The following is a 111,452-nucleotide window of genomic DNA, read 5'->3' as shown; positions in this document are numbered from 1 at the left end:
CGAACATGGTCGGCCTTCGCCTCAGCGAACATGGTCGGCCTTCGCCTCAGCGAACATGGTCGGCCTTCGCCTCAGCGAACATGGTCGGCCTTCGCCTCAGCGAACATGGTCGGCCTTCGCCTCCAGGTAGCGGCGCTCGGGAAGGCTGGCGGTACGGCGCGCGGCCGTCCGGTAGGACTCGCGGGCGGCCTCGGCCTCGCCCGCCATCTCCAGCAGATGCCCCCGGACGGCGTCCAGCCGGTGATGCCGCGCCAGCCGCTCGTCCGACCGCAACCCCTCCAGCAGGCCGAGCCCGGCCCGCGGCCCCTTCACCATCGCCACCGCCACCGCGTGGTTGAGGGAGACCATCGGATTGGGCGCGACCTTGGCCAGCAGCCCGTACAGGCCGAGGATCTGCGTCCAGTCGGTGTCCTCGGCCCGCTCCGCCTCGGCGTGCACGGCCGCGATCGCCGCCTGCAGCTGGTACGGCCCCACCGGCCCCTGCGGGAGGGCCTCCGACACCAGCGCCACGCCCTCGGCGATCGCGGCCCGGTCCCAGCGCCCGCGGTCCTGCTCGGCGAGCGGGACCAGCTCCCCGCCCGGCCCCGTGCGGGCGGGACGGCGCGCGTCGGTCAGCAGCATCAGCGCCAGCAGCCCGGCGACCTCCCCGTCGTCCGGCAGCATCGCCCGCACCGCCCGGGCCAGCCGGATCGCCTCCCCGCTCAGCTCCCCGCGCGCCAGATCGGGACCGGCCGTGGCCGTGTAGCCCTCGTTGAAGATCAGATACAGCACGTGCAGGACCGCGGCCAGCCGCTCGCCCCGCTCGGCCCGCGGCGGCGGCGCGAACACCGCCCCGGCCGCCTTGATCTTCTGCTTGGCCCGGCTGATCCGCTGCGCCATGGTCGCCTCCGGCACCAGGAACGCGTGCGCGATCTGCGCCGTCGTCAGGCCGCCCACAGCGCGCAGCGTCAGCGCCACCTGCGAGGCCCCCGACAGCGCCGGATGGCAGCACAGGAACAGCAGGGTCAGCGTGTCGTCCCGCTCGGCCGCGGCCGGAGCGGCGTCGGCGGCCGGTGCCAGCAGGTCGTCGGCGGGGCGGGCGACGGCGTCGGCCACCTCGCGCCGCCGCCGCGCCTGCTCGCTGCGCACCTGGTCGGCCATCCGGCGGGCGGCGACGGTGACCAGCCAGCCGCGCGGGTTGTCCGGCACGCCCTCCCGGGGCCACTGCACGGCGGCGGCCAGCAGCGCCTCCTGCACCGCGTCCTCGGCGGCGCCGAAGTCGCCGTGGCGCCGGGCCAGGACGCCCAGGACCCCCGGGGCCAGCGCCCGCAGCAGCTCCTCGACACCGGCGTCCGGCCCGGCGTCCGTCCGGGAGGGCGTGCCGTCCACGCTCACATCTCCATCCCCGCGCTGTACATGATCGGCCGCACCTCCACGCCCAGGAACCGGGACTCGGGCATGTGCGCCGCGATCTCCAGCGCCCGCTCCCGGCTCTCGCAGTCGACCACGTAGTAGCCCGCCAGGTACTCCTTGGCCTCGGCGAACGGCCCGTCGGTCACCGCCGGCACGCCGTCCTTGACCCGGACGATCGCGCTGGTGGACGGATTGGCCAGCGCGTGGGTGACGACCATCTCGCCGGACTCGCGGAGCATCTTCTGGAACCCCTCGTGCGCATTCATGATCTCGTTGCGCTCGGCCTCCGACAGGCGCTCCCAGGCCTCGTCGTTCATGTGGATCATCAGCAGGTACTTCATCGGGTGCTCCTCACCTCACGGCCCCCCTCGCGGGGGCCTCTCACCTGCAGGTCGAAGCGCCCCGCCCGTTCTCGACATCCTTTCGCGAAAAGATCTCGGCCCGCTCGCCCGGCCCCGTTTCAACCGGGGTCGGGGGCCAGTTCCCTGAGGGCGGCGGCCAGGCCGTCGAGACGGTGCGCGTCGGCCGACTCGGTCAGGGCGGCCCACAGGGACCGGCCCGCCTCGCCCGGCCGGCCGCGCTCGATCCAGTACCAGGCCAGCGCCCGCGTCAGCCGCAGCGCCAGGTCGCCTTGGCCGCGCCGGGTCGCGCTCTCCAGCGCGGCGCGCAGGTTGGCGGTGTCGGCGTCCAGCCGCGCCAGCCAGCGCCGCCGGGCGTGCCCCTCCCGGAACGCCTCGGCGCACTCGGCGACCAGGGTGTAGTACACGTCGTGGCGGTGCTGGACGCGCTCGCGCTCGCCCGCCTCGCCGAGCCGCTCCAGGGCGTAGGCCGCCACCGACTCCAGGAGCCGGTACCGGGGCCCGCCGGGGCCGTCGGCCATGACGACCAGCGAGCGGTCCACCAGCCGGGCGATCGCGTCCACCACCTCGGCCTGCTCGACGCCGTCGCCCGAGCAGGTCTCCTCGGCGGCCTCCAGTGTGCAGCCGGCCGCGTGCACCGACAGCCGGCGCAGCACGGCGCGCTCGACGCCGTCCAGCGGCTCCCAGCTCCAGTCGATCGCGGCGCGCAGCGTCCGCTGCCGCTCCGGGACGCCGCGCCGGCCCGTGCCCAGCAACCGGAACCGGTCGTCCAGGCGGGCGGCCAGCTGCACGGCGCCCAGGGCCCGCACCCGCGCGGCCGCCAGCTCCAGGGCCAGCGGGATCCCGTCCAGGCGGCGGCAGATGGCGGCGACGGCCGCCGCGTTCCCGAGGTCAAGGGCGAAACCGGGCGCGGCCGCCGAGGCGCGCGCCTCGAACAGGCGCACCGAGGCGGCACGGCGCAGCGCCTCCGGATCGCGGTCGCCGCCCGCGGGCGCCTCCAGCGGCGGGACGACCCGCAGCAACTCGCCCGACAACCCCAGCGGCTCGCGCGCCGTGGCCAGGATCCGCACGCCCGGCGCCGACCGCAGCAGCCCGTCGGCCAGCTTGGCCACCGGCTCGATCACATGCTCGCAATTGTCCAGGACCAGCAGCGCCCGCCGCCCGGCCAGCTCCTCCAGGGCGCGGCCGGCGTCGTCGTCGCGGACGCCCATCGCGGCGGCCACCGCCTCGGCGACGCCCTCGGGGGAGGCGGTGTCGCGGGGCAGGCCGGACAGCTCCACCCAGAAGGTCCCGTCGGGGAAGGAGTCGCGCGCACGGGCCGCGGCCTCCAGCGCGAGCCGCGTCTTGCCCACCCCGCCCGGACCGGTGAGCGTCACCAGCCGGAACGCGCCCGCCAGCGCCTCGACGACCTCGCCCGCCTCCGCGTCCCGCCCGATCAGGTCGTCGGGAGGAACGGGCAGGTTCGCGGGCGGCCGGACGGGCGGGACGGCGGGCGCCCGCAGCGCCGGGTCCTGCCGCAGGATCGCCTGATGGAGGGCGTCCAGCTCGGGGCTGGGATCCAAGCCGAGCTCGTCCCGCAGCCGGACGCGCAGGCGGCGGTACCCCTCCAGGGCGTCGTGCTGCCGCCCGGCCCGGTACAGCGCCCGCATCAGGCCCGCCTGGGTGCGTTCGCGCAGCGGATGGCGTTCGGCCAGCGCGCTGAGCTCGGCGATGAGCGCGTGGTGCTCGCCCAGCGCCAGGCGCGCCTCGGCCAGCTCCTCCAGCGCGGTCAGGCGCTCCTCTTCCAGGCGGGTGACGGCGGCGCGGGCGAAAGCGTCCTCGCCGAAGTCGGCGAACGCGGGGCCGCGCCACAGGGCGAGGGCGTCGTTCAGGAGGGCCGCCCTGGCGGCAGGGTCACCGGCGCGGCGCGCCCTGGCCGTGAGGTCCTGGAAGCTTCGCGCGTCGACGTCCCCGGCCTTGAGCAGGTAGCCCGCAGGACCCGACTCCACCAGCCCGCGCCCGCCCGGCTCGGCCTCCTCCATCGCCCGCCGCAGCTGCGAGACCTTCACCCGCAGCGCACCGGCCGGCTTGCCCGGAGGCTCCGCGGCCCACAGGTCCTCGATCAGCCGGCCGGGGGAGACCGGCCGGCCCTCGGCCGCCAGCAGCGCCGCCAGCAGCATCCGGACCTTCAGCTCGGGGACGCGGACCGCGCGCCCGCAACCGGTCCACACCTCCAGCGGGCCGAGCACCCCGAAACGCATGCCCCAACACTAGCCCGGCCATAACCGCGTCCGAATCCCGTCATAACACCCCCGCCCCAGGGTGGTCATGCGGCGGACGGGACGTCCCGGCCGCCGCATGACCGACCCTTTGGAGAGAGGCGAACCCACGATGTCCGCAACCGTCGCGCCCCAACCGGGCCACGGCCCCGGCTCCGGGCCGGCCTCGGGGAAGGCCGCGCGGGCCGGGGCCCGGGAATGGGCGGGCCTGGCCGTGCTGGCCCTGCCCACCCTGCTGCTGTCCCTGGACAACACCGTGCTCTTCCTGGCCCTGCCGCACCTGGGCGAGGACCTGAGACCGGGCCCCACCCAACTGCTGTGGATCATGGACGTGTACGGGTTCATGATGGCCGGGTTCCTGGTGACCATGGGCACCCTCGGCGACCGGATCGGCCGCCGCCGGCTGCTGGTGACCGGCGCCGCCGCCTTCGGCGCGGCCTCCGCGCTGGCCGCCTACGCCCCCACCGCCGAGGCCCTGATCGCCGCGCGGGTGCTGCTGGGCGTCACCGGCGCCACCCTGATGCCCTCCGCCCTCGCCCTGATCAGCACCATGTTCCGCGACGAGCGCCAGCGCACCCTGGCCATCGGCGTGTTCACCGGCTGCTTCATGGGCGGCGCGGCGCTGGGCCCGATCGTCGGCGGCGCGCTGCTGGAGAGCTTCTGGTGGGGCTCGGTCTTCCTCATCGGCGTGCCCGTCATGCTGCTCCTGCTGATCACCGCGCCGCTGCTGCTGCCCGAGAGCCGCGACCCCGGCGCCGGCCGCGTCGACCCGCCCGGCGTCGCGCTGTCCCTGCTGGCCATCCTCCCGTTCATCTACGGGCTCAAGGAGATCGCCAAGGACCCCGCCCAGCCCCTCGCCTACGCCGCGCTCGCCGCCGGGGCCCTGTTCGGGACGCTGTTCGTCCGGCGCCAGCGGACCGTGCCCCACCCGCTGCTGGACCTGCGCCTGTTCCGGCGGCGCTCGTTCAGCGCCGCGCTCGTGATCGTCCTGTTCGGAATGGTCGTCCAAGGCGGCGTCTACCTGTTCGCCAGCCAGTACCTGCAGTCGGTCGAGGGCCTGTCACCGCTGCGCTCCGGGCTGTGGCTGGCCCTGCCCACGCTGGCGCTGGTCGCCGGATCCCTGCTGAGCCCGCTGGCGGCGCGGCGGATCCGTCCCGGCACGCTGATCGCCGCCGGACTGGTGACCGCCGCCGCCGGGTTCCTGCTGATGGCCGCGGCCGACGGGCCCGCCGCGCTCATCAGCGGGATGACCGTCGGCTTCCTCGGCACCGCCCCCGTCGGCGCGCTGGGCATCGGCCTGATCGTCGGATCGGCGCCCCAGGAGAAGGCCGGAGCGGCGTCGGCCGTCGCCGAGACCTCCGGCGAGTTCGGCATCGCGCTGGGCGTCGCCGTGCTGGGCAGCGCCGGGACAGCCGCCTACCGGGCCCTGCTCGACGTCCCGGCGGAGGCACCGCCCGAGGCGGAGACGGCCGCGCGCGAATCGGTCGGCGGCGCCGTGACCGCCGCCGAAGGGCTCCCCTCCCCGCTGGCCGGGCAACTGCTGGACAACGCCAAGGAGGCGTTCATGAGCGGGCTGGGCGTCACGGCCCTGATCAGCACCGTCCTGGTCCTGGCCCTGGCGGCGCTCGCCGCGGCCCTGCTGCGCCACCAGCCCCCCATCGGCCGCTGACCACCGTCCGGGGCGGCCGCCCTCTGTCCGCGGCGGCCGCCCCGCGACCAATAGGGCCTTGGTGATGTACTCTCGCGCCATGGCCTTCCCACAGAGCCTTCTTCTTCTCGAGCCGCGTTGACACGCTGAACAGCTGTCAGCGCGGCCGCCCCTCATGCACTGAGGGGCTTTTTCATTTCCCGGCCCAGGCGAACCCGCGGTGACGAGGATGATGAACGAGAAGACCGACACTGGAAACGACCGGCCGCCCTTCCGCTACGACGCGCGGACGGCGAACGAGATCGAACTGAACTGGCAGGAACACTGGGAACGCGAGGGCACCTTCGGCTCGCCCAACCCCGCCGGGCCGCTCGCCCGCGGATTCGACCGGATGGCGGGCCGGCGCCCGTTCTACGTCCTCGACATGTTCCCCTATCCCAGCGGCGCCGGGCTGCACGTCGGCCATCCGCTCGGCTACATCGGCACCGACGTGTACGCCCGCTACCGGCGCATGGCCGGCGACCACGTCCTGCACACCTTCGGGTACGACGCGTTCGGGCTGCCCGCCGAGCAGTACGCCATCGACACCGGCCGCCACCCGCGCGAGACGACCGCGGCCAACATCGCCGCCATGCGCCGCCAGCTGCGGCGGCTGGGCCTGGGCCACGACCGGCGCCGCGGGATCGCCACCAGCGACGTCCCGTTCTACCGCTGGACCCAGTGGATCTTCCTGCGGCTCTTCGGCGCCTGGGTGGACGAGCGCACCGGCCGCGCCCGCCCGATCGAGGACCTGGTCGCCGAGTTCGAGAGCGGCGCCCGGCCCGTCCCCGGCGGCCGGAGCTGGGGGGAGCTGACCGCGGTGGAGCGCCGCCGCGCCGTGGACGCCCGCCGGCTGGCCTACGTCGCCGAGGAGCCGGTCAACTGGTGCCCCGGCCTGGGCACCGTCCTGGCCAACGAGGAGGTCACCGCCGAGGGCCGCAGCGACGTCGGCAACCACCCCGTCTACCGCAGGCCGCTGCGCCAGTGGATGCTGCGGATCACCGCGCTCGCCCAGCGGCTGATCGACGACCTGGACGACCTCGACTGGCCCGCCTCGCTCAAGCGGATGCAGCGCAACTGGATCGGCGCCAGCGACGGGGCGCACATCACCCTGGCGGTCGCCGGCGACGCGTCCGGACCGGGCATCGAGGTCTTCACCACCCGCCCCGACACCCTGCCCGCCGCCACCTACGTGGTCCTGGCCCCCGAGCACCCCATGGTGGAACGGCTCGTCGCCGGGCCCTGGCCCGAGGGCACCCCGGAGGCGTGGCGCCACCCACGGGGCCGCGCCGGAAAAAGGGAATGGACGCCGCGTGATGCCGTCGCCGCGTACCGGGAAACGGTGGAGCGTCTCAGCGACCGGCAGCGCACGTCCGACAGCACGGACAAGACCGGAGTGTTCACCGGCGCCCACGCCGTCAACCCCGTCACCGGAACCCCGATGCCGGTCTTCCTGGCCGACTACGTGCTCCCGGGATACGGAACGGGCGCGATCATGGCCGTCCCCGACCATGACCAGCGCGACCGGGAGTTCGCCGACGAGTTCGGCCTGCCCGTCCGCCTCGAATCAGGGCCCACGGCCGAATGGCAAGGCGTCACCGACGCCATCGCATGGCTGGAACGGCACGGCATAGGCGAAGGAGTCCGCTCCTACCGTCTGCGCGACTGGCTGTTCTCGCGCCAGCGGTACTGGGGCGAGCCGTTCCCGATCGTGTACGACGAGCACGGAATGCCCATCGCCCTGCCCGAGAGCATGCTGCCCCTGCAACTCCCCGAGATGACCGACTTCCGCCCTGAACCGCAGCAGGACGACTCCAGTCCGCCCGTACCACCCCTGGCCCGTGCCAAGGAATGGGCGACCGTCGAACTCGACCTGGGCGAAGGCCCCAAGCGGTACCGCCGCGAGCTGAACACCATGCCGCAGTGGGCGGGATCCTGCTGGTACTACCTGCGCTACCTCGACCCCACCAACGACACGGCGTTCGTGGACCCCGAGGTGGAGGGCTACTGGATGTCCCCGCTCGACCCCGCAGGCCCCGGGGGAGTGGACCTGTACGTGGGGGGCGCGGAGCACGCGGTCCTGCACCTGCTCTACGCGCGGTTCTGGCACAAGGTCCTGTTCGACCTCGGCCACGTCTCCACCAAGGAACCGTTCGCGCGCATTTTCAACCAGGGGTACGTCCTGGCCGACGCCTTCACCGACGATCGCGGCATGTACATCCCCGCCGCCGAGGTCGTCCAGGCGGACGACGGCTCGTGCACCCACCAGGGACGCCCGGTGACCCGCCGCGCGGGCCGGATGGGCAAGAGCCGCAAGAACGGCGTCAGCCCAGACGAGCTGTACGAGCGCTACGGCGCAGACACCCTCCGCCTGCACGAGATGGCGATGGGCCCGCTGGACACCGACCGGCCGTGGCGCACCGACGACATCATGGGCGTCCACCGCTTCCTGCAGCGGCTGTGGCGCAACGTCGTCGACGAGCACACCGGCCTGCCGCGCGTCGCCGACACGCCGCCCGACGCCGACACGCTCCGCAGGCTGCACCAGACCATCGCCGCCGTCCGCGAGCACTTCGACGAGCTGCGCTACAACACCGCCATCACGCGGCTGATGGAGCTGAACACCCACGCCGCCAGGCTGGAGAGAGTGCCGCGCGAGCTCGCCGAGGCCCTCGTGCTGATGGCGGCGCCGCTGGTCCCGCACATTGCCGAGGAGCTGTGGAGCCGTCTCGGCCACCGGGAGTCGCTCGCCTGGGCGCCGTTCCCGGAGGCCGAGGCGTCCCTGGCCGCCGAGCGGGTCGTCACGATCCCGGTCCAGATCAACGGCCGGACCCGCTTCACCCTGGAGGTCCCCGCCGACGCGGAACGCGAGCAGATCGAACGCCTCCTGACCGGGCACGCCGACTTCGCCGCGCACACCGACGGCCGCGCCGTCCGCCGCCTGGTCATCGTCCCCGGCCGGATCGCCAACATCGTCCTCTGAGCCCGCGGGCGGCCACCCGCTGAGATCGGCGGGTGACATCTCGGGTCGCCCCGGCGCTGTAACGGATGTCGGTCACAGTGCTCTTGGCCGCCGTCTGGTACACCCGCCTCCGGGCCGGTCCCCAACCCGGCCCGGCGGCGGGGCCCGGGGTTCTCGCGCCTCAGCGCATACGGCTCCACCGGCCACGGCCTCACCGGTCATGGCCTCACTGCGACGGCCTTGAAGAAGGTGTAGTGGAAGGTGCCGTCGCCTTCGGCCGTCCGGTGCAGGTCGGCGATGCCCTGGTCCCAGTCGGCGCGGGTGGTGAGACCGGCCGCGACGGCCTTCTCGCCCACGGCCTCGACCATGGCGGTGAAGGTGGCGCGGGTGAAGCCCTCGGCCAGCGCGGGCCGGGTGCGGTCGGCGTAGACGGTCCTGGGGCGCACGGTGACGTGGCCGTAGCCGGCGGCGTCCAGGAGCGGATGCAGCCGCCGGCCGATCAGCGCGTCCCCGCCCGCGCCCGCCTGCAGCCGCACCAGATGCCCGATCGCGGCGCGGGCGCGGGCGCTGTCGGGGTGGAAGAACGCCGAACCGTGGTCGCCCTCGATCACCGTGATCGTCCCGCCCGGTCTCAGGACCCGCCGCAGTGCGGTGAGCGCCTTCAGCGGGTCCCGCAGGTGCTCCAGCACGAAGCACACGAAGAGGTGGTTGAACGAGGCGTCCGCGAACGGCAGGTCGAACAGGTCGGCGCGGTGCCACTGCACGTCGGCACCGGGGGACTGGGCCCGCACCCGTTCGCGGGCCTGCGCGAGCGACGCGCCGGAGACGTCCACCGACACCAGGCGGGCGCCCGGACTCGACGCCACCAGGTGCACCGTCTGGGCGCCCACCCCGCATCCGGCCTCCAGCACGCGGCTCCCGGCCGGGTAGCCGGTGCCCGCGTGCAGCAGTTCCGCCAGCGTGTCGGCCTGGTCGCCGAGGCGCCGCGCCTCGTGCTCGGAGTAGCCGTGGACGTAGGGAGCCGGGGACGTCGTCGCGTTCATGCGTTTCACGGTGCCGCCACAATGGACCGCGTGAACAGGTCCAATCAGGCCATGCCCGACCAGTCCATAACGCCGCCGGCCGGTTTTCCTCGGCGGGTTCGGACTTCCTCCAGCTCGACATCGGCGAGGCTCCGCCGGGCGGGCTGTCGGACTGGCTGGCCGAGCGGTTGCGCGCGGCCGTGTCCGACGGCCGCCTGCCGGTCGGCAGCAGGCTCCCGGCGACCCGCGTCCTGGCCGCGGAGCTGCGGGTCTCGCGCGGCGTGGTCACCGAGGCGTACCAGCGCCTCATCGAGGACGGACACGCCGCCGGGCAGGGCCGCCGCGGAACCATCATCGTGGCCGCCCCAGTCACCGCCTCCCCGCCGCCGTCCGCGCCGGGCCGTCTCCTCGCGCGCACCCGGAGCTCTGTTCGACGCCGAGCCCGGGGCCGACGTCTACGACGCGCTCCGCGAGGCACCCGCCCGGATCGACCTGTCGCCCGGACTGCCCGACCTGGGCGCCTTCCCCCGCGCGGCCTGGCTGCGCGCCGAACGCGCCGTCATCGGCGACCTGGCCGCCTCCGGCTTCGGCTACGGCGACCCGCGCGGCACCCTGGAACTGCGCCGGGCCGTCTCCGGCTGGCTGGCCCGCAACCGCGGCATCACCGCCGACCCGGGCGAGATCCTGGTCGTCTCCGGCACCGCCCAGGCGCTCGGCCTGTTCGCGCAGGTCTTCCGCGACGCGGGCATCCACGAGGTGGCCATGGAGGACCCGGGCTCGCTCGGCGCCCGCCAGCACCTCGAGCACTGGGGCCTGCGCACCCCGCCCGTGCCCGTCGACGGCGACGGCGTACGCGTCGACGAGCTGCGCGCCCAGGGCGCCCCCGCCGTGCTCGTCACCCCCGCCCACCAGTTCCCGACCGGCGTCGTGCTCGGCGGTGAGCGGCGCCGCGAGCTGATGCGATGGGCCGCGGACGGCGGACTGGTCGTCGAGGACGACTACGACGCCGAGCACCGCTACGACCGCCCTCCCGTGCCCGCCCTGCGCGCGATGCTCCCCGAGCGCGTCTGCTACGCGGGCAGCGTCTCCAAGCTCCTGGCCCCCGCGCTGCGCGTGGGCTGGATCGTCGGGCCCCCGGCCCACCGGGACGCGCTCGTGGACGCCAAGCGCTTCGCCGACCTCGGCAACGCCGCGCTGCCCCAGCTGGTGCTGGCCCGCCTCATGGAGTCCGGCGAGCTGGAGCGCCAGCTGCGGTTCCTGCGCCGCCGCCACCGACGCCGCCGCGACGCCATGATCCGCGCGATCGGGACCCGCCTTCCCGGCGCGGTCGTGCACGGCGCCGCCGCCGGCCTGCACCTGATGATCACCTTCGACGGCGGCGGCGGCCCGGGCGGCGATCTCCGCGACACCGACCTGGCCGCGGCGGCGCTGGCCCGCGGCGTCAAGGTGCACCCGCTGTCCTGGCACAGCCGGCGGCGCGACCGGCAGGGCCTGGTCATGGGCTACGCGGCGACCCCGCCGGGCGCCATCGACGAGGCCGTCGCCACCCTGGCCGCCCTTGTCCGGGAGCGCTCCTGACACCGCTCCCGGACGCCGCACGTCCCGTGCCGGGCGGCGCTAGAGGCCGTGGCGGGCGTCGCTGAGCACGGACTCGGCCGCCTCACGCTCCGCCTGGGCGGAGAACGGCTCGCGCCGGGCCGCGACCGCCCACCGCGTCTCCTCCGCGACCAGGTCGGCGTTGATCACCGCCCCGGCCCGCACGCCCGCGGCCGCCGCCCCGATGAGCTGCTCGGTCGGCGCCACCACGTTCCCCGCCGCCCACACCCCGGGGACCTCGGTCGCCCCGGACGGATCGACCGGAACGCGGGTGCCGATCACCTGCCCGCCCATCTCCAGGTCCACCGTCGCCAGCCCCAGGCCCGCCAGGAAATCGGCGCGGACGTCGAGCCCGGTCGCCACGGCCAGGGCGCGGCGGCGGATCACCCGGCCGCTCTCCAGCCTCACCCCCTCGAGCCGGTCGTCCCTCACCTCCAGGCCGGTGACCAGCCCGTCCACCACGGCGATCCCGCGCGCCGCGAGCTGCTCGTACTCCTCGTCGCCCGGCTCGGGGCCGCTGTGCAGGAAGAGCGCGACGTCCTCGCTCCACTGCCGCCACAGCAGGGCCTGGTGCACCGCCAGCGGGCCGGTGGCCAGGACGCCGATCGGCTGGTCCCGCACCTCCCAGCCGTGGCAGTACGGGCAGTGCAGCACGTCGCGCCCCCACCGTTCGGCCAGGCCGGGGACGTCGGGCAACTCGTCCACCAGCCCGGTCGTCACCAGCAGCCGGGACGCCTCCACCGCCGCCCCGTCCCGCAGCACGACGCGGAAACCGCCGCCGTCCAGGCGCTCGGCCGACGCGACCTCACCGGAGACGACCTCCCCGCCGTAGGAGGCCACCTCCGCGCGCCCGTCGGCCAGCAGCCGTTCCGGCGGAGTGCCCTCGCGCCCCAGGTAGGCGTGCGCGTGGGCGGCGGGCGCGTTGCGGGGCCGGCCCGCGTCGACGACCAGCACCGAACGGCGCGCCCGCGCCAGCGCCAGCGCCCCGCCCAACCCGGCGGCGCCACCGCCGATGACCGCGACGTCATAGCGCTTCGACTCGTTCATGGGTCCATACCTCCGTTCACGGGAGAGAGTGCGTCCCGCGAACCTGGTATGGCAACATTCATTGCCGTTCCGGCAAAATCCGGGCGTGGGCGGGCGGTCAGGCCTCCGGGATCCCGGTGACGGCGGTCAGCTCGGCGAGGAGCTCGCAGGCGGCGATCGAGTCCAGCGCGGCGGCGCCCCCGGAGATCCACGCGCCGATGGTGACCTCCTCGGCGGGGTCGCGGTACCCGATCGCTACCGCGGGCTCGAACCCGATCACGGCGCTGGCACCTCCGGGCAGGGGACGGGACAGCCCGGCAACGATCCCCGCGTCGCCCGGCGATTCGTGCTCCCAGCCCTGCCGCTCCAGCGCCAGCAGCCGCCCGAGCGGCACCCGGACCCCCTGGAAGCGGGCGAGGTCGCCCGTCTCGCGCTCTTGGGGCGTGAGCTCGTGGACCGGACGGCCCAGCTGGGCGAACGGCTGCGCGATCTCGTAGTCGGCGAAGACCGCGGCCCATGCCTCCACCGAGCCGGTCAGGTCGAGGCGGTGGGGGATGCGGACCCACGCGCCGCCGGGCAGGACGAGGGCGTCGTCGGCGGAGTCGGCGAACGTGCCGTCCTCGGCCACCCGGAAGGCGGTGCCGTCGCCCGTCTGCCACACCAGCCTCCGGACCAGGTGCCCCAGCAGCGGATGGCCCGCCAGCAGGCGCCGGAAGTCGGCCGGCGGCCAGCGGCGGCGCTCGATCATCGCGGTCTCCAGCCGCCGGATCTGCACGGCGGCCACCGTGCGGACGTCCTTCTTCAGCGCCGCGAACCGCTTGTACGCGGCGGGCGCCAGGCCGGGGTCGTCGTTCGCGCCGGCCTTGGGCAGCGTCCGGCGCGGCCTGCCCCGCTTGTCCAGCACGTACGGCTTGAGCTGCTCGTCGAAGCCCACGGTGAAGCGGCGCGGGCCGTAGTCCAGGACCATGCTGCCGGCGGCGTCCAGCCCGAAATCGGGCACGAGACGGTCGGCCAGTTCGTCGCCCGACAGCCCCAGCTCGGCCGCGACCCGGGCGACCGTCTCCTCCGCCTGGCGCTGGAGCCCCTTGTAGCGCGGCTTCTGCGCGATCCCGTGCAGGTGCGTCAGCGCGACGTCGGTGCCGATCTCGGCGAGCACCTCCAGCCCGGCCGCGGCCCTCTTGTGCAGGCTCCGCCCCGGCCAGGCCTTGATCAGCGGGGTCAGCCGCCGGGCGGCGTCGTCGCCGCCGAACCGGCCGAGCTGGGTGAGCGCCCAGCCGTCCCCGGAGGGCGCTCCGGCACCCTGCCAGCGCTCGAAGACCGCCCAGGAGAACTCGGCCAGCGACGCCTCGTCGCAGGCTTCGCGCACCTCGTCCACGCCGGCGTACCCGACCCCGGGCCGCACCAGCGACATCAGCGTCAGCAGGTGGCGCGTCGCCGCGGCGGGCAGCGCCCGGTCACCGCCTTCCAGCAGCACCCGGGGAAGGTGGGCGGGCTCGGCCCACTCGCCGATCTTCGAGGGACGGGCCGGCGCGAGGTCGAGCGGATCGGTGCGCATGAGATCGGCGATCGCGTCCGCCGCCACCCTTCCGTGGATGCGGGCGGCCTCCACGATCGGCTCAGCGCCCTCCCGGGCGGCGATGAGCAGGAGGGCGGCCTCCGCCGCGTGCCGGTCCCGTCCCACCGGGCCCAGCGCCACCGGGATCAGGGGCAGCGCGGCGGCGAGGCGGTGGCGCTCGAACCAGGCGACCGCCGTCGGCCGCGCCGACTTCACCCGCAGCGCCCAGCGGGCCATCAGGGACGCCACCTCCGGCGTCACGAACGGCAGCAGGGCCTCCTGGCGGTCGCCGGAATGCTCGGCGGCGGCGCGGACGAGCAGCGGGACGGCATCGAGCTCGTACCGGGCCGCCAGGCGCCGCGCGCGCCACCTGATGACGTGGATCTCGCGGGGGGACCAGCGGCGGAACAGCGGACGAACCCTTTCCTCGGGGCCGTCGGCGAACAGGTCCGCCGCCCTCCGGTCCGTCAGGGTGCCCGTCTCGAAGTCGGCGATCTCCTGATCCCAGTGGCTCTCCGTCTCCCAGAGGGAGGAGACCGCCCAGGACTCGCGCTCGCCGGGCCTCCAGGTGACGGCGGTGTAGTCCAGCGCGACCGGATCGTCGATGACGACGGCGCCGGGGCGGGCGCGGTCGCGCTCCCACGGCGGATCGGCGAGCGTGCCGGGCAGATCGGAGCTCCGGGCGTCCGGGACGGCCGCCCCGCCGGGCGCGCCCGTCCCCTCGCCGCCGGGGAACAGGTCGGGGTGGGTCAGTCGGTGCTCGGCCAGCAACTCGGCGGCGATCGCGGCGGCCTTGCCGGTCCCGGCCGCGGCGGGCGGCAGCAGCCGCGCGGCCCTGGCCGGGAAACGCTTCATCGCGGCGGCCAGCGCGGGGCGCACCCGGTCTCGATCGGCCCGGTCGGCCAACGCCTGGAACGCCTCGTCGGTCGGGATGACCGCCAGCAGCTCGGACGTGTGGCGCCGGCCCGGCACGTTGCGCGCCGTGTCATAGGCGTCGGCCAGCAACGGCGCCATGGCCGCGCCCACGCCCTCCACGGCGGTGTTGGCGACATCGGCCTGCGTGCCGTACCAGCCGAGCGGGCCGAGCCCCGGCAACTGCGCCGCCGACCCGATCGAGCACCACAGCATCCAGTCGTGCATGTAGTGCAACGCGGCGCGCCGCGCGCCGCCCCTTTCGGCCAGGCACTCGTCCACCCAGTCCCGCCGGGTGGGCACCAGGTAGGCGGTGACGAGCCGCAGCAGGAAGTTGTCACGGAAGCCCGCCAGGCGGGCGACGGCCTCCTCGTACTCGGCGTCACCGGCGGCGGCCAGAACGGCGCGCATCCGGCGGAGCGCGCCGCGGGTGCCGTACCAGTGACCGTGCTCCTGCCAGGGGTCCCGCAGGGTCACCCACGCCTCCGACACCGTCCCCCGCTCGATCCACCTCCACGTGGGCTCGGCCACGCTGATCGCGGCGACCGCGGCCGCCGCGTAGGCGATCCCGTGGTCGGCGCACCAGGCGTCCACGAGCCCGGCGTGCGGATCGTCCCGCCAGTCCTCCCGGCGGATCGCGATCTGGCCGGCCACGGCGGCGCCGAGCGGGTCGTCCCCGCCGTCGAGGTGGCGGCGGCCCGCCGCGACGAGCCCGGGGTCGCTGCGCGGGTTGCCGAGCAGCTCGCCGACCTCCGCGGCCCCGGCCGCGATCTTGTCGCGGAGCGCCGCGCCCGCGCCGGGATCGAGCTTGACCGCGGGCCCCGGTGCCCCGCCGCGGCGCGGATGGAGCCGGCGCCGCCAGGGCACCGGCACGACCAAGGAGTCCTCGTCCATGCCGCCACACCGTAGGCGCCACGTCCGACAACGAACCGCGCCCCGCGCAGCCGCCGGAACAGCCGCGGACAGGGTTGTGGCGATGATCACAATGCGGCGGATTGGACAGTCGCCGGCGCCGTTCCGGACGTCTGTAGGAACAAGAGCCACGTCCAGTGAGGAGCTTCCGTGCCCAGCACCGCGCCCGACCAGACCACCGCCGGGACCGCAGTCGACGTCGTTCCGGCGGGGGACGTCAGGCCCCGGACCCGCCTGCGGCTGGCCCGCAAGATCGCCGTAGCGGTCGGCGGCGTCCTGCTGATCCTCGCGGGCATCGTGATGATGGTGCTGCCCGGTCCCGGGGTGGTGGCGATCCTCGCGGGACTCGGGCTGCTGGGCACCGAGTTCCCCGCCGCCCGCCGCGTCAGCGAACGGCTCCAGGGCTATATCCGCGCCGCCTGGCACAAGGTCCGTCCCCCCAAGAAGGCCAAGACGACCGCCTGATCGGCGCCCTCGCCGCAGGCACCGGGCGAACCGGCGTCGTCGTGCTCGTCGTCGAGCCGCAGCGGACGTCGCGTCAGGGGCGCCGCGGCTCGTAGTGCAGCGCGGTGATCCCGCACTCGAACGGCCGCGCCGACACCAGGCGAAGCGGCTGGCGGGCGTCCAGGGCGGGGAACACGGGCATCCCGGTGCCGATCGCGGCCGGGTTGACGAACAGGTGCAGCTCGTCGAGCAGCCCCGCGGCGATCAGGTTCCGCACGAAGGCGCCGCCGCCGTAGGCGATCATGTCGCCGCCCGGGCGGGCCTTGAGCCCGTTCACGGTCTCGGCGAGGTCGCCGCCCGCGACCACCGCGTTCTTCCACGGCGACTCGGTGAGCGTGTCGCTGATCACGACCTTGGGCGTGTTGTTCATCCAGTCGATGGACGCCTGGTCCTCGCCCTCCGGGCCGGACTCCCAGGCCGGGATGAAGCCCTCGGCGAGCTTGCGGCCCAGCACGATGGTGTCGACCGTCTCGGTGAGCGCGTTGATGTAGGTGCTGACGTCGTCGCTCCACGAGAGCGTCAGCCAGTCCATCTCGCCGTTCGGTCCGGCCATGTAGCCGTCGACCGTGGTCTGGACCTGAAGCTTGAACGTGCGCATGATGCTTGCCCCTCGCCGTATCCGCGGAGCAGCGGGCCTGCCCGGCCCACTGTTTCCTTGTGTTCGTAGCCTGGCGGAACCGGTTTACGGATTGTTTACGGCTTCCGCCCGGTACGACCGCTTCCGCGCCTGCGCGGCCTTGACGGTGTCCAGGACGCGATCGGCACGCCTTGGCCGCGGGGTCACCGGGCCGCGGCCTTGTAGCGGTCGGCGAGGGTGTCGAGCAGGGTGCGCAGCTCGGGCGGGTCCAGGACGGTGAAGTCGACGTTGAGCGAGCCCAGGAAGGTGGCGAGCTCGTACAGGCTGTCGCCCCCGGTTTCGAGGATCGTGGTGCCGTCGTCGACGCGGTGAAGGAGCCCTGCGGCCGGAGTGAGACGCTCGGCGAGGGCCGACTCGGGGGCGTGGAAGCGGATTCGGGCCTGGTGGCGCCAGGCCGTGGAGCCCGCGCCGCGTACGACATGGGCGGCCGCGTCACCGCCCGGGGGCTCACGCGGAGTGAAACGGGGCCCGTTGGGCGTGCGGGGGCGGAGGCGGTCGACGCGGAAGGTCCGCCAGTCGTCGCGGTCGCAGTCCCAGGCCAGCAGGTACCAGCGCCGCCCGGTGAAGACCAGGCGGTGCGGCTCGGCGGCCCGGACCACGGACTTCGCGTCCCGGCCGCCGCCCCGGTAGTCGAACCGCAACTGCTCGCTGTCGCGGATGGCCGCGGCGATGGCCGTCAGCGTGCCCGACTCCACGGCGGGCGCGCCGCTGCTCACGAACACGGTGGCAGCGCGCACGGCCTCGATGCGGTGGCCGAGCCGCGACGGGAGCATCTGCTGGAGCTTGGCGAGCGCCCGCAGCGACGCCTCCTCGATGCCGGTCACGGTGCCCCCGGCGGCGGCGTGCAGGCTGACGGCCACCGCGACGGCCTCCTCGTCGTCCAGCAGCAGCGGCGGCAGGGCGGCACCCGAACCGAGCCGGTAGCCCCCGGCGGTGCCGGTGGTCGAGTCGACCTGGTAGCCCAGCAGGCGCAGCCGTCCGATGTCGTTGCGGACGGTCCTGGAGGTCACCTGGAGCCGGTCGGCCAGCTCGGCGCCCGACCAGTCGCGCCGTCCCTGCAGCAGCGACAGCAACCGCAGGAGCCGTACCGATGTCTCCAGCATTCTTCCAGTCTCCCACCGTTGAGGAACCAGAGGTTCCACAAGGCCCCGTAACGTGCGCGGCATGAACAAGGGGATGCTCAGAGGAATGGCCACCGTCAACTACTGGGCGGACGACCTGGAGGCGGCCAGGCAGTGGTACACCGAACTGCTGGGCGTCGAGCCGTACTTCGACCGGCCCGGCCCGGACGGGCGGCCCGCGTACGTCGAGTTCCGCATCGGCGACTACCAGCACGAACTGGGCCTGATCGACAGCCGCTACGCGCCGGGCGGCGCGGCGCGCGGCCCCGCCGGCGCCGTCCTGCACTGGCATGTGGACGACGTGAAGGCCGCCCTGGACCGCCTCCTGGCGATGGGCGCCAGGCCGCACCAGCCCATCACGGAGTGGGGGACCGCGGGGTTCGTCACCGCTTCGGTGGTCGACCCGTTCGGCAACGTCCTCGGCATCATGTACAACCCCCACTACCTGGACGTTCTCGCCGGCGAACCGGCCGGATCGTAGGCGGGAGACCCCATGGAGGCACTCGACTTCGCCGCCGCCGCCCAGTGGGAGTCCTGGCTGGACGGGCACCACGAACTGGAGGCCGGAGCCTGGCTGAAGATCGCCAAGAAGGGCTCGGGCAGGACCTCGATCACGCCGGCCGAGGCCCTGGACGTCGCCCTGTGCTACGGCTGGATCGACAGCCAGCGCAAGGCCCACGACAAGGACCACTACCTGCAGCGTTACTCGCCGCGCCGATCGGGGAGCGCATGGTCCAGGGTCAACGTCGAGAAGGTCGAGGCGCTCATCGCCGACGGGCGGATGCGCGAGCCAGGCCTTGCGGCGATCCTGGCCGCCAAGGCCGACGGCCGCTGGGACGCGGCCTACGAGTCTCAGCGCAACGCCACCGTCCCACCCGACCTGGCGGCAGCCCTCGCGGACGACGAACGGGCCCGGGCCCGGTTCGGGCAACTCGGCAGGACCGAGCGGTACGCCCTGTTCCTGCGCCTCATGAAGGCCAGAACACCCGAGAACCGAGCCGTCCAACTCGACCGGATCATCGCGTCCTTGTCGAACCCCCGCCGGTGACTCGGCCGACCCGCCGCTCACCCGCACCCGGTCTGATTCTCCTCACAGGCCGCGAGGGCCCCCGCCCCGGTGATGTAGCCGAGGTATTCCTCGTGGCCGGGGGACAGCTGGGCGACTCTGATGGCCAGCGAGATCGCGATGGGCGTGATGAACGCCATGTAGACGCCGAAGGTGGCCACGACGATGAGCCAGATATAGGCGGCGCCCACCCGCGGCGGGTCGACGGTTCGGTGGCCGGGATCAAGGGGCACGCCGGCGGGTGGCTGATCAGCCGGAGTGAATGCCATGAGGACCTCGCAGGGGGATGAGCGCGGCATTCGGGAACGGACTCATCAAGACCGCCGTGACCGCGGAAGCGGCGTGGTCACGAGACAGGACCTTCGGGACGGACCTGCCGGCCGTCATGGTGCGGGCGGCCATTCCACCGAAGCGGCGTGATACCAGCCCCAGTCCGCGCGCCTCCACATTCCGGCGTGCCGGGCCAGTCCTGTGCGGTGCCGTTCCCAGCTGAAACCGCCCGGCGGTGCCCACCCCGCCTCGGCCACTCCGGGCAGCCGGGGGAGGAGCAGTTGCTCAAGGTCGTCGGCATCTTGGACGGTTTCGCACCACAGCGCCGCCTCCACCCCGACGATCACCGACGGGTCGATCCCCGGCGCGACGTCGAGCGGCTCCCAATCGGCGAAGGCCTCCAGGGATGTGGCCGGATACGACCGCAATCCGAGCCGGCCGCGCCCGGCCTCCTGGGAAGGGTCGGTGGACGGGTCGCCATGGGGCCGGTCCAGATAGGCGTGGGCGTTGGGCGACAGGAGCACGCCCGTCCTCTTCCGGGCTGCCTCGGGCAGGTCACCGGTGGCCTTGGCGAACATCGTCGCCAGGAACGCCAGGTCGGCCGGGAACTGCGACACATCACGGGCGGCGGCTTCTGCGGCGAAATCGATCCAGTACTGGACGATCTCGTCCGGGCCCAGATCGCCTCTTACGGCCTCCTGCCACCCGATGGCCTTCTTCCCCAGTTCTCGCACCAGCCGCACGGCGCCGGAGACGAACCGGGCGTGGTCGTCATCGGTCATGCCGAACGCCTCATCGCCGCCGATGTGGATGTAGGCGCCCTCGGTGAGCACCTCGCGCACGAAACGCCAGACCAGGTCGGAGCCGGGGGCCAGGCTGCCGAACGATGTCGGCGGGCCGGCCACGGGCCGGTGCGCCAGGTCCGGGTGGGCGGCCAGCGCCGCGCCGACGTGGCCGGGCACGTCGATCTCGGGCACGATGGTGACGAACCGCTCACGCGCATACGCCACCAGGTCGCGGAACTCCTCCCGGCTGTAGTAACCGCCCGGCCGGCCGTTGCGGGCACCGCGTGCGCCGATCTCGGTCAGACGAGGCCAGGAGCTGATCTCCAGCCGCCACCCCTCGTCATCGGTCAGATGCAGGTGGAGCACGTTCATCTTGTAGAGCGAGAGCATGTCGATGACGCGTTTGACCTCGTCGATCGGCAGGAACGTGCGGACCACGTCCAACGACAGCCCGCGCCAGGCGAATCGGGGCGCGTCCAGCACCCTGCCGCACGGCACGCGGCCGCCCCCGGACCCGGCCAGCTGCACCACCGACGTCAGCCCGCGGTGCACACCTTCGGCCTCCCCGGCCCGGACCCGCACCCCTTCGCGGTCGACCTCCAGCGCATAGGACTCGCATCCGGCATCGCCGTCGTCGGCACGCCGCCCGCCCGGCACCGCAAGCTCCCGGACACCGTCCGCGCCGGACTCGATCCGTACTGCGGGACGAGCGGAGACGGCCTCCTCCACACGGGGTACCGGCAATTCGATGCCGGTCAGACACCGCAGCGTGTCACGAAACCTCGTGACCAGCGGGAGCAGCGCGGCATCACCCAGCGACAGCGTGCGCGCCTCCGCCAGGACGAGCTCGCCCTCGCCCCGTCGGGCCGTCACCGGCGAAGGGATGAGACCCAGGAGCGTCTCCGCCATCACCGCACCGCCGTGGCGGCCGCCCGGCATCGAACACTCTGAGCACTCAACCTGCGGGAAGGCATGGTCACGCGCCCAACTCCCCATTCGAACACTATTTAACAGATGTTAGATAGCGGGGATACTAAGCTGGCGGACGCGTTGCTGACAAGAGCCCGCCACCCCGGCGAACCCTGGAGCTCGATGACCGACCGACTCGCCCCGGCGCTCCGGCGGCGGCACATCCTCACGACCGCGATGAAGGTCATCGCTCAGGAGGGCTACTGCGGCCTGACCCTGCGGGCCTTCGCCGGCCACTGCGGCATGACCGCGCCCGGCCTGCTCCACTACTTCAGCGGGATGCCAGAGATCCTGGTCGCGGCCTTGCGGCTGCGGGACGAGTCCGACCGGGCCGAGCTGGCGGCCATGCTGGCGTCCACGCGCACGCTGCGGGAGGCGTTGGACACCGTGGTCGGCTACAACGCCGCTCGCCCGGAGCGCGCCCGTTTCTACGCCGTCGTCCAGGCGGAAGCGATCGATCCCGAACATCCCGCCCACGACTTCTTCCGGGAACGCCCCACCGAACTCGCACGGCTACTCGCGCGAAGTGACACCACCGCCGGCGATGAAGCCCTCGTCCGCCACGTCCTCGCCGTGCTCGACGGTCTTCAGACGCACTGGCTGCTCGACCCCGACACCTTCAGCCTCACCGACGCCTGGACAACCGTGGCAGACGCGCTGCTCGGCCCGACCGCCCAAACGCCCATCCGTTCATAGGCGCAGCACCAGCCACCGCGCGACGGCATCCGGACCGGCGACCCGCAACCGCGATTCCATCAACCAGGAGCCGCGGCGATCTGCACGCGCCGGCTGTCGTTGTCGGAAAGGAACGACGCCAGCGCCTGCCCCTCCTCGGCGACGGCGGTGCGGTCGGCTCGGGAGAAGCGGCGCAGCGGGGTGACGGTCACGGTGCCGTCCGCGACGGTCCAGGTCGCCGCGACCCGGCCGTCGACCAGGACGACGCGGGCGCCGGCGACCGACAGGCCGCGGTGGGCGTCGTCGATGATCCGGCTGCGGTCGTCGTAGCCGAGGATCGCGTTGTCGAAGGCCGGCAGGAACCGCACCGGGGCGGGCGTGTCGGGGTCGGGGCGCGGTGCGTTGGGAAGGTCCAGCAGTTCCCGGCCCCGCTCGTCCCGGAAGGTGATCAGTTCCTCGCGCAGCGCCGCGACCGCCGCCGGCAGTCCGGCCAGGCCGCACCAGGCGCGCAGGTCGGCCGTGGCGGCGGGGCCGAACGCGGCCAGATACCGCCGTACCAGCACCTGGCCGACCGGATCGGAGCCGTCCGGGTCCGGCGGGTCGATCTCACGCCCGAGCCACGAGGAGAGCGGGACGTTGCGAACGCCGGCCCTCGTGCGCCACAACCCGCGCGGCGGCAGCTGCACCATCGGTACGAGGGCGGCGATCAGCATCTCGCCCAGCGCCCGCGGTCCCGGCGCCGGCCAGCGGTCGGCCAGCGCCCGCGCGAGTTCGGTCATCGAGCGGGGCTCGCCGTCGGCCATCACCGCCCGCCCGGCTGCCGCGAGCTCGTCGAGGTCCACGCCGGCGAGCTCGCGCCGGTAGGTCCCGAGTACGCGCTGGCGCAGCATGGCGTTGTGGCGGGCCCGCCAGGCCAGAACGTCGTCCGCTGAGACGAGGTGGACGGTGCGGCGCATGAGGTGGGTCCGCACCACGCTCCGCCCGATCAGCAGGTCCGAGAGCACCGCCGGGTCGAACGCGTGCAGCCGCGACCAGAGCCCGACGAACGGTTCCTGCGGCTCCTGTGCCTGCAGCCCGCACAGGTGCGCGACGGCGTCGAGAGCCGGCGTGTCGGCTCGATCGAGCAGCAACTGGCGGGCGAGTGTCGCGCGGTTGAGCGCCCGGGCATCGAGGACGGTCATCGCGCTCATGCCGCGCGGTTGACGGCCGGTGAGGAGAAGAACCCCGCGCGCGGACCGCCGTCAAGTACGCGCTCGGTGCCGCTGGCCTGGCCGGACGTGCTGGTGCCCGGACGGCGGTGGGGGCTGACCCGGACACCGGTCCGCCCCGCCTCGTGCGTCTTCACGGTGACGTTCCCTTCGATTCCGTTATGTCGTTCACCGGTCAGGTCGACGTCCGGCCGTCGAGCGCCTCGCGCAGGATGTCGGCATGCCCGGCGTGCTGGGCGGTCTCGGCGATGACGTGCATCAGCACCCGGCGCACGCTGCGTACCGCTCCCGGCTCGTGCCAGGGCGCCTCCGGCAGCGGGTGCGCCGCCGACAGGTCGGGGACGGAGGCGATGATCTCCTCGCTGCGGGCGGCGACCCGCTCGTAGCGTTCGAGGATGCCGGCCAGCGTCTCACCGGGCAGTATCCGGAACTCGTTCTGGTGATCAATCGCCCACTGCGGGATCTCGCGGGCGGTACCGGCCGCGAAGTCGGCCCAGGTGACGCCGTCCGGCAGGTCGTAGCGGATCGCCGACGGGCCCTCGACCACGAAGCGCATCCACGATTCCTCGGTGGACGCGACGTGCTTGATCAGCCCGCCCAGGCACAGCGCGCTGACCGTCGGGCGCTCCCCGGCCTGCTCGTCGCCGAGGTCGCGCGTCGCGCCGGTCAGGGTCGAGCGCGCGGCCGCGAGCACGGCGAGCAGGTCGGCCCGCTCGCCGTCGAGGGTGGAGGGAGGCGTCGCGGTGACGGTCACAGTGGTCGAACCCTTCGGGTCGTTCTCGGTGTTCGGTACGAGATCCACGGTCGCAGGAGTAGCGGTCAGGGAGTGTCCGCTTCTCAGGGCAGTATCGAAGTCATGCCGAAGACATCAGCGCGACTGCTGGCACTGCTGTCCCTGCTCCAGGCGCGCCGGGACTGGCCGGGGGCGCTCCTGGCCGAACGGCTGGAGGTCAGCCCGCGCACCGTGCGCCGCGATGTCGACCGCCTGCGCGAGCTCGGCTACCCGATCGTGACCACCAAGGGTCCCGACGGCGGGTACCGGCTCGACGCCGGCGCGGACCTGCCCCCGCTGCTGTTCGACGACGAGCAGGCCGTCGCCCTCGCCGTCGCACTCCAGATGGCCACCACCACCGGCGCCGGCATCGAGGAAGCCGCGGCACGCGCGCTGACCACCGTCCGGCAGGTCATGCCCGCACGGCTCCGCCACCGGATCGACACCCTCCAGGTCACCGCCGTCGAGCGCCCCGCGACGCGGCCCGCCCCGCAGGTCGACAGCAGCGTGCTCACGGCCCTCAGCGCCGCCATCCACGCCCGCGGGGAACTGCGGTTCGACTACGCTCCCGCATCCCCGCCAGGGGCGGACGGCGACGCCGCGCAGCCCCCGCCGCGCCGGGTGCAGCCCCATCACCTCGTCACCTGGGGCGGGCGCTGGTACCTCGTCGCCTGGGACCTCGACCGCGAGGACTGGCGCACCTTCCGCGCCGACCGGATCAGCCCGCGCATCCCCACAGGACCCCGCTTCACCCCGCGCGAACTGCCCGGAGGCGAGGTGGCCGCCTTCGTCGCCGACAAATTCCGCGGCTCCAGCGGCTCCGGCGGCTGGCCCTGCCGCGGCGAGGTCATCCTCGACCTTCCCGCCGCCGAGGTGTCCCGCTACATCCGCGACGGGGTCGTCGAGGGACTCGGCCCGAACCGCTGCCGGCTCGTCCTGGGGTCGTGGTCATGGCCCAGCCTCGCCGCCGGCATCGGCAGGTTCGACGCCGACATCGAGGTAGTAGGCCCGTCCGAGCTGAAGGACGCCTTCGCGCTCCTGGCCCGCCGCTACGCCAACGCCGCGACCGGCCCACCCGGGCAAGATCACGCCCCCGATCGTCGAACCTAGGCCCCGCAAGGGCTGAACCCCCAGGCGGGGGAGCGGGGGGCCGTCCAGAGCGGATCGGGCAGATGCCTCCGCAGGTGTCCCACGAGGAGAACCTTCAGGGACCGCCCGGTACGGCGGCCGCTGTTCGACGCTCGACTCGGCGAGCCACCGACCACGCACGGTCACGCGACCCACGACGGGACGACCTGGCCCAGCCGGGCCGGGTCGGTCAGCCCGCGGATCACGGTGACGGCACCGTCGGTGACCGTGAAGGCCATGACCGTGACCGACCGTCCGCCGACGGTGATGAGAACGCTCGGGACGCCGTCGACGAGCGCCGGATGCGCGTGGGCGTCCGGGCGCGCGAACCTTGTCGCCTGGGCCACGACCTCGTGCGCGCCGTGGACGACGGCGGTGCCCTCGGGCCCCCGTGCCCGCAGTTCGACCTCGGGGGCGAGCACGGTCAGCAGTCCGGCGACGTCGCCCCTGCCGGCCGCCGCGAGGAACGCCTCGACGACCTCCCTGGCCGCGGCATGGGCCCCCTCCGTGGACGCGCCCAGCCGCAGCCGCTCCCGGGCCCGGCTGGCGAGCATCTTGGTGGCCGCGGTACTCCGGCCGAGGATGGCCGCGATCGCGTCGAACGGGACCTCGAAGACGTCATGGAGTACGAACGACACACGTTCGGCCGGGGTGAGGGCGTCCATGACGACGTACAGCGCCAAGCCGACGGAGTCGGCGAGCACGGCCTCCTCCTCGGGATCGATCCGGGAGTCCCCGACCGCCTCCCGCGGAAGGGCGCCGACGACGAGTTCGAGCGGCTGCTCGCTCCGCACCTCGCGCCTGCGAAGCGCGTCCAGGCAGATCCGGCCGGTCACCGTGGTGAGCCAGCCGCGCAGATCCTCGATGCCGCTCCGGCCCGTCCGCGCGAGCCGCAGCCATGCCTCCTGGACGGCGTCGTCCGCGTCGGCGTGCGAGCCGAGCATGCGGAACGCGATCGAGTGAAGGTAGGAGCGCTGGATCTCCGGGAGCGGCCGGCCGCTCCCGCCGTCACAGCGACGACCACCCCATGTACAAAAGGAGTACGTTCGGGACGTAAAGGAGAACCAGGTGCCCTCCTACCTCCCAGCCGAGGCATCCAACTGAGCGCCTCGCAGGCCGCGGACGGTGCGCGCACCGCCGCCGCACTGGGGGCGGTGGCGTTGTGGGCGACCAACGCCTACGCGGCGGACCAGGCCCTCGAGCACCTCAGCGTCTACCAGTTGCTGACGCTGCAGTTCGCGGTGGCGGCCGCCGTCCTGTTCGCGGGAAACGCCATCACGAGGAGACGGACAGGGGACGCGGCCGCCGTCGCGGCCATGGGGGCTCAGCCGTTGCTGGTCGGGGTGATCGGCCTCACCGGGACGATCTTCCTCCAGTACCTGGCTTTCGCGACCGCACCGATCGTGGCGGCCAACGTCATCGCCTACGGGTGGCCGCTCATGGCGGCCTTGCTGCTGGCGCTGACACACCCCTCGGCCCAGGCGCGCCGAGGCGTACCACTGGCGCTCCTGGGCTTCTGCGGCGTCGTGCTGATCTTCGCCTCGGACGGCGTGCGGCTGGACGGAGCGGGCCTGGGTACCTGGCCGCGCTCGGCTCGGCAGGGTGCATGGCCTTCTACACCGTCGCGAGCGGGCGGCTGAAGGTCTCGTCGGTCCAACTGCTGGTACCGGCAACCGTGACCGGGGCCCTGCTGGCCGCAGGCATCACACTTCTGCAGGACGCGCCCTGGCCGCCGCCCGACGCCTGGCCGGCGGCGCTCTATGCCGGGGTCGGACCCATGGCCGCCGGGTACTCGTTGTGGACCTACGCGATGTCGCGGGGCGGCGCCGAGCGGCTCAGCCCGATCGGCTACGCCACCCCCTTGCTGTCCACCGCGCTCCTGGTCCTGATGGGACGACCATTCGGCGCCCTCACCGCCGCCGGCGCCGCGCTGATCCTGGTGAGCAGCACCGGCGTGCTCGTCAATGACCGCCTGTCCCATCGTCGCGGCCAGTGAGGTCACCCGCGTACAGAAAGAAGCCCCATCACCGCCTCGGCCAAAGGCGTCCTTGAGGTCCTGGGGCGCGGCGGGTGTCCTGGCAGGACGGCTCCAGCCGGCACATCATGGTGGGCTCGTCGACCGCGTGGATCTGGACATCGTTTCCGCTTTGCGCGGCCGGGTCAGGTGCGGCCGATGCCGCGGAGGACGGTGTCGCGCGCCAGTTCGTGCGCGCCTTCCGGGCCGAGGCGGCGCACGAGGTTCTCCGGGGTCCACACGAGCGAGAAGGCGCTGCGCGCCCGTGTGTCCGCGGGCATGTCGGTGAAGCGGAAGACGCCCGCCCGGTCGCCCGCGGCCAGGATCTCCCCGAGCTGGCGCAGTTGCGTGCCGAACGTCAGTGGAAGGTTCTCGCTCGTGGGCGGGATCTGTTTCAGCGACAGCGTCTGGATCCGGTGCTCCTCGTGGAAGCGGTCGAGCACGTTGACGTTCAGCCAGAGCAGCGCGTCGAGCTTCTCCATGGGGGACGCCGTCGCCTCGACCACCTGGGTCCATCCGTCGCTGACCGCGGTCGCGTAGTCGCCCAGGACCGAGATGAGGAGCTCCTCCTTCGAGGAGACCACTCGATAGACGGCGCGGAGGTCGACCCCGGCCGCGGCCGCCACGTCCCGGATCGTGGTGAGCTCGACGCCGCGCTTGGCGAGCTCCGTCCGCGCCGCGGCCCGGATCAGGGCGGCCCGGTCGCCACTCGCCGGCTCCGTGTGCTTCCACCCCTCGATGACCTGGTCCGCGACCCGGTGGGCGTCGCTGCCGTCGAGGGGCTCCCCGTCCTCGCGGGCCGCGAGGCCGTCCAGGATGATCCTGCACTTCAGCTCGGGAACGAGTCGTCCGCCGCGGCTGCGGTGGTAGACGCCTATGCCGACGTGGAACATGCTCTGGCAGACGCGGTCGGCGACCGCGTCCAGGTTGAGGCCGCCGCGTAGCTCGCCCTGCTCCTCCGCCACGCGGAGAAGGCCGTGCATCGCCTCGTGGACCATCGGCAGCGTCCGGCCGGCCACGTCGCGCGACTCCGGCACCGCCACCGCCGGCGCGTCGAAAAGGCTCAGGAGCAGCGCGGCGCGATGCCGCACCGCGCAGTCGGCGATCTCCTGCCCGAAGGCGACCACCGCGTCGCTCGGCGCGCTCTCGCTCCAACGTCCGGCCGAGGCGGAGGTGGCGAGCTGTTCGAGCGCCGTGTGGAACCGCTCGACGAGCTCGGCGATCAGCGCTTCCTTGGACTCGAAGTGGTAGTACAGGCTTCCGGGGCGGATGCCGCACGCGTCGGCGATGTCGTTGAGCGAGGTCCGCAGGCCCGTGCTCGCGAAAAGGGACGCCGCGACGTCGAGGATCTCGGAACGGCGAGTTGCGTTCCCCAACGAGTTTCCTCCGTAACCCGCTCCGCCGGCCGCCAGGCCGCACCCACGCGAACACGGTATCGGGTCGCTCCCCGAATCCCCCTGCTCCGGCCCCGGTGATGAGCCTCGAACCGGCTGACCTCAAAGATTTGATGACACTCCCGGGCGCGTCACGCTACCCGACGGGACGTGGCGCTGTCGAGCGACCGGCCAGGCCCGAAAGAGGACCCTTGCGGCCTCACCCAAGCGCACCTAATGTTTGTTGACATCCGACTCCGCGAGAGGGGCGTCCGGTGTCCTACGAGAGCGATGCGCAGCCCATCAAGCTCGGGGTGCTGTTCGACTTCCTGCTGCCGGGCGGCTTCTCGGACGAGATGTGGGCCGACTTCCGCGTCCCGTTCGACATGGTCTTCGAGGAGGGGCGGGAGCAGGGCCTGGTCGACCGCCCCGTCGAGCTGGTCTTCAAGCATGTCGAGGGCCTGCCCAAGGGCACCGTGAAGGCGGTGGTCGACGGCTACGGCGAGCTGGTCGACCAGGGGTGCCTGGCGGTGTTCGGGCCGAACATCGGGGACAACGCCGTCGCCGCCAAGGAGGTCATCGAGCGGCGGTTCCACGTTCCGTCGATCAGCGTGACCGGGTCGGACGACTGGCTCGGCGAGTGGACCTTCGCCATGCCCCAGGGCTCCCACACCGACGAACCGATCTTCTGGGCCGAGCTCGCGGCCAAGGGCGGCCACACCGAGGTCGCGGCACTGGTCGAGGAGTCGCTCGTCGGGGACGCCTACGTCCGCAACCTCCGCAAGGCGTGCGCGGCGCTGGGCATCCGCGTCGTCGCCGAGGAGTGGATCCCGCAGACCGCCCGCGACGTCACCGCCCAGGTCCGGCGGGTCCACGAGTCGGGGGCGACCGCGCTGATGCACTGCGGGTTCGGGTTCGGCCTGGTCTTCGTCAACCCGGCGCTCGAGGCGCTCGGCTGGGATCCGCCCCGCTACATGGGCACGGCCTGGCAGAACGGCGTGCTCACCGACGTGATGTGGAAGGCCTGCCTGGGGTGGGTCGGCCTCGACCAGTTCGACGAGGGCAACCAGGTCGGCCGGCGCTTCCTCGACCGTTTCGAGAAGCGTACGGGACGGCGGCCCGAGTACTTCCTTCCGCTGGTCAACCACGACATCGCCACCCTGTTCCTGCGCGCGTTCGCCGACGCCCACCCGCTGAGCCCGCAGGGGGTCAAGGAGGCGCTGGAGCGCGTGAAGATGCTCCCGGCCGCCAGCGGCTCTCCGGGCACCCGGCTCTCGTTCGGGAAGTGGACCCGCCGGGGCTGGATGGGGGCGGGCTACCTGGTGGCGAGGGCGGCCGAGGAGGAGTTCGGCCGCTCCCACCGCGTCGCACGGTTCGGCGAGGACTAGAGCCGGCCAGGACCGTGCCGGCAGGACGCAGGCACGCCCGCGCACAAGGAGGCACCGCCTTGCAGATGGACGACATGATCCTGGTCAGCACCGACGACCACTTCATCGAAACGAGGACGGCTTCGGCGGCAGAACGCCGTCGGAGGTCTTCAAGGAGCACATCCTCGCCTGTTACGTCACCGATCCGTCGGGCCTGGAGCTGCGGCACCGGATCGGCGTCGACAACATCGCCTGGGAGAACGCCTGCCGCTTCTTCGGCTGGGACCCCTTCGAGCACACCCCCAGGGAGCGGGCGACCGTCGGGGCGCTGCGGGCACTGGCCACCGACGTGGACACCACCCGCATGCCCAAGGAGGAATGGAAGCAGCGCAACGAGGCCGCCGGCATCGGCCTCTTCGAGGGGATGATGCTATGACCGTCGACAGCGCCACCGAGCTCTACTACGACCCGTACCGGCCGGACATCAACGCCGATCCCTACCCGGTCTTCCGCCGGCTCCGGGACGAGGCGCCGCTCTACTACAACGCACCGCACGACTTCTACGCCGTGAGCCGCTTCGAGGACGTGGAGCGCTGCTTCAAGGACCGGGAAACGTTCAGCTCTGCCAAGGGCGCGGTGCTCGAGATCATCCGCTCGGGCCTCGCGATGCCGCCGGGCGTCTTCATCTTCGAGGACCCGCCGCTGCACACCGTCCACCGCGGCCTGGTCTCGCGGGTCTTCACGCGCCGGAGGATCGCCGGGATCGAGCGCCAGGTGCGCGCCTACACCGAGCGGACGCTCGACCCGCTCGTGGGCCGGGGACGCTTCGACTTCGTCCGCGACCTGGGCGCCGAAATGCCGATGCGCGTGATCGGCATGCTCCTCGGCATCCCGGAGGAGGCCCAGGAGAGGGTCCGCGACTTCGTCGACGCTGGGCTCCAGACCGAGGAGGGCCGGCCGATGGAGACCGGTGACGGGTTCCTCAGCGGCGACTTCTTCGCCGAGTACGTCGACTGGCGCGCCGCGCACCCCTCCGACGACCTCATGACCGAGCTGCTCACCCTCGAGTTCGAGGACGAGACCGGGACGATCCGCAGGCTGGCCCGGGAGGAGATCCTCACCTTCGTCAACATCATCGCCGGGGCCGGGAACGAGACGACCACGCGGTTGATCGGGTGGGCCGGCAAGGTGCTGGCCGACCACCCCGAGCAGCGGCGCCGGCTTGCCGAGGACCCCGCCCTCATCCCCGGCGCCGTCGAGGAGCTCCTCCGGTTCGAGCCGCCCGCGCCGCACGGAGCCCGCCACGTGACCCGCGACGTGGAGATCCACGGCCGGGTCGTCCCGGCCGGGAGCGCGATGCTGCTGCTGATGGGGGCCGCCAACCGGGACGAGCGCCGCTACCCCGACCCTGACACCTTCGACGTCCACCGCCCCCCTGGCCCGCACCTCACCTTCGGGGTCGGCGCCCACTTCTGCCTGGGCGCGGCCCTGGCCCGCCTCGAAGGCCGGGTCGCGCTCGAGGAGGTGCTGAAGCGGTTCCCCGAGTGGGAGGTCGACTGGAGCGGCGCCCGCCTCGCAAGCACGTCGACGGTGCGCGGCTGGGACTCGCTGCCCGTCGTCGTCGGGGGTGCGGCCGCGTGAACGGGCTCCGTTTCGACGGCCGGGCGGTCGTCGTCACCGGCGCCGGCCGGGGCATCGGCCGTAGCCACGCACTCCTGCTGGCGGCGCGGGGAGCGGGCGTCGTCGTCGCCGATCTCGGCGGCGATCTGGCCGGCGGCGGCGCCTCGCCCGAGCCCGCCGACGAGGTCGTGGCCGAGATCCGCGCGGCCGGCGGCACCGCGGTCGCCTGCCACGCCTCGGTGGCCGACGAGGCCGGCGCGGCGTCGATCGTCGGCGCGGCGGTGGAGGAGTTCGGCCGCGTCGACGCCGTCGTCAACAACGCCGGGATCCACGATCCGGCGCCGTTCGAGCGGGTCTCCACCCGGCGGTTCCAGACGATGCTGGACGTTCACCTGTTCGGGACCGTCCTCGTCACCCGGGCCGCGTGGCCGCACTTCGTCGCCGCCGGGTACGGGCGGGTGGTCAACACCGTGAGCGAGGCGATGCTCGGCGGCATCCCCGAGCTCACGAGCTACGCCGCCGCCAAGGGCGCCGTCTTCGGTCTCACCCGGGCCCTCGCCACCGAAGGCGCCGCCCACGGGATCCGCGTGAACGCCATCGCGCCGAGGGCCGCCACCCGGATGGCGGCCTCGCACGCCGAGGAGCTGTCGTCGCTGCTGTCGATCTCCGCCGCGGAGATGGCGGCGATCAACGCGAGCATGCCGCCGGAGCTGTGCGCGCCGGCCGCCGCGTTCCTGGCCCACGAGTCGTGCCCGCTCAGCGGCGAGGTCCTCCAGGCCGGCATGGGCGGCCTGGCCAGGCTCGCCGTAGTCCACACCCCGGGCCTGGTCAAGGCCGCGCCGTCGGTCGAGGACATCGCCGCGAACCTCGACACCGTCATGGACGTCACCGGCGCCCAGGTCACCGAGAGCACCCCCATCACGCAGTAGGCCGAACCGAGCGAGGAGGTCGGTGGTCGATGTCCGGATGGAACGACGAACAAGGCGGGAACCGCGGCGCGCGGCGCCCGTGCACAGCGGTGGCTGCGCGACCGGACGAGGCCGCCGTGCGGGAGGCGCGCTTCGCAGGGCCGTGCGCGGAAGACGCTACCCGGCGGCGGGCGGCCTCTGAGCGGGGGTTCCTCCGTTGAGCGGATCCGCGAGCGTTGTCGTCACCGGTGCGTCGCGGGGCCTGGGCCTGGTCACGGCCGCGCACCTGTACCGCCGGGGCTGGCGGGTCGTCGCGGCGGTGCGCTCGCCCGACGCGGGCCTCAAGCGCCTCCGGGACCTGACGGGCGCGGTCTCGGACGATCCCCGGCTCACGGCCGTCCGGCTCGACCTCGACGAGCCCGCGCTGGTCGTCGAGGCGGCCGCGGAGATCGTCGCGGCGGTCGGGGCGCCCGACGCGATCGTCCACAACGCCGGCGTCGCCGCCGCCGGGACCGTGGAGGAACTGCCCGCCGAGGCGTGGGAGCGGCTTTTCCGGACCAACCTCTTCGGGCCGGTCCTCCTGACCAAGGAGCTGCTGCCCCCGATGCGCGCCGCCGGCCGCGGCCGCATCGTGATCCTCTCCAGCCAGGGCGGCATCCGGGGCATGGCGACGGTCAGCGCCTACGCCGGGGCCAAGGCCGCGGTGGAGCGCTGGGCCGAGGCCCTCGCCGCGGAGATCGCCCCCTTCGGACTGGGCGTCACACTGCTGGTGCCCGGTGCGTTCACGACCGAGATCCTCGAGCAGACCGTGTCCTACGCCGATCCCGAAGGCCCGTACGGTGCGCTCACCACACCGCTCGAGAAGCGCGGCCGGAGGGCGATACGGCTCGCGGCGCCGCCCGAACGGTTCGCGCCCGCCGTCGAGCGGGCGCTGCGCGAGCGTGCCCCGTTCGCGCGGCGCGCCGTCGGGCTCGACGCCCGCGTGCTCCTGCACGCCAACCGGTTGCTGCCCGCTCGGGTGATGCACCGGTTGATGGCGACGGCCATGGGCCTGCCGAGGCCGGGGTCGCTCCGCGGCACCGTCCACCCCCCGTCCGGCCGACCGAGCATCAGCGGGTGATGAGCGTGTCCGACACGACCGGCGCCGCGGTCTACTACGACCCCTGCGACGTCGAGATCGACGACGACCCCTACCCGGTGTGGAAGCGCCTGCGGGACGAGGCGCCGCTGTACCGCAACGACGAGCACGGCTTCTACGCGCTCAGCCGCTGGGACGACGTCGAACCCGCGCTCCTCGACTGGCGGACCTACCGGTCCGGGCGCGGCACGATCTTCGAGATCATCAAGGCGGACGTCGAGATCCCGCCCGGCATCATCCTCTTCGAGGATCCGCCGATCCACGACCTGCACCGTGGCGTCCTGTCCCGGGTCTTCACGCCCAGGCGCATGGCGGCCGTCGAACCGCTGGTCCGCGACTTCTGCGCGAAGGCGCTGGACCCGCTGGCGGGCGCGGGCGAACTCGACGTCATCGCCGACCTGGGCGTGCTCGTGCCGATGCGGACCATCGGCTACCTGCTCGGCATCCCCGAGGAGGCGCAGCGGACCATCCGCGACTTCTCCGACGACAACCTGGAGCTGCGGGACGGGGCGCCCGCCGAGTTCGACGCCCGCTCCTTCGACGACGCCAACGCCCTGGTGGCCGAGTACATCGACTGGCGGGCCGCACACCCCTCCGACGACCTGATGACCGAGCTGCTCAACGCCGAGGTCGAGGAGGACGGCGTGCGGCGCCGGCTCACCCGCACCGAGGTGCTCACGTACACGAACATGGTGGCCGGGGCGGGGAACGAGACCGGCACCCGCCTGATCGGCTTCGCGATGCAGTTGCTGGCCGACCATCCCGCCCAGCGCGAGGCGATCGTCGGCGACCCCGGGCTGATCCCCGCGGCGATCGAGGAGGTGCTGCGGTTCGAGGCGCCCTCCCCGGTCCAGGCGCGGCACGTGGCCCGCGACGTCGAGGTCCACGGCCGGACGGTGCCGGAGGGTTCGATCATGCTCCTGCTGAACGGGGCGGCCAACCGCGACGAGCGGCGCTTCGAGGACGCCGGCCGGTTCGACGTCCACCGGACCGCCCGCTCCCACCTCGCCTTCGGCTACGGCCCGCACTTCTGCCTCGGCGCCTCGCTCGCCCGGCTGGAGGGCCGCGTGGCGCTGGAGGAGTTCCTGAAGCGCTGGCCCGCGTGGGAGGTCGACCACGACCGCGCCGCCAAGGCGCACACCGCCAGCGTGCGCGGCTGGGAACGCCTGCCCGTGCGTGTCCGATGACCGACACATCGCCCAGGAGGCGTGTCCATGACTGATCCGTACCGCTACGACGGCAAGCGCGCCCTCGTCGTCGGAGGCGCCACCGGCATGGGCGCGGCCGCCGCGCGCCGGGTCGCCGACCTCGGCGGCGAGGTGATCGTGATGGACCTGGCACCGGTCGACCACCCGGTGGCCAGAGCCGTCAAGGTCGACCTGAGGGACCCGGCGGCGATCGACGGCGCCCTGGGGGAGCTCGACGGGCCGATCGACGCGCTGTTCGCCGCCGCGGGCGTCGCCGACGGACCCGAGCTCATGCGGGTCAACTTCATCGGCCACCGGCACATCATCGACGCGCTGCTGCGTGACGGCCTCCTCACCCGAGGCTCGGCGGTCTGCCTCATCTCCTCGGTGGCCGGCATCGGCTGGGAGTCGAACCTGCCGGCCATCCTGGACCTCCTCGCCACCGAGGACTCCGGCTCGGCCGCCGACTGGGTCGACGCGCACGAGGGGACCGACAACTACGGCTTCAGCAAGCAGGTCATCAACACCTACGTGGCCCGCCAGTCCTATCCCCTCATGGCCAAGGGAATCCGCATCAACGCCATCTGCCCGGGGCCGACCGACACCCCGCTCGCGCGGGCGAACGCCGACCTCTGGCTCGCCTTCGCGCAGGACTACCGGGACGCCGCCGGGCTCGAAGTCCACGCCCCCGAGCAGATGGGCAACGCCATGGCGTTCCTCAACAGCGGCGCCGCCGACGGGATCAGCGGAGTGACCCTGCTCGTCGACTCGGGCCACATGATGTCCTCGGCGTCCGGCTCGTGGGAGGCCGGCAAGGGACTGTACGACCTGTTCATGGGCCGCCTGTCGACGGGCTGACCCGCCGGCCCGGCACCGCCGCGTCACCTGACCACCTGTTCACCACCACGGCCCGGGAGGAGCGCGTGTTCGAGACGAGGATGCTGGTCGACGGCAAGCTGGTCGAGGGGGAGGCGGGGACCTTCGACAACATCGACCCGGCGACGGAGGAGGTGCTCGGACAGGTCGCCGACGCGTCGAAGGCCGACATGCACCGTGCGATCGACGCGGCACGGCGGGCCTTCGACGAGACGGACTGGCCGACCGACCGGGCACTGCGCAGGCGATGCCTGGAGCAGCTCCAGGCGGCACTGGAGGAGGAGCGCGAGGAACTCCGCGAGGAACTGATCCTCGAAGCCGGCTGCCCGCGGATGACCACCCACGGCCCGCAGCTCGACGTCCCGCTGGCGAGCGCCCTGACCCACCCGGCGCGGCTCATCGACGAGTACCCCTGGGAGACCGACCTCGGCGACACCGTGGTCGAGGTGACCAGAACCCTGACGTCCCGGCGGGTCTGGAAGGAGCCGGTCGGCGTCGTCGGCGCCATCGTGCCGTGGAACTACCCGGTCGACGTGACGCTCAACAAACTGGGGCAGGCGCTCGCCACCGGGAACACCGTGGTCCTCAAACCGGCTCCGAACACGCCCTGCAACGCCACCCGTCTCGCCCGGCTCATCGTCGAGCGGACCGATTTCCCGCCTGGCGTGGTGAACATCGTGACGTCCTCGGACCACTTCGTCGGGGAGGAGCTGACGCTCTCCCCGAAGGTCGACCTCATCTCGTTCACCGGCTCGACCGCCGTCGGTAAGCGGATCATGGAGAAGGGCGCGGCCACGGTGAAGCGACTCTTCCTGGAGCTGGGCGGGAAGTCGGCCACGATCGTCCTGGAGGACGCCGATCTGGAGGTGGCCACCCTGCTGGGGATGGCGGCGTGCATGCACGCCGGCCAGGGGTGCGCGGTACCGACCCGCATGCTGCTGCCGCGGTCGCGCTATGAGGAGGGCGTCGCACTCCTGGAGGCCCTGTACCGCGGGGCTCCCGTCGGCGACCCGCAGGACCCCGGCACGCTCACCGGCCCCGTGATCTCCGCCAGACAGCGCGAGCGGATCCTCGGCTACATTCGCACCGGCGTCAACGAGGGCGCCCGGCTCCTCGTCGGAGGGCTCGAGCCGCCCGCCGGGCTCGATCGGGGCTTCTTCGTCGCGCCGACGCTGTTCGCCGACGTCGACAACCGGATGACCATCGCCCAAGAGGAGATCTTCGGGCCGGTGCTGTCGGTGATCCCGTTCGAGGACGAGGACGACGCCGTCCGCATCGCCAACGAGAGCGCCTACGGCCTCGCCGGCAATGTGATGTCGGGCTCGCTCGAACGGGGCCTCGCGGTCGCCCGGCGGATCCGGGCCGGCGTGATCGGCGTCAACGGCGGCGCCGCCGTCGGCGGCGACGTTCCCTTCGGCGGCTACAAGGAGAGCGGGGTGGGCCGCCAGAACGGCCACGCCGGCTTCGACCAGTACCTCGAGACCAAGTCGGTCGCCTGGCCCGTGAGCCCGGAACCCCCGTCCCGGCGGCCATGAGGTGCCACGTGTTCACCCTCCGGTTCGGCATGCGGGCGCCGTCCTTCGGCGCACCCACCACCGACCTCTACGCCGCCGCGCTCGAGATGTGCGCGTGGGGCGAGGACCGGGGCACGGCCATGGCCGTGCTCTCCGCCGGCGGCCGTCGTGCTGCCCTTCCACGACCCGGTGCGCCTCGCGGAGGAGATGGCCGTCCTCGACAGCATCAGCGCAGGCCGCGTCGGCTACGTCTTCGGCATCGGGCACCGCCGCGAGGAGAACGAGCACTTCGGCCTCGACACCGCGGGCCGGGGCCGGCTCGCCGACGAGAAGCTGACCCTCCTGCTGGAACTCCTCCGGGGCGGCCGGTCGTCGCAGACGGTCGCCGCATCCATGTGACGCCCCCGCCGGTCAGCCCCGGCGGTCCGAGAATCATGATCGCAGGAGGCGGCGTGCCGGCGTGCGGGCTCCGCCCGAGCCGCCCGGCCCTACCTCGAAGGCACGGCGGACGCCGTCCGCCGCGCACGAACCTGACCCCCAGGAGCCCCAGATGAACGAAGCACCGATCCGCGTCGGCGTCTGGTCCACCGGCGGTATCGGCTCCCATGCCATCCGGGCGATCTCCCGCCGCCCGGACCTGGAACTGGTGGGAGTGTGGGTGCACTCTCCGGACAAGGTCGGGCGGGACGCCGGTGAGCTCAGCGGCGGCGACCCGATCGGCCTCCCGGCGACCGGCGACGCCGGCGCGCTGATCGCCCTGCGACCCGACTGCGTCGTGTACGCCGCCAGCGGCCCCGAACGCGACGCCGCCGCCGTCCCGGACTACGAACGGCTCCTGGCCGCCGGGATCGACGTCGTCTCGACCACGTCCACCCGCCTGGTCTTCCCGCCGGTCTACGACCCTGAGGCCCGCGACCGCCTCGCCGAGGCCGCCGCCAAGGGCCGTGCGTCCCTGTACGCATCCGGGATCTTCCCCGGATTCGCCTCCGACCAGCTCGCGCTCGTCGCGGCGACGCAGTCCGGCACCGTCCACACGATCCGGGCGACGGAGGTGTCGCTCAACGACCACTACCCGGTGGCCTCGGCGATGGTCGACGGGCTCGGGTTCGGACGGCCCCTCGAGTTCGAACCCGGGATCACCCGCCCGGGCTTCATCCCGGCGGCGTGGCGGGCGCCGATCGCGCTGATCGCCGCGGGCATGGGCGTCGAGCTCGACGAGGTACGGGGACGCCTCGACCGCGCCCTCACCGACCGCGAGATCGAGGTCGCGTTCGGCACGATCGCGGCGGGCACGGTGGGCGCGGTCCGCACGGTCGCCGGCGGGATCGTCGGCGGCCGCGAGGCGATCGTGATCGAGCACGTGATCCGCATGGCGCGCCATGTCGCCCCCGACTGGCCCACCTCGGACCATGACGCCACCTACCTCGTCAGCATCGAAGGAGAGCCGAACATCGACGTGCGGCTCTCGCTCGGGGAGGCCGAAGGCCACGACGCGGGCAACAGCGCCATGAAGGCGACGGCCATGCGGGTCGTCAACGCCGTGCCCTACGTCGTCGAGGCGCCGCCAGGGCTCCTCAGCTCACTCGACCTGCCGATCACACTTCCCCGCCACGCCTTCGCCTGAAAGCGCCGGGACCAGCGACTGACCCCGAAATGGAGCAACCGGCTCATGTCCGTGGGCGGGGGGCGTCGGGCCGGGGCGGGGCGGCCTGTTCGGCCAGGCGGCGCAGCAGGTCGACGAGGTGCTCGCGGTCGGGCTCGGTGAGCCCGCCGAAGATGTTCCCGCCGACCTGTTCGGCGGTCTGCCGCGCCTTCGCCAGGGTCTGCTCGCCGCGGCGTGTCAGCACGATCGAGTAGGCGCGCCGGTCCTGCGGCACCCGCTCGCGGGAGACCAGCCCCCCGTCCTCGAGTTCGTCGATGAGCCGGACCATGGTGGACTTGTCGATGCCGATGTGGCCGATGAGGTCCCGCTGGCTGACCGGGCCGTACATCGGCAGTGCGAGGAGCACGGCGAATCCGCGGACGTTGATGCCCAGCGGCCGCAACGCCTGGTTCAGCCGCTCCCGGCTCCGGTTGTGGGCCTCCGCGAGGAGCATGCCGAGCCCCACGTGATCGGCGGCCGGGCCGCCCTCCCCGGACAGGAGGCGTTCGAGCAGGTCGTCGAGCATCCGCTCATTGTAGTACTGGCTGATATAGTCTCAGATGAGATTATCTCAGTCAGTCTTGCCGTCGATCAGGAGACGTTCATGTCCGCCCTCACCCGCCGACGCACGCTCAGGCGACCGGGATGCCGCGAGCACCGGACCATCGCCCGGGACGACGTGCTGCGCACGTTCCCTCACCTCGCGGGAGGGCATCGGTGACCGCCACCACGCGCGGCGAGCGTGTCCGCGACCAGGTCATGTCCGCCGCCGGCCTGGTGAAGACCTACGGGTCCGGCGACGGTGCGGTGACGGCGCTGCGCGGCGTCTCGGCGACCTTCGTCCGGGGGCAGTTCACCGCGATCATGGGGCCGTCGGGGTCGGGCAAGTCGACCTTTCTGCACTGCCTCGCCGGTCTGGACGCGGTGACCTCCGGCAGCGTCGTCGTCGGTGAGGTCGACATCACCGGCCTGTCGCGCACCCGGCTCGCCGAGTTGCGCCGCGAGCGGCTGGGCTTCGTCTTCCAGTCGTTCAACCTGCTGCCGATGCTGACCGCCGAGGAGAACATCCTGCTCACCGGACGGCTGGCGGGCTGCCCCGCGGACCGGCGGTGGTTCGACACGATCGTGGACGCGCTCGGGCTGCGCGAACGGCTGGCGCACCGGCCCGCGGAGATGTCCGGCGGGCAGCAGCAGCGGGTGGCGGTGGCGCGGGCGCTGCTGACCCGTCCCGAGGTGCTGTTCGCCGACGAGCCCACCGGCAACCTCGACTCCCGCTCCGGCGCGGAGGTGCTGGGCTTCCTGCGCACCGCCGTGGACTCCTACGGGCAGACGGTGATCATGGTGACGCACGATCCGGTGGCCGCCGCGCACACCGACCGGGTGCTGTTCCTGGCCGACGGGACGATCGTCGACGAGCTGGCCGCGCCCACCATCGACGCCGTGCACGCCCGGATGCGCAGGATGGAGGGCTGAGGCCGTGGGCAACGCCATGTGGCTGATCGCGCGCCGATCCTTCACCGAGGGCTGGCTGCGGCTGGCCGCCACCCTGCTGGCGGCGCTCGGGTCGATCGCGCTCATCGCGGGCTCGCTGCAGTTCGCGCTGCGCGCCCAGGAGGCGGTGGCCGGCAGTGACGCCAGCGAGTACTTCCGCGCGGACGTGCTGGTCCAGGGCGGGACGGTGGATCCGGACGACCCGTACGCGCCGCCCGACGGCCGGATCAGCCTGGACCGGATCGCGTCCCGACCCGGGGTGGCGGCGGCCGCCGGGGACGCCGCGGTGGCGGTGACGGCCGCCCGCCCCGGCGGACGTGCGATCACCGCGTCGGCCGAGGGCCGCACGCTGCTGCGTCCCTGGGTACCGGACCCGCGGCTGAACCCCTACCGGCTGGAGGCGGGGCGCGCCCCCGCCACCGACGGCGAGGTGGCGGTCGTCGAGCACATCTCGCGCGCCGGCAAGGTGCGCGTCGGCGACATGATGACGCTGACACTGCCCCGCCAGACACGCCGGGTGAGGATCACCGGAGTCGTCAGCGTCCAGGGCCGCGGCGCGGTGGCCGCCGGCGACCTGGTGCTGGCCCCGCCCGAAACCGTCCGGCGCGCCGCCATGCTGCCCGCGGACAGCTGGCAGGGCGTCTGGGTGAAGGCCGCGCCGGGCGTGCCCGCCGATCGGCTGCGCGGCGAGCTGGCCCGGGAACTGGACGGCGCGGCCACGGTGCGCACCGCGGAGTCCGTACGGCGTGCGCAGACCGCCGCCGCGGCGAGCGAGGGGGCCTCGATCGCCGGTGTCGTCGGCATGCTCGCCTCCGTGGCGATCTTCGTCGGCCTGTTCGTGGTGGCCAACACCTTCGGCACGCTGGTGCGGCAGCGGACCCGGCGGCTGGCGCTGCTCGGGGCGATCGGCGCCACGCCGCGGCAGATCAAACGGCTGATCCGGCTGGAGGCGCTGGTGATGGGCGCGATCGCCGCGGCGGGCGGCGTGACCGCGGGCTATCCGCTGTCCGCGCTGATCACCCGGCTGTTCGCGCGGGACGGTTTCGACGTCTCGGCCGCCGGCGCCCAGTTCGGCTGGGTCGCGCTGGGCGTCCCGGTCGCGGCCGGGATCCTGGTCACCCAGCTGGCCGCCTGGCGGGCGGCGCGCCGCGCCGCGGGGGTCTCGCCCGTCCAGGCACTGCGCAGCACCGCCACCGAAACCCGGGAACGCCGGTGGCCGCGGCTGCTGGCCGCCTCGGCGATCTTCGCCGGCGCGGGCTTCTGGTGCGCGGTGGCGGTCGCGGTCCGCGTCGGTGATCCGCCCGGCCAGGACCGCACGTTCGCCGTCTCACTGATGATCCTTTTCGGTGCGATGATGGCCATGACCGGGCTGGCCGTCCTCACCCCGTTCTTCGTGGGGCCGCTGGGCGGGCTGGTGGGCCGTCTCGGGACGCTGGCCGGCGGGGAGACCGGGCGGCTGGCGCACGCCACCATCACCCGCAGCCCGCGCCGGGTCTCCTCGGCTGCCTCGTCGCTGATGCTCGGCGTCGCGCTGGTCGCCTCCGTGGCACTGGTGACGATGTCGGTGCACGACCGTTTCCGGGAGGCGGGACGGCAGGTCATGGCGGCCGAGCACGCGATCACGGCGACCGCCAGGACCGCCGAGGGCGCGCCCGCGCCGGTGGCCCGGGACGTCGCCGCACGGGTGACGGGCACGCCGGGAGTGTCGCGTGCGGCGGCCCTCACCCAGACCGAGGTCAAGCTGGTGTCGCCCCTGCCGGACCGGCTCGAACCGGGGGAGGAGCCTGAGCCGTTCCACTTCCTCGTCAGCGGCGCCGAGCAGAGCGGGCTGCGCGACGTCCTGCGGCTGGGCGGCCGGCCGCCCGCGCTGAGTCCCGGTGAGATCGCGCTGTCGTCGACCGTCATGAAGGAGCGGGGCCTGCGGCGCGGTCAGCAGATCGTCGTGCGGGGCGCTCAAGGCCGGGTCGAGCTCAGGGTGGCGGGCGCCTACCACGACCCCTCCCACCTGTTCGCCGAGCAGGCGCTCGTGGCGCCCACGACGATGGACCGGCTCGACGCCAACGCCGCGACCCGGGCGGTCCTCGTGCGGGGCGGCTCCCCGGAAGCCCTGGCACGCGCCGTGGCCGGAGTGCCCGGCGTGCGCGTCCTCGACCGTGACACGTACGTGAAGGCGGCCTCGGACTCGCTCACCCGCCCCCTGCGGGCAACCTACGGCTTCGTCGGCATGGCGCTGCTGCTCGCGCTGTTCGGCATGGCGACCACGGTGTCCATGAGCGTCGCCGAACGCACCCGGGAGTTCGGGCTGCTGGGCGCCGTGGGCGCGACCATGAGGCAGATCCGCTCGATCGTCCGCTGGGAGGCGGCCACCGTGGTCGCCCTCGGCACGATCCTCGGCGTGGTGATCGCGATGGGCACGCTGACACTGCTGCACGTGACGACCGGCAGCTCGTTCCTGCGCCCGGACCCGCCGTGGTGGCTGTTCCCTCTGGTCGCGGCGGGCGCCGCGGTGGCGACCCTGGCGACCTCGGCGCTACCCGCGCGCCGGGCCGCGGCCGTGCCCATCCTGGAAGCCGCCAAGGCAGAGTAGGCCAATGGAGGCACGCCACCCGGGGCCCGCCCTTGGTGGCGGCAGCTCACAACAGGGCAGGTACACCGCACCCCAAGAACCGGGGGTCCGGCCCGGACGCGGTCGCGAGTACGTCTTCTGATTTATTTTCCGCGGTGATGTCGAATGGCGTCGAGGCCGTTCGTAGCCAAGGTGAGAGACCGGCAACGGCCGGTCGCCACACCGGAGGCCCACGATGACCGCCACCGCTCCCGCGAAACCGCTATTGATGCTGACGCAGCGATCGTGATCCCGCCCATCACCCGCCGCCTGTCTGCCTGATCCCTTGGAGGAGTTCGCCATGAAGCAGTACCTGCTCGCCGTCCTGCTCGACGAGAGCGCGCCGGAGCCGTCGGAGAGGGAGTTCCAGGAGCAGATGGCCCGGACCGGCAAGGTGACCGACGAGATGCGGGCCGCCGGTTCGTGGGTGTTCGTCGGCGGCCTGGCGCCCTCGCACGCCACCACGGTCGTCCGCCCGGGCAGCGGCACGACCACGATGACCGACGGCCCGTTCGCCGAGACCAAGGAGCAGCTCGGCGGGTTCTGGGTGATCCGGTGCGACGACCTGGACCAGGCGCTGGCCTGGGCCGAGAAGTGCGCGCTGGCCTGCGGGGCACCGATCGAGGTGCGGCCGTTCAACGACGAGCCGGGGGAATGAGCGCGGATGGATCTGGACAGCGTCTACCGGGCGGAGTACGGCCGGTGCGTGGCCACGCTGACCCGCCTGCTGGGTGACATCGGGCTCGCCGAGGAGGCCGTCCAGGACGCGTTCGCGGTGGCCGTCCAGAAGTGGGACCAGGCGCCGCCCAATCCCGGCGCGTGGATCGTGACCACCGCCCGCAACCGGGCGATCGACCGCCTGCGCCGCGAATCCACCCGCCAGGCCCGCCACGCCCAGGCGCTGCTGCTGCACCGACCCGACCAGCCCCAGGAGGTGGGGCCGGTGCGCGACGACCAGCTCCGCATGATCTTCACCTGCTGCCATCCGGCGCTGTCGCCGCTCGCGCAGACCGCGCTCACCCTGCGCCTGCTCGGCGGGCTGGAGGTGGCCGAGATCGCGCGTGCCTACCTGGTGCCCGAGACGACCGTCTCCCAGCGGATCGTCCGCGCCAAGAAGAAGATCCGCGACGCCCGCATCCCCTACCGGGTCCCCGAGGCCGCCGAGCTCCCCGACCGGCTGCCGCCGGTGCTCACCGTGCTCTACCTGGTCTTCAACGAGGGATACACCTCCACTTCCGGACAGCTGCTGCGCACCGACCTGTGCCTGGAGGCCGTCCGCCTGGCCAGGGCGCTCGCCGAGCTGATGCCCGACGAGCCGGAGGTGCTCGGGCTGCTGGCACTGCTCCTGCTCGCCGAAGCCCGCCGGCCCGCGCGGGTGGGGCCCGCGGGCGAGCTGGTGGTGCTCGCCGAGCAGGACCGGTCGCTGTGGGACCGGGAACTGATCGCCGAAGGGCACGAGCTGGTGCGCCGGTGCCTGCGCCGCGACCGGCCGGGGCCCTACCAGCTGCAGGCCGCGATCAACGCCGTCCACACCGACGGCCCCGCGACCGACTGGACGCAGGTGCTGGCGCTCTACGACCAGCTGCTGCGGCATTCCCCGACCCCGATCGTGGCCCTCAACCGCGCGGTCGCCCTGGCCGAGGTGCACGGACCGGCGCCGGCACTGGCCGCCATCGACGAACTGGACCTGCCGGGCTACCACCTGCTGCCCGCCACCCGCGCCGACCTGCTCACCCGCCTCGGCCGCACCGCCGAAGCCCGCACCGCCTACGACGAGGCGATCACCCTGGCCACCAACGACACCGAACGAACCTTCCTGCGAACACGACGGGCGCGCCTACAGCGGGAGGCCCGAGATGAGACGACAAGGAAGGCGCACACCGTGGACCCGGAGCACGTGAGCGCGACCCTGACCGTCGAGGCGCCCGCCGCGAGGGTGTTCGCGGTGCTGGCGGACCCGGCGGCCCATGCCGCGATCGACGGCACGGGCTGGGTTAAGGAACCCGCCGACCGGGCGCCGCTGACCGAGGTGGGGCAGATCTTCCGGATGGACATGTACCACCCGGGCCATCCCAACGGTGACTACCGGGTGGCCAACAAGGTCCAGGTGCTCGACCCGCCGCGCGCCATCGGCTGGCTGACGGGGTATGAGAAGGACGACGGCCGCCTGGAGTTCGGCGGCTGGACCTGGCGCTACGACCTCGCCCCGAGCGGCCCGTCCCAGACCGAGGTCACGCTCACCTACGACTGGTCGGCGGTGCCGCAGTCCATCCGGGAGTACCTCCAGTTCCCGCCGTTCGGCCCCGAGCACCTCACCAACTCACTGCACCACCTGGCCGAACTCGTCTCCGCCAGGTGAGGTCGCCGACCAGCACGGGCAGGCCCCTCGAAAACGGACGGGCGACCCCGCCCCAGCGCGTCGCCACCGGTGCGCGCCCACGACGACAGGAACAGATCGTGACCACTGCTAACACGAGGCCCAGAGCCGGGCGGCGGGAATGGGCCGGGCTGGCCTTGCTCGGCCTTCCCACGTTTCTCGTCTCGATGGATTTCTCCGTGTTGTACGTGGCCGTTCCGCACCTGACCGCCGCCCTCACGCCGAGCGGCGTCCAGCAGTTGTGGATCGTGGACATCTACGGCTTCCTGATCGCGGGCTTCCTGGTCACCATGGGCACCATCGGTGACCGGATCGGCCGCAAGAAGCTGTTGCTCATCGGCGGCGCCGTGTTCGGCACCGCGTCGGTGGCGGCGGCGTTCTCCACGAGCCCGGAGATGCTCATCGCCGGCCGTGCGCTGCTCGGCGTGGCAGGTGCCGCGGTGATGCCGTCGGTGCTGGCCCTGGTCACCGGCATGTTCACCGACCAGAAGCAACGCGGCCGCGCCCTGGCCATCTATCTGACCTGCTTCATGGGCGGCACGACGCTCGGCCCGCTCGTCGGTGGCGTGCTGCTCGAGTACTTCTGGTGGGGTTCGGTGTTCCTGGTGGCCGTGCCGGGGATCGTGCTGCTGCTGGTGTTCGGCCCTTCCCTGCTTCCCGACCAGCGTGCGCCGCAGCCCGGCGAACTCGACCCGGTCAGCGTCCTGCTGTCCCTCGCGGCGATCCTGCCGTTCGTCTACGGGCTCAAGGAACTGGCTCGCAACGGCTGGGAGTGGCTGCCCGCCGCGGCGCTGGCGTCCGGCATCGCGGTGGGGGCGGCGTTCGTCCAGCGGCAGCGGCGCCTGCCCCACCCGCTGCTCGACCTGCGCATGTTCGGCGACCGCACGTTCAGCTCCGCGCTCACCTTGTTCTTCGTGACCGCCCTGGTGGGCACCGGCACCCTCCTGCTCGTCACGCTCCACCTGCAGAACGTCACCGGCCTCACCCCGCTGGAGGCCGGCCTGCTCCTACTGGTGCCCAATGTGCTGATGATTATCGGCAACCTGACCACCCCACCGCTGGCCAACCGCATCCGTCCGGCCTACCTGATCGCGGGCGGACTGCTCGTCGCGGGCGCCGGCTACATGATCTTCACGCTGGCCGACCCGACGTCCGGCCCCGAGACGATCTTCATCGCGATGTGCGTCGTCATGCTCGGCACCGCACCGCTGGCCGCGCTCTGCAACCACCTCGCCATGGGGACCGTGCCGCCCGAGAAGGCCGGCTCCGGGGCGTCGATCGTCCAGACGACCACCGAATTCGGGCTCGGGCTCGGCATCGCCACGCTCGGGACGGCGGTGTACCGGGGCAACGTGGAGGGCGCGCTCGGCACGTTGCCACCCGGCGCGGCCGACGCCGCCCGGGAGAGCATCGACCGCGCGATCGACGCGGCCGGTCGACTGCCCGCAGCGCAAAGCGCCGACCTGCTGGCCGCCGCCCGCGACGCGTTCACCTCCGGTGTGCAGGTGGTGGGCATCGTCAGCGCCGTCTTCTACGTCGGCCTGGCCGTACTCGCCCTGCAGGCGTTCCGGCACGTGCGCAACTCCCACGGCGATGACGACACCACGAACAAGAAGGCCGACCCGGTACCCGAGGCCACCGAGGCATGAAACCGGCATACAAGGCAAAGTCCGCGCCCCCTAGGCGCGGGCTTTCTTCACGACGCGATAGTTACATCCGAAAGGTGCCAGGCCCCCCGCGACTTATGCGTGACTCGGGCACCTTATCCGGTACATCGCTCCCACGTGGGAGGGGCGATCGGTGAACGCAGCCGCCCGGAAAACACTCGTGCAAGATCCGCACCCTATTCGGCTGCCCGCCGGGGTCACCACGCTCACCCGGCTGATCCGCGACGGGCCGAGAACGCGCGGCTGGCCCGGCGGAGGTCAGCCCGGCGCTACGGGAGCCATTGCGGATCCTGGCGGAAATGCGGGCGTCGGAGCATGCGGAGCGGTTGATCAGCGATGGGTCGCGACGAGACGCCGCAGTGCGGCGTGAGCGGGTGGGCTCCCCACGCGGCCGCCGTATTAGCTCCGCATTCGCAGCCTAGAACCACCCAGAACCGGACACCCGCCCCTTCACAAAATCCGAGATTGCCGAATGCGGCCGAACACTCCCGCCCCGCACCCTCGAGACCATGACCACCACGATCTTGACCGCACTCGGCGCCACCCTCCTGATCCTGCAGACCGCTGCACACCTCCCCGCCGCCCTCGTACGCGCCCTGATCCCGCTACGCCAGGCACTCCACGACCTCCGCCGCCGGCCGGCCACCCCCGCGCACTGCCATGGCTGCCGGGCACACTGCTCCTGCACGACCCGGCCCATAAGCCCGCACACCGCTGCGTACAGCTGGGCATGGGTTCTGCACGATGGAGCCTGGTCATAGAACCCCCGGCCACCAGGAGGACGGAGGCGATTGGGAAGGGCTTCCCATTGAGGAGACCAGTCTCGCCACCCGGCCTGATGCCGGGACCGTGAAACTGACGGCGGATCTAACGATCAAGGAAGAGATACCTGATGACCGAGACCGCCGAGGTGGGGGGCCGAACGCGGTGACCGACGAGCAGTTGATCGCGATGCTGGTGGAGCGGACCCGTGGCGAGGGGCTCCAACGCACCGGCGAGGGCGAGCTGTTGCAGCAGCTCACCAAGCGGGTGCTGGAGTCCGCCCGGAGGGCGAGATCACCGATCACCTCGGCTACGACAAGCACGACCCGGCGGCAACAGCCGCAACGGATCGCGCACCAAGACGGTGCTCACCGACGTCGGCCCCGTCGAGGTCACGGGTGCCACACGACACCGTCGGCACGCTCGAGCCGCAGATGGTCCGCAAGCGACAGCGCCGGCTGTCGGGGAGATGGTGTTGTACTGAGCGCGAAGGGGCTCACGCTGGAGGAGATCTGCGCACACCTGGCCGAGGTCTGCAGCGGTGCCACCTCGTGACGGAAGGTTCGATGCGCTCAGATGAACCGCTCTACAAACGCGACCCCGATGCCTGGCGGGCGCACCTCGCCGAGGGCAATGCCACCCAGCCCCGCAAGCGCGTCAGTGTCGGCCTGCTCATGCGTGACGAGGGCGGCTGGTCGACCCGAAGCGCAAGCCGGACTGGGACCTTCCCGGTGGCATGAGCGAAGCTACCAAGCCCCGGCCGACACGGTACAGCGCGAGCTGGAAGAAGAGTTTGGCATCGAGGTCCAGCTGGAGCGGTTGCTCTGCGTCGACTGGGTGCCGCCCCACACCCCGTGGGACGACTCCCTGATGTTCATCTTCGACGGTGGCGTGCTCACGTCCGAACAGGAGGCTGTCGTCGCACTCAGCGAACTCTCGCTCAGCAGCTCCCGGACCGGCACATCGGGACGATAGTGGAGGGGGACGCCGCCCCCGCAGCGACTCCAGCCAACGATGATGACTCAGCATCGGTCTCCGAGCGACCTGGGGGAGTGCAGGGTCACTGCACGGTCGGCGGCGTAAGAGAGCGTTCTGAGATGTCTCGTCCGCAGTTACGGCCGCTTGACGCTGAATGGTGGCGTTCGTCGGTGGCTGGGCTTCTCCGCTCGGTGTCGCGGGGAGGCGGGTGGACTGGGTTCCTCGGCTAGCTTTGCAGGAAGGTCAGCAGGTCGGCGTTGACCTGGTCCTGATGTGTGGCGGTGATTCCATGCGGGGCGCCGGGGTAATAGATGTCCCTGGCACCTCTGATGAGCCGGGCCGACTTTCGCGCTGAGTCCCGGACGGGAACGATCTGGTCGTCCTCGCCGTGCAGCACCAGCGTCGGGATGTCGAACTTGGCGAGGTCTTCGGTGAAATCGGTCTCCGAGAACGCCTTGATGCTCTGGTAGGCATTGAGGAGGCCTGATTGCATGCTCCAGAGCCAGAACTGGTCGAGGATGCCCTGTGAGACCTCGGCGCCGGGCCGGTTGGCGCCGTAGAACTGGGCGGCCAGATCCCGGTAGAACTGCGATCGGTCCTTGAACAGGGCCTCGCGCATGTCATCGAAGACCTCGATCGGCAGGCCCTCGGGATTGGTCCCGGTCTTCAGCATGAGTGGGGGCACCGCGGCTATGAGGATCGCGCTGGCGACCCGCCTGGTTCCGTAGCGCCCGATGTAGCGCGCGACCTCTCCGCCGCCGGTGGAGTGGCCCACCAGGTTGACGCCGTTGAGATCGAGCGCCTCGATCACGGCCGCGAGATCGTTGGCGTAGCCGTTCATGTCGTTTCCGGAGGAGGTCTGGCTGGATCGGCCATGACCGCGCCGGTCGTGCGCGACGACGCGAAAGCCGTGCTGCACCAGGAACAGCATCTGCCCGTCCCAGGCATCGGAGTTCAGTGGCCAGCCGTGGGAGAACGTCACGACCGGGCCTTCACCCCAGTCCTTGTAGTAGATCTCGGTGCCGTCCTTGGTCGTGATGGTGCTCATGGCAGCTCCTCCTTGCCGACGATGAGTTGCACGGCCGACCAGCGCACCCATGGGCACCGATCGAATCCGTGGAGTACCTCACTGCTGTCCCCTGGGTCACGGGACCTAACCTGGGGCGATCAGTGACGCACCAGGACGGCACCGCCGGGTTGGCAGCAACGTCACCATTGCCGACCGGCCCCGCCTATGGGCTTGTCCGCGCCGAGGCCCGCAAGGCGGGACCCGGCCATCTCCGCGCGCGGTTGACGGCGAACTTTGTGAACACTTTGCTGCTGTGGCGCTCGAGGGTTCGGGGCTGAGGAGAGCCAGCCTGCTCTCGAGGCTGGTGGCGGCGCGGCACCAACGAGGTCACCGGGCTCCGCCGCAGCTGCCCGGCTTGTGCCGTCACCCCTCGGAGACCTGGCGCCGGACGCGGACGTGGACATTACCGTGCTGGCATCCTGCGCGCCGCAGCACACTCTGCACGCCTTGGGCGAAGTGGCCGCCAATCCTTTTCCGGCCAAAGGCCTTGCCCAGTGGTCCCTGCTTTCCTGAAGTGCCGCATCCGAGAACCCGGGCCGCTGGGCGGCCTGTGAGGAATCGTTTCAATCGTGTCCTTTCTATTGCCTGGGAGATGATTGCTGTGCTGCAGGCGTCGCAACTACTGGAAGGCGCATAGCCGTGGTCCAGAAAATCCAGGTTCTCCTGGTCGATGACCTTGATGGTGGTGAGGAGGACGAGACGGTAGCGTTCTCGCTCGACGGCACCTCCTACGTGATCGATCTCAGTGCCGCGAATGCCGAGAAGCTGAGAGGAACTCTGCAACCGTGAGGAGATTCCAACCTGAGTCTGCAGGTCACGGGCCGGTTGCGTCCCGCGCGGCATGAGCAGCGACAAGAGAGCTCCAGCTAGATCGAGATTTGCGACGATCTTGACCACCAGGAGCTCCGATGCTTTTCTGTCGCGCAGCCCTCGATCTGTCTCGTTCGGCCCGCACGTTCGTGGCCGATCTGATCCGCAAGCATCGGTGCCGGGTCGGGTCATGGTGGCGGCGGTTGCCGCCAGGCCGCCAGGCGCTGCTGGTCCTGGTGCACCTGCGCCGCAACAAGACCTTCGCCGGTTTGGCGGCGGCGTTCGACGTCGGTGCCGCGACCGCACACCGCTACGTCATCGAGGTGATCGAACTACTCGCCGAACTGGCTCCCGACCTGCAGCAAGCTAGCGACCCTCACCTCGACATCGAGGGTGTGCCCGATCCGAACACGTCCCCTGGATCGACCCCGACCCATCCGGCCTGACGAACGGCCCGGTGTCAGCGGCTTCACCGATCAGAAATCCTCCGCCACGTCGTCAGTTCTAGTAGCCCCTCGCCACCCGCGGAAGGATTGACGACCATGACCGACGCCAGACTGCTAGGCGCAGACAAGGCCGCGTTCATCGCGGCGGCCCGCTCAAACGACACAGCACAGTTCGCGCTCATCACGGAGCGCTACCGGCGTGAGCTGCAGGTGCACTGCTACCGGATGCTCGCGAACTACGAGGACGCCCAGGATATGACGCAGGAGACGTTCCTGCGGGCGTGGAACAAGCGGGAGTCGTTCAAGGGCCACGCTGCGCTGCGGACCTGGCTGTACCGGATCGCGACGAACGCCTGCCTCGACTTCCTGGAGAAGCGCAACGACCGCACACCCGTGCCTGCCGAGCTGCCGGACGCGGGCTCGGAAGTGCGCTACCTGCAGCCCTACCCGGAGCGGATGCTCCCGGAGGACCCGCAGGAATCGGTGGTGGCGCGGGAGACGATCGAGCTGGCGTTCATCGTCGCCGTCCAGCACCTGCCGCCGCGGCAGCGGGCGGTGTTCATCCTGCGCGACGTCCTCGGCTGGCCGGCGTCGAAGGCCGCCGACGCCCTCGAGCTGACCGTCGCATCGGTGACCAGCGCACTGCAGCGGGCGCGCGTGACGATGCGCGAGCAGCTGCCCGACCGCCGCCTCGACTGGCGGAGCCCCGCCACGCACGAGCTGACGAATGACGAGCGCGGCGTGGTGAAGTCGTATATCGACGCCCATGAGCGCAACGACCTCGACGGGCTGATGGACCTGCTGCGCGACGACCTGCGCTTCGCGATGCTGCCCGAGCCGGGCACCTTGATCGTCACGGCCAAGGACGCGGTGGACGGCTGGGTCTCCGGTGGGCTCTTCCAGCGCGGCCACGACGACTGGCGCTGCATCGCCACGACGGTCAACCGCATGCCTGCCGCCGTGCTGTACCTCCGCACCCACGACGACCCGGAGTACCGTTTGTTGAACATCGCGGTCCTGCACATCGTCGACGGGCAGGTCGCCGAGCTCACCGGATTCGACGTCACCGACAAACCATGGCTGGGCCTGCCCGCGACGCTGTGATCAGACAAGTCCCCAGCGTCGACGAGTCCAGCGCACGGGCCAGCGTCACCGAAGTGACCGCGGAATGAGCACCCCGACCAGCTGAACACCAACGGGCAACGCGAACACCACCGTCCCGCTGGCGTTGCTGGCGGGGCATCTTCATGCCCCGAAGAGGGGGTGCCGGTAGCAATCGTCGAAGATCCAACGAAGCTACCCATCACCTGGGGTGATGGGTAGCGACTGAACCGTCGCCAGTTCACATCCGATGCAGGAATCCCGCATCGGATGCGAACTCAAGGCTCGGCAGGCTGAAGGGTTTTCGGGGAGGGTGACCCCCAAGGGCTGGCGCCAACACCCGTCAGAACACAGGCTCTGTACCGTTCGCCGCCGCGAATCACCGCAGTTCAGGTAGCTCATCGCCACTCCGAGGGCAATCCGGTCCCGGCTGACGGACGGCCACCTAGCGCCGAAACCCCGCCGACGGCAAGCAAGACGCTTCACCGCGCGGCTGCCCTCCGCAGGGAGTGCCGTCGCGCTCACCAGGACGCCCATCGCCGCAGGCCAGACCCGTATCCGTTGGATTTTCGGCGATTGCTACCGGCCCCCGAACAACATCGTCACGATCAACGACGCCGTCATCCTCATCTTCAGGGAGTCGGTCAACAGCTCACTCGGAACGCAAGGAAGGGCCCGGGGAGGGGTTCCCTTATAGCGGAGGGTCACGGTGAGCACGCCAGGAAGGATTTCGACCTGGCCTTACAGGCCGAGCGAGCATTTGGCCCGTGCTCATCGCCTCGTCTCGTATCGGTTCAGCACCACGCCGCCGGGAAATGTCCGCGTCTCGACCAGTTTCAGGTTCACCCAGCTGTCCAGCGCGGTGAAGAACGGCGTGCCGCCGCCCACCAGGACCGGCACGGTGACCAGCGCGTACTCGTCGATCAGCCCGGCCCGCATGGCCGCCCCGGCGAGCGTCGCGCCGCCGATGTCCATCGGGCCGCCGTCCTCGACCCTGAGCCGGGCGATCTCGGTGACCAGACGGGTGTTCCAGTCGACCTTGTCGATCGTCGATGGAACACCACCTTCGGCATGTCCCGCCAGAGGCGCGCGAACTCGATCTCCGCCGGGGTGGCGTTGGGCTGCTGGTCGCCGGTCGGCCAGTGGGAGCTCATCGTCTCCCACCGCTTGCGCCCGTACAGCGACAGATCGCTCGCCCGCATCTGGTCGTACCACCACTGGAACAGCTCGTCGCTCGGCGACGAGTCCGGTTCCTCCCCACCGCTCCAGCCGATGTCGTCGCCAATCGCGGCGATGTAGCCGTCCAGGGCCACGTTCATGCCGAAGATCAGTTTCCGTATCGTGCCAACCTCCCTTGAGTCGATCTCACACGTACAGACGGGCGCGGCGCGGAAACCTCATCGGTGCGCGATCTGCCTGCGCAGGTAGTCCTCGCGTTCCGGACTCAGCACGGCGTACTCGGCGGGCTCGAGCACCACCGACCGGATCTCTATTTCACCCTCGCAAACGCCTCGTCACACAGCTACAGCGCCGGGGCCCTCTCACCGCGCTGGAGATCGCCAAGCGGTCCCGACGCTGGGCATCTCGCTCACCGGCCAGCGGCCCGCACGTGCACCGCAAGATCCGCGAGTACCTACCTCTACCAGCGCCGACGCAGCTAAACGTTGACTGGACCACTGCGTAGTCCGGCTCGGTCATCGCCGACCTCCAGCTCTGCGCCCGGCGGGGTCGCGTTCGGCCTGCCACCGGCCGAGCGCCTCGGCCGACACCCGGGCGTACTTGGCCAGTGATCGCACCGAGGTGTGCCCGGACAGCGCCATCAGCATCGGCGTGGAGGCGCCGTCCTCGGCGGCGTGCGTCAGGCCGGAGTGGCGCAGCTGGTACGGCGTGTACGGCCCGCCCGGTAGGTCGGTGGTGTGCTGTCCGAACACCTCCGTTGCCCGCCGGTACGACAGCCGGGCGCGGCTGGTGCGGGGGGCGACGTCGACCAGCGCCACCGAGGGGCGCGCCTTGCGGTCGGTGAGAAACACCGGGCCGGTCTTGCGCCCGGCCAGCAGCCGGGGCAGCAGCCGAGCGGTGCCGGTCTGCCACACGATCACATCGTGGGCGCCGCCCTTTCGGGTCACCCGCCGGTTCGCGGTGTCCAGGTCCGGCACGTTCAGCAGCAGTACCTCATCGGCGCGGGCGGCGGACTCGTACAGCAGCGTCCACAGCACCCGCTCCCGCAGCGGCACGTCCAGCGCGAGCACCGTGGCCACCTGCGGGCGGGTCAGCGCCTTGCTGTTGTCCAACGGCACCGGCCAGGACCGCAGCCGCACCGACGGCTCCCCGGCCAACCACTCCTGCTGGCGCCAGTCAGCGATCTTCAACAGCCTCACCAAGCCGCTGGCTTACCACAGAAGACAGCGCCGACGCAGGCACCGGCTCGCCTTCTCCGGCCACGCCTCCGTCGCCAGCCTGGCCGCCACCACCGCGTCCCACCCGACGCCCTCACCCGCTGGCAAGCTCACCGCGAACTGGACCACGATCGCGTGAACCTCATGACAGCTTCCTTACCGACAAGCCGTGCCGTAGGCGGGGCGGATCAATGCCAGCACGACGCTGGAACGCCTGGCGTTGGAGGCGCCCCGCGTAGCCGGACACCTCGCCGTGGCGAAACGGATGCTCCCCGCTGTGGACGATGGACCTGCTACGCGCCTGACCTGGCGCGCAGCCAGGCCAGATGATGCAAAGGAGCCCGCCGACCTGGGCCGGGATCGCTGATGGAGATTGGTGAAAGGGCCACCAGGCAAGGGCGCGGGCCCTCTGGTGCTCAACGGTCCGCATCTGGCATAGCGCCTGCGGGCGGAGCGCCGGATGGGGTCGGGACACTCTCGAAGAGGGCGGTGGCCCGTTGGACGTGGGCGAGGGCGCGGAGGTCGCGCTGGCGGCGTGACCAGTAGGCGATGGTGGTGGCGGGGTTGAGGTGGTCGGCGAACTCCTGGACCTCGGCGAGAGGGACGCCGGCGTCGAGCATGTGGGTGATCCGGGAGGCACGCCACACATGCGGGGTCAGGTGCCGCTCGGGCAGCACACCGGCGGCTTGTCCCAGCCGGGCGCAGATACGACCGACATCATGGCGGTCCAGTCGCCGACCTTGGCCGTCCAGCAGCAGCGGCCCGCTGGTCCGGCCGCCGATGTGACCGTTGAGCAACTGCACGCAGCGCTGGGGGAGCGGCAGGGCGCGCGGCTTGCCGCCCTTGCGGGTCAGTTGCAGCAGGGTGTGCTCGCCGTCGTGGACCAGGTCGGTGACGTCGGCGGCGCACAGTTCCGTGACACGGCCGGCCAGGGTGTACAGCAGCATCACCACCAGCAGGTCCAGCTCGTCGCGGGCGCAGGACGCCACCGCGCGGACCTGTTCGACCTCCAGCACCGGCGTGGAGGTGGCGGTGTTGCCAGGGGCGATGTGGGGCCGGTCGTCTTCGGTGACGGGGTTACGGGGCGGCGGGTCCAGGTGCCCGGCGGCGTAGGTATGCAGGGAGGACAGGCAGGCGACGTAGCGGGCGATGCTGCGGGCGGCCACTCCCGCGTTCTCCTGGCGCAAACGCCACATCCGCACGTGCTCGCGGGTCAGGCTGCCGACGAAGAAGGCCGGATGACCCACCTCACGGGCCAGCGGGGCCCAAACCCGGCGCAGGTCGTCGACGTAGTTGCGCTTGGTGGCCGTGGAGGCGCGGCGGGTGCTGCTGAGCCAGTCCAGCACGAGTGCGAAGGTCGCGGGCGTGCACGCCTCGGCCAGTAGGTCCAGACGCCGACGGTAGATACGGCGGGGGCCGACGCGGCCGACCTGTACCTGCCCGAGATCGGCGTCGAGTTTGGCCAGCGCGTCCCCGGCCAGGGGCACCCCCGGAGTGGCCGGCACCCCTCCCCGCTCCCAAGCCGTCACGGGGACGGCGGCCGCAGGCGGGGGAGCGGAGGCACTCGCAGCCGGGCGCGGAGCCGGACCTGTGCTGCCTGGGGAGGCACCCTCGGTCGGCGCCGGGCGCAGCGTGATGCCCTCCAGCGGCCGCTCGGGAGCGAGTTCCTCGTGCGGGAGCGCTGATCGCTCGCCGCCCGCGCGTGGGAAGAGTGCGGCCCCGTCTTCCGTCGGCACGTCAGGCGTCACGGCTGGCGGTCCGGTACATGCCGGGCTGACGGGCCGGGACGGCGGGCTCTGCTCCCGCGCTGACCTGGAGGTTGATCACCAGAGGAGCCTAGCGCATAACCGCGATTATGTGCTGCCTCGATTTACTCGAGAGAAAATGAGATCCCAGCTTTTCATTTCTTCTTCCAAGGAATATGCGACCATGATCGACATGATGCGACCTGACGACCCGGCGAGTCAGACCCCGGCAACCCCCGACGAGGACGCCCGGCCGACGGAGACGACGGCACCGGAGGAGCGGCGCGAGGGCCGGAGACTGCCGCCCGGGGCCGACCCGGCGGCGCCGTGGGGGCGCTGCAAGCACTGCGACACCCCGTTGCCGCGGCCGCCCAAGGCCCGTGGCCGGCGCCCGGAGTACTGCCCCGCCGAACGTGCCCCCGACGGCCAGGTGGTCAAGGACTGCCAGGCGGAAGCTCACGCCACAGGCCGCAACCCGGCCGCCGCCGCGGTCAAGGAGCCGCTGGCCGCGCTACGGGCGGTGCTGGCCGGAATCGCCGCCGACGCACGCGCCCGCGCCGCCCGCGAAGCCGAGGCCGCCGAACGCGTCGAGGAGATCATCGCTACCGTCGTGGACCGCAACACCGCTCTGGAACAGCAGGCGGCACAGGCTGACGAACGCGCCCGCGATGCCGAGGCGGCCCGCCGTCGCGCCGAACAGGGGCATGACAGCGCCCGCGCCGCCGCTACGGCAGCCGAGGGCGCGCAGCAGCGCGCCGAGGAGCGTGCGTTCGCTGCCGAACAGGTCGCCGGTGCCGCCCGCGCCACCGCCCGCGCCGAGGCCGACGCCCGCGCCGGCGCCGAGGCCGTAACCCGCACCACCCAGGAGCAACTGGACGCAGCACAGCAGCGCCTGGAGTCCAGGGAACACGAGCTCCACCAAGCCCGCACCGACCTGGAACAGACTCGCCACAACCTGGAACAAACCCGTGTACTTCTGGACCAAACCCGCACCGACCTGCAGCACGCTCTCGACCAGGCGCGCCAGGAGCATCAGGCCACCCGCACCGAACTCGACCGGCAGACCGGCCGACTCACCGAGACCCAGACCCGGCTCACCGCCACCACCCAGGACCTGACCGCCGCGCAAACCGAACTTGCCCGCCTAGGCGCCGCGCTCACCACCGCCGAACAGGCCGGCCGCGCCGCCGCCGACCGCGCCCGCCAAGCCGAGGAACGCGCCGCGCGCGACCATGACGCGGCCCGCGACAGCCTCACCCGGACCGTCCGGCTCGAGGCCCAGATCGACACGCTCACCCAGGACCGCGACGCCGCCCGCGATGCCGCGTCCAGGCACCTGGAACGCGCCGCCCGCGCCGAGCACGCCCTGACTCTCGCCGCTCAGAGGCCACCGACGACACCGATCCCACCTGTGTCGGCGCAGGATGAACACAACGACCCGCCAGCAGATCGCGCTGGCTCGGGGCAAGGCGAGGGTGGGCGCGAGTGATTCAGCCCTGCTTGATCGAGCAACAGGTAGGACACCGGCCTCGGGGAACATCGGTACAGCGGTTATCGGTGAGAACGATCATGGCCGTCTAGCACAGTGATCCACTTCGTCGCTGGGGTTCGGTGAAACGCCTCCGGGCCCGGTCCGGGGCTGGCTACGGTCCGGCTCGTGCCGGTGGAATTTCTGAGCGATGAGCAGGCTGAGGCGTACGGGACGTTCGCCGAGGAGCCGACGAGGCCCGAGCTGGAGCGGTTCTTCTTCCTAGACGACGTGGACCGGGACCTGATCGCCCTGCGGCGGACGGAGCATCACCGGCTTGGCTTCGCGCTCCAGATGTGCACGGTTCGGTACCTCGGCCTGTTCCCGGAGGACCCGCTCGCGGTGCCGTGGCCGGTGATCGAGCACCTGGCCGTGCAGCTCGGCATCGAGGACCCGTCGGTGGTCAAGCGGTACACGGAGCGGCGTCAGACGCTGTACGACCACGCGTGGGAGATCCGGGACGCCTACGGCTACCACCCCTACGAGGACGGCGAGTGGGGCCGGCGGTTCCGTACGTTCCTGCACGGGCGGGCGTGGACGCACGCCGAGGGGCCGAAGGCGCTGTTCGACCACGCGGTGGGCTGGCTGCGCCGTCACCGGGTGCTGCTGCCCGGGGTGTCCGTGCTGGCTCGGCAGGTGGCGGAGGCGCGGACGGTCGCGGAGAAGCGGCTGCACGCCACGGTCGCGGGCGCCGCCCGCCGCGCGGACCCGGCGCTGCCCGGGATCTGGTGGCGACGCTGAAGACTCCGGAGGGTTCCCGGTTCTCGGAGCTGGAGCGGCTGCGCCGGCCGCCGACGCGGACAACGGGCACGGCGTTCGCCCGCGCGCTGGAGCGGGTGGACGAGATCGGCGCGTACCGGCTCGGGCGGCGGAACCGAAGCGCACGGCGATACTCACCGCGGTGATGCGGCACCTGGAGGCGAAGGCGATCGACGAGGCCCTGGACCTGTTCCAGGTCCTGATGGCCACCCGGTTGCTGAACACGGCGAAGCGCAAGACGGAGAAGGAGCGGCTGTCGACGCTGCCGCAGTTGGAGAAGGCGTCACGGCTGGTCGCGCGGGTGGCGAAGGTGCTGTTTGAGGAGCTGGAGCTGGTCGAGGAGCAGGAGGCGGACTTGGACGTGGCCGCGCTGTGGGCGGCGGTGGAGGAGGTCGCCCCGTGCGCCGCCGTGATGACCGCGGCGGCCACGGTGGTCTCGTTGGTGCCCGAGGACGAGAACTCGGCCGAGGTCGCCATGCGGGCCGCGCTGGCGAACCGGTACGCCACGGTGCGCCCGTTCCTCGCGTTGCTGGGCGAGTCGAAGGCGCTGGACGCGGCGAGCGCCGGGAAGCGGGTCCTGGCCGGGTGCGCGGCCTGCCTGCGCTGGCCCGGCGGAAGGTGGGGGTCAAGCCGCTGCTGCCGCGCGAGGTGGACGACAAGCTCGTGCCGCCCGCGTGGCGCAAGGCGGTGTACGCCAACCCGGACCTGCCGCAGGGCGCGGTGGACCGGGACGCGTACGTGGTGTGTGTGCTGGAGCAGCTGCACCGGGCGCTGAACAACCGCGATGTCTTCGCCTCGCCCTCGCACCGCTGGTCCAACCCGCGGGCCCGGCTGCTGGACGGGCCCGACTGGGACGCGGTCGAGGAGGACGTCCTGGCGGCCCTGAGCCTGGACATGCCCGTGACCGAGCACCTGGCGGAGCTGGCGCGTGGCCTGGACGCCGGATGGAAGCAGCTCGCCGAACGCCTGGAGGAGGCGGGGCTGGCGGCGAAGGTCTCCATCGAGGTGCAGGACGACGGGCGGGTGAAGCTGAACGTCGACAAGCTCGGCGCGCTCGGCGAGCCGAAGTCCCTGACCTGGCTGCGTCAACGGGTCGAGAAGATGCTCCCGAAGATCGACCTGCCGGACCTGTTGTTCATCGGCCGGGTGCCTCGGTTCGAGGTGAACGCCTGGACCGGGTTCCTCGACACGTTCGTGCACCTCGCCGACGGCACCACCCGGATGAAGGACCTGCCTACCTCGGTGGTCGCGCTACTGGTGTCCGAGGCGTGCAACATCGGCCTGGCGCCGGTGGTGAACCCCGGCTACGAGGCACTGACCCGGGCCCGGCTCGTGCACGTCGACCAGTACTACCTGCGCGCCGACACCATCGCCGCGGCGAACGCGCGGCTCATCGCTGCCCAGGCCGACATCCCGATCGTGCGTTACTGGGGTGACGGACTGCTCGCCTCCGTGGACGGGCTGCGCTTCCAGGTGCCGGTGCGCACCATCAACGCCGCCCCGTCGCCGAAGTACTTCGGGTTCAAGCGCGGCGTCACCTGGCTCAACGCCGTCAACGACCAGGTCGCGGGGATCGGGGCGGATGGTCGTCCCCGGCACCCCGCGCGACTCCCTGCACATCCTGGACGCCTTGCTGAACCTCGACGGCGGCGTGAAGCCGGAGATGGTGGCGACCGACAACGCCTCCTACTCCGACATGGTGTTCGGCCTGTTCAAGATCCTCGGCTACAACTTCAGCCCGCGGTTCCGCGACCTGGACGACCAGCGGTTCTGGCGGGCCACCATGCCCGGCGTCCAGACCGGCACCTACGGCGCGGTGGAGGACCTGGCCCGCAACCGCGTGAACCTGAACAAGGTGATCACGCACTGGCCGGACATGCTGAAGGTCGCCGGTTCCCTGGTCACGAACCAGGTCCGCGCCTACGACCTGCTGCGCATGTTCGGCCGCGACGGACGCCCGACCCCGCTCGGGGCGGCGGGCGCGGAGTACGGGCGGATCGCCAAGACCGAGCACCTGCTGCGGGTCGTCGACCCGGTGGACGACACCTACCGGCGGCAGATGAACAGGCAGCTCACCGTGCAGGAGTCCCGCCACAAACTGGCCCGGGACGTGTGCCACGGCAAGCGCGGCACCATCCACCAGGCGTACCGCGACGGCATGGAGGACCAGCTCGGCGCGCTCGGCCTGGTCCTCAGCGCCATCGTGCTCTGGACCACGAAGTACATCGACGCCGCCGTCGCCCAGCTCCGCGCCGAGGGCCACGAGATCCGTGACGAGGATGTCGCCCGGCTGTCCCCACTCAAACACCGCAACCTGAACCTGCTCGGTCGCTACAGCTTCACCGCCTCCGCCCCGGCCGCCGGTGCCCTGCGCCCGCTGCGCGACCCGGACACGCCGGAGCTGGACGAGGACGAGGACGGAAGCGGCCAGGAATAGGCCCCGTCCGGCCAAGCGGTCAGCGACCAGGAAGGCGCGAGTCGGTGGGGCCTTCCCTTACTTTCGGGAGCGGCCGGCGGGCGGGGTGGCCAGTCCGTCCAGGAGCAGTCTCACCACCCGGTCGGTCTGGGCGTGGGACTCGGGGGTGTCGGGCAGGTCCCACACCCCGCACAGCGCCAGCAGAACGTCCCCGCCCTTGACGTCGGAACGGGCGTGCCCGGCGGCCGCCGCCCCGGCGATCAGCCGGTCCAGGGCCTGGACGGTGACCTCGTAGGTCTGTTCCAGCAGTTCCTCGCCGGTGAGGGCGGCGGCGCGGAAGGCGTCTCCCAGGCCCGGGCGGGTGCTGCCGTAGCGGGCCAGGCGGTGCAGCCAGCGTTGCAGGGCCTGTTCGGCCGGGAGGGTGGCCGCCAGTTCCCCGGCCTCGTCTGCGAGCGCGGTCATCTCCTGGTGGTGGACGGCCAGGATCAGGGCCTCGCGAGTGGGAAAGTGCCGGTAGAGGGTGGCGATGCTCACCCCGGCCTGACGGGCGACCGCTTCCAGGGACAGCTGCGATCCCTTCTGCGGCAGCAGTGCGACGGCGGCTTCCAGGAGCTGGTCGCGGTTGCGTCGGGCGTCGGCTCGCAGCGGCCTGGCCTTGGCCGCGGTGGTGGTGGGTTCCATGTGTTCTCCCTCGGACCGGATGGCCGTGCCCGGATGCACACCAAAGCCTTAAACGTAGGGCCCTTCGTTTAGTGTACCGTCGAATGAACCGAAGGGTCCTACGTTTAAGGCCTGTGTGCTCAACCGTGCTCAATGAAGGGATCTGACATGACCACCATCGCTGTGACCGGCGCCACCGGACGCCTGGGCGGACGCATCATCGAGCGGCTGCTCGAAGCCGGGGTGGCCGCCGCCGACATCGCGCCGCTGGTGCGCACCCACGACAAGGGCGCCCCCTGGCGCGAACGCGGCATGGACGTGCGGGTGGGCAGCTACGACGACCCCATCGCCCTGACGGCGGCGCTGGCCGGGGTCGACAAGGCCGTGCTGGTGCCCCCGCCGTCGCTGGACAACGCGGTGCGCGTCCACCAGCAGCACCAGGCGGTGCAAGCCCTGCACGCCCTGGACATCTCCCACCTGGTGCTCGTGAGCCTGGCCGACCCCGAGCGGCGGCCCTTCGGTCTGGAGGACGTGGACCTGGCCACCGAGCACATCATCCGGGCGACGGGGCTGCCCTTCACGTTCATGCGCAACAGCGTCTACATGGACGAGCTGGGGCCCGAGCTGGGGGTGGCCGCCAAGACCGGTGAGCTGGTCTCAGCGACCAGGGACGACCTGGCCGTCCTGCTTGGCGAGGTGACCGACCGGACCATCACCCACCGCCTCGCCTCGGCCCAGGAAACGGTGCAGGCCCTGACCGACGGCGGTATGGACGCCCAGCACGCGGACATGATGGTCGGCTCCTTCCACGCCGCCATCGCCAAGGACATCTTCGACACCACCTCGGTCGACGTGCAGGAGTTGACCGGCCGCTCCCCGGCCGTGTCGGCCGAGCTTGTGCGCCGCCTCCTGGGCTGAGCACGACCCGACCCGAGGCAGCCCGGCCCTGTTTCCCCGGTGCCCGAGAGGGACCAGCCCTTTCCAGGCACCGGGGCCCTCAGCGGGAAGGCGCCCCGCCCCTGCACTGCGGCCGGTACTTCCGACGGCACCGGGCGGTGTGCGACGTAGGCCAGCACCCGACGGACATCCGCCTCGGGCGTGGACCCCCACCTGGACGCGACCGACACGGGCAACGGCCTGCACCGTCGATGACTGAAGCATCCCTCACCGTCGCGCCGGCCCCGGCTGGATTCATGACGAGATCTACAGAAAGCCAGCGAACCATGCACATCACCGATCAGGTCGCCCTCGTTACCGGCGCCAACCGCGGTATAGGCCGCCAGTTCGTCCTCGAACTGCTCGAACGCGGCGTAAGCAAGGTATACGCGGCGGTCCGCCGCCCCGAGACCGTCGACTTCGGCGACAGTCGGGTGGTGCCTCTACGACTGGACCTCCTCGACCACGAGTCGGTCGCGGCGGCAGCCAGGACCGCCAATGACGTGACCCTGCTCGTCAACAACGCCGGCATCTCGACCGGCGCCTCCCTCATTACGAGCGACCTCGCCGAGGTGCACCGCGAGATGGACACGCACTTCTGGGGCACGCTCAACGTGATCCGCCAGTTCGCGCCGGTCCTGTCGGCGAACGGCGGAGGCGCGATCGTGAACGTCCTGTCCGCGCTGTCGTGGTTCGCCACCGCCGGCACCGGCGCGTACGCCGCCGCCAAAGCCGCCACATGGAACATGACCAACGCAGTACGCCTTGAGCTCGCACCCCAGGGCACCCACGTCCAGAGCGTGCTCTTCGGCGTCGCCGGCACCGACCTCGCGACGGACGGCTACGACGGACCCATGACCGATCCGCGCGAAGTACCCCGCAGCTCCTTCGACGGACTGGCCTCGGGAGCGATCGAGGTGATCGTGGACGACACGACCGCGATGGTGAAGGAAGCGCTCGCCGGTGACCCCGCCGTCTTTTACACGCAGATCACCGACAAGCTCGGCATCAGCTGAGCACAGCGACAGGCGCCCTACGGTCGCCAAGAGGAAACGGCGTCCTACTCCCGAACGTGTCCCCAGCCGCCAAGTGTCAATCGCGGGTCCAACTCGACGTGCTTCAGCTGGCGGACAGCCCGCCTCGTACTGTTGATCTGGGAAATCCATTTGCCCAGGTGCCGGGTGGGCGTGGCAGGCTCATGTGGTGATCGTTGATCTGGCTCCTCGCTTTCTGAGCTGGGACGAGGTGGACCCCTCTCGTCATCCGTTCGACCGCTCGTCGGTAGCGCAGGCGGTGGACGCGCTCGGGCCGGCTCGGCGTGTACCTCGCCGTCCCGAGGTCCCCTTCGCCGACCCGGCGATGAGTGCCTGGAACCACGGCGAGGGCAAGCTCTGGGCGGACGCCATGTCGCACGCCCTCGCTGAGCGTTTCGGTCGTTGGACCGTGGGCTGGCGCTGGGCCCACGACGAGGGGGACTTTGACGGCGGCCCGGTCGGTAGCTGGTGCTGCCCGCAGCACTCGATCACCACACCGGAGGAGACGCTCGCCCGTGTCGTCGCGGCGCTGTGCGAGTGGCGCGCGTGGCTGGAGAGTCTCGCCGGCTGGTTCGAGGCCTACCCGCTGGAGTCGACCGCTGTCGCCGACCAGCGGATCCTGTGGGAGCAGGCCGCCCGGAACCTGATCTGGCAGGTCGTTGACCGCACGGGCCACGGCAGCGGCTGGCACGGGCACTGCGGGCAGGTACTCACCTGGTTCCTCCAACGCTGGCACGTGGCAGCCGACGTCGCACAGGCTCTGGTCGCCGAAGCGATCGGTGGGCGATTCCACAGCTGGACCAGCCCGGAAACGGTGCTGGTCGACGACGTTGCCGAACGGCTCGCCCTGTCCCTACCACCGGACGACACCCCACATCCCTTCGAGCCCGACTCCTGCGGGCCCGCCTCGGACCACCTGGAGCGCTGGCTTGCGGCACGTGATTCCGTGCCTTGGCGAGACGCCTCGGACGGCGGTGGGGACGACCCGGTGACCCCGTCCCGTGACGGCGCGGTAGAAGACATCCGCGCCTTCGACGGCGCCATAGACCCCGCCCGCGCCGAAGGCCTACTCGCCGCCCTGGAGTTGGTCCGGACGGACGCGACGCGCGGTGCCTCCCTCACCTTCGAGCGGCTCCAGGGCTGGCAGCAGCACGTCCTCAGCACACCTCAGCCACCCCCGTTTCGCAGCTCGCCCGCCCTCGCCAAAGGGGGCCGCGAACACTACGGCATCGGTTCGGACACACGCACCCGCCTCGATGCCTGCCTCGCGGAGAGCGCGCACGACAGCGAGCGTCCACTCTCCTTGACCGCCCGCGCGGCACGGGCCTATCTCGACATCTGCTTCTTTCACCCCTTCGACGACGGCAACGCCCGCGCCGCGTTCCTCGCCCTCATCTTTATCCTCGCCCGCGAAGGCGTCGCGCTTGATGACGTCAGCCTGCTTCGACGCGTAAGCTTCCACGCCGACGACCCCCAAGACCCGCTGATCCTCACCCGGTACATCAACACCCACCTCTCGCAGACCCGACGCACACTTTCCTCTCAGGGGTGGCGGAAATAAACCGTTTGCCGACAGGTGGCCGGCGAGTCCAATGAACCCCTGCAATCCGGGGGTTCGCGGCGGCCCGAAACCAATCAGATCCGATGGTGATTGATGACAGGATTTGACGACAGATAGGCTCCGATCCTCCGCACGGAAGGGGCCCTCGGTGGCGAACCTGGTCTACAAGCGGGTCTCGACCGACCAGCAGTCCACCGCCCGGCAGGACCTCGTCCTTCAGGAGGCCGGGATCGAGGACCCGGTCTTCTTCAAGGAGGACCCGGGCACCTCCAGCCGCCTCCACCCCCTCCAACGCCCGAAGTTCCGCGAACTGCTCACCTACGCGCGGCCGGGCGACACCGTGCACATCTCCGAGATGTTCCGCCTCGTGCGCGGCAACCAGCACATCCTCGACGTGCTCGACGTCCTCCACCGCGACCGTTTCGCCCTGCGCATCCACGACGGCGCGTTCTCCGCCATGGACCTCACCGCCCGCCACCCCCGCACCGGCGAGCTGCTGTCCACCGTGAAGTTCATGGTGCAGACCCTCGCCGCAGCCGGCGAACTCCAATGCGACCTCCAGCGCGAGCTGACCTACGACGGTCTGCGCGCCGCCGAGGCCAAGGGCGCGAAGGGCGGGCGCCGCCCCGCCGTGGCGGCCACGACGACCGACGACGTACGCACCGCGTACCTGGAAGGCCGCTCCAACGCCGCCCTCGCCTGCGACCACGGCGTCAGCCGCGGTGCGATCCGTACCGCCGTCGCCGACCTCCTGCCCGACCACACCGCCATCGAAGAGGACGCGCCCGCCCCGGAGCTGCCGGTCACCCTCGACGCGGCCAGGGCTACACCCTGCGCGTGACCGCCGTCCCTGCGGTGCACCGCCAGCTCCTCGCCCGCTGCCAGCCGCTCGACGGCGGCCAGGGCCTCCCCGCAGTCCCGGCCCAGCGCAAGGCCCGCAGAGAGTACGAGAACCGCGTCAGCGCACTCACGCCCTGATCAAGATCGTTCTCACCGATAACCGCTGTACCGATGTTCCCCGAGGCCGGACACCGTCCGGGATGCCTGCTCTCCTGTGCGGCAGGTCAAAGCCACTGTCACGCAACAGGCGGGCGCCCACCCTGCGAAAGTGCTGGGTCGTCCCTGGCCGGGCAACGGCGGGGGCGGCGGGCTGGTCGTCTCCGGAAAGGAGTGCGGTTCGGAAAGCCGGTCCCGTCTACGCGCCCCGCCCCAGCCCTTCGGCCGTCAGGGGGTGCGACCCCACTCAACATGATCAACGGCCGCGGGCCCGGGGCGTCGTGGCCGGCCCCTGCGCTGGACGTGCTGTCGCGTAGTACGCGATGTTGGCCCCGCCGAAGACGTGGCCAGCCGCCGGGTCCTGGGCGCCTGTTGCGGCCTGGGTTCCCTGTCCGCGGCACTACGTGAACGCAGTGCAGTGGTCACCGGCATCGACGCCAGCGCCGGGATGCTGGCGTTGGCAAGGCGGCGGCTCGGTGACGACGTAGCCCTGCACGCGGTCGACCTGAGCGACCGCCTGCCGTTCACCGACGGTGCGTTTCGACGACCTGGTCGCGTCGCTGGTGCTGCACTACTGGCGGACTGCGGCCAGCTGATCGCGTAGGTGGACCAGCCTTTTGTGGCCTCCAGGACCCTCAGCCCGACTACTTTGCGACCACCAGCTTCGACTGGACGTTCAACGGGCAGTCCGCTGCACGCGATGGCCGATGCCTTTACCACTGCCGGTTTACGCCTGCCGTCATCAGGGCGCCGCAGCCCGCCCCCGCCGCCCGTGAGCTGTTCCCCGACGACCTCCATGACCCTTTGACCAAAACCACCTTCCTGTTCTTCGTCGCCGGAGTGCCGCCGTGGGCTACCGGCTCGAACGACTAGCCAGTCGCGGATCACGACGTTCCAGGACGCACCGCGGTGGCGTGGTGGAGGGCGGCCGTCATGGTGCACTACATGGCCGGAGAGGTGGCGCCGGTACGGGGAGCGGGCGCCGACTTCGTGCAGGACCACTTCCAGGGCGCCGCATCCGACAGCGCCGCCCATCATCCACGGCCGCACCAGCCCCGCGCTGGTCCGAGTGCCAACCTGCCGCGCCCCGTTCACCGGTCACCTGCAGCACGGAGCCAGAGTTTGATCAAGGCACCGATGACGGTGCCGTGGAAGATGTAGGCGCGTTCATCGAACCTCGTGGCCACAGCCCGGAAGTTCTTCAGGGCGTTGAGAGGGCCCGGACTGGTGAGCTCGCGTAATCAACTGTCGCGTGTTCTCGGGCCTGGCTGGGGGGTTGGTGGTCGCCGTGAGGTCCCCTCGTAGCACGGACTGCGAGGTCCGGTACTGTGCCTCGAAAGCGACCGGACTCGGCATTCCCTCTCAACGGCTTCGCTGCCCGCCCCCACTAAACGCGCGAGGACAAGTGCGACTGACAGCCAGCGACCTCACGCTTACAACTTGCGGGGACAACCGGCTGAGAGAACCTCCTTGAGAAGGTGTCGGATCGGTGGGGTCGCGTGACCAACCGTCGGGAGTTCCTTGGAATGGTGGCTGTGGCCGTTTTGGCCTCAGCGACTCAGGGCGGTCTCCCGCATTACATGCGACAGCTTCTCGGGATTGCACACGTGGTAGGCGCCGGTGACGTAGCCGCTCTCGACCCGCACCGCCGCCACACCGTCGATCTTTCCATTGACTCGGACGAGCAGCCCCGGGCCACCTTGTCTGCGCCCACGATGGGCTGCGGCAGGGCATGTTTGACTCCGCCGCCTTCACTCTGGGCGTCAACATCGAGGACTTGGACTTTGCTGGCCAGCGGTGCCGGGGTGAAGGCCAAGGGCGCCCGTGCCAAGACTCGTCGTCGCAGGCAGGCACTCGTAGATGTGGTGCTGGAGACGGTGTATTGGGACGCCGGGACTGCGCGGCTGGTGCCATGCCTTTTGCGGGGCCGCACTCGTCGGCCGATGTTTCTCACCCACTGCTGTTCCGGGGCCGGGCAAGGTGCTCGGGCCACGCGATGGTTGCCCAGACAGCGGCTGCACGCGGCTGTCCTGCGGGCAACTGGACGCCTACATCGCGTTCGGCTGTCCGGGCAGCACGGGTTTCGGTATTCGGCAATGACTCATCTGGATGAGGGCGGCGTGAGTCTGCTGATGCTGATGGCCAGGTCCCGGCACAAGAAGAGCGAGAACGTACGCCGCCACTTTCAGCCTTCGGCGGGCGAGCACCCGACTCCTCGGCCTGGTGGGCGGCTCAGGTAAACGGGTTCGCGGCGCCGGTCGGTGCGCCGCGACCCGGTGGGAGGGGCGGGGCTATCCGCCTGGGGTGGCGGCGGCCGCCTTCTTTTCGTTCTCGCGGTAGATGGTGATGAGTTCCCGGAAGCCGATACTGGGATATTCGGGCTTGGGCTGGATGCCCCATCTGTCCTTGGCGGTGGTCTGGCCTTGGTGGGCCGCGGGGCCGCCGAAGGGCGGGCCGCTGAGCGGGTAGGGGGACTTGCAGTGGAAGGTGGGGTCGTTGTACATGACCTGGTGCATGCCGCTGCAGATCTGCTGCACCGACAGCGTCGGCCAGCCGTACCAGACCAGGCTGAAGGGGAGCGTGAACGCGCCTTCGAGGACCAGCGCGAACAGCAGCACGTAGCAGATGCGCCGGATGGTGGTGTGCAGCCGCGCGGTCGTGGCCGTCGTGCCGAGGGGGAAGTCCTTGTTCTCGGGCTGCGCGGATTTCTCGGACGTGGACATTGTGCTGCCTCGTATCAGTCGGAGAAGGCTTCGCGGTTGACGGTGTGGAGGTAGGGGATGGCCAGGAACGGCGTGATGTAGACGATGTCGTAGAGCCACCACCCGATCACCGGGAGCAGGACGCCGTCGAAGCGCACGTCGGCGAAGATGGTCATGTTGGCCACGTAACCGACCCAGATCACGGCTCCGAACCAGCAGGTGACGATCATCCACTGGTGGCCCCAGCGCTTCATCTGCAGCAGGCCGATGCAGGCGGCCATGCGCATGGGGAACACGGTCAGCACGCAGGCGATCTCCCAGGCCTTCTCGCCCGGGGCTCCCGCGCCGCCGATGCCGAGCTCGTTGTAGTGCCAGTAGTAGCCGGCGTCGAAGATGTTCCCCCAGGCGTTGATCATGACCTGCCAGAGGACGCCGTGGCTGGCCAGCAGGTCGAGCATCCAGCCGAAGGTGTTGAGCGCCGCGTCCAGCATGACCATGTAGCCGATCAACGTGATGATCAGCGGGCGGACGGTCAGCCCCTTCTTGCTCGCCCTGCGCAGCAGGACAAGGCCGCGCAGGAAGATCGGCAGGCCGATGATTCCGGGGAGCGCCATGCCCATCAGGACGGTGCCGCTGATGAGCCATGTGTCGGCGTGGCGCTGGGCCTTGCGGGATTCGTGGAGGTGGTCGTCGTAGGAGACCGAGTCGGGCAGGGGCCGGTCACCGGTGCGCTTTCCGCGTTTGCCGAGCGGGAGGTTCATCGTGTCCTACCAGTCCCGCTGGGAGTACATGTGCAGCTGGATCAGGAACATCAGCAGCAGGTAGCCGTAGATGGCGATCTGGAAGACCATGAGTGCTCGTCGTCGTTGCCGGTCCTGTTCGTTCATTGGCCCGCTCTCTTCCCCGGAGGGTGGACGGATTTCAGGTGGTGGACGTCCGGTCGGTGCTGAGGGCTGCGGCGGCGATCTCCCGTAGCCCGTCGGTGATGGCGCCGTCGGTGCTGAGTGGTGCCAGGACGCATGCCTGGGTGGCGTGGAGTTCGTCCGCTCCGGCGGCGATGAGTTGCGCGGCCGCCACCAGCGCGCGGGTGGAGGGCGGTTCGAGGTGGAAGATCTGGTCGGCGGTGCGGATGCCGGTCGCGCATCGGACGAGGCGTTCGGCGGCGGGCCGGTCGATGCCCGATTCGGCCACCAGCACCTCGGCTTCGCGGTCGGGCGGCAGGTAGTCCATGGCGAGCGTGACGAACCGCTGCCGGAACGAGGGTTTGAGGTCCTTGAGCGAGCTGCGGTAGGCCGGGTTGTAGGAGCAGATGAGCATGAACTCCCGCGGGGCGTGCAGCACCTGGCCGGCGCGGTCGAGGTAGAGGGTGCGCCGGTGGTCGGTGAGCGAGTGCAGGACGGCCAGGGAGTCGTGCCGGGCCTCCACCACCTCGTCCAGGTAACACAGGGCGCCGTCCTTGACCGCCCTGGTGAGCGGGCCGTCGTTCCAGATGACGTCGCCGCCCGCCACGACGAATCGGCCCACCAGGTCGCCGCTGGTCAGGTCGTCATGGCAACTGATGGTGACGACGGGCCGTCCCAGCCGCTCGCCCATGTGCTCGACCAGCCGGGTCTTGCCGCAGCCGGTCGGCCCGGTGATCATCATGGGGAGCTGCCGGCGGTGGGCGCGCTCGAACAGGGTGACTTCGTCGCCCTGGGAGAAGTACGTGGACATCGAGCCTCCCAGAGGTCGCGTACTCATGCGGCGACCAGCTCGCGGTGGACATGGGCGAGCACCCGGGGGAGCTCTTCGACCCGCCGGATGCGCCTGGATCTGCCGGGCCCGAACATCTCCGGCAGGGGATCGACCCGGGTGGGGCCGATGCCGATGTAGTAGGGGCAGACGCCGGCCTCTTGCGCCTCCTGTACCGCGTGGGCGACGTCGGCCCAGGCGTACCGGCCCTCGTAGCCCTCGTCGGAGGCCAGGCCGTCTCCGATGACGATGAGCAGCCGCCGCTGGGACGGCTGCTCCAGCAACCGGCTGGTCAGATGCCGCACGGGCGATCCCAGCCGCGTGTAGCCGCCGGCCACCAGGCCCATGTCGCCGGGCACCGCCAGGCGCGGGTCGGAGAAGTCCTTCAGGCAGCGGACCTCGACCCGGTGCCGGGTGTTCCCGCTGAAGATGAAGATCCCGTGCCGTTCCCCGGCCGACGTCATGGCCTCGGAAAGCGCGTCGGCGCACTCCAGTTCCAGCCGGAAGACCCGGCCGTGCTGGGCGCCCAGCGAGGAACTGCCGTCCAGGAGCAGGGCGGTGGTCACGTCCCGGGCGGCGGGCAGCAGGTCGCGGAAGAGGCGGGCCTCCGAGGGCTCGCCCGTGATCGTGGCGACGTGGTGGGCGATGTAGCGGTCGATGTCGAGTTCGCTGCCGTCCTCCAGATGGTCGACCATCACGCGACGGGTGGGCGCATGGAACCATCGGCGCAGTTGCGGGGAGGCGATGGGGCGGGGCGGGGAAGCGGGCGTGTACCTGCGTTCCAGGACGGCGACGTGGTCGGGCAGGAACCGCTCGGTCCAGGCGTTCCACTCCGGGTAGGGGATTCCGGCCCGCCGGTCGGGGCGGATCTCGATCTCCTCCTCCTCGGGACGGCTCGGCGGCGGGACGTTGGGATTCCTGGCCCCGCCGTCGCCTCCGACCGGCACCGAGTACTCCTTGTAGGAGTCTGTGCGCTGGGAGGTCCACGGCATCCGCCCATAGACCCTGCGCATGGCCGCGGCCAGTCCGCGCCCCGCCGGGACCGGCATCGGCAGCCGCCCGAGCAGCGGGTGCGGGGCCAATGTGCCGCCTGATCGCGCGAGGCGCACCGCGCGCTCGACGATCTGAGGGCCCTCCAGCCCGCCGTCGCCGATGTCGAGTCCAGGAAGCATCCGACGCAGTTCCGGCATCAGGCCGGGCCAGCGCGTGTTCGTCCAGCCGAGCGCGACCTCGCCTTCGGCGATCGATAGTGCCCGCAGTTCCCGGCCCGAGAGCAAGGACACCCGGCACTGGGCCACGCGGTCCTTGGACGGCGCGCACTGCAAGGCGACCCCGCATGTCAGAGTGCGGTGCGTCCAGCCGGGCTCGGGAGCAGGGTGGGGCACCTCAACGATGCTGCGAGCCGCGTTCAGGCCGAAGCCGCGACGCTCGCCCGAGCTGAGCCGGGCGCCCTGGCGGCCTCCCTCCGAGAGGGCGACCGCGAGCAGGGCACAGCCGCGCTCGATCCGCATCGCGGAGGTCGCGGGCCCAGCCATCACCGCTTCCCCCGCGGGCCGGAGGGCGAGGGCCTCAGAACGTCCCGATGCGGCTCATCACCCAGTACCAGAAGACGACGAGCGCGGTGCACACGAGCCAGGCCAGACCGTAGCGCACGAGATCCGGCCAGGTCAGGGCGAGGTTCCAGATGTTCTCCAGCATGAGGGGACCTCCGTGTCGACGGGTTGCCGCACGGCCGGCGGCAAGGGTTGGACCGCGGCGCCCGATTCATCGGGGTTCCAGGCCGTAGAGGGTGGTGGCGACGAACTGCGCGGACGCGTCGCACTCGTGGCTGGTGATCAGTACCGCGTACAGGCCGAGGATGAAGAACTGCGTGGCCAGGACGGGGGCGCTCTCCGGCTGAACCTCACCCTGGTCGCGCGCCCGCTCGATCTCCCTCACCATGAGGGCCAAGAGGGGGAAGTCCGCCCATGCGTGGGCATCGGGACGGATGGCCGGCCGGGTCGGCGAGAAGTGCAGCCCGAGCATCTCCCGGAACACCACCCTCCCCACCCGCTGCTCGACCGCCACGATCAGCCGGACCACCTCGGCCAGCGCAGAACGCAGATCATGCGGTGCGCCGAGAAACCCTTCCAGCTCCTTGGCCGTCCGCTCCTCCTCCTGCTGCGTCAGCTCGGCGAGCACGTGCTCCTTGGTCGGGAAGTGGAAGTAGAACGTCCCGCGCGCCACGCCCGCCGCCTTGACGATCGCGCCGATGTCCGCGTCGGCCATGCCCGACCGCCTGAACTCCGCGATCGCGGCCTCGAACACCTGCCGCCGTGTCTCCAGCCGCTGTACGTCACGCCGAGTCCGCTTCTCTTCAGCCGGAAGTGCCATTCTCACGTTGTACGCCGTTGGCTGACGTTCGGCACTGACTGAATTCAGTCAGTGACATCAATCAGCGGGTGCTCCGGACCACCCGCGGGCAGGCAGCGCCGCAACGCCCTGGTCAACCGCAACAGCTCCAAGCGCGGCCACATCGATCCGGCGTGGGAGTCCTGAAGCAACGGCGAGCCGCAAGGTAGCCGGTCAGCTGCGCTGTCGGGTGTTCACTGTGGTCTGTGTGCGCTCATCGGCCACGGCCCGGTACAACGAGGCGGACGAGGGAGGCTTGCCGGTCGGGATGGTGAGTTCGCGTCACCGCCCTGCTGGCCAACCTCACACCGAGAACTGACCACCCTGGACGCCCTGGCGCGCAAACTCCTGCGCCACCTGAACGCCCCCGCCCGATGACGTCCAGCAACGGCGCTCCGGCCGCTGGTATGTCGGCCCACACCGACACCTGCCCCGCCGTGATCGCGTGGCCGCTACGAACACCAGCGCCAATCCGGTCAGCACGGTCAGATGGGGGCTACCGCCAATTTCTGCACTCAGCCACCCCGAAGGCCAGGCCTCGCCCTCGATACTTCGGTGGCTGATACATCGTCCCCCGTATGGTCAAACGAACCACGGTGATGAGCGAGCCCACGTACTTCGTGCTGGCCGCGCTGCTGGACGGTCCGGTGCACGGATACGGGATCATCAAGAAGGCGCAGGAGCAGTCGGGTGGGCGGGTCCGACTGGCCGTTGGCACCCTCTACGGAGCCCTGGACCGGCTGGCGGGCGACGGACTGATCGTCGTGGACCGCGAGGAGACCGTCCAGGGCCGTCCGCGTCGTTACTACCGACTGACCGAGGACGGGCGCCTGGCGGTGACCCGCGAGGCTCTGCGGTTGGAACAGGCCGCCCGAGTCGTCACGGGCCGCCCCTCTCTGGTGACGGGGGACGCCGGAGCATGAGCGGAGCATTCACCGAAGGCTGGTACCGGCTGTTCCTGCGGGCGTTTCCGCCCGGTCACCGCGTCGAGTACGGCGCTGAGATCATCGGCACCTTGCTGGGCGGCACCTCGCGCCGCGCTCCCTCGCCGCGGGAGACGGCCGGGCTCCTCACTGCGGGCTTCGCCGCCCGGGCCCGTGCGGCCACCGCCGCGCCGTGGTGGGCCGACGGGCTGCAACTCGGCTTGCTAATGCTGGCGCTGGCGAATCTGGCCTACGGCATCGCCGACCATGCGTCCCCCTGGTGGCTGGCCGCTTCGGCACTGCTGGTGGGGGCGTTGCTGCGCGGCTGGGCACTGGTGGCCCTACCACTCGCCCTGGCCGTAGCGTCCTCGACCGGCCGGGCCATGCTGCTGGGGGCTCAGGCGACGTCCTGGTTGCCGCAGATCCTCGGACCGGCCAACCACAACTGGGTCTCAATGGCCCCCTACGGCGTGCTGGCGATCGGGGCCCTAGCACTCGCGGCCAGCCGGTCAGGCCGACCGCAGCGTCTGCGTGCGCGGCCGTTGTGGTGGCTTGTGATCCCAGCGGCCTGTTTCGCGCTCACCTACATGCCCGGCAGCCGAGAGTACGGCGAGACCTGGCAACTGGTCAGGGCGGGCACGGAGAGCGTCCTCCTGCTCGCCGGGGTGCTGGCCACCGCGATCGCGCGCAGCCCACGCTGGGCACTGGCGGCGGCCATCTACGTCCTGCCTGGCGTGGCCTCCCCGCTGATCAACCCGCCGTCGAACGCGCAAGACATCGGCTACTGGCTGACCCTCATCGGGCTCCTGCTAGCCATGCTCGCGACAGCATGGCGACCCCAGCCCATCCCCGAACGTCGCCATCCGCAATAGCCGAACCGCGGAACGCAGAGCCGCACCGTTGACGGAACTCATCGACATCCTGACGCACGACGCAAACGCCAACGTTGCTACAACCGATGGACAAACGTTCCTGCTTCTGAGGATCTGGCTCAAATTCCGTGAAGCGGTCACGGTCCGTGAAGAATCACTCTGTGGGGTGTGGGCGGTGAGGACGCGGACCATGCTGGTGTCGCCTTCGGCGATGGCCGCAGCGTTGTCGTAGGCGCGGGCCTCGGCTTCGTAGATCTCGTGCTCTTGGGGGTGTTGGTGGGCGAGGTCTCGGCATGCTCGGGCGACGCGGCGCAGATCATTGGAGATCTGCTGGCGGATCGGATCCGGTGAATGGGGCATGGCTTCAGTGCGACAGGTAATCCAGATTCTCTGTCGCAGCGCGCCGGGGTGTCGCCGAGGTTTTCGCCGCCTGCTGCGCTCGTCTCGGTAGAGCCAATGCCCGGTGCATGACGGCCCTAGCTGCGGGGCGCGGCGGAAGCGGGGGCGAAAGACCGGGCCGCGGTGTGTCGGCGTCGGATGCGGACGCCGACACACCGCGGGGGCTGCAAGGTGCCTCGTCAGCGGCGATCCCTGCTCGTTCCCCGGTACCGAGGCCCTACTTTTCCACGGGCACCCACAAATGGCCCGAGCCCATGTCGGGCTCCTCCTCGTCTTCGACGGCCACCAGTGCCGGGCCCGGGGCGGTGCGGTAGGTGGGGTGGGCCGGGAACCACTCGGTGTAGACCGCGCGCCACAGTGCTTGCAGCCCACGGGGGAACTCCACCCGTTCGAAGCGAAACACCGCCCAGGTGCCCGCGGGAACCTCCAGGCGCTCCATCCCCTCAGGGGTGGGGACGGTGGTGGCCGCGGCGACGTAGTAGTCGATCTCCTCGCCGAAGTCCCCACCCTCGTCCAGGGCCACCGTGACCGACAGCGCGCCGCGGGGCTCCTGGTCGCTGAGCGCGTCGAGACGTTCCCAGGTGGCGCCATCGACCGCTTCGGTGAAGGCGACCATATCCGGATTGGGGCCCTCGGCGACGTTGGGAATCCGCTTCCTCAACCCGACCAGGGCGAAGGCGTCTTTGTCGAGGATGCGATAGCGCATTTCCGTGCTCCCTTCGATGGTGAGGTGGAAGGCCAGGCGGGACTGGGAGACCAGCGGGGCGCCGGTGCGCCGGGCCTGGCCGGGAGTGATGCCGTGGACGGCGCGAAAGGCCCGGGTAAACGCCTCGGCCGAGGAGTATCCGTAGCTGACGGCGATATCGAGCAGCGTCCTGCGGCCCTCCATCACCTCGGCGCCGGCCAGGGTGAGTCGGCGCCGTCGCACGTACTCCGACAGCGGCATCCCGGCCAGTGCGGCGAACATCCGGCGCAGGTGGTGCTCGGAGGTCAGCGCGGTGCGCGCCATCGCCGCCACGTCCACCGGGCGACCGGGGTCCTCCTCGACGTGCTCCAGGGCCTTGTTCAACCAGTCCAGCATCGCTTCCCCCTTCGTTCACCAGCGACGTTAACGAGCGCGGAGGGGGCGGTTCCCGACAGTTGCCGTGCGCCGTCGATCAAGCCAGGGCTCACTTGCCTCTGGAACCTTCGAAATCCTTCCTGTCTGAGGTGGCCAGTGGGAGTGCAGACGCTGACCCGGTGTTCAGTGGGCTGGGGTATGCCGCTGCTCCCTTGAGGAGACGGGTGATCAAGGGAGGCAGACGGCTATCACGGACGGCACTTAGTCGGTGTGGGCGGTGAGGACGCGGATCATGCTGGTGTCGCCCTCGGCAATGGCCGCAGCGTTGGAGTAGGCGCGGGCCTCCGCTTCGTAGACGTCGTGGTCCTGCGGGTGCTGGAGGGCGAGGTCGCGACGTGCTTGGGCGACACGGCGTAGGTCGGCGGAGATTCGTCGGCGGGTCGGATCGAGTGAAAGGGCCATGCCGTTCCTCTTCAATGGGCGTTGAGGACTCGCTTGCGCAGCAGCGGGAACCCGGCTCGGCCGAACATCTGGCGTTTGAGCATCTTGATGCGATTGACGTGACCCTCGACCGGGCCGGAGTTCCAAGGCGAGCGTGAGCCCTGTGATGACCGCGTCCAGGTCGCGTTCGAGTCCGCCCGCGAAGCCGTGGAGGCTGGGCAGGGCGTCGGCTCGGACCGCGGCGATCCAGGTCGGAAGATCCTGGCCCTGGCGTTGGGTGAGGATGACGGCGAAGTCACGGACGTGCCGGGCGAGCGCATCCAGTTCCGGGCACCGCTCCTGAATCGCTTTGAGCTGGAGTTCGTGTTCTTCGTCGAGCCGGTCGGGGCGGGTGGTGATCCAGCCCGTCACTTTGCGGGCCGAAGGTGCGGCGGCCGTGACCGGCTGCGGAACCCGCAGGGGGCGCAGGTAGGCGCTGAGGGCACCGTAGCTGCCGCGGTATCCCATCGCGGTGATCTCTTCCAGCAATCTGGCGGCATTGCGTTCGCCTTCCTCCCACCGCTGGTGAAGATAGGGCTTGTAGTCGTCGACCTTGCTGGGCTTGGTGGTCCACTGCCCCCACAACAGCTCATCGGCGGTCTCGGCCCGGACGTAGCGGATCACGGTCCCGGATCCCATGCGGAGTTGGCGGGCGATCGAGCGGATGCCGTGCCCGGCGTCCTTCAGTTCGTGGATGCGGGCGTGCTTGGCGCGGGTGCGTTCGGCGAACTTGGTCCAGCCCTTCCGCTCCGGTACCGGTGGTTCAGTTTCGGGTTGGGAGTGGTGGTCACGCAGGCACGAGCGGTGCCGGAACACGGTCCGTTCGACGGCCTGGACCAGGTTGTGCCACAGGTGCCACCTGTCGGCGCACTGGATCGCATCAGGTGCGCCGTTCGCACGAGGGGTTGTCGCAGAAGAACCGACTCACTTCAAGGAGGATCAAGACCGGTCTGCCGCCTGCGGCGAGGTCGTGCAGTCGCCGCCGATAGCGGCTGTGACGGCGGCCGGTCGGTGTCCCACACTGGTAACAGACCGCGCTTGTGGTCTGGGTCCGCGCGGTGACCACGACACCATCCTCGGCTTCGGCAACGCCGGCGGCCTGCTCGCTGTCGGCCTGCTGGCCGCCCCAGCCGCTCAGGCCCCCGCGCCACCGGCGACCGCACACGCAAATTCCGAGGTCACGGTGGGGTCGCGCCCTGCTCGCCCAGCAGCCGGACGCGACGATCGCCCGGCTGCTGGGCGTGAGCCGAGTGACCATCTACAGGTATGTCCCCGAGCTCAAGACCGGCCAGCGCCCCCAACTCGAGCCTGGCACCCCGACCGCTCACGTCGAGCTGCCCACCGGCTGACCGCGACGATCCCTACCTTGCCCATCGTCGGTGCTTTTGCCCCTACTGCCAATGGGTCACTTCTCGGAGTTAATCAAGCCGGCCGTCACATACCCCATCACGTCAGCCATCTTCTCGTTCCCGTACACATAAATCCCGCCCTCGCTGGGCATGACCCACCCGTCGCTTGCGCGTAGCCCCTTGAACCCAAAGGCTTTCACTCTCTCGGCTACCACATTCCCTCGCTCATGCGTCCCCGCCTCGTACACATTGAGTCCATCCTTGGGGAAGCTGATCCACCCGTCGTCGGCGTTGCTTCCCTGCACCCAGGGTGTGCGTATGCCGGTCGTGGCGGTGACGGTCTCGAAGGTGGGATTGCGCAGCTGAACGGTCGTGGTGAGAAAGTGTTGCTGCCGGGTGCTGGGGTCGGTGGCGATGAGAGTGTAGGTGGTGGCCTGCTTCGGAGCGTCGGACCAGGTGCCCCCGGTGACGGGGACGGGGTTCGGGGCGCCTGGGAACTTGATCTCGTAGGTGAAGTCGGCGGGCCCGTCCCAGCTCAGCGTGATCTGTGTTCCGGCGTCCACCATGGCGTTGTCCGGGCGGAAGTTGCGGGGCGCCGGGATCTGGATCTGCTTTGGAGCGGTCTTCACCAGCGGCACCGCCGCGACGCCGGGGCGCGGCTTCACCTTTGGCGCTTTGCTTCTGCTGGTGTCCTCGGTCACCTTCAGTATGGCCAGCCCGGCGGTGGCGGCGACGGTGACGTTCTCCAGCGTCAGCACCATGTAGTCGCCGAGGTCGAAAGAGGTTCTGGCACCGGCCGGGGCGATGGCCCGGAAGGTGTTGCCCTGCGGCTGGAGGTTCACCGGCTGGGTGCCGTTGTACTCGCCCTTGGCCTTGATCGTGGTGATGTTCGGGGTGAGGTGGCCGGCGCCGTTGCCCACGGGGAGCTCCACCTCGATCGTGGACCAGTACGCCGCAGCCTGTCCGGTGTTGGTGACAACCAGGTACACCGTCCCCGTGGACGGGGACCGCCCGGCCGCTGACGCCTCAAGGGACGCCGGGTCGGTGATCAGGGTGTAAGTCAGCATGGTCATGGTCACGACTCCTTCTCTGGGAAAACAGCGCAGGCCGATGACGCGCCCACTACGACAGGGCCAGGCAGGACAGAACGCGGGTGACGCATCCGACACCCCGCGACTGTGACGCACCACAGAACGTCACCCTCTAGATCGAAACGCCAGAATGAGAGCGCGACAAGAGCGCCCAAGGGGGCCACAACAGGGCGATCTGGGAATAGTTTCGGCGCCTTGACAGGAGGACGGGGCATGCGTCACCCATCGCTTACCGCCAGCAGGGCGGTGAACAACTAATTAGTACCCATCGAGATCACTGACGAGATGCGCCAGGCCATGGCCACCGCCCAGCGCCAAGGACCGCAAAGGACCTGCCCACCCTCGCTACCAACATCCACGCCGACGCCGAAGGACTGGTAGGCCGCTCTCCGCTCTGCCCGCGCGGTCTAGCGGGGGAGTTTCGCCGTGCGCTCAGGATGCGCGGCGGCGACGTAGCGCATGGCGGTCTGCTCGGTGATTTCAACAAGCGCATCGGGTGCAGCGGGTCCGCGGTCTCGGCCGCCTCGTTGAGGATGCGGTCTTGGCGAAGGCCGCTCAGGGTGAGGCTCGCTGGGAGGGCAAGGCGTAGGAGGCCGCAACTGACAGGCGGGTGGTCGGGATCGTGCGCAGTCTTCCGGCTGACCAGTAGGTGAGGGTTGGTCGAGGTGGGCCATCGGCGGTGGCGGTAGGTCATCCAGTCGGCGGCAAGCTGGTGGGGGAGTTCCTCCAGGTAGAGGGTGTGGCGCAGGGCGCCGCGGCGCACTTGGAGGATGCCGCGTGACAGGTCGAGATGGGCGGTGTGCAGGCGCCCGATCTCGTGGCCGGGCAGAGCGTGAATGGCGACCAGCGCGATGACCAGGCGCCCGAGTGGTGTCTTCGCCTCTTGGAGCAGCCCGGCGAGCAGGTCCGAGGGGACGGATCTGGGGATGTTCTTGAGGTCACCGACCGGTAGGTTCCGGGTGGGGTTCTCGGAGGAGCACCCGCTCTTGCCTGAGCGCCCGGAAGAAGCTCCGCAGCGCGATGGCGAGTCCTCTTCGGGCCGAGCCGGCCAGACCCTGCAGAGCTTGTTGCGCGTCGGCCGGGGTGATCTGTTCCAGGGTGGTCACGCCTGCGGTGGTCCACGCGGTGAGGGTGGGTTTTGTGAGTTGCTGCGAGAATCTCGCAGGTCGTCAGGCGGGCAGGAACACGATCATCTACGTGCTGAAATCGGAGACTGCGACCGCACGCGTCGGCCGGGAACCTGCACGTACTCCACGATCCGGCAGCTCGACGTAGACGCGCACAGGCCCTCGAACGCGACCGGGCGCCCCGGTCGCGCGGCCGCCGCCGGGCACCGCCCTGTCAGTGCTGGGGCGGGGTCCAGATCCAGGCGCGGCTGCGGGTCTCCTTGCTGGTGATGCGCTGGGGGATGTAGGCGGCGGGGTTGATCAGGCCGCCGCTTTGGGCGGCGCCGGTGTAGAGCCGGTCGGAGACGATCATGGTGAGTTATCCGACGGCGTCGTCAGCGAAGCGTTTGAAGGCGGGGGCGTCCAGGAGCCGGAACAGGTGGACCAGGGCGGGGCCGACGACGCCGTGGTCGTCGCGGTGGATGCGTTCGGTGTGGACGGCCAGGCGCAGCCGCATCCGGGTAGTGGGGTCGGCGAGCTGGTTGTGGCGGCGCAGCACCAGGTTGAGGTGGCTGGCGTAGGGGGCGAGCAAGTGGTCGGCGGCGACCTCGGGCGGGACGATGAACAGCGCGCCGTCGCCGCGGTCTTCGCGGTGGCAGGCCCAGCAGGGGATCCGGGTCATGCGCCATGCCTCGGCGATCAGGTCGTTCATCTCCTTGCGGAGCACCAACTGGGTCCGCGCGTCCGTGCGGGTGCCGAACCTTCAGATGTCGACGGCGGCCAAAGTGGTGGTGGCCGGCAGCGTCCAGGGCGGGGTGTTCTGGTTGCCGGTGGGCGGCCGGATGGTGTGGTGGCTGTGGGACGGCTCCTGGGGTGCGACCTGGCCGGAGCGGGGCTCGCTCCGGCCGGGCGGGGTGAGGTCGTCGAAGGGATCGCTCCAGCAGTTCTCTGCCAGCCCCAGCAGGTCGCGGATTTCCCACGCATGCTCATAGGCGGTCTTGGGCCTGTTCGGGTACTCCGGCGCGCACGCAGCATCCATCCCGACCTGCTCGGCGGCGAACGCCACCACCTCGTCGGGCACCTTCAGCGGCGCATCGGCCAGAACCGTCCCCAGCATCCGCACCGTGCCCCACTCCACCGCCCAGCCCAGGTTCGTCGCCGGACGCCGCTTGTCAGCCACCACCATCCGCGCCCGAGGGGCCAGCCAAAAGAACTGTTCCAACTCGGCGACGGTCACCTCATCACGGAACCGGCGATACCGCGCGACCTGCTCGTCTGACAGGAAATCAACCGGCCCGTCACCGAACCGTCGTCAAACCCGACGCTCTACCGCCAAAATCCGGTCCGATCCTCCTCGCGGGCCAGCCGTCAAGCGCCTCGTCCGCCTGACCGTCGAGGATGTCCTCGACCACTACGGCCAGGTGTCGCTGCGCCTTGGCGACCCGCCGACTCCGGCGCGCCCGACTCGTTCGCCACGATGCTCACCGAACTCGCCGCCAACCCCGACTGCGGCTGGCTCTTCCCAGGCGGCCGCGTCGGACAACCCCTCTCCCCAGGCACTCTCGTTGCAGCAACTGCGTGTGCACGGTGTCCCGGTCACCCAGACCCGCACCGCGGCCTTCAGGCAGCTCGTGCTCCAAGCGCCCGCGCCCGTCGTCGCCCAGGCCCTCGGCTACCACCCCGGCACCGCCGCCAGCGGAACCTGGAATCGCTAGCCAGCTCAGCGCTGAAGGCCCTGCGCGCCCTACAGGTCGTCCAACAGTCCGTCCAGACGCGCACCGAGGGCGTCCGGGCGTCGCGTCCCCCCGCGAACGAACGGGCTCCTCCCGCTGCGCGTCCGCGACCTCCACCAGTCGGCCTCCATACGCCTGCAGCAGCCGACGGATCGCTCGCAGCTCGTCCAGGACCTGCGCGTCGTCGGACACATTCCCTCTCCGGGCGGTCACCAGCGCGGACTTCTCGGTGAAGCGCACGGCCACCCGAGACTTCGGCCCGCCCTACACACACCGACGACGCCTGGACACCGGAGCTCCTTCCCGCCGATCACAGGTGCTCGCGGAGCCATGTTTCCGCCGGACCCCCGCCCCGAACACGACACGGTCGAACACGGCAGAGCGGCGGACTAGGGTCGTCAACCGTGATCGAGTCTTCCTCCCTGGACACCACCCGCGCGGCCTACGACGCCGTCGCCACCCTTTACGCCGAGATGTTCCGCGACTCGGTCGAAGGCCATCCCCTGGACAGTGCCCTGGTCGCAGCGTTCGCCGAGTTCGTACGGGCCGCGGGCGGCGGGCCGGTGGCCGACCTCGGATGCGGACCCGGCGGTGTCACGGCGCGCCTGGCCTCCCTCGGTGTGACCGCCTTCGGTGTCGACGCGTCGTCCGCGATGATCGAGCTGGCCCGCCAGGAGTACCCGGACCTGCGGTTCGACGAGGGCTCGATGCTCGCGCTGGACATTGCGGACGGCGCGCTGGGCGGCGTTCTCGCCTGGTACTCCATCATCCACACGTCTCCGGAGGACCTGCCGGTGATCTTCGCGGAGTTCGCGCGGGTGCTGGCGCCGGGCGGTCACCTGCTCGTCGGGGTCTTCGCGACCGACGCCGACTCGCCGCACTTGGCCGAGCCGTTCGACCACAAGGTGTCCCTCGCCTACCGGCTCTCCATCGACCACGTCGCGGACCTGGCGTCCAAGGCCGGGCTCACGGAGGTCGGCCGGCTGCGCCGCGCGCCGGGTGAGAACGAGAGGTTCCAGCACGGCCGTCTCCTCGCCCGCAAGCCGACCGAGCCGTAGGCCCGGTCAGCAGCAGGTCGACGAACACGGCCCAGGGAGACGTTGAAGCTGGTCCACGGGAGTCGCCGTGATCGGGGGATTTCGCAAGAGCCCGCCGCGCTCCTGCTGGGGCGTCCGCGCGCCGTCGCCGGTGCCGCTCCGCCACCCGGCTATCAGCCCGTTTGGACCCGGCCCCGCTTCCGGTCGAATACAGCAGTGCACCGGTCGGACGTCTGCAGACGGGGTGGGTCCTCGGCGGCTGTCCTGTCCAAGCGAACGTGTCGGCGTTCACCGTGGATCAAGCGGCCCGGGGGTTGTTGAGCGCGAAGTCGATGTCAGCGGCGTGGACGGTGGGCGGCCGAGCCGGTCAGGGTTCGTTGGAGGAAGGCTCGTTTTGTTCGGGCAGGTCGGTCCGTACCGTGCTCCGGCCAGGGGCGGGCAGGGGATCGTCACTCCAGCAGAATCCATGCGGGAAGCGTGGCCGCGGCGGATAGGTGTCGGTGGCTTGTGGCGTTTGTCGGCGATGGCCCCGTCGTCGGAGAGCCGGAAGCTGAACCCGACATCGTCGGCGGCGTCGGCGAGGATGGTCGCTACTTCGATAAGGAGCTCCTCGCGGAAGCCGTCTGCGATGCTGCCCCTGCTGTGGAGCTTCAGCCACAGTGGCAGGGGCTCGGCGCCCGCCCGTAGTTGCCCTCCACGGTCTTGGTGGTGCTGTGCCGGATGGCCCCCTCACATCGCGGCGACCTCCAAGGCCGAGGCCCGCAGCGTCTGGGAGTGCACGACGACCGAGCCTCGTTCGACATGCCAGTACACCAGGACCCCGCGGTCGCCATAGCGGGAGTGCCACTCGGTGAACAGGTTCTGGTCAGTGGTGGAGAAGTGGATGGACTCGGGCGCCACCACCGTTGATCCGGCGCCCCTCAGGCCGTTGTCACGTGCGGCGAAGATAGCGTTGGCCATCCACTCGGCATCCGGGTGAGGGGACGGGGAACCCGTTGGATCCGATCTCGTCCCAGCCTCTCTCGCAAGCGGCACGCCTATCGAATCAAGCCGAAGAGTCATCTGGAAATCCATCCCGCAGCGACGCCCGCCAGGCCCGTTCTACCGGCTACTCGCAGGCCAGTCCGGCCTCATCCGCTGGCAGCGCCAGCCCAGCGGCTGCAGGACTGGCTGCGCACCCCGTGGTGTGGTCGGTGATGTCAGTTCCTCCCCCCGGTGCTTTGGCTGACGTTCCGTCCGAGGCGCACCGCGGAGACGAGGAAGAAGACGCCGCCGAGCAAGGCGTAGCCGGCCACATTGGCCAAGGAAGCTTCTGCGTTCGATGCCATGAGGAAGAACGACATGCCGGCCAGCACGGAGATGGCCCCACTGGCGATCATCGCCCACTGTCCTCCCATGCGGCGCCGTCGAATGGCCACGACGAGCTGCACAATGCCGGCCACGACGGCCCAAGCCCCCCAGACTCGCAGGACGGCTGGGATTCCGGAGGTGAGGGCAACGGCGAGTCCGACGGCGGCGAGGGTGCTGATCGCGATGTTGACGTAGAGACCTGGGACGGACCCGTTCGCGGATCCACCGGCCACATTGACCCGCGCGGAGCGGGCATCGACGACTGCGGCGGCCACGTCGAACACCGGGTACAGCACGATCAGCACCGCGGTCAGCAGGTTGATGCCCGACGCGGTCAGGAACAGCAGGACCGCCCAAACGAGGGCGAATCCGAAACGCACGAAGTAGAGCCGCCGAAGTGTCGCTGCGACACCGGTCACAGCCGGGGCGGTGGTGGTCATGACAGTTTCCCTTCATTCGAGGTCGAATGGCAGAGGTCAGGTAGGTGGCTCGGACGCCCATGGGGAAGGAGATTCCGTCGAGCCGAATATGGGAGCGGTCTTCTCAAGCGCCCAGACGGCCGTGGAAGCGAGTGCGTGTCCCTCTACGCCTGGTTGTCGACCGCGACGGTTGTGTGGGCTGTTGCGGTGAGTTTCGCGACCTGGTCGTCGGTCAACTGCAGCGTGGCGGCCGCGACGTTCTCCTCGAGGTGGGCGAGCGAGAAGGTGCCGGGGATCCGACACACCACGCGCGCTCGGGCCGGCGACCAGGCCAGTGCGACCTGCGTCGGGGGCGATCCGGTCTCGGTGGCGACACTGCCTGTCGTTCATGACCGGGTATCACGGACGAGCGGGATGTGCTCGTGTGTGCAGTGGTCACGGCCGCGATGACGACCAGGCTTCGGGCGGCCGTGATCTGGTCAAGCCCGACCTCGGACAGCCCGATGTGGGCGATCTTCCCCTCGTCCTGCAGTTCCTTCAGCGCGCCCAGCCGGTCGATTCGATGCGGGTAGAGCAGCTCGATGCACTCCACGCCGAGTCGGCGCAGGCTCATCTCGCACCGGTGGCGCAGGAATGCCGGGTGCCCGACCTGTCCCCACTCGTCGGGCCGGAGTCGGAGCTGGCCGATCTTGGTCGCGATGAGCAGCAGCTCAGGGTAGGGGTGCAGGGCTTCGCGCAGGATGTCCTCGGCGACACCGAGGCCGTAGGAGTCGGCGGTGTCGATGTGCTGTGCGCCGCACTCGACCGCCCTCCGGGTCGGCCGGACCGAGCGAGCCTGGTTCGTGGGCGGTCCCCAGATGCGGGGACCGGTCAACCGCATGGCCCCGAACCCCAGACGCGCCATCGTCCTGCCGGTCACCTCAAGGGTGTCTCGAACACCGGTCATGTTCGAGGCGGGTTGTCCGTGTTGTTCCTCGACACGCGAGTCTCCCAGGATCCTCGGCGCGTGGTGCGGGTGGTCGGCGCTCACGAGGTCAGGGCGGCGTCGAGGGTGATCGTGGTACCGGCCAGGGCCTTGGAGATCGGGCAGGACTGCGCGGCAACGATCGCCGGTTCTCGGAACCTGGCCGCGTCGACTCCGTCGAGCTCAGCGCGCAGCATGGTCGCGGCTCCGCTGATCTCGAAGCCCTCGTCCAGGGCAGGCCCAGGGTGACCTCGACCGAGACGTCCATGCTCGTCGCGGTCAGGTTCTCCGCGCCCAGAACGCCCGACAAGTTCATCGCCAGGCAACGACGAGTGCGCTGCGGCCGGCAGTTCCTCCGGACCGGTCTGGCCATCGGGCCTCGCGGCTCGGGTCGGGAACGACACGTCGAAGTCCCCGGCGTTCGACGAGTCCAAGCTGACGGCGGCCTTGCCGTGCAGCAGGTCGCCCTGCCAGCGGCTGGTCGCGTCTCGGCTCGGCATGATGCCTCCACGTAGAAAGACCGTTCTCTCTTGCAGCGCTGAGCTTGGCAGACATCGCCGGCGATTGCAAGACCGATCGTTCTTTCTGCTAGGATCGGGCCATGGCGACACCGATCCGCCCCGCGCCCGACGGCCAGAACAGCAGCTCGGGGAGGCAGGGACGGTCCGAGGCCCGAGAACGGCTGCTGTCCACGGCCAGCGTGCTGTTCTACCGTGAGGGGATCCGTGCGGTCGGGGTCGAGCGAATCCTCGCCGAGGCCCCGGCCACGCGAGCGACGTTCTACCGGCACTTCCCCTCGAAGGAAGACCTCGTACTCGCCTACCTGCGCGGCGTCGACGCCCACATCCGCGCCGACACGCAGGCCGCCATCGAAGCCGCGCCGTCGCCGGCCGACGCACTGCGCGCGATCGGTACCGCCGTCGCCGACGACCTGGGCAGACCAGAGTTCCGCGGGTGCGCCTTCCTCAATGCCGCAAACGAGTACCCCGACCCCAACGACCCGGTGCGCCAGGTGGTCCTCGATCATCGAGCCTGGTACGTGACCACGCTCACGGAGCTGTTCGCGCAGGTCTTCGGGGACTCACCGCGGCGTGGCAAACCAGATCACGCCGCACGGCACTTCGTCATGATGCGTGACGGCGCCATGACCGGCGCCCACCTCGACGGCGTCGAGAGCGTCGGCGCCGCGTTCCAACGCGGCGTCGAGGGCCTGCTCACCGTCCTTCACTGAGTCTCGTCCCGAGGAAGTGACCACGATGCGCCACAGAATTGGAATGACCTGCCACACCCGGCTCGCGTCCGCCCAGCTCGCCGCCCGCCGCGGCGGAGGCGACCTGGACCTGGGTCGTGTCTAAGGGCGGCGCGATCGAGTACGTGCACTGAGCCACCAGCACCGCGACCGGGCCGGTGTTCCTAGCCGTCCGCCATGCCCCCACCTCTGGTCGGCGCGCCCCCGCAGCGGCCGACATCTCCCGGGCCACCGGGCGCGGGCGGCGGTCCTACCTTCGGGCCGAATATTGCTAAGACCGCGTTTCGTTTGGTGTGATCGATAGTGTTTCGCCGTGATGATGGTGGAGCACCTGGTTCCGGGCGAATTGTGGGAGTTGTTCCAGCGTGTGGTGCCACCTGCGCCAACGCGGCCGCAGGGTGGTGGACGACGTCGGGCCGGCGATCGGGAGGTGCTGGCGGCGATCGTGTTCGTGGCGACCACCGGCTGCACCTGGCGGCAGATCCCGCCGGTGTTCGGGGCCTCCTGGCAGACCATCTACCGCCGCTTCGCCGAGTGGAGCGACGCGCGGGTGTGGGCCAAGCTGCACCGGGTCGTGCTGGACGAGCTCGGCAGCCGCGGGGAGCTGGACTGGTCGCGGTGCGCGATCGACTCGGTCAGTGTCCGGGCCGCGAAAGGGGGGACCTGACAGGTCCCAATCCTGTCGACCGCGGCAAGCCTGGGTCGAAGATCCATTTGCTCACCGAGCAGACCGGCCTGCCACTGTCTGTCGGGATCTCCGCGGCCAACACCCACGACAGCCAGGGCCTGGAGCCGCTGGTGCGCGGCATTCCGCCGATCCGCTCGCGGCGTGGGCCACGTCGCCGCCGCCCCGGAAAGCTGCACGGCGACAAGGCGTACGACTACCCGCGGCTGCGACGCTGGTTGCGCTCGCGCGGCATCGTGGTGCGCATCGCCCGCCGGGGCATCGAGTCCTCCCAGCGGCTGGGCCGCCACCGCTGGGTGGTCGAGCGAACGGTCTCATGGCTGGCCGGCTGCCGTCGTCTGCACCGGCGCTACGAACGCAAGGCCGAGCACTTCCTGGCCTTCGTCGGCATCGCCGCAACCATGATCTGCTACCGCCGACTCGCGAAATGAAACGATGTCTAAAGACCGCCATCGCCGCCCTCGACCCACAAAGCCGGGGCTTGGACCTTCCACCAGCTCCGCCACTCTGCCCTGCAGCATCTGGCAACCGCCGGCCGCGGCGCCGTCGAGCTCCAGGCCCAAGCCCGCCGCGCCCACCTGGCCAACCTCGGCGAAGCCACCTCTGCGGCCGTCACCGCCGACACCGACCCGCACTCCCGCCGCCGCGCCCGCTGACCAGCCTGTTAGCCGGGCCGCCACGCCGGACTCGTCCTGCAACCACAGGGGCCCGTTTGGAGTCGTGATCACGTGGCTGGAAAAGGATTGGACGGGGTGATGGTCAGGCTTGTAGCTTGCAGTTGACCGTGACACCGCCCGAGGAGGTGAGACCCATGAACGTTGTATCGACGTGGGTGCTCCCCTTCCCGTCACGGTCGGGCGATTGACGTAGGTGTCGCCGGGAGCGCCTCGCCAAAAGGCACTCCCGAAAGGCAACACCTATGCACTCTCCGCAGGTCACCGCTGAGCCGTCGTCGGACGGTTCGGTCGCGCGCGACTTCACTGTGGGCGACGTCCCCGAACTCTGGTCGCCGGCCTCCGGCGCCGATCGCGGGCCAAGCATGTTCGACGTGATCATTGCCGGGTGCGGGCCGACCGGTGCGATGCTGGCCGCCGAACTGCGGCTGCACGATGTGCGGGTCCTCGTTCTGGAAAAGGAAACCGAGCCCGTGTCGTTCGTCCGCATCGTCGGTCTGCATATTCGCAGTCTCGAGCTGATGGCGATGCGCGGACTACTGGAACGCATTCTCCAGCATGGAAGACAGCGTCCGGCCGGCGGTTTCTACGCCGCCATCCCCAAACCCGCGCCCAAGGGCCTGGATTCCGCGCACGCATATCTGCTGGGCATCCCGCAGCCGGTCATCGTTCACTTGCTCGAAGAACATGCGATCGAACTGGGTGCACAGGTCCGGCACGGTTGCGCGGTGGCCGGGGTCGAGCAGGACGACGAGGGTGTGACCGTCGAGTTGGCCGACGGAGAAAAGCTGCGGTCGCGTTACCTCGTCGGCTGTGACGGCGGGCGCAGTACGGTGCGCAAACTGCTCGGCGTCGGCTTCCCCGGCGAGCCCTCGCGGACCCAGACGCTGATGGGCGAGATGGAAGTGGGTGTGCCGCAGGAGGAGATCGCCGCCAAGGTGACCGAGATCAGCGAGATCAACAAGCGATTCTGGCTCAGGCCCTTCGGTGAACGGGTCTATAGCGTCGTGGTTCCGGCCGCGGGGGTCAGCGATCGCGCGGAACCGCCCACCCTCGAGGATTTCAAGCATCAGTTGCGCGCCATCGCCGGAACCGATTTCGGCGTGCACTCCCCGCGCTGGCTGTCCCGCTTCGGGGATGCCACCCGGCTGGCCGAACGTTATCGGGTCGGTCAGGTGCTGCTGGCCGGCGATGCGGCGCACATCCACCCGCCCATCGGCGGTCAGGGCCTCAACCTGGGCGTTCAGGACGCATTCAACCTCGGCTGGAAACTGGCCGCACAGATCCGCGGCTGGGCGCCGGAAACATTGCTGGACACCTACCAGGCCGAACGTCGTCCGGTCGCCGAGGACGTGCTGGACAACACCCGCGCCCAGACGGAACTGCTGTCCACCGGACCTGGCCCGCAGGCCGTGCGCAGGCTGCTCACCGAGTTGATGGACTTCGACGAGGTGAACCGCTATCTGATCGAGAAGATCACCGCGATCGGCATCCGCTACGACTTCGGCGAGGGCCCCGACCTACTCGGCCGCCGTCTGCGCGACATTGACGTGAAAGAGGGCCACCTCTACGGTCTGCTGCATCGCGGCCGCGGCCTGCTGCTGGACCGCACCGAACGCCTGACCGTCGGCGGCTGGTCAGACCGGGTCGATTACCTCGCGGATCCCACTGCGGTACTGGATGTTCCGTGCCTCCTGCTACGTCCCGACGGCCATGTCGCCTGGATCGGCGACGATCAGCAGGACCTGGACGACCACCTCTCCCGCTGGTTCGGCAAGCCCGCCGACTGATTTCGCCTGAGCAACCGAAAAGGCTTGTGAGGAGGATCGAGCGGTCAGCGAGACATCGGTGATGCGGGACAGGATGTTCTCCTTGCCCGTCACCCGCTCGAACGCGTTGACCAGCTCCTTGGTGATCTTCTGGTCGGCGCGGACCGCCCGATCCGGTGCGCCGAGGGGATCGGTAGATCCACCGGCGAGTCGGTGACCTCTTGCCCCCGCTCCACCGGCAGCGTCACCGCCGCGGACGGAGAACTGCGTGCACGCCGCCGGAGGTGCGAGCGCGACTCCACCACCGCCCGGGACCTCCAACACGCCAGCACTTCGGTGCCATATCAGTCAATCCGGCGGCCGGATCGCCCGGATCACGGTCAGCTTGTCGATCTTGTGCAGCATTCAAGCTGTTCTTGCCTGGCATCGCCTTGATCAGCGCCGGCTCCGACGCGCTGTCCACGCCATCCCCGGCGTCGCTGGCGTCGTCGGGGATGGCGGTGAGGGCCTCGGTGGGCACGGTCAGCCTCGATACAGTCCCCCACTGCTCAACAGCGCCGACACGATCGGCGTGAGGCCGGCGCTGTCGAGGATCTCCGGTGGTGTAGCGGCGGGCGTACTCGGCAGCGAGTTCGCGGCGCGAACGCCTGCCGACCGCGTGGCGGTGTACTGGAGTTGGCGGTTGGGGCGAGCTCACCGTGGTGCCGTAGGCGATCCGGGCATGGGGGATTCCTGCCTGCAGTCGGCGTGAGTTCGCCCAGGCGTGCTCGGCCGGCGGACACCGCGGCGCTGGCGTACGTCGGGTAGCAGACGAACGTCCGCGTCCCGCCGAAGCCATGGACGCCGATTGCACCATCCTGAGCGCCGGAATCACCCACCGGCCTACTGCTCGTGCCGCCTCCGGCAGCCCTGCCGGAGGCGGCGAGGTCGCATCACGCGACGGCGGTCCCCTCGAGCTCGACCATCAGGTCGGGGATCGCCAGCCGTGTCACCCCGAGCATCGTGGTGGACGGTGCCACCCCGCCGGCGCCCAACCGCGACGCCAGCACGCCGTAGTGCTCGAAGAGCCGATCGACGTCGGTGGTGTAGACGTTGAGCCGGACGAGGTTCGCGAGGGACATGTCGGCCTCGCCGAGCACGGCCTCCAGGTTGTCGAGGCTCAGCGCCAACTGAGCCGCCATGTCATCGACATTCTGGGGCTTGCCGTCGCCGCTCATCGAGGTCTGTCCGGCGCAGTACAGGGTTCGGGTGTGCCCGGAGACGATCTCACCCTGGTTGTACCCCATCTCCACCGACCACGCCCACGGGTTGACCGCCGTTCGTTCCATTGCCGCATCAGCTCCATTCGATTCGTTGACATTGCGTACGTCGATCGGCTCGGTAGCCGTCGTCCTTTGGTCGCGGTGATGAGCCTCCCAACAAATCACGACATCCTGTGTCGTGTATTTCGGTAACGTTCTTGTATGCGCGCCGATCGGTTGGTCTCACTGGTGCTGTTGCTGCGGCAGCACGGTCGGCTGTCCGCAGCCGCGTTGGCCCGCGAGCTGGAGGTATCCACCCGCACCGTGCTGCGCGACATCGAGGCGCTGTCCGCGGCCGGGGTCCCGGTCTACGCCGAACGCGGTCGGCACGGCGGGTTCGCGTTGCTGCCCGGATTCCGGACCGAGCTCACCGGACTGAACCACGATGAGGCCCTTGCCCTGCTGGTCGCCGGATCACGGCGCGGCGCACAGGCATTCGGCCTCGACTCGGCGCTCGCCTCGGCCATGCTCAAGGTGGTCGACGCGCTACCCGAGAGCTATCGGGAGACCGCGGCCGGCGCGGCCCAGCGACTGCTCATCGACCCCGAGATCGACCTTCTCTCGCGCCGGCTGGTCGCTGAGGAGGTGCCTGATGCCACAGTGGCCGAGGTTCGGCGCGCGGTGTTCACCGGCCACAAGCTGCGAATCCACTACGCGGCTGTGGGCCAGACCCCGAAGTGGCGCACGGTGGACCCGATCGGCCTGGTCACCGTACGCGGCCAGGGCTACCTGCTGGCCACGAGGTCCGGCGCCGACCGCACCTACCGACTGTCCCGGGTCTTGGCCGCCGAGGAACTCGCCGAACCCGCACAGCGACCAGACCGGGTCGATCTGGACCGGGCCTGGCAGGAACGCAGCACGCGGTTTCGCACCGGCGGCGACCAGGTCACCGTGCTGGTCCGGGTGGACCCGGCGCGGAGGGAGGACCTGGTGGGCACCGCACTGACCGTCCGCGCCGAAGAAGCCGACGCAGACGGCTGGCTGCGGCTGGAGGTGACCTTCCAAGACCCGAGACACGCCGAATGGGCCCTGTGGCAGCTCACCACGAACGCCGAAGCCCTGGCCCCGCAGTGGTTGCGCGACTCCCTGCGCAACCGCGCCGTCGCGATCGCCACCCGCTACGGAGTGTCATCCTGAGAATGGTCGCCTTCTGCGGGCCGCAGCCGACGGCACAGCAAGTCCTGGGCTCTTCGACCCCTTGCCCCACAGCCGGGCGGTGCTTGTCGGTGGATGCAGGGATGCCTGGAACGGGTTCCGGCTGTCGCGGACGAAGCCGCCTACAGCAGGTGAATACGGGCGGAGCCATGATCCGCGCGAGCATAGGATCGGCGGCATGGCAACGAGGCTTGTGCAGATTCACATGAAAGCCGGGGATGACGCCGCGGTCGGCCGGTTCTGGGCGCAGGCGCTCGGCTGGGGTGTCTCCAGCGAGGGGCCCGGCGTGACCAACCTCGAACCCGAAGGCTTCGTCTATCCCGACCCCGCCGCCGTCTGCATCGACGTCGTCCGCGACCCGAAACCCAAAACGGTGAAGAACCGCGTGCACGTCGACCTCGCCACCACCTCCACGGCCCACCAGGCCGACCTCGTCGCACGCCTCCAGGGGCTCGGCGCGACGCCCGCCGACCTGGGCCAGGGCGACGTGCCGTGGACGGTCCTCGCCGACCCCGAGGGCAACGAGTTCTGCGTGCTGGAGCCTCGGGAGATCTACCGGGACACTGGTCCGATCGCCGCTGTGGTGGTCGACTGCGCCGATCCGCGGGCCATGGCCCGGTTCTGGGGCGAGGCGATGGACTGGACCCTGCACAAGGTGACCGACGACCAGGCGGTGCTGCGCTCGGCCAAGGGCGTCGGGCCGTATCTGGAGTTCTTCCGTACGCCCGACGTGAAGACCGTGTGGAACCGCGTCCATCTCGACCTGCGACCGTACCCGGGTGACGACCAGCCAGCGGAGGTAGCCCGGCTGCGGGCGCTCGGCGCCACCGACATCGACATCGGCCAGGGCGATGTGCCGTGGACGGTCCTCGCCGACCCGGAGGGCAACGAGTTCTGCGTCCTCACCCCGCTCTGACGCGGGCCCTGCCGATCCTCCCCCCGGACACCGGCGACGGCTACCGGCCGGGCCTCGACGACACCGTCGCCTTCGCCACTTGAGGTCGCGGTTGCACTGACGAAGTTTCGGTCGGAAAACCGATTGAACCCTTTTCCGTGTTCCCGTACGTTGCCTGCGGCCCAGTCGCAGTAAAGACAGAGGACAAAACCGCGTGACCCCGCCTGCTCTTTAGACCTGACACCTTCTTCCGCTCACCTGTAGCCGACGCTCTCGTCGGTTCTGCCGGGCTGCCCTTGTGCACCCGGTCATACAGCGTTTGAGGCCGCGCGCAATCGGCCTCGTGTCAGGTCTAGAGAGCTCATGTCTTCACAACCTCATACCGTGCTGCCCTGGGTCGTCCGTCGGACCAGGCTGCCTCTGCTGTCGTTGCGGTGCGTGGACTGCCGGTCGAATTCGGCCACCACCGGCGAGGGCAGATTCCGCGTCAACGCCAACGGCAAGCTGCTGGACGTGTGGCTGCTGGTCCGCTGCGTATCCTGCGATCGGACGAGCAAGCTCACCGTGCACGAGCGGGCGCCGGTCAGATCCTTCGATCCGGCCGAACTCCACGGCTACCGCGTCAACGATCCGGAACTGGTGGCGTCCCGGCTGTTGGATCCGCTGCTCGCCCGGCGCAACCGCTTCACCCTGGACTGGACGGGGGCCTGGCGGCTGGACACCCCGTCGGCATGGCTCGATGACGCATGGCCGGTCCAGGTGGAGGTCGTCTTCGACGATCCGGTACCGGTGCGCCCGGAAGGGCTCATCGCGCAAGGGCTCGGCCTCAGCAGGAACCAAGTACTGCGCCGGATCAAGTGCGACATTCCGCTGCGCCGTCCGACGAGCGCCGGATTCACCTTTACCGTGATGGCCGGGGGCTAGCGGGGGAGTAGCCGCGGCGTGCGATCTCCTCCAACCTCCGCGCGAAATATGCCTCATCCAGGGGCGGCTCCGTTGGCACGGAGTCGCCCCCGGACGGCCACGGTGTGTGGTCCGTCATCGGGGCCGATGTGCGGCTCGGGCACGTTATCCGGTAGATCGTCGTCCCTGCGGGCGCAGCCGGTGACTGCGGCCGCCGGACGGAAAAGCACAGCGCCGCCCGGCTACCGCCGAGGAGGCCGATGCCGGGTCGCCAACCCCAACACCCACCGCGCCTACGCCTCGGCCATCGACCGGACCATTCCCGGAAACGGCGGCGGAGTTCACCGTCATTCGGGCTCGTGTAGCTGTGTGTGACCTTTCTCGATCGGCACGCAATGGTCGCGAGCGGCCAGCCGGACGACCTGCCGCGAAGATCCTGCTCAACGGTGGTCATGGCGCTCTGCCGCCTCGCCGAGGCGCCGAAGCACAGAGGCCCAGCCAAGGGTGGTCTCGTCGCCGAGCAGGAACGGCAGGCCACTATGCCGCAGGGTGAGGGTCGTGCCCTTACCGTCAGAGGTGAGCGTGACCTCGACCCGCGAGGCGCCGGGCGCTATGCCGGGTGCTCCGGGAGCGGGCTCCCAGCCGAAGGTGAAGACGATCCGTTCATACGGAACGAGTTCGACGAACGTCCCGTGCATCACCGGGCGCGGACCGTCCTGCATCTCCACGCGCAGGTCACCGCCAGGGCGCGCATCCAGTTCGGCCTCACCCCACCACTGCGCCAGAAAGGCCGGATCGGTGAAGAACCGCCACACCGTCTCTGGCCGCGCCTCGATACGCATCGTCTGCTCGACCGTCGTGCTCACGATGATCCCTCCGTCTCCTCGTCATCGGCGAGAGCCCGTTCCGCTCGCTCGGCCGCGTGCTTCAGGCGGTGCAGCGGGCCGGGCCACATCGTCTGGAAGAACATCGCCGCCTCGGCGAGACCGTCGGGACGCATCCGGTACAGACGGCGGTTGCCGGCACGGCGGACGTCCACAAGCCCGGCCGTGACCAGGATCCGCAGGTGCTGGGAGACCGCCGGGCGGCTGATGCCGGGAAACCGGGCGGCGATATCGCCCGCCGAGACCTCGTCGTCGCGGACCATGACCAGGATCGCGCGGCGGGTCGGATCGGCGACCGCCCGCAACGCCTCGTCCACCGGGGTTTCCTCCTTGACGGGATGATGTGTAAGTATTTAAGCAACATCTTACATAGATTCCAGGAGACATGATGGCGCCCAGGTCTGCGAACAAGCCGTTGGACGTACTCGTCGGCCGTTGGCGGTCGCAGGGGCAGACGGTCACCACCACCGGCGAGCCGTCGGTGCGGATCGTCGGCTCGGACACCTACGAGTGGCTGGCGGGCGGGTTCTTCCTCATCCATCGCGTGGACGTGCGCATGAACGACGAGGTGGTCGAGGTCATCGAGATGATCGGTCCCTATGATCCGGCGACCGGGACCTATCCGATGCGCTCGTTCGACAACCAGGGCAACTTCATCACCATGCACGCGACCGTGGACGACCACGGGGTCTGGACTTTCACCGGCGATTCCGAGCGGGCGACGCTGATGATCGCTGAGAACGGCACCACCATGAGCGCGAAGTGGGAGCGCACTGACGACGGCTCGACCTGGCAGCACTGGATGGACATGGCCTTCACCAGAGAGCCTTGATGAGGGTAGCCAAGGCAAGTCGGCGGGGTCGTGTTCGGCGTTGATCCGGGCTGAGGTTCGCTCGCCGAGGCGGACGTACTGCCCGAGGCTGACCAGGTGCCTGAGGGGGAGTGGTGGAGGGAGTTGGTGCAACGTCCTGCCCTGGCCGCGGGGGGCGATCCGTGTGGAGGCAGTCTTGAACAGGTACTCGGCGCGGGGTAGGACAGCCGGCCACCGCTTGGTGGGGGCAGATGTCGGCGGCCGCAAGCGCGCGGTGGCCCAAGGTGGCGCGCGCCGGTCGGTAAGGAACACCGGTCCGGACGTACGGCCTCGCAGCAGGCGGGCGGTGCTGGGGCCGCTACGTGACCTGCTGCGTCGCAGGATGGCCAAGGAGTCGCCGAACGCCCGCTCAGGGCCGCCGATCTCGTGCGGGACCTGGAGTCGGCGGTGCCCTGGTTGGGAGCGACGCGGTGGCCGCGGGCGCTGTGGTGCTGGCGACCTCGTTTCCGCTGATCGCGGCTGGTCTCGTCCCGTCCGCGAGATGAAGACGCCCCAACAGGGGGCCAGCACCAGCGTGTTCGCCGCGACCAGCCCGCTGCTCGCCGAGATCGGCGGTGTCTATCTGAAGGACGACGACATCTCACCGCTGGACATCCCGAGGCCCATCAAATTCGGTGCTCAGGACGACATCCCGTCCGATGTCGTACCGCACGCCGTCGACCCGGAGTCGGCACAGCGGCTGTGCGAGCTGAGCGACCGGCTGCTCCGGCGCTGACAACAGCCGCCGGAAAGGCGCGTGCGCCGTAGGGCGTGGCGGATCGGTACGGCTTCAGTACTCGAAATCTGTGGCCCGGCCTTGTCAGGGGTGTCTGCGAGGATTCCGTCATGCCTCCCGCCACCTCGCGGACATCGCCGACCTGGGCCCCCACCGGAACCGGCCACGAGCTCGCCTTGATCGACGGCACGCTTGTGTGCCGCGACGATCAAGGCGACCCCGTCGACCCGATCCCGGCCGATGCCCTGGGGACCCGCGTCTACCCGGCGTGGGCGCTCGTCCACCACCCCGCCGACGCCGACGTGGCCCTCGGCACCCTCGGTTTCCTGGCGCGGGCGGCGTACGAAAAGCCCTACGACGCCGCGGGCACCTACGAGATGGTGGCGCGCGGTCTCCCCGCGCTCCATCGCCCCGTCTTCCTCGAGCACGCTGCGCACGCGCTCGTCGCGGCCGGCGACCCCAAACGCGCGGCCACGCTCTTCGCCCGGGCCCGCGAGGCGGAGACCGAGCACGACCTGCCGGTGGACGACGCGGTCTGGCTGGGTTCCCACCTGGAGTTCGCCGCTCTGGGCGCCCTCAGCGCCAAGAGCGTGACGGCGTTCGTGAAGCGGGCGCGCGAGCGATTCCCTGCGGATCAGGCCGTCGACGCGGTGGCCGACATCGCCGTCCTGCGGGCGCGTGGCGACCTGACGCCGTGGCCGCAGTTCGCGAAGGAGTTCTCGGCGCTCGTCGCGAAGGCGGGCCGTGACGAGATCTCCGAACACCGCCGGGTGCTCGAGGCGATCGTGCCGACGGCGGCCGCTCGCCAGGCGCCGTTCGCCCTCTGGAAGGCGTGGCGGCCGATGGTGGTACGGGTTGCGCGGGACTCACCGCGGCTGCGCGGCCTGCTGCTCGACCTGTTCCCTTACCCCGAGGGCATCGATGGCTGGTGGATCGACCTTCTCGACGACTGCGGAGCGCTGGAGGCGCTGACCGGCGACGGCGAGCCCGAGTCCGAGCCGAGGGACGGCCGCGCGGGCTGGCTGTCACGCGCGGTCCTGCACCCGATGCTGAAGGAGACCGCCAGGCACCGGCGGCGTCGGTACGTCGAGCAGCCGCGCCAGCTCATCGAACTCATCGCCCGGATGAGCGCCAGACTCGCGGTGGACGGGGTCCCGGTCCATCTCGACGGGCCCGGCTGCTGGTCGCGGGAGGTCGACATGCGGGTCCTGGAGGCATGCCTGGCGCACGGTGTCCCGGTCGCCCCTCCCGGGGCCGGGGCAGGGCTCGGGATGCTGCGCTGGATGCGGCACCGCACCGGGGACGAGGATATCGCCGCGACGGTCACCGACCCCGTCTACGGCCCCCTCGTGCGCCGCTGGGTGGACGAGCAGCGCGACCCGGACGAGGTGTGGGCGATCCCCGCGCTGCGATCCTTCGTCAGGCCTCCGGCCGGGGCCGGTGCGCCGCCGCCCCATCCCCTCGACGACTCCAAGGTGATGGGTTCGCTGTACGGGTTCGCCGTTCAGGCGGCCACGGACAAGGGCGGGGCTCTGCGGGGCATCCAGTTGGCCAGCGCCGCGCTGCGCGGCCAGATCACTCTGGAGCACGACGCCAAGCTCCCCGAACTCACTCAGACGGTCAGGTTCACGGGCCGCGTCGGCGCCGTCGCGCTGCGCGCGGTGGCCACCTCTACGACCGACGAACGGCGAGAACGGCTGCTGGCGCTGCTAGAGGTCTGGGCAGACTCGGTGTTCGCCGATCCCACCGTGCGGCTGCGCCGGGGCACCGTCGTGACCGGGCGCCGGTCGGTCAGCGACGCGAACGGCGCCGCGCTCCTGGTCGGCCGGCCCGGCGACACCGCGCGGCTGTTTCTCGACCTGCGCGCGGGGGAGGCCGATCCGCCCGCGCTCGGCACCGTCCAGGAGGTCACCGAGCTGCCCCGAGGCTGGGGCGACTCCGGCCAGCTGCAGAAGCTGCTGGCCATGGTCAGGGAACGCGGCCCGCTGCGCCCCGATCCCGAGGCGGTGGCGGTGCTCGTCGGGCTGACGGGCATGAGCCGGGTGGCGGCCACGGTCGTGCTGGCGGGCATCACCGGATGGGGAAACCCTTACCGGACACCGCTCCTGGAGCCGTCGGAACGCGAGGTCCTCCAGCTGACGGCCGCCGAGGCGGAGGTGGCCCGGAAGGAACTGTTCAAACTCGACGGCGACCAGCGGCTCGACCTGCTGGCGGACGCTCTGCCGACCGACCCGGCGGAGCTGTGGGAAGCGGGCGGGCTCGTCGCGGTCGCGGAACGGATCGCGCGGGCGTGGGGCGTGATGTTCGGCATCGCGGCCCCGGTCGACGAGGCGACCGCCGCCTCCGTGACGGAACTCGATCTCGGGATGCCGGCCGTCGAGCTGTGCTCGGCCCTGGCCCAACCCCGCGCCACGTCGCTGCTCACCGAGAACGTCGACTCCTGGCTCAGGCCGCACCCCGCCGTCGGGACGGGGATCGGCAGCCACGAGGACAGGGCGTACAAGCTCGACAAGCTCGCCCGATGCCTCACCACGCTCATTCCCTGGGCCTACACCGAACTGCCCGCCGGTGATCCGGTCCGCTCGGGCATCCCCGAGGCGGTGGAGCTCCTCCGGGAACGGCTCGCCCATCCCGGTCTGGTGCTGTCCGCGGGCAGCGCGAGCGGAGGTCGGCGGCCGTTCGAGGACTTGGAGGCCGCGTTCGGGAATTCGCCGTACCAGGGCCCCGAGCCCCTCGGCAAGGCGACGTTCGACGATGGCCTGACGATCGCCGTCCAGGGCGACCGCTACGGCCACCGGCTCTTCTTCCGGCCGGCGCACTACCGCGAGGACGAGCGCTCCCAGACCCTGCGCGATGCCCTTGGCCACTCGATCACCCTCCCGGTCATCGACTGGATCCGCGGCGAGGACTGCACCCGGATCGCGGAACGGATCCGCTCGGGCGCCATCCCTGAGGGCGCTTACGAGACCGATCCGCGCGCGAGCGTTCCCGACCTGGTGGCGCAAGTCCGTGAACGGCACAGCCTTGAGGAGGATCCGGCAACCCTGTATCTCCAGTTGCTGGCGCTGCAGAATCCGACCGACCGGAACATCCGGACGTGGAACGTCTGGAAGCCCGCACGGCACAAGAAGGCCGTGGCGGCTCTCCTCGAACGCGGCCTGGTCGTCGAGGAAAGACGGATGCGAGCCGGGCGGAGCGTGTTCCTCCCGGGAGGCTGGGTGACGGCCAAAAAGCCCGTGCCCCCCATGGAGAGGTGGAAGGCTGAACTGCTCGGTCTGCAACTGATCGGCGACGCGATCCGCAGTTCCCCATGGCCACACGGCCCGCTGCCCGAGATCTTCACAGCCGCGTGGCAGCAGACCCTGAACGGCGGCGGCCCCCGCTGACCATCCAGGCTCGTCATGGGACGGCCTGGACCCCTAAAGCTGGGGTGAGCCCGAATAGGCGGGCCCAGCTAGAGCATGCGCATCCGAGGAAATTCGGTGACACTGCTGCGCCGAACGGCAGAACAACCGCCTCAATCGAGGCTGCCGACCACTGTCTCGCCCGACAGCCCCACACCGTCCGCCGGTCCGGTAACTGGACTCGCAACCTCACTCCGGTCGACTTTGAACGCGCCCACGAGCTGAACCCGCGCATGGGGATGACATGACCGGTGCCGTGCCGTCTTCGACCTGAACGTAATCCGTCAGGCCGTTGGATGGCAGGTGGTCGTGGAGATCGGCGTGGCGAAAGCGGTAGATCGGGCCGACCGCGCGCAGCAGCCCGAGGCGATGGCAGTCGTCCAGGAGGCATCAGACGGCGTGGCACAAGCCCTGCTCAAGCCAGCCGCCGGGTGGCATGAAACACGCTGTCCAGCGGCGGCCGTCCAGCACGAACATCGTTTCTTGGGGCGTTGCATACGAATAGTCAGGTGAAACACCCACTTGAAACGGCCACGGGGTGAACGACGACGACTTCGCCCGCGTGGAAGCCCACGACTGCCCGATGTCGCCCTGCGCCGTGCCCGCCGGATCGCCGTGTAGGACCGGCAAGGGCAGGGTGGCTCTCCAGTACCACACCGTCCTGTTCCGGCTCGTGCCCTCTTTGGCCAAGGCGCTGAACGTCCCCCGCCGGTGCGCAAGCCCGGATCGGCGTGGGTCGAGCAGCCTCGCCCGCAGCCGCTGGCGCCGAGCCGTCCGGGTACGCGCGGCTCCATCCTCAGCTAGTCCCTGGACACCCAGCTCGACTCGCTCAGGGCCGCAGGCGTCACGCGGGTCTTCGCCGAGAAGATCTCCACCCGCGTCAGGACACGGCCCCGAGCTCGACAAGGCTGTCGACCTCGCCCAGGAGATGCGGGCCTCCGGCGTCGCGGTCACCCTCGTGGTCCACGAGCACAAACGACTCGGCCGCGGCATCGCGCTGGAGTTCCTCACCGGCGAACTGCAGGGCTCGCACGATCCGGCCGGGATCGTTCACCGTGCTGGCAGCCCCGTCAGGCATGGAACGCGAGTATCCGCGACCGGCGTTTTCGAAGGTCACGAATCGGCCCGCGGCCGCGGCAAGACCAGCGGCGGCGCCGGCGGCGCCGACGAGGCCATGCTCTCCCACGTCATCCATCTGCACGAGCAGCACCTCAGCCTGCGCGACATCGCCGCGCGCCTCGTCATCACCACCGGCCAGAAGAGGGGCCGGCGCACCTCACCGGTAACCGTTATGCGCATGCTCCGCGATCATGACGAACAAACCATCCACCCAGACCGCAGCTGACCCCGGCCCCGCTTTGTGGCTTGCCGTACCAGGCTGACCAGGGGGGTGACCACCTCTACCTTGCCCCTCGCCGGGCCTTCAGGAGTTCTGGGGCGTCTGTGCGAGTGTCGGCTCCTGGCGGAGGGCGCGTAGTACCAGGAGGCCGGTGAGCGTCACCGGGACCAGGGCGATGTGGCACAGCGCGAGCGTGATGGTGCTGGCCTCGTCGAGGTCGGCGGGGATGGTCATGATCGGGACGGTCACGAGGGCGAGTGCCGGGGCCACGACCATCGCCACGGCGATCACCCAGCGCCAGATGCGCGACAGCAGCGCCACCAGGGTCATCCCGACGAGCAGCGGCACGGAGGTGAAGCCGACGAGGGTGATCCCGTCCACCTCGGCGGGCCGGCCCTCGGCCGTGAAGCGGAAGTCGCCCCCAAGGGCGCGCCCCACCGCGTAGATGGCGAGGTTGAGGACCAGCGCGACAGCCACGGTGGTGGCGACGATGAGGCCAGCCCGGCCAGGAGCGCGTAACGCGGGCGCGCCCGGGTTGGCGTTTTGCGTCATGACTGCTGTCCCGTGCGGCGCAGGTACGCCTCGATCCGGTCGAGCGCTCCCGACCAGACCTCCTGGACGAAGAAGTCGCGGATGTCGGGCGCCGGGAAGCCGCTCTGCACGACCGTGAGCAGGGTGCCGCCCTCGTGCTCCTCGAAGGTGACCTCGATGGTGGTGGTCATGGTCATGCCGTCGGGAGTGCTGCCGGTGGACTCGGTGAGCAGGCGGTGCGGACGGTCGATCTCCAGGAAGGTCTGCGTCTCACGGAACAGGTTGTCGGCGTCCGGTCCCCAGACCGCGATCTGCTGGCCTCCGACGCGCAGATCGACCTCGATCTCGACGATGCCGGGCTCCTCGTCGAGGATGCTGAACCAGATTTTCTGCTTCTCGGCGTCGGTGTAGGCGTCGAAGACCTCCTCGGGGCTCGCGGGCAGCACGCGGGTCTTGCGCAACTGGATGGTCTCGGTGTCGTTCCGCGTCATCGCTCGGTGTCCTTCCCGGTGCTCGTCTCAGGGGCGTTCTTGAGGGTGAAGTAGGCGTCGAGGCCGTCGAGTCGGCGCTCCCACAGGCGCTGGTAGAAGCTGATCCACGACATGGCGTCCTCCAGGCGCTCGGCTCCCAGTCGGCAATGCCTCGATCGGCCGACTTTCTCTGTCGTGACCAGGCCGGCGTTCTCCAGCACGTGCACGTGCTTTTTCATGCCGGTGAGCGACATGCCGAAGGGTTCGGCCAGCTCGCCGATCGTGGCGGGACCCTGGCCAAGCCGGATGAGTATCTGCCGCCGGGTCCCGTCCGCGAGGGCGGCGAACGTACGATCGAGGACCTCTTGCTGAACCATGCGGTTCACCTTAGGACACTGAACCGATTGGTGCAATAACCGAGCGCAAGTACGTGGCACTAAAGGGTTGGGTGGGCTGCCGGTCCGGGCGGTGCCCCGTCGGTCGTCTTGACCAGCGAATTTGTCGACGACCTTTGTCGAGTGCGGGCTGCTGCCTGCTGGCCAGAAAACGATCGATGTTAGCTTTTCGGGCGCGCGGCCGCGCCGGGTGGCCGTCACGCAGCGGACACGCGCCGGTTTACGCTCCGAGGTTCCTCAACCACCATGTCGGACTGCTCCGGCCTGGCTTCTTGAGCCGCCTCGGCGGGGTCCTCGGACTTGCGCGCCACATCACTTCTGGTCAGCGCGGCGGAGCCGGCTTCGAACGCCGCCGCCGCAGTGCCGCCTGCCGCGCACCGCGCCAGGACCTGCCCCGGCGACCTGGCCGCCGCCCTGGACCGCCTCGCCGCGGCACTGCCCACCCGAGAGGACCCACGCGATGAGCACCCAGGACACCGACCGCACCGTCCGCAGCACCCGCCAGGTCGGCCACAAGTCGATCCCCTGCGACGACTACGCCACCCACCTACAGGACTGGATGGACGTCAACTGCGGCGGCCCGCCGCGCTGATCGACGCGGGCGAGGCCCACGTCATCGCCGCCCTGCTGGACGAGCCGGCCGCCCTCTACGCCCGCGACCCCCTCGGCGAGTTCGTGCGCGAGATGGCCGTCCACCTCAACGACCGCCAGGGCATCTGACCCCCGCCCGCCCCAGTAATGTTCGCTGCCGGCGACGGCGGCCGCGATGACGAAACTCCCCGCGCCCTCCACCCTTGTGGGCGCGGGGAGTTTCTGTCGCGCCCCAGAAGTTCCGGTAGATCTGACGCATTGCGTGATCTGCGTCAGATCTACCGGGGTTTCAGCGACTCTGAAGGACTCCCGCGTAGGCGAGGGCTTCACAGACTGCTTGAACTCCGGTTGGCTTGCCCGCTGGTACCGGTGAGATCTTGTCCGCTGTGGCGGAGGAGTCGGAGAACGCACGCAGGCAGGATTCCTGGTCGGCTGAGCTTAAGCGGTACAGGGAAGGCTTCCGGAAGCGGATGCTGGCCCATCCAGTAGAAGGACCGTGGGAGGAACTGGCGTACTGGGATCCGCTGCCGACCGCTCGGGCGATAGCGGGGTCCGTTGCCTACGGATGCTCGGACACCATGGGCGAGGGCCGCTGGGAGGACCGCAGTCGACTCAACGTCCCGGGTCCATTCTATGCGGGTGTGACCGACGGTGGCCTGAACGGTCCTTACTATCTGCCGGAACACGTGTTGCTCAGCGACCTGAACCAAGAGTGCGTGTTCCGTCAGCCCGCCAATGTCCGCGAGGTCACGGCGCTGATCGAGATCGCGTGGGGCGAGCCGATGGGCGGCTACGCCTGGGACGGCGACCAGCGCTGGACGCCCGAGTCGGTCCGGGACTGGTGGGCTGACCGCGGGTTCGTCCGCACCTGGATCGCCGCCGAGTTGGCCGACGAACACAGCGCCAACGAGCGAGAGGCCCTGCACACCTACGCCGCCTACCTGGACAATGGAATGGAGCGATATCTGCGTGGCTACCTGTTCTGGTTGATCGAGCGCACTGAACCGAGGCTCGGAGAGTTGTTGCCGGATCTGTGAGGATCAATCCCGCTGGACGACTTGGGCAAACCAGCAGACCATAGGCGGGGACCTGCGGTTTCGTGCAGCTCGTTTTGCGAGCCTGTGTCAGGTCTGCCGGGACGGCACCGAGGCAAACCGCCCCACTGACTTGTCGCACCGCAGGTCAGAGGCGTGTACCTGCGTCGGCTCGGATGGGACGCAACAGTTTCCCTGTGCACGGGGCAGCCCCGCGACCAGGTGCCAGGGCGCTATGAACAGTCACACGGCAAAACGTGCGCGTGCGCGTAACCGGCTCGCGAAACTTGGTTTCGTCCGTGTGGAGCGACAACGCTTGTTGATGAGTTTCAGCGACGCCCAAGGGCTTGCGGTGGGAGATCCGCTTTGTCACCCACGCCTTCCTTTCCCGTGCACTCCGCTTGCCGAACCGAACCTGAGTCTGCGCGATAGCCCTACCGGGCTCGTCATCACCGTCGGCAAGAAGATGGGCCGGCGCCCCTCGGCCGGCAGCGTCATGCGCGTATTCTGCGGCCACGATGCCCTCACCGAACAGGGCTGACCGATTTCCTTCCGTCGCGTCGGGGCCTCAGGAGTTCGGGGCCTTGGTGGAGGTGTTCTTCCGAACGCGGCCCCTGGCGGGCGCCAGACAGGGTTCAGCGGGCGGTGCGCAGGCCGGCGAGGCGGCGGACGGCGGTCAGGCCGTCGTCGGTGCCGGGCCAGTGCCGGGTCAGGGCGTCGGGGCCTGCGTGCCGGACGACCGAGCGCAGGACGGCGGCGACAACGATGGCGTCGTCGGCGTAGCCGAGGACGGGGATGAAGTCGGGCACCAGGTCGATGGGCAGTGCCAGGTAGGCCAGCAGCAGCCACAGCCGCACGCGCACGCCGCGGGGCAGGGCCGGGTCGCGTGCCAGGCGGGGGATGAGCCGGAGCAGGTCGGGCAGCAGCCGGACGGCCTCGGTGAGGAGGTTCCCGCGCGGGCGGATGAGGGCCAGGGCCGCCAGGGCGGCCAGCCAGAGCAGCAGGATCCCGCCGGCCACGGCCAGGACCGTCGACCACCAGATGTTCACGAGCGCCCCCTGATCGGTCGAGGCGCGGCCGGATCGGGCCGCGCCCGTCAGCGCCAGCGGCCGTTCCCGCGTCGCATGCCGTCATCTGGCCCGGCCCGCCACACCATGCGGACAACGTCCGCAACCGGGCCAGAGCTCCCAGAGTATGACGGAGAGGCGCTATGGGCCGAACTGCCGCGTTGGTGGCTCGGTGATGAGATCTGCGGCCTCAATCAATCTGGACACGTAGACGGCATCCTCCCCAGTGAGGGAGTCGAGGAGGGTCCTGAGGTCGGTAGCGCAGGTGGCAAGGATGCCTAGGCGCTGGGAGTCGAGCGTCCCTTGGCCTGCGAGGTAGGCGCTGATGCAGCCGGCGAGGTAGGCATCCAGTGCGGGGACTGATTCACCACTTGGCGCTTCGAGCCGACGCAGTCCATCAGGAAAGGACGCCGCTTGGTGGACTGTCCACAGCGCGGCCACCTTGGCCACGGCAGCCGCTCGACGCTTGTCGATCTGAGAAGGGGGCACGCCTCAGCCTGCCTGTGGTGGTCTGTCATCGGCAGTTGACTTTGCTACAGGCCTGCTCATGGGCGCAGGGCCAATGCTTTCCACGTCCCGCTGTTTCTGCGAGACCACCCGCATCATCGCCGCGGGCCCGCCTCCTGCCCCGTGCGGAACCGAGCCACTTCGGTGCGCGATGGTCACACCCATGTGTAGTTGTCGTCGGTGACGGCGGGCAGGGTGGCATCGGTGAGGGCCGCGGACGGGCTGGGGAGTGCGGCGAGTGCCGTACCGATCGGTGGGAAGATCGGCAGGTCCGCCGTCGTGCGGTAGTCGATCCACTGGATCAGGCCGATCTCGTGACCGCCGGGAACCTCGTCGTACTCCTCGGTGGCCAGTGCGGCGCGGACCTCGGGGGTGACGTGAAGCCGGTAGATCAGGTGCAGCTTGCGCGGCGGTGGGGTCGTCCCGGGGCGCGAGACCATCTGATCGATCACCCACAGCAGTTCCGGCCGGGTGGCTTGTGAGGGGGCGAGGTCGAGTTCCTCGGTGAGTTCGCGCCTCAGCGCCACCAGCAGGCCCTCGCCGTGCTCGACGTTGCCGCCGGGCGGGGTGAAGTGGGTCGACTCGGGCCGGTCACGGCGGATGAGGGCGACCTCGTCGCCGCAGAACACCAGCGCGCCGACGCGGACCTTGATGCGGGTGAACGGCAACGCCGCCGAGTCGCGTGCCCCGGTTGAGGATGATGCCATGGCCTCAGTATCAGGCGGCCGTTGACCAGCCCCGCGGAGCGGGAGGCGGCGTTCTGGAAGGCAGCGATATGCCAGCCCTGGTCGCCCTTGGTGGCGACGAAGGTCCGGATCGACTCCGCGCCGGTGGGAACGATCTTTCCCTTTGTGTGGGTGCCGCGAAAGGCGACGATTTGCTTCAAGCGTGACGACGGTCACCGGAATGCCAAGCGGGTGTGCGATCGTGACCTGGAAGCGGATCGAACCACCGCATCTCCTTGCGATGGCGATGCCGGGCCGCGGTCGGTGCGCTGGGCCCAGGGCGAGGTCGAACAACGGGGTGCCGACGGTGTGACCGCCGAGGGTGGCCAGGACGCCGGGCGGCGGCGCGTTCGACGGGGGCTCAGAGGGGGCCGGGCCAGGACGGGCGGAGGATGCGCAGGGTCATCTCGACGATGCATTCCGGCGTGAGGTGTTGCGTGGCGGTGTTGGCCAGCAGCGTGTGGGCCAGGACGGCGCTCAGGAGCATGGTGAAGGCGTCGTTGGCGTCCAGGTCGGGATCGACGCTGCCGGGCGGGGCGGCGCTCAGGATGTCCTGGAACTGAGGGCGGGCCGATATGCGCAGGTACAGCTCGGGCGGGTGGGTGCGGCGCGAGGTCTGGTGGTGGGCCAGAAGGCCGACGGCGGAGGCGCGGGCGGCGGGCTGGCTGAAGGCCTCGGTGTAGGCGCGGACGAACCGGAGCAGGTCGTCGCGGAGATTCCCGGTCGGGTGGACGGCCTGAGGGCTCAGCCCGGGGAAGGTGGCTTCCTCGATCAGTTCGATCCGCGACGGCCAGCGGCGGTAGAGGGCCGAGGCGTGCACGCCGGCGCGCTCGGCGACGGCCTGGATCGTGGTGGCGTCGAAACCGCGCTGGACGAGCAGCTCGCGGGCCGCCGCCAGGGCCCGTTCACTGATGCCGCTGTCACGCGGACGCCCCCGGCCCCGTCCTGCCATGCCGCTGATCGTAGCGGCCGGCCCGAGCGCCCGCCGGAATATTTATAGGAGAGGACTTCTATAAATCGCCCGGCACCGTTACAGTCCTCACCACGCGGACGTCCCCTGCGCCTCCGCGGTGGAAGGAGCGTGCCATGCGTGCTGCCGTGCTGCGGGGCGGGACGGTGCGGGCGCGGGTCGTCGACGATCCGGTGCCGGGGCCCGGCCAGCTTCTCGTCCGATCGCTGGCATGCGGGATCTGCGCGTCGGATCTGCACTTCATGGACCACCCGGAGGCCGGTGCCGAGGACGACAGCGGGATGTCGACCTATGACCAGGACGTCGACATCATCATGGGCCACGAGTACTGTGCCGAGGTCGTCGACCAGGGACCCGGCACCGAGCGCCGCATTCCCGTGGGCGCCCGCGTGAGCTCCCTGCCGGTTCTGACCACCGCCGCCGGCCGCAGGATCATCGGACAAAATCCCGAGTCGCCCGGCGGGTTCGGCGAGTACTTCCTGCTCACCGAGGCCATGACCCGGGTCGTGGAATCCGATCTGCCCAGCCGGATCGTGTGCGTGGCCGACGCGATCTCGGTCGGCTGGTCGGCCGCCCGGCGCGCCCGGATCACGGCGCGGGAGGTCCCGCTGGTCGTCGGCTGCGGAGCGATCGGGCTGTCGGTGATCGCGACGCTCCGGCGCCTGGGCGTGGGGCCGATCGTGGCGGCCGACCGCGTGGCGTCGCGGCGGGAGACGGCTCTGGCCATGGGCGCCGATGCGGTCGTCGACCCCGCTGAGACCTCGCCCTACCGGACGTGGCGCGAGGTCGCGGGCGGGCCGCCGGGCTGCGTGGTGTTCGAGTGCGTCGGCCTGCCGGGCGTCCTCGACTCGATCATCAAGGGATGCGAGCGCGGCACCCGGATCTTCTCCATGGGCGGACCGCCGGAAGGTGAGCGCCTGACCACCCTGACCGCCAAGCGTAAGGGCATCAACGTCCAGTTCGGCGGCGGCCCGCTGCCGGACCACTGGGACGAGGCGTTCGAGGCGGTCTGCACGGGCGGCCTCGACGTCACACCGATGCTGGGCCGGACCGTCGGGCTCGACCAGGTGCCCGAGGCGCTCGAGGCGGCACGCGACGCCCACGGGCCGACCCGCATCGTCGTCGTGCCCTGACCATGCGGGGCCGTCGATTCAGCCATCACCGGAAAGGGACCACGACGAATGAGCGAGATCGACGAACTACGCGCCACGGTCGAGACGCTGATGGCCAGGGTCCGCGCACTTGAGGACCAGGTCGAGATCATGCAGCTCGTCGCCCAGTACGGGCCGGCCGTCGACAGCGGCTCGGGCGACGCCGCGGCGGCGCTGTGGACCGAGGACGGCGCCTTCGACGCGGTGCCCCACCTGCGGATGCGGGGCCGGGACGACATCGCCGCCATGGTCCACGGCGACGGCCATCAGAGCCTCATCCGCAACGGCTGCGGCCACGTCCTGACCGTGCCGCACATCGTCGTCGACGGCGATCGGGCCACCGGACGCAGCCACGCGCTCAACATCCGCTGGGACGCCGACGCCGACCGGTTCTGGGTGGCCCGGGTCTCCGCGAACACCTGGCGCTGGGTCCGCACCCCGCAGGGGTGGCGCATCGCCGAGCGGATCAACGCCAATCTCGACGGCGCCCCCGAACACCGCCGGCAGTTGGCACCCCCCACAAGCGAAAGGTGATGAGAGCAGTGGCGAACGAATACGGCCCGTGGGGCATCGTTGCGGGCGGGTCCGATGGAGTGGGTGTCGCGTTCGCCCGCGCGATGGCCTCGCGAGGCATCAACGTCGTGCTGGTGGCGCGGCGCGTCCCCGTGCTGGAGGCCGCGGCGGAGGAGATCCGGGCACGGCACGGCGTCAAGGTCCGCACGGTCGCGCTTGATCTCAGCGTCCCGGGAGCGGTGTCACGCCTCGCGGACGCCACCTCCGATGTGGAGGTGGGGCTGTTCGTCTACAACGCCGGCAGCGACGACCGCAGCGAGTCCTTCCTCGCCAAGGACCTCGAGACCCATCTGGCGCTGGTCCACCGCAACTGCACCAGCGTGCTGGAGGCGGCCCATGTCTTCGGCGGCGCGATGGTGGCGCGCGGACGAGGGGGGATGGTCCTGGTGACCTCGGGCGCGGCCTGGGTCGGCGGCCCCACGCTCGCCACCTACGGGGCCACCAAGGCGTTCGAGCTCATCCTGGCGGAAAGCCTGTGGGCGGAGTGGCGGGGCAGCGGCGTGGACGTCCTGGCGCTCGTCCTCGGCAGGACCGACACCCCCTCCCTGCGCCGGGTGCTCGACGCCGCCGGCGGATCGTACGGCGAGCTCGCCGACCCCGACGACGTCGCGAGGGAGGCGCTGGACCACCTCGCCGACGGACCCACCTGGATCTGCGGCAGCGACCAGCCGACCGGCGGTTCGCCGTTCGGGGCGCTGGGCCGCCGCGACGCCGTCCTCGCGCTGAGCCAGGCCTTGTCCACGGGCACCGAGGGGAACATCCAGCACTGAAGATCCCCCGGGGCGCTGGCCACACCCCGGAGGAAGATCAAATCCGGCGGCCCTGGAACGCCCGCGGACAGGCCATGCCGCGACGTCAGTGTGCGACGCGGTACCAGTGCGCGGACTCGCCGGGAAGAGGCTCCAGCCGGACGCGCTCGCCGCCGGGATTGTTGAACAGCTGCACACCGTCCCCGAGGAGAACCGGGGCGATGAAGACGAGCACCTCGTCTAGGAGGCCCGCCTCGATGCACTGCTTGGCGACGTTGGCGCCCAGGATGTTGACGTAGCGGTCCCCGGCGGCCTCCTTGGCCTTGGCGACCGCGGTCTTGAGGTCGCCGACGAACGTGAGACCCTCGACGGGCTCGTCCGGCGGCCGATGCGTCAGGATGAACACCGGCCCGTGGTACTGGCCGCCGAACGCGCCCTCCTTGTCGGTGCCCTGGTTCGGATCGCTGCCCCCGAAGGTGCCGTTGCCGGCCAGGATGGCACCGACCTGCGAGAGCAGGCGGTCGGCCGTCGGGTTCGGGGGGCCCAGGTGGTCGGTCAGCCAGGACATGTCCCCACCCGGTCCGGCGATGTAGCCGTCGAGCGACATCGTCGCCGAATACAGCAGTTTTGCCACAGAGACTCCTTTCATCGTGCTCGACAGGGCAGACCATGCTCGCAGCCAAAAATCATCGCGCTCTTCGGATGCGCTTGGGCGCAACGTCAGCGGGTGAGGGAGAGCAAAGCCGGGCCGGCGCCAACAGGTCGAACACGGCCTGGGACGAGGAGTCGCACGCCCGCCGCATTTCCGGCAGGCCGGGATGCGGCTCGTCCGGCGATGACGCGTCCGGCATCGGACGGCGCCGGGCGGCAGCGCGCGTGCCGTAACGCGGGAGAACATGTGGCAGGTCGGCGGGATCGGCTCGCGCGCCGACCGTCGGCATCTCGGGCGGCGGCCCTGGCCAGCAAGCCCGCGACGGCCTCGATGATCTCCTCGATGCCCACCGCGCCTGCGGCCGAGCGCGTCCGGGAGCAGCGGCGTCCGTGGCCCGTATCGGGCGACGCTGCGTTCCGGCGGTGAGGCGGCAGGTCGCCCTGCGTGTTTGCCAGTGCCACGTCGGTGGGCAGGTACGACACTTTCCCTCGTGGTGGCGGAGCTCGTGGGGGAGCGCCGCCAGCCCGTGCCGGTCGTCGGAAGGCGCAAGATTATCTTGCCCGGCCCCGACATCTGACGCCGGCCCGAGGACCCGCCGCTTGCATCGGCGGACGGGTTCTCGGGCCGGACGTCCTCAGATGTCGTCGACGTTCATCGCGCCTTCATTGGGGCGCCGGGACAGGTCGATGCCGAGCTCCTCCGCGGCGCGGAAGACGTCCTCGTCGGTGTCGCGCATCTCGATGGACATGCCGTCGCTGGAGAGCACCTCGACGTTGAGGCACAGCGACTGCATC

At 70.8% G+C, this 111,452-nt stretch carries 101 protein-coding genes and 7 pseudogenes; 59 read left to right on the top strand and 49 right to left on the bottom strand.

Annotation, left to right across the window (positions count from 1 at the left end):
- Positions 1 to 96: 96 nt before the first annotated feature.
- The 3 genes from ACFPZN_RS21145 to ACFPZN_RS21135 form a co-directional block, all read right to left on the bottom strand.
- Positions 97 to 1,368, bottom strand: a complete 1,272-nt coding sequence (locus ACFPZN_RS21145; protein ID WP_378283775.1) for an RNA polymerase sigma factor — start codon at positions 1,366 to 1,368, stop codon at positions 97 to 99.
- 2 nt (positions 1,369 to 1,370) lie between these two features.
- A complete protein-coding gene (locus ACFPZN_RS21140) occupies positions 1,371 to 1,733 on the bottom strand; it encodes a YciI family protein (RefSeq protein ID WP_378283774.1) in 363 nt (120 codons plus the stop codon).
- A gap of 119 nt (positions 1,734 to 1,852) precedes the next feature.
- Complete coding sequence (locus ACFPZN_RS21135) at positions 1,853 to 3,991, bottom strand: ATP-binding protein (RefSeq protein WP_378283773.1); 2,139 nt, start codon at positions 3,989 to 3,991, stop codon at positions 1,853 to 1,855.
- A 130-nt stretch (positions 3,992 to 4,121) separates the two neighbouring features.
- Here ACFPZN_RS21135 and ACFPZN_RS21130 point away from each other — a divergent pair, with 130 nt between their 5' ends.
- Entirely contained in the window at positions 4,122 to 5,678 is a 1,557-nt protein-coding gene (locus ACFPZN_RS21130; protein WP_378283772.1) for an MFS transporter, read from the top strand.
- 208 nt (positions 5,679 to 5,886) lie between these two features.
- Positions 5,887 to 8,679: a leucine--tRNA ligase gene (locus ACFPZN_RS21125; protein WP_378283771.1), complete on the top strand. Its 2,793-nt coding sequence runs from the start codon at positions 5,887 to 5,889 to the stop codon at positions 8,677 to 8,679.
- Positions 8,680 to 8,876: 197 nt separating this feature from the next.
- Here ACFPZN_RS21125 and ACFPZN_RS21120 read toward each other — a convergent pair whose 3' ends face one another.
- Complete coding sequence (locus tag ACFPZN_RS21120) at positions 8,877 to 9,701, bottom strand: methyltransferase domain-containing protein (RefSeq protein ID WP_378283770.1); 825 nt, start codon at positions 9,699 to 9,701, stop codon at positions 8,877 to 8,879.
- A 179-nt stretch (positions 9,702 to 9,880) separates the two neighbouring features.
- Here ACFPZN_RS21120 and ACFPZN_RS21115 point away from each other — a divergent pair.
- Together ACFPZN_RS21115 and ACFPZN_RS21110 are read left to right on the top strand one after the other, a co-directional pair.
- Positions 9,881 to 9,976: pseudogene (locus ACFPZN_RS21115) on the top strand (GntR family transcriptional regulator); the annotation flags it as partial.
- Between the two features lie 130 nt (positions 9,977 to 10,106).
- Positions 10,107 to 11,258, top strand: a complete 1,152-nt coding sequence (locus ACFPZN_RS21110) for an aminotransferase-like domain-containing protein (protein WP_378283784.1) — start codon at positions 10,107 to 10,109, stop codon at positions 11,256 to 11,258.
- Between the two features lie 39 nt (positions 11,259 to 11,297).
- Here ACFPZN_RS21110 and ACFPZN_RS21105 read toward each other — a convergent pair whose 3' ends face one another.
- Positions 11,298 to 12,323 carry an NAD(P)/FAD-dependent oxidoreductase gene (locus ACFPZN_RS21105; RefSeq protein WP_378283769.1) on the bottom strand — a complete coding sequence of 342 codons (1,026 nt, stop codon included), beginning with the start codon at positions 12,321 to 12,323 and terminating at the stop codon, positions 11,298 to 11,300.
- Between the two features lie 97 nt (positions 12,324 to 12,420).
- Positions 12,421 to 15,663 (bottom strand): DUF4132 domain-containing protein, encoded by a 3,243-nt coding sequence (locus tag ACFPZN_RS21100; protein WP_378283768.1) that lies wholly within the window; start codon positions 15,661 to 15,663, stop codon positions 12,421 to 12,423.
- 168 nt (positions 15,664 to 15,831) lie between these two features.
- Here ACFPZN_RS21100 and ACFPZN_RS21095 point away from each other — a divergent pair, with 168 nt between their 5' ends.
- Positions 15,832 to 16,146 carry a PGPGW domain-containing protein gene (locus tag ACFPZN_RS21095; protein WP_378283767.1) on the top strand — a complete coding sequence of 105 codons (315 nt, stop codon included), beginning with the start codon at positions 15,832 to 15,834 and terminating at the stop codon, positions 16,144 to 16,146.
- 73 nt (positions 16,147 to 16,219) lie between these two features.
- Here the strand turns inward: ACFPZN_RS21095 and ACFPZN_RS21090 are convergent, their stop codons facing one another.
- Together ACFPZN_RS21090 and ACFPZN_RS21085 are read right to left on the bottom strand one after the other, a co-directional pair.
- Positions 16,220 to 16,783, bottom strand: a complete 564-nt coding sequence (locus ACFPZN_RS21090; protein WP_378283766.1) for a dihydrofolate reductase family protein — start codon at positions 16,781 to 16,783, stop codon at positions 16,220 to 16,222.
- Between the two features lie 182 nt (positions 16,784 to 16,965).
- Complete coding sequence (locus ACFPZN_RS21085; RefSeq protein WP_378283765.1) at positions 16,966 to 17,925, bottom strand: helix-turn-helix transcriptional regulator; 960 nt, start codon at positions 17,923 to 17,925, stop codon at positions 16,966 to 16,968.
- Positions 17,926 to 17,986: 61 nt separating this feature from the next.
- Here ACFPZN_RS21085 and ACFPZN_RS21080 point away from each other — a divergent pair, with 61 nt between their 5' ends.
- Positions 17,987 to 18,424, top strand: a complete 438-nt coding sequence (locus ACFPZN_RS21080; RefSeq protein WP_464042135.1) for a VOC family protein — start codon at positions 17,987 to 17,989, stop codon at positions 18,422 to 18,424.
- A gap of 12 nt (positions 18,425 to 18,436) precedes the next feature.
- Positions 18,437 to 18,991 (top strand): YdeI/OmpD-associated family protein, encoded by a 555-nt coding sequence (locus tag ACFPZN_RS21075; protein WP_378283764.1) that lies wholly within the window; start codon positions 18,437 to 18,439, stop codon positions 18,989 to 18,991.
- Positions 18,992 to 19,008: 17 nt separating this feature from the next.
- Here the strand turns inward: ACFPZN_RS21075 and ACFPZN_RS21070 are convergent, their stop codons facing one another.
- Entirely contained in the window at positions 19,009 to 19,242 is a 234-nt protein-coding gene (locus ACFPZN_RS21070) for a hypothetical protein (RefSeq protein WP_378283763.1), read from the bottom strand.
- 150 nt (positions 19,243 to 19,392) lie between these two features.
- Positions 19,393 to 20,973 carry a beta-N-acetylhexosaminidase gene (locus ACFPZN_RS21065; protein WP_378283762.1) on the bottom strand — a complete coding sequence of 527 codons (1,581 nt, stop codon included), beginning with the start codon at positions 20,971 to 20,973 and terminating at the stop codon, positions 19,393 to 19,395.
- Between the two features lie 183 nt (positions 20,974 to 21,156).
- On the opposite strand from ACFPZN_RS21065, the gene ACFPZN_RS21060 reads away from it, so the two are divergent.
- Entirely contained in the window at positions 21,157 to 21,729 is a 573-nt protein-coding gene (locus ACFPZN_RS21060; protein ID WP_378283761.1) for a TetR/AcrR family transcriptional regulator, read from the top strand.
- Between the two features lie 59 nt (positions 21,730 to 21,788).
- Here the strand turns inward: ACFPZN_RS21060 and ACFPZN_RS21055 are convergent, their stop codons facing one another.
- From ACFPZN_RS21055 to ACFPZN_RS21045, 3 genes are read right to left on the bottom strand one after another with little or no spacing between them, the layout of a single operon-like run.
- Positions 21,789 to 22,889 carry a winged helix DNA-binding domain-containing protein gene (locus tag ACFPZN_RS21055; RefSeq protein WP_378283760.1) on the bottom strand — a complete coding sequence of 367 codons (1,101 nt, stop codon included), beginning with the start codon at positions 22,887 to 22,889 and terminating at the stop codon, positions 21,789 to 21,791.
- A 5-nt stretch (positions 22,890 to 22,894) separates the two neighbouring features.
- On the bottom strand, positions 22,895 to 23,053 hold the full coding sequence (locus ACFPZN_RS21050; RefSeq protein ID WP_378283759.1) for a hypothetical protein: 159 nt from the start codon (positions 23,051 to 23,053) through the stop codon (positions 22,895 to 22,897).
- Positions 23,054 to 23,091: 38 nt separating this feature from the next.
- Positions 23,092 to 23,718: a DinB family protein gene (locus ACFPZN_RS21045; protein WP_378283758.1), complete on the bottom strand. Its 627-nt coding sequence runs from the start codon at positions 23,716 to 23,718 to the stop codon at positions 23,092 to 23,094.
- Positions 23,719 to 23,772: 54 nt separating this feature from the next.
- On the opposite strand from ACFPZN_RS21045, the gene ACFPZN_RS21040 reads away from it, so the two are divergent.
- Positions 23,773 to 24,798 carry a helix-turn-helix transcriptional regulator gene (locus ACFPZN_RS21040; protein ID WP_378283756.1) on the top strand — a complete coding sequence of 342 codons (1,026 nt, stop codon included), beginning with the start codon at positions 23,773 to 23,775 and terminating at the stop codon, positions 24,796 to 24,798.
- Positions 24,799 to 24,959: 161 nt separating this feature from the next.
- Here the strand turns inward: ACFPZN_RS21040 and ACFPZN_RS21035 are convergent, their stop codons facing one another.
- Positions 24,960 to 25,772, bottom strand: coding sequence for a sigma-70 family RNA polymerase sigma factor (locus ACFPZN_RS21035; RefSeq protein WP_378283782.1), 813 nt, complete (start codon positions 25,770 to 25,772; stop codon positions 24,960 to 24,962).
- A gap of 198 nt (positions 25,773 to 25,970) precedes the next feature.
- Between ACFPZN_RS21035 and ACFPZN_RS21030 the strand changes: the two genes are divergently transcribed.
- Together ACFPZN_RS21030 and ACFPZN_RS21025 are read left to right on the top strand one after the other, a co-directional pair.
- Positions 25,971 to 26,456, top strand: a complete 486-nt coding sequence (locus tag ACFPZN_RS21030) for an EamA family transporter (RefSeq protein ID WP_464042131.1) — start codon at positions 25,971 to 25,973, stop codon at positions 26,454 to 26,456.
- Positions 26,423 to 26,812, top strand: coding sequence for an EamA family transporter (locus tag ACFPZN_RS21025; protein WP_378283754.1), 390 nt, complete (start codon positions 26,423 to 26,425; stop codon positions 26,810 to 26,812). The genes ACFPZN_RS21030 and ACFPZN_RS21025 overlap by 34 nt, the downstream gene beginning before the upstream one ends.
- A 164-nt stretch (positions 26,813 to 26,976) precedes the next feature.
- Here ACFPZN_RS21025 and ACFPZN_RS21020 read toward each other — a convergent pair whose 3' ends face one another.
- Entirely contained in the window at positions 26,977 to 28,206 is a 1,230-nt protein-coding gene (locus tag ACFPZN_RS21020) for a TetR/AcrR family transcriptional regulator (protein WP_378283753.1), read from the bottom strand.
- A 272-nt stretch (positions 28,207 to 28,478) separates the two neighbouring features.
- Here ACFPZN_RS21020 and ACFPZN_RS21015 point away from each other — a divergent pair, with 272 nt between their 5' ends.
- The 9 genes from ACFPZN_RS21015 (at position 28,479) to ACFPZN_RS20975 (ending at position 38,437) form a co-directional block, all read left to right on the top strand.
- The gene (locus tag ACFPZN_RS21015; protein ID WP_378283752.1) at positions 28,479 to 29,591 is read left to right on the top strand and encodes an ABC transporter substrate-binding protein; all 1,113 of its coding nucleotides are present in this window, start codon (positions 28,479 to 28,481) and stop codon (positions 29,589 to 29,591) included.
- A 411-nt stretch (positions 29,592 to 30,002) separates the two neighbouring features.
- The gene (locus ACFPZN_RS21010) at positions 30,003 to 31,211 is read left to right on the top strand and encodes a cytochrome P450 (protein ID WP_378283751.1); all 1,209 of its coding nucleotides are present in this window, start codon (positions 30,003 to 30,005) and stop codon (positions 31,209 to 31,211) included.
- Positions 31,208 to 32,119, top strand: coding sequence for an SDR family NAD(P)-dependent oxidoreductase (locus tag ACFPZN_RS21005; protein ID WP_378283750.1), 912 nt, complete (start codon positions 31,208 to 31,210; stop codon positions 32,117 to 32,119). The genes ACFPZN_RS21010 and ACFPZN_RS21005 overlap by 4 nt, the downstream gene beginning before the upstream one ends.
- 196 nt (positions 32,120 to 32,315) lie before the next feature.
- A complete protein-coding gene (locus tag ACFPZN_RS21000) occupies positions 32,316 to 33,218 on the top strand; it encodes an SDR family NAD(P)-dependent oxidoreductase (RefSeq protein ID WP_378283749.1) in 903 nt (300 codons plus the stop codon).
- Between the two features lie 5 nt (positions 33,219 to 33,223).
- Positions 33,224 to 34,423 carry a cytochrome P450 gene (locus ACFPZN_RS20995; RefSeq protein ID WP_378283748.1) on the top strand — a complete coding sequence of 400 codons (1,200 nt, stop codon included), beginning with the start codon at positions 33,224 to 33,226 and terminating at the stop codon, positions 34,421 to 34,423.
- Between the two features lie 27 nt (positions 34,424 to 34,450).
- Positions 34,451 to 35,281, top strand: coding sequence for an SDR family oxidoreductase (locus ACFPZN_RS20990; RefSeq protein WP_378283747.1), 831 nt, complete (start codon positions 34,451 to 34,453; stop codon positions 35,279 to 35,281).
- Positions 35,282 to 35,346: 65 nt separating this feature from the next.
- Positions 35,347 to 36,834 carry an aldehyde dehydrogenase family protein gene (locus ACFPZN_RS20985; RefSeq protein ID WP_378283746.1) on the top strand — a complete coding sequence of 496 codons (1,488 nt, stop codon included), beginning with the start codon at positions 35,347 to 35,349 and terminating at the stop codon, positions 36,832 to 36,834.
- Between the two features lie 147 nt (positions 36,835 to 36,981).
- Positions 36,982 to 37,212: an LLM class flavin-dependent oxidoreductase gene (locus ACFPZN_RS20980; RefSeq protein ID WP_378283745.1), complete on the top strand. Its 231-nt coding sequence runs from the start codon at positions 36,982 to 36,984 to the stop codon at positions 37,210 to 37,212.
- A 151-nt stretch (positions 37,213 to 37,363) separates the two neighbouring features.
- Positions 37,364 to 38,437: an NAD(P)H-dependent amine dehydrogenase family protein gene (locus tag ACFPZN_RS20975; RefSeq protein ID WP_378283744.1), complete on the top strand. Its 1,074-nt coding sequence runs from the start codon at positions 37,364 to 37,366 to the stop codon at positions 38,435 to 38,437.
- A 43-nt stretch (positions 38,438 to 38,480) separates the two neighbouring features.
- Here the strand turns inward: ACFPZN_RS20975 and ACFPZN_RS20970 are convergent, their stop codons facing one another.
- Positions 38,481 to 38,981, bottom strand: a complete 501-nt coding sequence (locus tag ACFPZN_RS20970) for a MarR family winged helix-turn-helix transcriptional regulator (protein ID WP_378283743.1) — start codon at positions 38,979 to 38,981, stop codon at positions 38,481 to 38,483.
- A gap of 233 nt (positions 38,982 to 39,214) precedes the next feature.
- On the opposite strand from ACFPZN_RS20970, the gene ACFPZN_RS20965 reads away from it, so the two are divergent.
- The 6 genes and pseudogenes from ACFPZN_RS20965 to ACFPZN_RS56715 form a co-directional block, all read left to right on the top strand.
- Positions 39,215 to 39,928, top strand: coding sequence for an ABC transporter ATP-binding protein (locus ACFPZN_RS20965; RefSeq protein ID WP_378283781.1), 714 nt, complete (start codon positions 39,215 to 39,217; stop codon positions 39,926 to 39,928).
- A gap of 4 nt (positions 39,929 to 39,932) precedes the next feature.
- Positions 39,933 to 42,533, top strand: a complete 2,601-nt coding sequence (locus tag ACFPZN_RS20960) for an FtsX-like permease family protein (protein WP_378283742.1) — start codon at positions 39,933 to 39,935, stop codon at positions 42,531 to 42,533.
- 319 nt (positions 42,534 to 42,852) lie between these two features.
- Positions 42,853 to 43,209, top strand: coding sequence for a YciI family protein (locus tag ACFPZN_RS20955; protein ID WP_378283741.1), 357 nt, complete (start codon positions 42,853 to 42,855; stop codon positions 43,207 to 43,209).
- 6 nt (positions 43,210 to 43,215) lie between these two features.
- A complete protein-coding gene (locus ACFPZN_RS20950; protein ID WP_378283740.1) occupies positions 43,216 to 44,910 on the top strand; it encodes a sigma-70 family RNA polymerase sigma factor in 1,695 nt (564 codons plus the stop codon).
- A gap of 98 nt (positions 44,911 to 45,008) precedes the next feature.
- The gene (locus tag ACFPZN_RS20945) at positions 45,009 to 46,577 is read left to right on the top strand and encodes an MFS transporter (protein ID WP_378283739.1); all 1,569 of its coding nucleotides are present in this window, start codon (positions 45,009 to 45,011) and stop codon (positions 46,575 to 46,577) included.
- A gap of 969 nt (positions 46,578 to 47,546) precedes the next feature.
- Positions 47,547 to 47,909, top strand: a pseudogene (locus ACFPZN_RS56715) (transposase); the annotation flags it as partial.
- Positions 47,910 to 48,561: 652 nt separating this feature from the next.
- Here ACFPZN_RS56715 and ACFPZN_RS20940 read toward each other — a convergent pair.
- Positions 48,562 to 49,383, bottom strand: a complete 822-nt coding sequence (locus ACFPZN_RS20940; RefSeq protein ID WP_378283738.1) for an alpha/beta fold hydrolase — start codon at positions 49,381 to 49,383, stop codon at positions 48,562 to 48,564.
- Between the two features lie 660 nt (positions 49,384 to 50,043).
- Between ACFPZN_RS20940 and ACFPZN_RS20935 the strand changes: the two are divergent.
- From ACFPZN_RS20935 to ACFPZN_RS20925, 3 genes and pseudogenes are all read left to right on the top strand, one after another.
- A pseudogene (locus ACFPZN_RS20935) lies at positions 50,044 to 50,190 on the top strand (histone-like nucleoid-structuring protein Lsr2); the annotation flags it as partial.
- 173 nt (positions 50,191 to 50,363) lie between these two features.
- On the top strand, positions 50,364 to 50,660 hold the full coding sequence (locus ACFPZN_RS20930) for a helix-turn-helix domain-containing protein (protein ID WP_378283737.1): 297 nt from the start codon (positions 50,364 to 50,366) through the stop codon (positions 50,658 to 50,660).
- Positions 50,661 to 50,756: 96 nt separating this feature from the next.
- The gene (locus ACFPZN_RS20925) at positions 50,757 to 51,764 is read left to right on the top strand and encodes an RNA polymerase subunit sigma-70 (protein WP_378283736.1); all 1,008 of its coding nucleotides are present in this window, start codon (positions 50,757 to 50,759) and stop codon (positions 51,762 to 51,764) included.
- A 768-nt stretch (positions 51,765 to 52,532) separates the two neighbouring features.
- Here the strand turns inward: ACFPZN_RS20925 and ACFPZN_RS20920 are convergent.
- The 3 genes and pseudogenes from ACFPZN_RS20920 to ACFPZN_RS20910 form a co-directional block, all read right to left on the bottom strand.
- Positions 52,533 to 53,101: pseudogene (locus ACFPZN_RS20920) on the bottom strand (dihydrofolate reductase family protein).
- Positions 53,102 to 53,455: 354 nt separating this feature from the next.
- Positions 53,456 to 54,130, bottom strand: coding sequence for a tyrosine-type recombinase/integrase (locus ACFPZN_RS20915; RefSeq protein ID WP_378283735.1), 675 nt, complete (start codon positions 54,128 to 54,130; stop codon positions 53,456 to 53,458).
- 443 nt (positions 54,131 to 54,573) lie between these two features.
- Positions 54,574 to 55,662 carry a tyrosine-type recombinase/integrase gene (locus tag ACFPZN_RS20910; RefSeq protein WP_378283734.1) on the bottom strand — a complete coding sequence of 363 codons (1,089 nt, stop codon included), beginning with the start codon at positions 55,660 to 55,662 and terminating at the stop codon, positions 54,574 to 54,576.
- 424 nt (positions 55,663 to 56,086) lie between these two features.
- On the opposite strand from ACFPZN_RS20910, the gene ACFPZN_RS20905 reads away from it, so the two are divergent.
- Positions 56,087 to 57,391, top strand: coding sequence for a coiled-coil domain-containing protein (locus tag ACFPZN_RS20905; RefSeq protein ID WP_378283733.1), 1,305 nt, complete (start codon positions 56,087 to 56,089; stop codon positions 57,389 to 57,391).
- Between the two features lie 168 nt (positions 57,392 to 57,559).
- A pseudogene (locus tag ACFPZN_RS20900) lies at positions 57,560 to 60,626 on the top strand (Tn3 family transposase).
- A 57-nt stretch (positions 60,627 to 60,683) separates the two neighbouring features.
- Here ACFPZN_RS20900 and ACFPZN_RS20895 read toward each other — a convergent pair.
- Positions 60,684 to 61,286: a TetR/AcrR family transcriptional regulator gene (locus ACFPZN_RS20895; protein WP_378283732.1), complete on the bottom strand. Its 603-nt coding sequence runs from the start codon at positions 61,284 to 61,286 to the stop codon at positions 60,684 to 60,686.
- 147 nt (positions 61,287 to 61,433) lie between these two features.
- Here ACFPZN_RS20895 and ACFPZN_RS20890 point away from each other — a divergent pair, with 147 nt between their 5' ends.
- The 6 genes from ACFPZN_RS20890 (at position 61,434) to ACFPZN_RS20865 (ending at position 66,396) form a co-directional block, all read left to right on the top strand.
- Positions 61,434 to 62,183, top strand: coding sequence for an NAD(P)H-binding protein (locus tag ACFPZN_RS20890; protein ID WP_378283730.1), 750 nt, complete (start codon positions 61,434 to 61,436; stop codon positions 62,181 to 62,183).
- A gap of 305 nt (positions 62,184 to 62,488) precedes the next feature.
- Entirely contained in the window at positions 62,489 to 63,217 is a 729-nt protein-coding gene (locus tag ACFPZN_RS20885) for an SDR family oxidoreductase (protein ID WP_378283729.1), read from the top strand.
- Positions 63,218 to 63,404: 187 nt separating this feature from the next.
- Complete coding sequence (locus tag ACFPZN_RS20880) at positions 63,405 to 64,796, top strand: Fic family protein (protein WP_378283728.1); 1,392 nt, start codon at positions 63,405 to 63,407, stop codon at positions 64,794 to 64,796.
- Positions 64,797 to 64,944: 148 nt separating this feature from the next.
- Complete coding sequence (locus tag ACFPZN_RS20875; RefSeq protein WP_378283727.1) at positions 64,945 to 65,637, top strand: recombinase family protein; 693 nt, start codon at positions 64,945 to 64,947, stop codon at positions 65,635 to 65,637.
- Complete coding sequence (locus ACFPZN_RS20870) at positions 65,634 to 65,774, top strand: hypothetical protein (RefSeq protein ID WP_378283726.1); 141 nt, start codon at positions 65,634 to 65,636, stop codon at positions 65,772 to 65,774. The genes ACFPZN_RS20875 and ACFPZN_RS20870 overlap by 4 nt, the downstream gene beginning before the upstream one ends.
- A 436-nt stretch (positions 65,775 to 66,210) precedes the next feature.
- Positions 66,211 to 66,396 (top strand): class I SAM-dependent methyltransferase, encoded by a 186-nt coding sequence (locus tag ACFPZN_RS20865; RefSeq protein WP_378283725.1) that lies wholly within the window; start codon positions 66,211 to 66,213, stop codon positions 66,394 to 66,396.
- Positions 66,397 to 68,083: 1,687 nt separating this feature from the next.
- On the opposite strand, the gene ACFPZN_RS20860 is transcribed toward ACFPZN_RS20865, so the two are convergent.
- The 6 genes from ACFPZN_RS20860 to ACFPZN_RS20835 all read right to left on the bottom strand — a co-directional run bounded on the left by ACFPZN_RS20860 (position 68,084) and on the right by ACFPZN_RS20835 (position 72,598).
- Positions 68,084 to 68,515: a hypothetical protein gene (locus ACFPZN_RS20860; RefSeq protein ID WP_378283724.1), complete on the bottom strand. Its 432-nt coding sequence runs from the start codon at positions 68,513 to 68,515 to the stop codon at positions 68,084 to 68,086.
- Between the two features lie 14 nt (positions 68,516 to 68,529).
- Positions 68,530 to 69,255 (bottom strand): hypothetical protein, encoded by a 726-nt coding sequence (locus ACFPZN_RS20855; protein WP_378283723.1) that lies wholly within the window; start codon positions 69,253 to 69,255, stop codon positions 68,530 to 68,532.
- 160 nt (positions 69,256 to 69,415) lie between these two features.
- Entirely contained in the window at positions 69,416 to 70,207 is a 792-nt protein-coding gene (locus tag ACFPZN_RS20850; protein WP_378283722.1) for an AAA family ATPase, read from the bottom strand.
- Positions 70,208 to 70,230: 23 nt separating this feature from the next.
- The gene (locus ACFPZN_RS20845) at positions 70,231 to 71,760 is read right to left on the bottom strand and encodes a nitric oxide reductase activation protein NorD (RefSeq protein WP_378283720.1); all 1,530 of its coding nucleotides are present in this window, start codon (positions 71,758 to 71,760) and stop codon (positions 70,231 to 70,233) included.
- A gap of 34 nt (positions 71,761 to 71,794) precedes the next feature.
- Positions 71,795 to 71,923: a hypothetical protein gene (locus ACFPZN_RS20840; RefSeq protein ID WP_378283718.1), complete on the bottom strand. Its 129-nt coding sequence runs from the start codon at positions 71,921 to 71,923 to the stop codon at positions 71,795 to 71,797.
- A 66-nt stretch (positions 71,924 to 71,989) separates the two neighbouring features.
- On the bottom strand, positions 71,990 to 72,598 hold the full coding sequence (locus ACFPZN_RS20835) for a TetR/AcrR family transcriptional regulator (protein ID WP_378283716.1): 609 nt from the start codon (positions 72,596 to 72,598) through the stop codon (positions 71,990 to 71,992).
- A gap of 596 nt (positions 72,599 to 73,194) precedes the next feature.
- Here ACFPZN_RS20835 and ACFPZN_RS20830 point away from each other — a divergent pair.
- The 3 genes from ACFPZN_RS20830 to ACFPZN_RS20820 all read left to right on the top strand — a co-directional run bounded on the left by ACFPZN_RS20830 (position 73,195) and on the right by ACFPZN_RS20820 (position 74,762).
- On the top strand, positions 73,195 to 73,539 hold the full coding sequence (locus tag ACFPZN_RS20830; RefSeq protein WP_378283715.1) for a PadR family transcriptional regulator: 345 nt from the start codon (positions 73,195 to 73,197) through the stop codon (positions 73,537 to 73,539).
- Positions 73,536 to 74,411: a hypothetical protein gene (locus ACFPZN_RS20825; protein WP_378283714.1), complete on the top strand. Its 876-nt coding sequence runs from the start codon at positions 73,536 to 73,538 to the stop codon at positions 74,409 to 74,411. The genes ACFPZN_RS20830 and ACFPZN_RS20825 overlap by 4 nt, the downstream gene beginning before the upstream one ends.
- Before the next feature lie 168 nt (positions 74,412 to 74,579).
- Entirely contained in the window at positions 74,580 to 74,762 is a 183-nt protein-coding gene (locus tag ACFPZN_RS20820; RefSeq protein ID WP_378283713.1) for a hypothetical protein, read from the top strand.
- Positions 74,763 to 75,027: 265 nt separating this feature from the next.
- On the opposite strand, the gene ACFPZN_RS20815 is transcribed toward ACFPZN_RS20820, so the two are convergent.
- The 7 genes from ACFPZN_RS20815 to ACFPZN_RS20785 form a co-directional block, all read right to left on the bottom strand.
- Positions 75,028 to 75,891: an AraC family transcriptional regulator gene (locus ACFPZN_RS20815; RefSeq protein WP_378283712.1), complete on the bottom strand. Its 864-nt coding sequence runs from the start codon at positions 75,889 to 75,891 to the stop codon at positions 75,028 to 75,030.
- Between the two features lie 240 nt (positions 75,892 to 76,131).
- Positions 76,132 to 77,166 (bottom strand): hypothetical protein, encoded by a 1,035-nt coding sequence (locus tag ACFPZN_RS20810; protein ID WP_378283711.1) that lies wholly within the window; start codon positions 77,164 to 77,166, stop codon positions 76,132 to 76,134.
- A gap of 64 nt (positions 77,167 to 77,230) precedes the next feature.
- Positions 77,231 to 77,608, bottom strand: a complete 378-nt coding sequence (locus tag ACFPZN_RS20805; protein WP_378283710.1) for a transposase family protein — start codon at positions 77,606 to 77,608, stop codon at positions 77,231 to 77,233.
- A 147-nt stretch (positions 77,609 to 77,755) separates the two neighbouring features.
- On the bottom strand, positions 77,756 to 78,772 hold the full coding sequence (locus tag ACFPZN_RS20800) for a hypothetical protein (protein ID WP_378283709.1): 1,017 nt from the start codon (positions 78,770 to 78,772) through the stop codon (positions 77,756 to 77,758).
- Between the two features lie 1,359 nt (positions 78,773 to 80,131).
- On the bottom strand, positions 80,132 to 80,269 hold the full coding sequence (locus tag ACFPZN_RS20795) for a hypothetical protein (protein ID WP_378283708.1): 138 nt from the start codon (positions 80,267 to 80,269) through the stop codon (positions 80,132 to 80,134).
- 6 nt (positions 80,270 to 80,275) lie between these two features.
- The gene (locus ACFPZN_RS20790) at positions 80,276 to 80,608 is read right to left on the bottom strand and encodes a hypothetical protein (RefSeq protein WP_378283707.1); all 333 of its coding nucleotides are present in this window, start codon (positions 80,606 to 80,608) and stop codon (positions 80,276 to 80,278) included.
- Positions 80,609 to 80,659: 51 nt separating this feature from the next.
- Positions 80,660 to 81,178, bottom strand: a complete 519-nt coding sequence (locus tag ACFPZN_RS20785; RefSeq protein WP_378283780.1) for a DUF4158 domain-containing protein — start codon at positions 81,176 to 81,178, stop codon at positions 80,660 to 80,662.
- Positions 81,179 to 81,461: 283 nt separating this feature from the next.
- Between ACFPZN_RS20785 and ACFPZN_RS20780 the strand changes: the two genes are divergently transcribed.
- Entirely contained in the window at positions 81,462 to 81,611 is a 150-nt protein-coding gene (locus ACFPZN_RS20780; protein WP_378283706.1) for a hypothetical protein, read from the top strand.
- 422 nt (positions 81,612 to 82,033) lie between these two features.
- The gene (locus ACFPZN_RS20775) at positions 82,034 to 82,687 is read left to right on the top strand and encodes a class I SAM-dependent DNA methyltransferase (RefSeq protein ID WP_378283705.1); all 654 of its coding nucleotides are present in this window, start codon (positions 82,034 to 82,036) and stop codon (positions 82,685 to 82,687) included.
- Between the two features lie 708 nt (positions 82,688 to 83,395).
- Here the strand turns inward: ACFPZN_RS20775 and ACFPZN_RS20770 are convergent.
- The 5 genes and pseudogenes from ACFPZN_RS20770 to ACFPZN_RS20750 form a co-directional block, all read right to left on the bottom strand.
- A complete protein-coding gene (locus tag ACFPZN_RS20770) occupies positions 83,396 to 83,626 on the bottom strand; it encodes a Tn3 family transposase (protein ID WP_378283704.1) in 231 nt (76 codons plus the stop codon).
- A gap of 239 nt (positions 83,627 to 83,865) precedes the next feature.
- Complete coding sequence (locus ACFPZN_RS20765; RefSeq protein WP_378283702.1) at positions 83,866 to 84,456, bottom strand: DUF308 domain-containing protein; 591 nt, start codon at positions 84,454 to 84,456, stop codon at positions 83,866 to 83,868.
- Between the two features lie 143 nt (positions 84,457 to 84,599).
- A complete protein-coding gene (locus tag ACFPZN_RS20760; RefSeq protein ID WP_378283779.1) occupies positions 84,600 to 84,770 on the bottom strand; it encodes an aldo/keto reductase in 171 nt (56 codons plus the stop codon).
- Between the two features lie 161 nt (positions 84,771 to 84,931).
- Positions 84,932 to 85,315: pseudogene (locus ACFPZN_RS20755) on the bottom strand (aldo/keto reductase); the annotation flags it as partial.
- Positions 85,316 to 85,461: 146 nt separating this feature from the next.
- On the bottom strand, positions 85,462 to 85,899 hold the full coding sequence (locus ACFPZN_RS20750) for an OsmC family protein (protein ID WP_378283701.1): 438 nt from the start codon (positions 85,897 to 85,899) through the stop codon (positions 85,462 to 85,464).
- Positions 85,900 to 86,000: 101 nt separating this feature from the next.
- Here ACFPZN_RS20750 and ACFPZN_RS20745 point away from each other — a divergent pair, with 101 nt between their 5' ends.
- The 3 genes from ACFPZN_RS20745 to rox all read left to right on the top strand — a co-directional run bounded on the left by ACFPZN_RS20745 (position 86,001) and on the right by rox (position 89,797).
- Positions 86,001 to 86,630, top strand: coding sequence for a TetR/AcrR family transcriptional regulator (locus ACFPZN_RS20745; RefSeq protein ID WP_378283700.1), 630 nt, complete (start codon positions 86,001 to 86,003; stop codon positions 86,628 to 86,630).
- Between the two features lie 337 nt (positions 86,631 to 86,967).
- Positions 86,968 to 87,764, top strand: a protein-coding gene (locus ACFPZN_RS20740) for an IS5 family transposase (RefSeq protein WP_378283778.1) whose coding sequence is annotated in 2 segments (ribosomal slippage) — positions 86,968 to 87,304 and positions 87,304 to 87,764 — 798 coding nt in all. Because the reading frame shifts where the segments join, the coding sequence is not laid out codon by codon here.
- Positions 87,765 to 88,372: 608 nt separating this feature from the next.
- A complete protein-coding gene (gene rox, locus ACFPZN_RS20735) occupies positions 88,373 to 89,797 on the top strand; it encodes a rifampin monooxygenase (RefSeq protein ID WP_378283777.1) in 1,425 nt (474 codons plus the stop codon).
- 911 nt (positions 89,798 to 90,708) lie between these two features.
- Here rox and ACFPZN_RS20730 read toward each other — a convergent pair.
- Positions 90,709 to 91,104 (bottom strand): RidA family protein, encoded by a 396-nt coding sequence (locus ACFPZN_RS20730; protein WP_378283699.1) that lies wholly within the window; start codon positions 91,102 to 91,104, stop codon positions 90,709 to 90,711.
- Positions 91,105 to 91,239: 135 nt separating this feature from the next.
- Here ACFPZN_RS20730 and ACFPZN_RS20725 point away from each other — a divergent pair, with 135 nt between their 5' ends.
- From ACFPZN_RS20725 to ACFPZN_RS20715, 3 genes are all read left to right on the top strand, one after another.
- Positions 91,240 to 92,214 carry a helix-turn-helix transcriptional regulator gene (locus ACFPZN_RS20725; RefSeq protein ID WP_378283698.1) on the top strand — a complete coding sequence of 325 codons (975 nt, stop codon included), beginning with the start codon at positions 91,240 to 91,242 and terminating at the stop codon, positions 92,212 to 92,214.
- Positions 92,215 to 92,410: 196 nt separating this feature from the next.
- The gene (locus ACFPZN_RS20720; protein WP_378283697.1) at positions 92,411 to 93,148 is read left to right on the top strand and encodes a VOC family protein; all 738 of its coding nucleotides are present in this window, start codon (positions 92,411 to 92,413) and stop codon (positions 93,146 to 93,148) included.
- Between the two features lie 363 nt (positions 93,149 to 93,511).
- Complete coding sequence (locus ACFPZN_RS20715) at positions 93,512 to 94,051, top strand: DUF1062 domain-containing protein (protein ID WP_378283696.1); 540 nt, start codon at positions 93,512 to 93,514, stop codon at positions 94,049 to 94,051.
- 419 nt (positions 94,052 to 94,470) lie between these two features.
- On the opposite strand, the gene ACFPZN_RS20710 is transcribed toward ACFPZN_RS20715, so the two are convergent.
- Both ACFPZN_RS20710 and ACFPZN_RS20705 read right to left on the bottom strand, forming a co-directional pair.
- A complete protein-coding gene (locus tag ACFPZN_RS20710; protein WP_378283695.1) occupies positions 94,471 to 94,896 on the bottom strand; it encodes an SRPBCC family protein in 426 nt (141 codons plus the stop codon).
- A complete protein-coding gene (locus tag ACFPZN_RS20705; RefSeq protein WP_378283694.1) occupies positions 94,893 to 95,231 on the bottom strand; it encodes an ArsR/SmtB family transcription factor in 339 nt (112 codons plus the stop codon). The genes ACFPZN_RS20710 and ACFPZN_RS20705 overlap by 4 nt, the downstream gene beginning before the upstream one ends.
- Positions 95,232 to 95,299: 68 nt before the next feature.
- On the opposite strand from ACFPZN_RS20705, the gene ACFPZN_RS20700 reads away from it, so the two are divergent.
- The 5 genes and pseudogenes from ACFPZN_RS20700 to ACFPZN_RS20685 all read left to right on the top strand — a co-directional run bounded on the left by ACFPZN_RS20700 (position 95,300) and on the right by ACFPZN_RS20685 (position 101,249).
- Positions 95,300 to 95,746: a DUF1579 family protein gene (locus ACFPZN_RS20700; RefSeq protein ID WP_378283693.1), complete on the top strand. Its 447-nt coding sequence runs from the start codon at positions 95,300 to 95,302 to the stop codon at positions 95,744 to 95,746.
- Positions 95,747 to 96,266: 520 nt separating this feature from the next.
- A complete protein-coding gene (locus ACFPZN_RS20695) occupies positions 96,267 to 96,500 on the top strand; it encodes an SDR family NAD(P)-dependent oxidoreductase (protein ID WP_378283692.1) in 234 nt (77 codons plus the stop codon).
- Between the two features lie 110 nt (positions 96,501 to 96,610).
- Positions 96,611 to 99,886 (top strand): hypothetical protein, encoded by a 3,276-nt coding sequence (locus tag ACFPZN_RS20690; RefSeq protein ID WP_378283691.1) that lies wholly within the window; start codon positions 96,611 to 96,613, stop codon positions 99,884 to 99,886.
- Between the two features lie 556 nt (positions 99,887 to 100,442).
- Positions 100,443 to 100,589 (top strand): annotated as a pseudogene (locus ACFPZN_RS56775) (zinc finger domain-containing protein); the annotation flags it as partial.
- A gap of 243 nt (positions 100,590 to 100,832) precedes the next feature.
- Complete coding sequence (locus ACFPZN_RS20685; RefSeq protein WP_378283690.1) at positions 100,833 to 101,249, top strand: hypothetical protein; 417 nt, start codon at positions 100,833 to 100,835, stop codon at positions 101,247 to 101,249.
- Positions 101,250 to 101,327: 78 nt separating this feature from the next.
- Here ACFPZN_RS20685 and ACFPZN_RS20680 read toward each other — a convergent pair whose 3' ends face one another.
- The 3 genes from ACFPZN_RS20680 to ACFPZN_RS20670 form a co-directional block, all read right to left on the bottom strand.
- Complete coding sequence (locus tag ACFPZN_RS20680) at positions 101,328 to 101,720, bottom strand: DUF6069 family protein (protein ID WP_378283689.1); 393 nt, start codon at positions 101,718 to 101,720, stop codon at positions 101,328 to 101,330.
- A 71-nt stretch (positions 101,721 to 101,791) separates the two neighbouring features.
- Positions 101,792 to 102,265 (bottom strand): SRPBCC family protein, encoded by a 474-nt coding sequence (locus tag ACFPZN_RS20675; protein ID WP_378283688.1) that lies wholly within the window; start codon positions 102,263 to 102,265, stop codon positions 101,792 to 101,794.
- Positions 102,262 to 102,621, bottom strand: a complete 360-nt coding sequence (locus ACFPZN_RS20670) for an ArsR/SmtB family transcription factor (protein ID WP_378283776.1) — start codon at positions 102,619 to 102,621, stop codon at positions 102,262 to 102,264. The genes ACFPZN_RS20675 and ACFPZN_RS20670 overlap by 4 nt, the downstream gene beginning before the upstream one ends.
- 478 nt (positions 102,622 to 103,099) lie before the next feature.
- On the opposite strand from ACFPZN_RS20670, the gene ACFPZN_RS20665 reads away from it, so the two are divergent.
- The 3 genes from ACFPZN_RS20665 to ACFPZN_RS20655 all read left to right on the top strand — a co-directional run bounded on the left by ACFPZN_RS20665 (position 103,100) and on the right by ACFPZN_RS20655 (position 104,805).
- The gene (locus tag ACFPZN_RS20665) at positions 103,100 to 103,231 is read left to right on the top strand and encodes a hypothetical protein (protein ID WP_378283687.1); all 132 of its coding nucleotides are present in this window, start codon (positions 103,100 to 103,102) and stop codon (positions 103,229 to 103,231) included.
- A gap of 640 nt (positions 103,232 to 103,871) precedes the next feature.
- Positions 103,872 to 104,267: a hypothetical protein gene (locus ACFPZN_RS20660; RefSeq protein ID WP_378283686.1), complete on the top strand. Its 396-nt coding sequence runs from the start codon at positions 103,872 to 103,874 to the stop codon at positions 104,265 to 104,267.
- Positions 104,268 to 104,499: 232 nt separating this feature from the next.
- Positions 104,500 to 104,805, top strand: a complete 306-nt coding sequence (locus ACFPZN_RS20655) for a hypothetical protein (RefSeq protein ID WP_378283685.1) — start codon at positions 104,500 to 104,502, stop codon at positions 104,803 to 104,805.
- Positions 104,806 to 104,899: 94 nt separating this feature from the next.
- Here the strand turns inward: ACFPZN_RS20655 and ACFPZN_RS20650 are convergent, their stop codons facing one another.
- From ACFPZN_RS20650 to ACFPZN_RS20640, 3 genes are all read right to left on the bottom strand, one after another.
- The gene (locus ACFPZN_RS20650; RefSeq protein ID WP_378283684.1) at positions 104,900 to 105,313 is read right to left on the bottom strand and encodes a YkvA family protein; all 414 of its coding nucleotides are present in this window, start codon (positions 105,311 to 105,313) and stop codon (positions 104,900 to 104,902) included.
- A 680-nt stretch (positions 105,314 to 105,993) separates the two neighbouring features.
- Positions 105,994 to 106,545, bottom strand: coding sequence for an NUDIX hydrolase (locus tag ACFPZN_RS20645; protein WP_378283683.1), 552 nt, complete (start codon positions 106,543 to 106,545; stop codon positions 105,994 to 105,996).
- Positions 106,546 to 106,924: 379 nt separating this feature from the next.
- The gene (locus tag ACFPZN_RS20640) at positions 106,925 to 107,515 is read right to left on the bottom strand and encodes a TetR/AcrR family transcriptional regulator (RefSeq protein WP_378283682.1); all 591 of its coding nucleotides are present in this window, start codon (positions 107,513 to 107,515) and stop codon (positions 106,925 to 106,927) included.
- Between the two features lie 134 nt (positions 107,516 to 107,649).
- On the opposite strand from ACFPZN_RS20640, the gene ACFPZN_RS20635 reads away from it, so the two are divergent.
- The 3 genes from ACFPZN_RS20635 to ACFPZN_RS20625 are packed head-to-tail and all read left to right on the top strand — an operon-like array spanning position 107,650 to position 110,027.
- Positions 107,650 to 108,666, top strand: coding sequence for a zinc-binding dehydrogenase (locus tag ACFPZN_RS20635; RefSeq protein ID WP_378283681.1), 1,017 nt, complete (start codon positions 107,650 to 107,652; stop codon positions 108,664 to 108,666).
- Between the two features lie 48 nt (positions 108,667 to 108,714).
- Entirely contained in the window at positions 108,715 to 109,218 is a 504-nt protein-coding gene (locus ACFPZN_RS20630) for a nuclear transport factor 2 family protein (protein ID WP_378283680.1), read from the top strand.
- A gap of 8 nt (positions 109,219 to 109,226) precedes the next feature.
- Positions 109,227 to 110,027, top strand: a complete 801-nt coding sequence (locus tag ACFPZN_RS20625) for an SDR family NAD(P)-dependent oxidoreductase (RefSeq protein ID WP_378283679.1) — start codon at positions 109,227 to 109,229, stop codon at positions 110,025 to 110,027.
- 85 nt (positions 110,028 to 110,112) lie between these two features.
- Here ACFPZN_RS20625 and ACFPZN_RS20620 read toward each other — a convergent pair whose 3' ends face one another.
- Positions 110,113 to 110,640 carry a dihydrofolate reductase family protein gene (locus tag ACFPZN_RS20620; protein ID WP_378283678.1) on the bottom strand — a complete coding sequence of 176 codons (528 nt, stop codon included), beginning with the start codon at positions 110,638 to 110,640 and terminating at the stop codon, positions 110,113 to 110,115.
- Positions 110,641 to 111,452 lie beyond the last annotated feature (812 nt).

This window comes from Actinomadura rugatobispora (assembly GCF_042656285.1).
Classification (GTDB): domain Bacteria; phylum Actinomycetota; class Actinomycetes; order Streptosporangiales; family Streptosporangiaceae; genus Spirillospora; species Spirillospora rugatobispora.
This window is presented reverse-complemented; position numbering and strand designations above follow the sequence as displayed.

Coding starts and splice junctions, on each gene's coding strand:
- ACFPZN_RS21065 (WP_378283762.1), bottom strand. CDS start 20,973: ATGGCGGAGACGCTCCTGGGTCTCATCCCTTCGCCGGTGACGGCCCGA.
- ACFPZN_RS20805 (WP_378283710.1), bottom strand. CDS start 77,608: ATGGTCACTCGGCTCACGCCCAGCAGCCGGGCGATCGTCGCGTCCGGC.
- ACFPZN_RS20835 (WP_378283716.1), bottom strand. CDS start 72,598: ATGGCACTTCCGGCTGAAGAGAAGCGGACTCGGCGTGACGTACAGCGG.
- ACFPZN_RS21055 (WP_378283760.1), bottom strand. CDS start 22,889: ATGACCGTCCTCGATGCCCGGGCGCTCAACCGCGCGACACTCGCCCGC.
- ACFPZN_RS21135 (WP_378283773.1), bottom strand. CDS start 3,991: ATGCGTTTCGGGGTGCTCGGCCCGCTGGAGGTGTGGACCGGTTGCGGG.
- ACFPZN_RS20645 (WP_378283683.1), bottom strand. CDS start 106,545: ATGGCATCATCCTCAACCGGGGCACGCGACTCGGCGGCGTTGCCGTTC.
- ACFPZN_RS20695 (WP_378283692.1), top strand. CDS start 96,267: ATGAAGACGCCCCAACAGGGGGCCAGCACCAGCGTGTTCGCCGCGACC.
- ACFPZN_RS21080 (WP_464042135.1), top strand. CDS start 17,987: ATGAACAAGGGGATGCTCAGAGGAATGGCCACCGTCAACTACTGGGCG.
- ACFPZN_RS20800 (WP_378283709.1), bottom strand. CDS start 78,772: ATGACCATGCTGACTTACACCCTGATCACCGACCCGGCGTCCCTTGAG.
- ACFPZN_RS21140 (WP_378283774.1), bottom strand. CDS start 1,733: ATGAAGTACCTGCTGATGATCCACATGAACGACGAGGCCTGGGAGCGC.
- ACFPZN_RS21090 (WP_378283766.1), bottom strand. CDS start 16,783: ATGCGCACGTTCAAGCTTCAGGTCCAGACCACGGTCGACGGCTACATG.
- ACFPZN_RS20970 (WP_378283743.1), bottom strand. CDS start 38,981: ATGCTCGACGACCTGCTCGAACGCCTCCTGTCCGGGGAGGGCGGCCCG.
- ACFPZN_RS20940 (WP_378283738.1), bottom strand. CDS start 49,383: ATGAGCACCATCACGACCAAGGACGGCACCGAGATCTACTACAAGGAC.
- ACFPZN_RS20765 (WP_378283702.1), bottom strand. CDS start 84,456: ATGACCACCACCGCCCCGGCTGTGACCGGTGTCGCAGCGACACTTCGG.
- ACFPZN_RS20690 (WP_378283691.1), top strand. CDS start 96,611: ATGCCTCCCGCCACCTCGCGGACATCGCCGACCTGGGCCCCCACCGGA.
- ACFPZN_RS20950 (WP_378283740.1), top strand. CDS start 43,216: ATGGATCTGGACAGCGTCTACCGGGCGGAGTACGGCCGGTGCGTGGCC.
- ACFPZN_RS20850 (WP_378283722.1), bottom strand. CDS start 70,207: ATGTCCACGTACTTCTCCCAGGGCGACGAAGTCACCCTGTTCGAGCGC.
- ACFPZN_RS20665 (WP_378283687.1), top strand. CDS start 103,100: ATGAGCACCCAGGACACCGACCGCACCGTCCGCAGCACCCGCCAGGTC.
- ACFPZN_RS20860 (WP_378283724.1), bottom strand. CDS start 68,515: ATGTCCACGTCCGAGAAATCCGCGCAGCCCGAGAACAAGGACTTCCCC.
- ACFPZN_RS20655 (WP_378283685.1), top strand. CDS start 104,500: ATGAACAGTCACACGGCAAAACGTGCGCGTGCGCGTAACCGGCTCGCG.
- ACFPZN_RS21120 (WP_378283770.1), bottom strand. CDS start 9,701: ATGAACGCGACGACGTCCCCGGCTCCCTACGTCCACGGCTACTCCGAG.
- ACFPZN_RS21075 (WP_378283764.1), top strand. CDS start 18,437: ATGGAGGCACTCGACTTCGCCGCCGCCGCCCAGTGGGAGTCCTGGCTG.
- ACFPZN_RS20975 (WP_378283744.1), top strand. CDS start 37,364: ATGAACGAAGCACCGATCCGCGTCGGCGTCTGGTCCACCGGCGGTATC.
- ACFPZN_RS20630 (WP_378283680.1), top strand. CDS start 108,715: ATGAGCGAGATCGACGAACTACGCGCCACGGTCGAGACGCTGATGGCC.
- ACFPZN_RS21040 (WP_378283756.1), top strand. CDS start 23,773: ATGCCGAAGACATCAGCGCGACTGCTGGCACTGCTGTCCCTGCTCCAG.
- ACFPZN_RS20720 (WP_378283697.1), top strand. CDS start 92,411: ATGGCAACGAGGCTTGTGCAGATTCACATGAAAGCCGGGGATGACGCC.
- ACFPZN_RS20730 (WP_378283699.1), bottom strand. CDS start 91,104: ATGGAACGAACGGCGGTCAACCCGTGGGCGTGGTCGGTGGAGATGGGG.
- ACFPZN_RS20905 (WP_378283733.1), top strand. CDS start 56,087: ATGATCGACATGATGCGACCTGACGACCCGGCGAGTCAGACCCCGGCA.
- ACFPZN_RS20770 (WP_378283704.1), bottom strand. CDS start 83,626: ATGGCCAACGCTATCTTCGCCGCACGTGACAACGGCCTGAGGGGCGCC.
- ACFPZN_RS20635 (WP_378283681.1), top strand. CDS start 107,650: ATGCGTGCTGCCGTGCTGCGGGGCGGGACGGTGCGGGCGCGGGTCGTC.
- ACFPZN_RS21105 (WP_378283769.1), bottom strand. CDS start 12,323: ATGAACGAGTCGAAGCGCTATGACGTCGCGGTCATCGGCGGTGGCGCC.
- ACFPZN_RS20885 (WP_378283729.1), top strand. CDS start 62,489: ATGCACATCACCGATCAGGTCGCCCTCGTTACCGGCGCCAACCGCGGT.
- ACFPZN_RS20990 (WP_378283747.1), top strand. CDS start 34,451: ATGACTGATCCGTACCGCTACGACGGCAAGCGCGCCCTCGTCGTCGGA.
- ACFPZN_RS20825 (WP_378283714.1), top strand. CDS start 73,536: ATGAGCGGAGCATTCACCGAAGGCTGGTACCGGCTGTTCCTGCGGGCG.
- ACFPZN_RS20965 (WP_378283781.1), top strand. CDS start 39,215: ATGTCCGCCGCCGGCCTGGTGAAGACCTACGGGTCCGGCGACGGTGCG.
- ACFPZN_RS20840 (WP_378283718.1), bottom strand. CDS start 71,923: ATGCTGGAGAACATCTGGAACCTCGCCCTGACCTGGCCGGATCTCGTG.
- ACFPZN_RS20795 (WP_378283708.1), bottom strand. CDS start 80,269: ATGATCGTCTCCGACCGGCTCTACACCGGCGCCGCCCAAAGCGGCGGC.
- ACFPZN_RS21100 (WP_378283768.1), bottom strand. CDS start 15,663: ATGGACGAGGACTCCTTGGTCGTGCCGGTGCCCTGGCGGCGCCGGCTC.
- ACFPZN_RS21085 (WP_378283765.1), bottom strand. CDS start 17,925: ATGCTGGAGACATCGGTACGGCTCCTGCGGTTGCTGTCGCTGCTGCAG.
- ACFPZN_RS20925 (WP_378283736.1), top strand. CDS start 50,757: ATGACCGACGCCAGACTGCTAGGCGCAGACAAGGCCGCGTTCATCGCG.
- ACFPZN_RS21010 (WP_378283751.1), top strand. CDS start 30,003: ATGACCGTCGACAGCGCCACCGAGCTCTACTACGACCCGTACCGGCCG.
- ACFPZN_RS20855 (WP_378283723.1), bottom strand. CDS start 69,255: ATGAACCTCCCGCTCGGCAAACGCGGAAAGCGCACCGGTGACCGGCCC.
- ACFPZN_RS20725 (WP_378283698.1), top strand. CDS start 91,240: ATGCGCGCCGATCGGTTGGTCTCACTGGTGCTGTTGCTGCGGCAGCAC.
- rox (WP_378283777.1), top strand. CDS start 88,373: ATGTTCGACGTGATCATTGCCGGGTGCGGGCCGACCGGTGCGATGCTG.
- ACFPZN_RS21025 (WP_378283754.1), top strand. CDS start 26,423: ATGGCCTTCTACACCGTCGCGAGCGGGCGGCTGAAGGTCTCGTCGGTC.
- ACFPZN_RS21130 (WP_378283772.1), top strand. CDS start 4,122: ATGTCCGCAACCGTCGCGCCCCAACCGGGCCACGGCCCCGGCTCCGGG.
- ACFPZN_RS20890 (WP_378283730.1), top strand. CDS start 61,434: ATGACCACCATCGCTGTGACCGGCGCCACCGGACGCCTGGGCGGACGC.
- ACFPZN_RS21125 (WP_378283771.1), top strand. CDS start 5,887: ATGATGAACGAGAAGACCGACACTGGAAACGACCGGCCGCCCTTCCGC.
- ACFPZN_RS20670 (WP_378283776.1), bottom strand. CDS start 102,621: ATGGTTCAGCAAGAGGTCCTCGATCGTACGTTCGCCGCCCTCGCGGAC.
- ACFPZN_RS20830 (WP_378283715.1), top strand. CDS start 73,195: ATGGTCAAACGAACCACGGTGATGAGCGAGCCCACGTACTTCGTGCTG.
- ACFPZN_RS20745 (WP_378283700.1), top strand. CDS start 86,001: ATGGCGACACCGATCCGCCCCGCGCCCGACGGCCAGAACAGCAGCTCG.
- ACFPZN_RS20790 (WP_378283707.1), bottom strand. CDS start 80,608: ATGAACGACCTGATCGCCGAGGCATGGCGCATGACCCGGATCCCCTGC.
- ACFPZN_RS20750 (WP_378283701.1), bottom strand. CDS start 85,899: ATGCCGAGCCGAGACGCGACCAGCCGCTGGCAGGGCGACCTGCTGCAC.
- ACFPZN_RS20640 (WP_378283682.1), bottom strand. CDS start 107,515: ATGGCAGGACGGGGCCGGGGGCGTCCGCGTGACAGCGGCATCAGTGAA.
- ACFPZN_RS20675 (WP_378283688.1), bottom strand. CDS start 102,265: ATGACGCGGAACGACACCGAGACCATCCAGTTGCGCAAGACCCGCGTG.
- ACFPZN_RS20700 (WP_378283693.1), top strand. CDS start 95,300: ATGATGGCGCCCAGGTCTGCGAACAAGCCGTTGGACGTACTCGTCGGC.
- ACFPZN_RS20685 (WP_378283690.1), top strand. CDS start 100,833: ATGCGGGCCTCCGGCGTCGCGGTCACCCTCGTGGTCCACGAGCACAAA.
- ACFPZN_RS20895 (WP_378283732.1), bottom strand. CDS start 61,286: ATGGAACCCACCACCACCGCGGCCAAGGCCAGGCCGCTGCGAGCCGAC.
- ACFPZN_RS20845 (WP_378283720.1), bottom strand. CDS start 71,760: ATGGCTGGGCCCGCGACCTCCGCGATGCGGATCGAGCGCGGCTGTGCC.
- ACFPZN_RS20815 (WP_378283712.1), bottom strand. CDS start 75,891: ATGCTGGACTGGTTGAACAAGGCCCTGGAGCACGTCGAGGAGGACCCC.
- ACFPZN_RS21060 (WP_378283761.1), top strand. CDS start 21,157: ATGACCGACCGACTCGCCCCGGCGCTCCGGCGGCGGCACATCCTCACG.
- ACFPZN_RS20955 (WP_378283741.1), top strand. CDS start 42,853: ATGAAGCAGTACCTGCTCGCCGTCCTGCTCGACGAGAGCGCGCCGGAG.